We start from the raw sequence: 115,343 nt of genomic DNA, 5'->3' as shown, positions 1-115,343 counted from the left end.
TGAGTCGGGTACTGGGAATCGATGCGCTCGTTCTCGGCAGCGACCGGCCGTACGCCACCGCGACGAATCCGCAGCTGGGCGAGGCCGCCTGGCGGGCGATTTCGGTGACCAACCCAACCCGACTACTCGAAGGGATCACGCGATGACCAATACCGTCGACGATCACTTCTCGCCCGTGCGCGCGCTGGTCCCACATTTACGTGACCGTGAGCTGAACCAGCGCGAGCTTCTCGTCCTGGCGCTTGCAGTAGCCGCTGAGCCGACTCTGTGGAGTCAGCATGTCGCCTTCGATGACAACAACCGTCACTACGTATCGCTGTATCGCGACACCCACGTCGATATCTGGGTGCTCTGCTGGACACCACAGAACGACACCGGCTGGCACGACCATGACATCTCATCCGGCGCCGTCGCCGTCGTCCAAGGTTGCTTGATCGAGCACAACCTCGCGGTCGATCGGCCCAGCCTGGCCACCGAGGTTCCCGCCGGGCAGGCCTACTGCTTCGGGCCCGATCACATCCATCGACTTACCGGGCGCGATCATGGCAGCGTATCGATTCATGCCTATTCGCCACCGCTGTGGCGAATGGGCCAATACACGGTTGGCTCGACCGGCGTCCTTCGTCGTGAGTCGCTTTCCTATGCTGACGAACTGAGGCCGCTCGACGACATGATCTGAGCGAGCAGGTCGGGGAACGTCTCCAGGAGTTTCTCGGCAGCAGCAATGTCTTCGGTCAGATCACGGTCTTCAAGGTGCGGGTTGATCTCGTTGGCGCCCGCAAGCACCGCCTGCACGACCGGCACCGTCGACCCTATCGATGCGGACCCGGCCGATCGGGACCGCAATCGAATACAGCGGATTGCGGCCACCAATTCGCAAGCAAGAACAGTGCGGTAGAGGCTGGTGGCATCGAGCGCCTGTCGAGCCGCCAAGGACGCGAAACTCGCGTCCTCCTCAACACCGCGCGACAGCGTCACGGATTGCAAGCTGGCCGGCATCGCCAGCGCCCGCAGGCTGCCCAGAGCTGACGCAGCAACGTACTCCACGATCATCGCGCCGGACGCTCCCGGCGTGCCGTCACCGAGAAACGATGCAACGCCGGTGAAGGCCGGTTCAGCGAGCATCGTCAGGCGGGCCAGCGAAAGCTGCGCCGACTGCGCAAGCGCGAGGGTGGAAGCGTCGAGACTCTGCGCTAGAGATGCAGCATAGAAGCTGCCGTGATGGGCCACGCCGAGTTCCGGGGACAACAGCGGATTCTCCGATGCCGCGTTGACCATCGCCATCACGATGCCGTCCAAAGCAGTCAACGCATCGAACAATGCCCCGTGAACTTGGGGAAAAACACGAAGCGCGAAAGGGTCCTGGATGCGTGCTGGCGTTGGCGCGGCGCCGTTCGTCTGCGCGGTCAAGGCACGGACGGACGAACAGACACGGCGCGCGCCCTCGAACGGCGTTGCCCTTTCAACAGCGGACGAAAAAGCCTCGGTATTACCGTCCACCGCGGTGAAACCCAGGGCTGCGACCACGATTGCGCTCTCCGCCAGCTCGCGCAACCGCGAGAGACCGAGAGCTGCGTCAGCCAAGGTCGCGGCATTACTACTCATGAAAGGCAGCGCATCACCGAGGCTGAACCGATGCAGCTCCGGCACCGGATTAAGCCGGCCACTCACCGACCTGGTCGGGAGCTCACCCTGCAAAGTCAGCGCCGTCACGGCCAGGGCCGAGAGATCGCCGGTCCCGATACTGCCGAGTTCGCGAACCGCTGGCAACGCGTCGGCGGCGATCATCGCAGCCAGCGAGGTCAGCACCGCGGGGTCGGCACCGCTGCCGCCAGCCGCCAGTTGGTTGAGCCGCACCGCCAGCATCGCCCGAACCCGCTGCGGTTCGCGCAGCTCGCCGGCAGACGTCGCGTGGCTGCGGAGCAGGCCCAGGGCGGCCGCGGCCGCCGCCCCCGCACCGATCGACTCCGCACCGATCGACTCCGTACCGATCGCCGCCGTACCGATCGCCACCGTCCGGTTGGCTCCCACTCCGGTCGAGCGGCCATAGATCGGGCGTTCTGCAGCGGCCTGCTCGGCAAACTCGTACGAGGACGTCGCCTGCGCGATCGATTCAGGGGCCAGGGTGAGGCCTGACACTCGGTTGGCGACGTCGACGATCTCGGCCACGGTCAAGCTGCGACCGTCGATGGTGATCATGGCGACTCCCGATTTGCGGTGACTCATCCCAATCAGGTGGTATGAGCAGGTAGCACAAGCCCGAACGATCGATGTCAGTGCTGCGTGGTTGGTTTCAATCTAGAAAACTTTCGCGGAAAAGCCTTTCGCGAAGGCTGTCAGCGTGCGAATGTACCGCGCAATGGCAAGCGGCTTCTATTCCGTGAAACGGTCGTGAGGTGAGCATGGCAGGACTTTCCACAGCAATGTCCACCGCGAGCACGACGCGGACGGTCGACCGCGCGCTGGCCCTGCTCGCCGAAGTGTGCGCCGAGGACTCGATCAGCCTGTCCGAATGCGCCCGCCGAGCCCAATTGCCAGCCAGCACCGCGCTGCGGCTACTGCGCACCCTCGAGGGGTCCGGGTTCGTCGCGCGGGACCAGGTTGGCTCCTTTCGGGCAGGCGCGCGACTCATCCAGCTCGGAGCCGCGGCCCTCGGGCGCCAGAGCATCGTGCGGCTCACCGAACCAGCCTTACACCGGATGGTCGCCGCCACCGGCGAGTCGGCCTACCTCGCCGTCCCCGGCCCGAACGACACCGCGATCTACATCGCGATGGTCGAGGGAACGCACGCGGTACGGCACACCAGTTGGGTCGGTCGGTCGATGCCGCTAGCCAATCTTGCGGTCGGAAAGGCACTGACCGGCGATGTCGGACCATCGGGCTACGTTGCTGAACGGGATCGCCTCGAGCCTGACGTCACAGCCATCGTCGCGCCCATCCAACGACCGGGGGGTGTCGGCGACGCGATTGGCGCGCTCAGCCTGCTGGGCCCGACCTACCGGATTGACGAAGACACCTTGCATCGTTACGGAGCCATCGTCGCGGACGAGGCTCGATTGCTCGCGGCTCAACTCGGCAGCCCGATAAGCAGCCCGATAAGCGGCAACAAGCCGGACAACGCGCCGGTAATTGCGACCCGACAGGAGACTGGCACGTGATCCGATTCGAATCGGTATCGAAGCAGTACCCCGACGGCACCGTCGCGGTGGACGAGCTCGACCTGGTGGCGCCCTCCGGTCAGATCACCGTTCTGGTTGGGCCGTCCGGGTGCGGCAAAACCACCAGCCTTCGGATGATCAATCGCATGATCGAGCCCACCGGCGGTCGGATCACGATCGACGATCAGGATGTGACCAAGGTCGATGCGGCCAAGCTGCGTCGCGGCATCGGTTACGTCATTCAGCACGCCGGGCTGTTCCCGCACCGCACCATCGTCGACAACGTCGCGAGCGTTCCCTACCTGCTCGGCACCGATAAGAAATTAGCGCGGGCACGAGCCATGGAACTCATCGAACGGGTCGGTCTCGATCCGAAGTTCGCCAAGCGGTACCCATCACAGCTATCTGGCGGTCAGCAACAGCGCGTCGGGGTGGCCCGCGCGCTCGCGGCAGACCCGCCGGTGATGCTGATGGACGAGCCGTTTTCCGCGGTAGACCCGATCGTTCGCGAGCAGCTCCAAGAGGAGTTCCTGCGATTGCAGAGCGATCTCGGTAAGACAATCGTGTTCGTCACACACGACATCGACGAAGCCATCAAGCTCGGCGACCAGGTCGCTGTGCTGCGCGTCGGTGGTCACCTCGCTCAGCTCGCGACACCGTCCGATCTACTGAATCGGCCGGTGGACGCCTTCGTTGCCGCCTTCGTCGGTCGAGATCGTGGCTACCGAGCACTTGGTTTCACGACCAGCGGTGAGATTCCGACCCACCCCGAGCAGACGGTCACCATGGGTTCGCCGGTACCGACCGGCGTGGACCGTGAACCGGGCGGCTATGCGGCCAACGACGGCGTCTGGCTGCTCGCGGTCGATGCGGCTAAAGCACCGCAGGGCTGGCTGAACCTGGCTGCCCTCAAGCCTGGCGAGTCGGTCGTCAGGGACGAGATGCTCTACCGCGGTGGCACTCTTGCCACTCAGGGCGGCACGCTGCGGGCGGCACTCGATGCCTGCCTGTCATCGCCGTCGGGTCGCGGCGTTGTCGTCGATTCTGACGGTGCGCTGATCGGCTCGACAACGGCTTCCGAGGTACTGGCGCTGATCGAGAACCGCACCCGCCAGCCTGAGGGGCAGCCGTCATGACGGTATTGGCATCCTCGTCGAGCTCGTCCCCCTGGTATTTCTGGGGCTACTTCATGGACCATCGAGATACCGTGCTGGGCTGGCTCTGGGCTCACGCATGGCTATCGGTGGTGCCAGTCGTCATCGGTCTACTCGTCGCACTTCCGCTCGGTTGGCTAGCCCGTCGTTACCGTTTCGTCTACCCCCCACTGATCACCTTGACGGGCCTGATCTACACGATTCCGTCGATCGCGTTGTTCGTCCTGATCCCACCACTGCTCGGGCTGAGCTCCCTCGATCCCATTCAGGTCCCGATCGCGCTCACGCTCTATTCGATCGCGTTGCTGGTCCGTGTCGTCGCCGACGGCCTCGCCTCGGTCTCGACGGACACGATTCAGGCGGCCACCGCCATCGGTTACAAGCCGCTGGGCAGATTTTTCAAGGTGGAACTGCCGATCGCGACGCCGGTCATAACCGCCGGCCTTCGGGTCGCGCTCGTGGCGAACGTGAGTATCGTGGCCGTCTCCGGGACCATCGGGATGTCCAACCTCGGGCAGCTTTTCACGCAAGGCTTCCAGAACTCGACCACGGGTCCGTACTACCCGCCGATCGTGCTTGGCATCGTGCTGTGCGTGCTGCTCGCTCTCACGCTCGATCGGATCGTGATCATCCTCAACTATCTGCTCACCCCGTGGCGTAAGGCGGTGCGGTCATGATCAGTCAAACCTGGACGTGGCTGAACGACCCCTCACATTGGAGGAACACCGACCTCAACACCGGAATCACCAGTCAGCTACTGGCTCATATTCGTTTCTCGGCGTTCGCCCTGGTCGTTGCGCTGATCATCGCGCTGCCGTTGGGCCTGTACATCGGACACAGCGGCAGGGCCACCTGGCTCATCGCGGGCGCAAACACGCTGCGCGCCCTGCCGACGGTTGGCGTGCTCGTCCTGCTGACCGTCATCATCGCGCCGCACTACTACGGTCGCACAGATACCGGCTACCTCATTCCAACCGAGATCGTGCTTATTTTGCTGGCTATTCCGCCGATCCTCGCGAACACCTTCGCAGGTGTCCAAAACGTCGACCCGGCAGCTCGAGACGCGGCCAAGGGCATGGGCATGACCGGTCGGCAGGTGTTGCTCAAAGTCGAGTTTCCGTGCAGCTTGCCCTTGATCTACTCCGGCTTGCGCTCCGCGACCCTGCAAGTGATAGCCACGGCAACGATTGCCTCATATTTACCGCTGGGCGGTCTTGGACGCTTCATCTATGACGGGTTGGCCCAACAAGACTATCCGCAGATGATCGGCGGCGCGGTGCTCGTCGCCGGACTTGCGCTCATCTCCGACCTGCTTCTGTACGTACTACAGCGCTATACCGTATCTCGTGGTCTAACCGGACGATTCTCCAAAAAACACCTTGCAGCTCCGGACTCCCGACGCGCAATTGTGACCGAAGCGGAGGTGGCTACTGCCTAAATCGGTCCCCGGTGGTGCCTACACCCAGGTAGCCTCAACTAACTCGACTATTCCTATGGAGTGAACATGAATCGCAAGACCTTGGGGTTCGTCGCCGCGGCGGCTGCCCTCGCCCTCGGGCTCACCGCCTGCGGTTCGGACAGCTCGAAGACCCCAGCGGGGGGAAGCAGCAGTTCCGGCTCATCCGGATCAGGCTCGTCGGCGACCATCGCCAGCAAGCTCATCATGGGCGGCCCACCTGAGTTCAAGACTCGGGCCGACGGTCTACCCGGGCTCGAGAAGAACTACGGAGTCGTCTTCGGCAAGTACACAGTGACTGACACCGGTGGCCCCGTCACCGTCACCGCGCTGAAGAACGGCCAGGTGGACGCTGCAGACATCTTCACTACCGACCCGGCGATTCCGGCGAACAACTTCGTCATCCTCACGGACCCGAAGAGCAACTTCGCCGCTCAGAACGTCGTCCCGATCATCGACAAGGCCAAGGCGACGGACGGCGTCAAGACGATCATCAACGCGGTTCAGGCAAAGCTCACGACCGCGGGTCTCAGTGCTCTGCTGACCAAGGTGCAGAACGACAAGCAAGACCCGGACGCTGTGGCGAAGCAGTGGCTGGCCGATAACGGCCTCGCCACCAAGAGCACTGGTGCGTCGGGCGTCAGCCTCACCGTCGGGTCGGCGAACTTCCCGGAGAACGTCATCCTGGCCGAGATCTACGCCGAGGCACTCAAGACCGGCGGGGCGTCCATCAAGACCACGCTCAACATCGGTAGCCGCGAGAAGTACTACGCAGCGCTCAAGGACGGCTCACTCGACCTGTTCGCCGAGTACACCGGCACGCTGCTGCAGTTCATCGACAAGACGGCTACCGCTACCAGCCCGGACGACGTCTACGCAGCGCTACAGAAGGCCTTGCCGTCGAACCTGATCGCGCTGAACAAGGCGGACGCTCAGGACAGCGATGCCATCGTTGTCACGAAGGCCACCGCTGACAAGTACAGCCTCGTGTCGATCGCCGACCTGGCGAAGCCTGCCAGCTGATCGATCCTGGTCGGACACACGAACGGCCCGAGGTAACGCTCGCCGCTACGCGTTGCGTTACCTCGGGCCGCAGTGTGTTTATTCAGCGGTCAGACGACTGCGAGCTTGACCACAATGTTGTCCCGGGTTGCCTTTGAGTAGGGGCAGAAGCCGTGTGCTAGTTCGATGAGCTCCTGCGCCTTCGCGGCATCGACGCCTGGGATGTTCACAGCAATCTCGACAGCCAGCCCGAAGCCGCCGTCCTCGGACGGGCCGAATGACACGTTGGCGGTGACCGTCGAGTCAGAGGTGTCGATGCCCTGGGTCTTGGCTCGATTGGCCAGCGCCCCCTGAAAACAGGCTGCGTAGCCGGCAGCGAACAAGGTCTCCGGGTTGACCGCAGGCTCTGGTGTCGTACCGGGCTGGGCCAGATCAAAGTCCACCAGGCCGTCGGCGCTCGTGACGTGTCCTGCGCGGCCACCCTTTGCGCTCGCGGACGTGGTGTAGGCGACCTTGGTCAATTCGATGGGCATGTGACTCCTTCATTCGATTCATTCGACTGTTGTGGTCGGTGTGCCGAGTCACCCGTAGCTGCCTGGCAGACTGGACACATCATGTCTTCAGTTCAACACATCGCGCGTACCGGCCAATTCCTGACCCGGGTGTCGGCGGTCACCGCGCTCACCCCCAGGATGCGGCGAATCGCGCTGACCTCGGCGCACGAGTCGTCGCCGAGGATCGCCGAACAGGCCTGGCCGCTGGGTTGCGACATCGCGATCGTGCTCACCGGCAGTGGCGATCGGGGCGGAGACAGCCGTGAGCTGCGTCGGCGTTACACGGTGCGTTCGGTGGCTGACGGCACCATGGTTGTCGACGCGGTGCTGCACGGGCACGGTCCCGGTTCGACCTGGGCCGCCGAACTCCGCGTCGACGACGAAGTTACGTTCTTCGGCCCGCGGGGTGAGCTCCCGGTCGCCGAGGCGGACTGGCTGGTCGCGCTTACCGACGAGTCGGGCTTACCGGCAATCGCCGCGTTGGCCGAGACTCTCGACCGGCCCATTCAGATCTTTGCTGAAATCGCCGACCTCGGTGAGCAGTACCCGCTGCCCGCGAACGCGTCGGTGAACTGGTTGCCCCGTGACGGTCAGCCTGCCGGTTCGGTCGAGCTGCTCACTGCAGCGCTGGACGAGGTACGCCCCGGTGCCGGTAAGGGATACGCCTACGTCATCGGCGAATCGCGAGTTTCGGTTGCGCTACGTGAAAGTCTCGCCCGATTCGGGCTCACCCGCGCCGATGTCTACGCCAAGGGTTACTGGAACCTCAACGCCCGCTCCACCCGCTGACCCCCCGAATCGTGTAACGCTCGGCATCCATAGGGTGCCCAGCGTTACACGATTTGGAGGTGGGTGGGGTCTTTGAGGGCACGATCGATGATCAGGCCGGCAGCACCCCGAACGGCCGCATCCGATCCCAAAGCCGACCGGATCAGCTGCCAGCCGCCTCGGGCCGACGACAACACTCGCCGTTGGAGTTCGGCCTCGAGCGTCGGGCTGATCGCGTCGAACAATCGCGCGTACAACCCGCCAAGCACGATCATCGGCAGATCAACCACGTTCAGCAACGAAGAGAGTCCCACGCCCAGTGCGGTACCGGCCCCTGCCACCGCTTCACGGGCACCGACCTCGCCACGCTCAATCGCTAGCTGCAACGCGTCCAGATCGAGCGAACCTGCCGCCTTCAAAAGGACATCTTGACCGGCATACTGTTCGACGCACCCGCGCCCACCGCAGGTGCACGGCGGCCCGTCGCCCTCAACCACGACGTGGCCGAGTTCACCAGCGAAGCCGTACTGACCTCGAAACAACGCACCGTCGACGACAAGCCCCGCTCCGACACCGATCTCGCCGGATACATAGACGAAATTGCGATTCACACCAGCGGCTGCCCGTAACCACTCCAATGCACCCAAGTTTGCTTCGTTCTCGATGAGAATCGGACGGGAAAACCCTGGGCCTAACTGCCTCGCCAGCTCCGTACCGGCGAACATGCCATTGAATGCAGGCAAGTTCGGCGCACGGAGGACCTCACCGGCGGGGCTCACCGCGCCAGGAAGCCCCAGACCAACCCCGAGGACCGGACGGCCACCCCCGCCCAGCGACCGCCGGCAGATCTCGGCTGCCCGCTGCACGGCGAGTTCGGCGCTCCCGCCACGGTTGTCGATCTCGTACCGTTCGTGGCTGATGAGCTTTCCAGTGAGATCGACCTCGCATACAGCGGTGTAGTCGATGTTGATCTCGACACCAATGGCAATCGGGCCCGCGGGATGAAAGCTCAGCAGACGCGATGGACGACCCGGGCCCGATGCTTCCGGATCGCGTTCGAGTAGAACCCGTTGCTCGATGAGCGAATCGACGAGATTGGCCACGGTTGCTTTGGTCAGACCAGTTCGTTGCGATAAGTCTGCCCGCGATCCCGGAGCGGTCACGAGTTCCGCCAGGACGAGTTTGAGGTTATGTTGTCGAACGGTGTGCTGGCCGGCTGGCGCAGCGATCTGCGTCATCGGTCGAGATACCGTTGTGCGGCCTGGGCGTACCGCTCACGCAATCCGACTGTGAGCGGTGCATCGTAGCGCTGAGCCGATCCGGTTTCCCTAGACCAGATCGGTGGATTCGGTGAGCCTGCCAGTACCCAGGCCGCCTGCCGCGCAGCGCCGTCGGCAACGTACTCCCCCGGCGGTGGCACCTCGACGGGCACCCCGAACACCGTCGGGGCGATCTGGCGGACTGCCTCTGACTGCGCGGCGCCACCGATAAGCCGGACAGCTGACACCGAACAACCCTGTTCCGCAAGGGCATCAAGGCCTGCCGCCTGGTCGAGCAACATACCCTCCACCGCTGCTCGGGCGAGATTCTCCCTGGTGGCGCTGGCTAAAGTCAGCCCGTGAATCGATCCCGTGGCGTTCGGCAGGTTCGGGGTGCGCTCACCTTCCAGATAGGGCACCATCGTCAGGCCCTGAGCTCCAGGCTCCGCCTGCAGGGCAAGCTCACTCAACGTCGTAAGGTCAACGCTTAGCATTCGAGCGGTGGCATCGAGAACTCGGGCAGCATTCAAGGTGCACACTAGCGGTAGAAAGACCCCGCTCAGGTCTGCGAACCCCGCGACGATGCCAGACGGATCCATCGGTGCGCGCGTGCTTCGCGCAAACACGGTTCCTGACGTCCCCAACGAAACAACGGTCGCGTCCTGATCATCAGCAGCGCCGGAGCCGAACTCCGCCGCGGCGTTGTCGCCTCCGCCGGGCCCGAACAGCCCCGCCGGATAAATCGTCGATCCGCCGGTGCGGATGGCCTCAGACGGGGCCGCGACCCGGGGCAGCAGGACGTCCCTGCCGAAAGCGAGCATCAACAGGTCACGCCGGTAGTTGTTCGTCCGCGCGTCGAAATAACCGGTGCCCGAAGCATCGGACCGATCGGTGACCAGATCGCGGATCGATGTCGAACCCGACAGCTTCCAGGTCAGCCAATCGTGGGGCAGACACACCGCAGCAACCCGCGCTGCGTTATCCGGCTCGTGCTCGGCGAGCCACCTCAGTTTCGTGATCGTGAACGAGGCGACGGGAACGACGCCAACCGCCTCAGCCCACTTTTCGGCACCGAGTTCGGCGGTGAGGTCAGCGGCGGCCGCGGCGGAGCGGGTGTCATTCCACAACAGCGCCGGGCGCACCACCTCGCCGTTGGAATCCAGACACACCATGCCGTGCTGCTGCCCGCCGACGCTGAGCGCAGCGACGTCGTCCAAGCCGCCAGCAGCCTCGACCGCGTCGGTCAGCGCACTCCACCAGGCTGCCGGATCGACCTCGGTGCCGTCGGGGTGGCTCGCCCGGCCCTGCCGGATGAGTCGCCCCGACTCGGCGTCGCGAATAACTACTTTGCAAGATTGGGTGGACGAATCCACCCCAGCTACCAGCGGCACAGTTTTGGTCGTCAGCGCGTGCCGGTCAGGTGATCGATCGCGAGCTGGTTCAGCCGAACGAAACCGTAACCCTGCTCGCCCACGGCGTTGGGGTCGAAGTCCTCGAATGCAGAGGTGTCCTTCAAGAGGTCGGCGTAGCTCTCACCCTCGGCCAGCGTCGGCTGCGAGAGCTCCGCGACCTTGGCATAGGCCAGCGCTTCTTGAACCTCGGGGTCGGCCCGGAAGGCAGCCGCCCGCTCCTTGAGGATCAAGTACATTCGCATGTTTGCCGCCGCCGATTGCCAGACGCCGTCGTAGTCCTCGGTGCGCGACGGCTTGTAGTCGAAGTGCCGCGGCCCGGTGTATGACGGTCCACCGTTGGGGCCGCCGTTCTCGAGCAGATCCACCAGGCTGAAGGCATTCATCAGGTCGCCGTGGCCGAATACCAGATCTTGGTCGAACCTGATTCCGCGTTGTCCGTTCAGGTCGATGTGGAACAGCTTGCCGTGCCACAGCGCCTGCGCGATGCCGGAGGCGAAGTTCAACCCGGCCATCTGCTCGTGGCCGACCTCAGGGTTGACGCCGACAAGGTCTGGGCGGTCAAGGGAATTGCTGAAGGCAATGGCATGGCCGAGCGTCGGCAACAAGATGTCACCACGAGGCTCATTGGGCTTGGGTTCGAGCGCGAACTTGATGTCGTAACCGCGATCGGTCACGAAGGTCGTCAACAGGTTCATGCTTTCGCGATAACGGTCAAGCGCTGCCTGTACGTCCTTGGCCGAGTCGTATTCGCTGCCCTCTCGGCCACCCCACAAGACGAACGTCTTCGCACCGAGGTCGGCTGCGAGTTCGACATTGCGGAGTACCTTGCGGAGCGCGAAACGCCGGATATCGCGATTGTTGCTGGTGAAACCGCCGTCTTTGAAGACCGGGTGGGTGAACAGGTTGGTGGTGATCATCGGGACGATGATGCCGGTTTCGTCCAGCGCGCCCTTGAACTTCTCGATGATCTTGTCGCGCGCGCCCACCGATGAACCGAACGGCACCAGATCATCGTCGTGGAAGGTGACGCCGTAGGCGCCCAACTCGTTGAGCTTGTGCACAGCCTCGATGGGATCGAGTGGCTTTCTGGTGGCGTCACCGAACGGATCCCGGGCGACCCAGCCGATCGTCCAGAGTCCGAAAGAGAATTTGTCGGCCTTCGTGGGGGTGGGGCCTGCGGGCGTTACGGCCATCGTCAACATCGCCTTTTAGGAGCGCTGCTCGTCGCAGCGAGGGGTTTGTTTAATGCCTGAACTTATTCACCATAGGCCTCCTCCAGGGGTTCGACAACCCCTGCGAGACAAGAAACCCGACCGAGCTACTCGGCGAAGCGGTACCCAAGACCGGGCTCGGTGATCAGATGCCGGGGCCGGGCCGGATCTGCCTCGAGTTTGCGCCGCAGTTGCCCGAAGTGAAATCGGAGATAGCCGGACTCGTCGGCAAATGCCGGCCCCCAGACCTCGGTCAGCAGCTGGCGCTGGGTGATGAGCTTGCCCGGGTGGCGCACTAGGCGTTCCAGCAGTTCCCACTCCGTCTTCGTGAGCCTGATCTCGGCACCAGTGCCATCGAGAACCTGGTGCGCGGCCAGATCGATGACACGGTCACCGATCCGCACCTCGGCCTGTTCCGCGCCCAGTTCGGGAGCGGCCCGTCGAGTGACGGCCCGCATTCGCGCCATCAGTTCGTCCATGCCGAACGGCTTCGTCACGTAATCGTCGGCGCCGGCATCGAGGGCCGCGACCTTGTCGGCACCACCCACCCGGCCCGACAACACGATGATCGGCGCGCTGGTCCAGCCGCGCAAACCGGCGATCACCTCGCCACCGTCCATGTCGGGCAGGCCCAGGTCCAGCAAAACCAAGTCCGGCGGATGTTTCGCGGCCTCGATCAGGGCCGCGGCGCCCGAGGCGGCCGAATTCGCTTCGTAACCTCGTGCGCGCAGGTTGATCACGAGCGCCCGGACGATCTGGGGCTCATCATCGACGACTAGAACGCGCATCAAGCTTGCCCGGTATGCACGATCGAAGGTTCGGTCGAGCTACTCGCCGGCGCGGTCGGCAAGGTCACGCTCACCATCAGGCCGCCGCCGGGCGTCTCCTCGAGGCTGATCGTGCCTCGCATCGCCTCGACGAAGCCGCGGGCGATCGCCAACCCGAGGCCGACCCCGGCCCCGGTGCTGACCGCCCGGTCGTCGCGGCGTTGAAAGGGCGCGAAGACAGCCTCGCGGGCCGCCTCGGGGATACCCGGGCCATGATCGATCACCCGCAGTTCCACCGTCCCTCCGTGCGCGCTGGCGGCCACCCTGACCGGTACTTCGGGTGGGCTGTATCGCTGAGCGTTCTCGACCAGATTAGCGATCACCCGCTCCAGCAACCCCGGATCGGCCAAAACCTCCGGTAAATCAGATGAAACGTCGATCTGGATGGGCGTTGGAGAGGACCGGATCGGGCCCGACATCGGTAGCGCACGACTCACGATGTCATCGAGGCCGACCGGCTGCGCCGTCACCGACAATGCACCTGCCTGCAACCTCGACAGATCAAGCAAGTTGGTCACCAGCGCCGTCAATCGATCCAGGGCGTTGTCGGCATTCTCCAGCAGTTCCCGGCGATCCTCCTGGCTCCACGCGATCTCCTGATTTCGCAGGCTCGAGACCGCTGCCTTGGCCGATGCGATCGGGGTACGAAGGTCGTGGCTTACGGCATTGAGTAGCGCCGTCCGCGCCCGGTCGGTCTGGGCGAGTTCGGTGGCAGCACCAGCCTGTTCGGCCAGCCGGCGTTGCTGATAGGCAACCGCTACCTCGGTGGCAAAGGCTGCCAGCATGCGCTGATCTTCTGCGGCCAAGATCCGTCCCCGCAGCACCAACACGAGATCGTCGCCGACTGGAACCTCGGTATCGCCCTCGTCCGGGCTCGAACATGGGTCATCGCCGACACTGGCCACCTTCGACCACGTGCCGCGCATATCGGAGGACGCCGTCTGGCGACCGCTGGCCGGCGCTTCGGACTCCCGGCGCAACAGCGTCACGCTGCTCACGGCAAAGGTCTCCCGCACCCGATCCATCAATGCCGGCAGCGCTTGCTCGCCGCGCAGCAGGCTGCCGGCAAGCGTCGACAGGGTCTCTGCCTCGGCGTTGGAACGGGCGGCCTCCACATTGCGCCTGGCAGCCTGGTCAACCACCCTCGACACGAGCACCCCGATGACGACGAAGACGACGAGGGCGAGAATGTTCTCCGGTTCGGAGATCGTGAACCGATGCACCGGTTCGACCAGGAAAAAGTTGATCAGCAAACTGGACACCACGGCCGCGACGAGCGCCGGGTAGAAACCGCCGACCAAGGCGCAGATCACCACCGCGAGCAGGAACAACAGCAGATCGCTGCCAAGCGTCAGGTCAGCCCTGAGAGCAACGGTGAATGGCACCAGGGCAGCCATCAAGATGGCGCCGACGATCAACCCGGCGATTCGGCGTTGGATCGTCAACCCGCCATGGATCTTGGGCAGCACGCGCCCCTTGCCCACGTATTCATGGCTGACCACGTGCACGTCGATGGTGCCCGAGCGGCGCGTGATGGTCATACCAGTGCCCGGTCCGGTCAAAGCGGCCACGAACGGATTCCGTCGACTTGCCCCGATGACGATCTGGGTCGCGTTCTTCGCCTTGGCGAATTCGAGCACGGCTGTGGGAATGTCGTCGCCGATGATCGAGTGATAGCTGCCGCCGAGAGATTCGACCAATAGCCGTTGCTGGTCAAGCGATGCGATGGACGAGCCCGCCAGGCCGTCGCTGCGGGCGATGTGCACCGCGAGAAGCTCGCCGCCGGTCGCCCGCGCCGAGATTCGAGCTGCCCGCCGGATGAGCGCATCACCCTCCGGGCCGCCCGTCAAGGCCACCACGACGCGTTCCTTCGTCTCCCAGGTAGAGGCAATACCGTGCTGATCACGGTATTTCTGCAGGCCCTCCTCAACGCTGTCGGCCAACCACAACAACGCCAACTCTCGAAGGGCCGTCAAGTTACCCGGACGGAAGTAGTTCGACAACGCCGCGTCGACCTTGTCCGGGCGATACACGTTGCCATGCGCCATCCGCCGCCGCAGTGCCTCCGGCGTCATGTCGACCAACTCGACCTGCTCCGCAGCTCGGACAACCGAATCGGGCACTGTCTCTCGCTGGGGTACCCCGGTAATCGCCTGCACGACATCGTTGAGCGATTCCAGATGCTGGACGTTGACCGTGCTCACCACATCGATGCCCGCCTCGAGCAAGACCTCGACAGCCTGCCACCGCTTGGCGTAGCCGGTACCAGGCACGTTGGTGTGGGCCAACTCGTCCACCAACGCCAGTTCGGGGCGCCGCTCGAGGACGGCCTCCAGGTCCATCTCCTCGAACTCGGCGCCCCGATAGACGATCTTCTTTCGGCGCAGAACCGGCAGATCCCCGATTCGGTCAGCGGTGTGCTCGCGCCCGTGGGTTTCCACGAACGCGATCACCACATCGGTGCCACGCGCGGCCCGCCGGTTACCTTCGTCCAACATCTTGAAGGTCTTGCCGACTCCCGGAGCCGCACCAAGGTAGACCCTCAGGTGGCCGCGTTGCGCCAACTCATCGTCCTAACTCTTCTTGACCGGGTAGCTAGCGTCGAGGGCCAGATTCAGCTGCAGCACGTTTACGCGCGGCTCTCCGAGAAAGCCCAGGTCACGGCCTTTACTGTACTTCTGCACCAACGCCTTTACCTGATCGACAGTCACGCCGCGGGCCTTGGCGACTCTCGCAACCTGGATGGCAGCGTTCGCCGGGCTTATCTCGGGATCGAGCCCGGATGCTGAAGCGGTCACCGCATCGGTGGGAACTGCCGGGTGCGACGGCGCGTTGCCCCGAATCGGGACGACCTGCGCGTGTGAGTAGTCCTCACCGAACTTCGCCAGCTCGACCGGAACCCCGCGGTAGGTACTGATGAACGGTGTCGCGGACCCCGTTTGGTTGAGGCTCACCACCCGGGTCACGGTTCCGGCATAGCCGGGGCCGGACCAGAACACCGCGAGCACAGCTCCCACGCCATCCGGCGTGCAGTACGGCCGTGAACCGTCGACACCGTCAAGCTGACCGATGGCAAGGCTGCGCGAGCAGACCTGGGTGAGCAGGCTCTGCTTTCCGCTGTCGTCCTTCACTGAAGGGTCCGGCAGGACGTCGACGATCGACTCCGGGCCCAGGTTACTGGCACTGGTGGCCGTCGGGTCATAGCCATCGCCGGCCGCCGAGGGGCGTGGCTGGAAGTACTGCACCAGCGGATCACCCTTGTCGTCGACGAAGTTCTGACCGATCAGCTTCGAGCCCACCACGGTGCCGTTGGCGGAGATGACCGAACCGTTGGCTCGGCTCTTCAGACCGGGAATCTGCGCGACCGCCAGCACCACGAGTGGATAGGCGATGCCCAGGATCACCGTGAAGATGAGCAGCATGCGCAACCCCGCGAGGAAGGTGCGTAGCGAAATGCTAAATGATTTCATGACAATTACCGGATTCCGGGAATGAACTGGATGATCAAATCGATGATCTTGATACCTGCGAACGGCGCGATGATGCCGCCGAGGCCGTAGATGTAGAGGTTTCGCCGCAACATCTGACTGGCCGAACTGGGCTTGTACCGAACGCCACGTAGTGCCAACGGAATCAGCGCAATGATGATCAGGGCGTTGAAGATGACCGCAGACAGGATCGCCGATTCCGGTGAGTACAAGCGCATGATGTTCAGCTTGTCGAGCCCGGGGTACAACGCCACGAACATCGCCGGAATGATGGCGAAGTACTTGGCGACGTCGTTGGCGATCGAGAACGTCGTCAGCGAACCGCGCGTGATCAGCAATTGCTTGCCGATCTCGACGATCTCGATGAGCTTCGTCGGGTCCGAGTCGAGGTCGACCATGTTGCCGGCCTCTTTCGCCGCTGACGTACCGGTGTTCATGGCCACGCCGACGTCAGCTTGAGCCAGGGCCGGCGCGTCATTTGTGCCATCACCGGTCATCGCGACGAGCTTGCCGCCCTCTTGCTCCCGCTTGATGAGAGCCATCTTGTCCTCAGGCTTCGCCTCGGCAAGATAGTCGTCGACACCCGCCTCTTCGGCGATCGCCCTGGCGGTCAAGGGGTTGTCGCCAGTGATCATGATCGTCTTGATGCCCATCCGGCGCAACTCATCGAAGCGTTCGGACATGCCCTGCTTGACGACATCCTTCAGGTGAATGACGCCGAGAACCTGGGCCTCGTCACCAATTACCCGATCGGCGACCACCAGCGGCGTGCCACCGGAGGCACTGATACCGTCCACGATCTGGCCCATCTGGTGCGGGACCTGACCGCCGTTCTCCCTTACCCACTCGGCAACGGCGCCAGCGGCACCCTTTCGTACCTCGCGGGCCGGGTGGTCGTCGAGCGCTGTGAGATTGACACCGCTCATTCGCGTCTGAGCGGTGAATGGCACGAAGGTCGCGTGTGCCAACTCGCCGGACACCCTTTCGCGTAAACCGTATTCAGTCTTGGCGAGCACCACTACTGAACGTCCCTCAGGTGTTTCATCCGCCAGGGATGACAGCTGCGCAGCGTCGGCAAGCGAGTCGACGTCAACGTTACCCACCGCGATGAATTCTGAGGCTTGCCGGTTTCCGAGCGTGATCGTGCCGGTTTTGTCGAGCAATAACGTGTTCACGTCGCCGGCTGCTTCCACCGCCCGTCCACTCATGGCGAGGACATTGCGCTGCACCAGTCGATCCATACCGGCGATACCGATTGCGGACAGCAGGGCACCGATGGTGGTTGGGATCAGGCAGACCAACAGAGAGACAAGGACGATGCCGGTGACGCCATTCTGATTGAGCGCAGCCGTGTCCGGGATACCTGGTTGGTTGGCCTTACCGAAGATGGCCAATGGCTGCAGGGTAACTGTGGCGAGCAGAAAGATCACCGTCAACGAGGCCAGCAAGATGTTCAGTGCGATCTCGTTCGGGGTCTTCTGCCGGCTGGCTCCTTCGACCAGCGCGATCATCCGGTCGATGAAGCTCTCGCCTGGCTTCTGCGTGATCTGTATGACGATCCGGTCGCTCAACACCTTTGTGCCACCAGTGACTGAGCTACGGTCACCGCCACTCTCTCTGATGACGGGCGCACTTTCACCGGTTATCGCACTTTCATCCACGCTCGCAACACCATCGATGACGTCGCCGTCGCCGGGAATCACGTCGCCGGCCTCGCAGACGACCCAATCGCCCTGCTGGAGTTGCGGGGCGGGAACGAGTTCTTCCTGGCCCTGGTAGGCAGTTCTGTCTGACGAGCCCTTTGTGCGGATGAGGCGGCGAGCCAACGTGTCGGTCTTGGCGCGCCGTAGGGACTCGGCCTGAGCCTTACCGCGACCCTCTGCTACGGCTTCAGCAAGGTTGGCAAAGAGCACTGTCAACCACAGCCAGACCACGATCAGCCACGCGAAGACGGAAGGATTGGCGATCGCCTCGACTGTCGTGAACACCGCCCCGATCTCGACGATGAACATAACGGGATTCTTGTAAAGCGTTCGCGGATCGAGCTTTGCAGCCGCGTCCGGGAGCGCCTTCCAGAGCATTTTCGGGTCGAGTAGACCTGCCCCAACACGAGTGTCGGCAGCCATTAGTGGAGTCCTTCTGCGAGTGGTCCCAGCGCCAGCGCCGGGAAGTAGGTGAGACCGACGACGATCAGGGTGACGCCGGTGAGCAGGCCGATGAACAACGTTTTGTGCGTGGGTAGCGTGCCTTCCGATGCCGGGACAGGCTTCTGCCGGGCGAGCGAGCCCGCCAGACCGAGAACGAACACCATCGGAAGGAAGCGTCCGACCAGCATCGCGATACCGAGCGCGGTGTTGTACCAGTTGGTGTTCACCGAGATACCGGCGAACGCGCTGCCGTTGTTGTTCGCCGCCGACGTGAAGGCGTAGAGCACCTCAGACAAACCATGCGGGCCGGTGTTCAACATGCTGGCCCGTTCACCGGGCAAGGCCATCGCTACGGCCGTGCCGACGAGCACAATGGCCGGGGTGGTCAAGATGTATAGCGAGGCGAACTTCACCTCTCTCGCGCCGAGTTTCTTCCCGAGGTATTCAGGTGTTCGTCCGACCATGAGGCCGGCAATGAAGACCGACAGGATGGCGAGTATCAGGATGCCGTAGAGGCCGGATCCGGTGCCGCCCGGCGCGACCTCGCCGAGCATCATGTTGACGATCAACGTGGCGCCGCCGAGGCTTGTGTAGCTGTCGTGGAAGCTGTTCACCGCCCCGGTCGACGTCAGTGTCGTGGCGGTTGCGAAGACGGATGAGTCCGGCACGCCGAATCTGGTTTCGGTACCTTCGGTCGCGGCCCCGACCGCCGTCGGGACAGTCCCGTGGTGCGCAGTCTGGGCAGCCAAGTTCAGGCCGAGGCTGAGGACGGCGAGCAATGCCATAACCGCGACGATCGCGTATCCCTGGCGCTTGTCGCCGACCATCTTGCCGAAGGTGCGTGGCAACGAGAACGAGATGACGAGCAGCAGGAAGATCTCGAGCCAGTTCGTCCAGGTCGTGGGGTTTTCGAACGGGTGAGCGGAGTTGACGTTGTAGAAGCCGCCACCGTTCGTGCCCAGCTCCTTGATTACCTCCTGGCTCGCGACCGGACCACCGGTCAGGGTCTGCGTTCCGCCAGTTGCTGTAGTGATATCGGCGTAGTGGTGCAGGTTCTGGATCATGCCGGCGCCGACGAATACGATCGCGAACACGATCGAGATCGGTAGCAGTACCCGCAGACTGATCCGGGTGAGATCGACCCAGAAGTTGCCGAGACGATCTGTCTTGGTCCGCACGAAGCCGCGCACAAGCGCGATGGCGACGGCGATGCCAACCGCCGCGGACAGGAAGTTCTGGACGGCCAGGCCCGCCATCTGGACTACGTAGCCCAGGGCGTTTTCACCCGAGTAGCTTTGCCAGTTCGTGTTCGTGACGAAGCTGGCGGCGGTGTTCCAGGCCTGCCCAGGCGACATCGCGGGCACGTCATAGGGTGGCCAGAAATGCTGTTGGATCCGGAGGAACAGGTAGAGGAACAGGACGCCGACAGCGCTGAAGGCCAGCACCGAACGCAGATAACGTCCCCAAGTCTGGTCAGCCTCGTCGTCGATGCCGCCGGTCTTGTAGATCACCCGCTCAACAGCGAGATGCCGTTTGCTCGTCAGGACGCGTGCCATGTAATCGCCCAGTGGCTTATGGACCAACGCAAGGGCGACGATGAGGCTCGCGATGAAGATGATGCCCGCCGCTGTGCCGCTCATCAGAATTTCTCCGGAAAGACCAGCGCAACGATGAGGTAGCCGACCAACAGCACCGAGAGGATCAGGCCAATGAGGTTGGCGGTGCTCATAATCGCTCGGCTCCCTTTGCGACAAGGGCCAGCACGGCGAAGATCGCGACTGTGACCAGGATGAATACGACGTCTAACACTGTGAGCTCCGCAGACGGGGGGACTGGAACGGCGTCCCGTGACCGGCGCGGCCGTGTCTGACCGCGCTATGGAATACAAGTCCAGTTCTCCTCCATTTCCGGCACCCAAGCGATGTCCCTCATGCATCCATCACGCCACCAGCACCCAACCCACTTACGGGGCTCACAGCGCTGCGACCCAGCTCTCCATCGTTTGCGCATTCGGGAGTCGATGGTTGGATCGAGGCATGGCGAACTCAGCGCGTGCCGGCCAACCGGCTCAGCAATCCGACCTGGTGGACGTATCTGCCCTGATCGACGCGTACTACGCGCTTCACCCGGATGTGAAGCAGCCCGAGCAGCGGGTGTCGTTCGGCACCTCCGGCCATCGAGGTTCGTCCTTCGCGACGACGTTCAACGAGGACCACATCGTGGCCACCAGCCAGGCCATCGTCGAATATCGGGCCAGCAATGGCATCGACGGTCCGTTGTACCTCGGCGAGGACAGCCACGCGCTCTCCTCGCCAGCCACCCATTCGGCGCTGGAGGTGTTCGCCGCCAACGACGTCACCGTGTTGGTCGATTCGCGCAACGGGCTCACCCCGACCCCGGCGGTGTCGCGAGCGATTCTGGCCTACAACTCCGGTCGCAGTATCGGGTTGGCCGACGGCGTCGTGGTTACGCCATCACACAATCCGCCGCCGGACGGCGGGTTCAAATACAACCCGCCGGACGGAGGACCCGCTGGTACCGATATCACCGGCTGGATTCAGGATCGCGCGAACGAGCTGCTCGCCGCTGGGCTGCGCGGTGTGAAGCGGGTGAGCTACGACCGGGCCCGAGCTTCGGAGTACGTGCAAGGCTTCGACTTTCTCGACGCGTATGTCTCGGCGTTGCCGACAGTGGTCAACCTCGATGCGATCCGTGAGGCGGGGGTGAGGATTGGCGCCGACCCGCTCGGCGGCGCGTCGGTGGCCTACTGGGCCGAGATCGGGAGTCGGTTCGGCTTGGACCTGACGGTGGTGAACTCGAAGGTCGATCCCCAATTCGCTTTCATGACTCTGGACTGGGACGGCAAAATCCGGATGGACTGCTCGTCCCCGTTTGCCATGGCCTCGCTGATCCGGCTCGTCGAAGGTGATGGCGCCGGCTCGGGCGATGACACCGGCGGGGCCCCTGACTTCGAGATTGCGACGGGTAACGACACCGACTCGGACCGGCACGGCATTGTGACTCCGACGGGCGGCCTGATGAACCCCAACCACTACCTCGCGGTGGCGATCCAATACCTCTTCGCTCACCGGCCCGGCTGGCGCGCCGATGCGGCGATCGGCAAGACGCTGGTCTCCTCGTCCATGATCGATCGGGTTGCTGCCGACCTCGACCGCAAGCTGATCGAAGTACCCGTCGGGTTCAAGTGGTTCGTCCCGGGCTTGCTCGATGGATCGGTCGGGTTCGGTGGTGAGGAATCGGCGGGCGCGTCGTTCCTCCGCCAAGATGGCACCGTTTGGACAACCGACAAGGACGGCATCATCCTCTGTCTGTTGGCCTCAGAAATCCTTGCTGTGACAGGGTCATCGCCATCGGATCATTACCGCGCGCTGACCGAACGGTTTGGCGCGCCGGCCTACGCGCGGGTGGATTCGCCTGCGACACGCGAGCAAAAGGCGGTTTTGGGCAAGCTTTCACCTGATCAGGTATCGGCATCGGAGCTGGCAGGCGACCCAATCACCGCTCGACTCACCGCAGCCCCGGGCAACGGTGCCCCGATCGGTGGGCTGAAGGTTACGACCGAACGCGGGTGGTTCGCCGCTCGACCGTCTGGCACGGAGGATGTCTATAAACTCTATGCCGAATCCTTCGCCGGACCTGAACACCTGGCCCAGATCCAGGACGAGGCCCGTTCGATCGTCAGCGCGGCGCTCGGCGACTGAACCTCGCGTTCGTATCGAGGTTGGTATACACAGCGGTGGTCATGGCGACCCATCCGTATACCAACCTCTCGGGGCAACGAAATTGTCGTACGCCTACGGAAACATCTGTGTCATGACGGACATACAAGTGGTGAGCGGGCGTGTCGGTTGCGGGACGGTCGAAGATCTTTCGCTCGAGCGATTGCAGGGTGAAATCTGCGCCTTGGTTGGGCAGATAGAGACCGCGGGCGCACGTCTGCTCATCCTCGTGGGTGAGCTCGACGCGCGGGCCGATTGGCTTGGTGTCGGCATCAAGTCGTGCGCGCATTGGCTCGCCTGGCGCTGCCACCTCAGCCCGCATGCCGCTCGAGAGCAGGTTCGCGTCGCCCGTCGCCTGCGGGAATTGCCAGCGATCAGGGACGAATTCGGCGCGGGTCGGTTGTCCTACGCGAAGGTACGGGCACTGAGCCGAGTCGCCACTATCGAGGACGAAGGTGCCTTAATCGCATTCGCGCACACGGCGACTGCTGCACAGGTCGAGCGAACGGTCTCGTCCTGGCGCCGTTGCGAGACGCTGGACGAGTCCTCGCGGGCAGAGCGACGCCGGCTGACCTGGCGCGAGGACGAACACGGCATGATTCACCTCACCGCCTGCCTGGACAGCGACGAGGGCGCCGCGGTACTCGCCGCGCTGGACGCAGTCGCACGACGACTATCCGCGACCGGCGCACCGCAACTTGGGAATACGCCGCCCGCACCGCCCGCTCGGCCCACGGCAGACGCTCTGGTCGCCTTGGCCCGGTCATATCTCGGGGCCGAACCAGACGTCGCCGTGAGCCAACAGCCTGGCACCGAACTCGTGGTCCACCTCGACGCAGAGGTTCTGCTGGACGAGGCCGCAGGCGGACGGGCAGCGTATGAGTCCGGTGCAACCTTGACACATAGACAGATTCGCCGGCTCGCATGCGAGTCCAGGCTGTTGGTCATCGTCAAGGATGGCCGACAGATCCTCGACGTCGGACGGTCTACGCGAACCGTTCCGACCGCGATGCGGCGCGCGCTCACCGCAAGAGACGGCGGCTGCGCCGTGCCCGCCTGCACCGAAGGGCGGGCTCGCAAGCTACACGCTCATCACGTGTGGCATTGGGCCGACGGTGGTCCAACGAATCTCGACAATCTAGTGCTCGTCTGCACGTTTCACCACCGAGCCATACATCGCGACGGGCTCACCATCACCATCGACGGCGCGGGAGGCTTCGCGTTCCGCGACGAGCACGGGCAGCCGTTGGAACCGGTGCCTATCGCGCCACGCAACACCGACCCCCTTCCCGAGTTCGACGCCGAAGCAGTTCCGCGCTGGGGTGGTGAACGCTTCGATCTTGACTACATCACGAGCACGTTGCTAGCCAGCCGAGCGGCACGAAAACAGCAGCATCGAGCGGACGAGACAGCCCAGCGGGCCGCGTAGTCCCCGCGGGGACGTCGGACGAAATCTCAGGCGCGGCTGAAGGTGTCGGGGTTGGGGCCAACTCGGTGGCCAGTTTCCAAGCCACTGATCGCCGATACGTCGTCCTCGCTCAACGCGAAGTCAAAGATCTCGAAATTCTCAGCAATTCGAGACGGCGTAACCGACTTCGGAATGATGACATTGCCCAATTGGATATGCCAACGGAGCACGACCTGAGCGGGTGTCTTGCCATGCCGTTCGGCGATGGCCGTCGTCACCGGATCACTCAGGACCGCACCACCCCTGGCGAGCGGCGACCAAGCCTCGGTCACAATCCCGTGTTCGGCATCGAACGCCCGAATCTCGGACTGCGGCAACAGCGGGTGCAGTTCGATCTGGTTGATCGCAGGAACCACACCGGTCTCCTCGATCAGCCGTTTGAGGTGGTCGGTGTGAAAATTCGAAACGCCGATCGCCCGAACCCGCCCATCCGCCTGCAGTTTTTCGAAAGCCCGCCAGGTGTCTACATAGCGGTCGAGCGCGGGCGCGGGCCAATGGATCAGCAGCAGATCGAGCACGTCGAGCCCGAGTCGGCTCGTCGATGCCTCAAACGACTCGATGGCTTCGTCGTAGCCCTGCTCCGAGTTCCAAACCTTGGTGGTGACGAAGACCTCGTCACGTGGAATGCCGGATTCAGCAATAGCGGCTCCCACCGCACGTTCGTTGTCATAGAGCTTTGCGGTGTCAATGTGGCGATAGCCCACTTCAAGCGCTGTACGTACAGCAGCGCGGGTCTCGGATTCCGGCACCAGGAATACTCCGAAACCCAGCTGCGGAATCGTGACGCCATTGTTGAGCGCTATGTTCGGAACGGTCATGACTACAGCCTAGAAGTTACTTTCGACGCCATTTGGCCAGGTCACCAGATGTTCATTCACGAGGTACCTGGGAGAATGCCCGGGTGAACCCAGCATTTGAAGACTCCACACTGCGCCCGCACCCGTTTGCTGATTTCATCGCCGGCCTGCCCAAAGCCGAATTGCACGTACATCACGTCGGGTCGGCGTCGCCGCGAATTGTCGCTGAGCTCGCTGCCCGGCACCCGTCCGCGGGCGTACCTGCAGACGTTGACCAATTGGCCAAATACTTCACGTTCTCCGACTTCGGGCACTTCATTCAGGTCTATCTGTCCGTGGTGGACCTGATCCGCGATGCCGAAGATGTCCGCACGCTGACCTACGAAATCGCCCGCGATATGGCCAGCCTCAACGTCCGCTATGCGGAGCTAACGGTCACGCCGTATTCCTCGATTCATCGGGGCATCCGCGCGGAGGCCTTCTTGGAAGCGATCGAAGACGCCAGATTGGCCGCCGAGCGTGACCTCGGAGTCGTCCTGCGCTGGTGCTTCGACATACCCGGAGAGGCGGGCCTGCCTTCGGCCGAGCTCACCGCCGACGTCGCCACCCGGCTCACACCTGACGGCTTGGTCAGCTTCGGGCTCGGCGGCCCCGAGGTCGGAGTACCGCGCCCGCAATTCAAACCGTACTTCGATGCTGCGCGCGCAATAGGCCTGCACAGCGTCCCCCACGCAGGTGAAACGACGGGGCCCGAGACCATCTGGGACGCCCTGCACACCCTTGGGGCCGAGCGCATCGGACACGGGACGTCAGCGGTTCGTGATTCCAAGCTGCTCGCCTATCTCGCTGAGCACCAGATCGCTCTCGAGGTATGCCCCACATCAAACATTGCCACTCGGGCGGTCGCTTCCCTCGCCGAGCATCCGCTGCCGGAAATGGTCAATGCCGGTGTGCTGGTCACGATCAATTCCGATGATCCCCCCATGTTTTCAACAAATCTGAATCACGAGTACGAGATCGCGACGAGTCTCTTGGGACTGGACGAATCAGGCATCAGCGCCCTGGCGGGCAACGCGGTGAAAGCGTCCTTCGCACCCGACGAGGTCAAATCGCGCGTGCTGACAGAGATCGAGAGCTATCTGGCTACAAGTCAGCACGCGACAAATGGCTGACGATCAGCTTGTGAAATCGGCTGATTCATGGCTCGTAGCGGACGGCCCGCTCTGAAGTGCAGGACTGCAAGCAACCAGAGCACGCCGCCCAGAGCCCAGAATGGCTCGTACAGAAAGGCGTAGTAGCGATCGTCGGTCGTCAACGGCTGTCCGATCGCGCATCTGATTGCCAGGAAGAAGTAGTTCAGCACGGCGTGCCACAACATCAGCGAACTGCCGCCGGCCGCGACGACGAAGAGCCACCGGCGGTACGGATCACGCGCGAGCCGCCAGGCAAGAACGGCACCTGTGAGGCACGCAGGAATAGCAATCAGGTCAATCGCATACCGCGCGCCGCCTCCGGCCGCCCAGTAGATGTGCAGCCCGGCAAAGACACCCGTCCACACCGCCGCGAGCAGCGCCGCGGGATTCGCCTGCCAGTGCTCCGTAGTCGGCCGAGTCAACCCGTTCGTCATGCTTGAAACGCTAGAAAAAATGAACAGGGCCCGGATCGGGGATCACCCCGATCCGGGCCCTGAGTCTGTGCCGGCCAGTATCTGTGCCGGCCAGTATCTGTGCCGGCCGAGATTTAGTCGGCGGGACCGCTACCCAACGTGACCGTCACCGTGTGCGATGCACCGGAGGTGTCGGCGTAGGTGATCTTCGCCTGATCGCCCGGGTTGAGCTTGCTGAAGATCCCCGACAGGTCGGTCGCGCTGCTCACCGATGTGCCGTTGACGCCAGTGATCGTGTCACCCGCGACAAGGCCGGCCTTGTCAGCAGCAGAGCCGCTGACCGTGCCCGAAATCGTTGCTGCGGCGCCGCCGACGCCAGCGCTTTGGGTCGAGAACTGAACACCCAAGAACGCCGGGTAGCCGAGGTGGATGGTGCTCGTCTCATTGCCGGACTCGATCTGCTTGGCAATTGAGGTCGCCTTCGCGATCGGAATGGCAAACCCGACCGTGCTGGTCGATCGCGACGTAGAGGCGGCCGTGTCGATGCCGATGATCTGGTCCTTCGCGTTGTACAGCGGACCGCCGGAGTCACCCGGTTGAATATCGGCGTCGATCTGAATCAGCCCGGTAAGGCTCTCGGAGTTGCTGCCGTCCTCATCGCTGGCGGTGATTGACTGGTCGAGCGCCGTCACCTTGCCGGTTGCCGAGCTCGGCGTTCCGCCGGTACCGCCGGCGTTGCCGACCGCTGTCACCGAATCGCCGACCGCGACCGAACTCGAATCTCCCAGGTTGGCGGTGGCCAGACCTGAGGCATCCTTCAGCTGCAGGACCGCGACGTCATCGGTCGGATCCGTGCCGACGACCGTAGCCGTGTAGGTCTTGCCCGTCGAAACGACGACGACCGAAATGCTGGTCGAGCCGTCCACCACGTGGTTGTTCGTGAGGATCTCGCCGGATGACGTCAGCACCATTCCGGTGCCGGCCGCCTTACCCGTGCCGTAATCGAGGACGGTGTTGATGTCGACAACGCCGACCTGTTGGGTTTTGGTCGCGGTGCCAGTGGTTCCGGTGCCTGAGGATCCGCTGCCATTCGAGCCAGAGCCGAAGCCACCTGAGCCGAAGCCGCCGGAGCCCGAACCGTCTGAGCCCGAACCTGATCCGTCTGAGCCGAACGGGTTGCCGAAGCCGAACTGGCCTTCGCCCCCGCTGCTTCCCGAGCCGCCGTTGGACGAACCGCCCGACTGGCTGTTCGGGGATGTCAAGGCGGTCTGCTGGGACGAATCGCCGTTCGATCGCTCCGTGATGGCGACCGCGCCCACTGCGATGGCCACCGCTGCGGCTGCAGCGACCGAGCCGATCAGGACTCGGCGATGCTTTGGCTTCTGCGGGGGCGGGGGTGCGGAGTAACCGGCTACACCCGGCGCCGGGGGCGCCCAGTAGTTCGCCGGCGGTGCCCAACCATGCTGGGGTGCCTGCTGAGCATTCTGATAGGACGCCTGCGCGTTGTAATAGCCGGCGCGAGGGTCCTGCTGGGCGTAGGGAGACTGGGCGTACGGGTTCTGGGCGTACGGGTTCTGGGCGTACGGGTTCTGGCCCTGCGGGTTCTGGCCCTGTGCGAACAACCCCTGCGCGAACTGGTCAGCGGCACCTTGCTGCGGCTCGGCCGCCCAAGCAGCCCCAGCCGCCGAACCGGCAGCATTGGCGTCATCGCGCTGGACCCAGTTCGTCGGTCCCCACGGACCGTTCTGATACGGGCCGTTCGGGTACTGGGCACTCGGGTACTGGGCACTCGGGTACTGGGCACTCGGGTACTGGGCACTCGGGTACTGGCCACTCGGGTACTGGCCACTCGGGTACTGGGCACTCGGCTCAACCGCGGCGGGATACGGAGTGGTCTGGTGGGGGCCATTTTGAACTGTCGGTGCACCCTGCGTAGGTGCACTCTGGATCGGGCCAGCGCCGGGTAGCGGAATGGGCTGCGAAGCGGGGGCCGCGGCAGGTCCAGTCGGGACTTGCTGGGCCGCACTGGCGGAATCGCGGGGATCGCCCTGCTGGCCGGTCGGCTGGCCGCTGGTGGGATCGTCGCTCATGGTCGTAACCTCGGTTCGTATCTATTCTGATCGCACGAACTCGTTGTGTGAATTCGTTGCAAGCTGGCTGCTCTGTAAGACAGCAAACTCTCCGCACCTCGACGCTACCTTTGAGAAATCACAGCGCTTCCTGTGAACGCTAATCCGGGTTGTCGTCCCGAAAGTCCACTAGCCTGACCTCGATGGACACCAAAGGTGCAGTGCCGGTCGGCGGAACGCCGGACGACTCCGAAGTGACGGTGCGCCGCCCTCACTCGGTGATCGCCTTCGCACTCTGGTTCGCCGTCGGTGTCGGCGTCGCCTACCTCGGCTTCGTGATCTTCGAACGCCTGAAGAACGTCATCCTGATCGTGGCGTTCGCGCTGCTGATCGGCGTGACCCTCGATCCGATGGTCCAGTTCTTGCACCGCCGGGGCATGCGCCGTCCGCTCGCGGCATTCGTTACCTGGCTGGCGGTCGTCGCGCTGCTGAGCGCGCCATTCATCCTCGCGATCGACGCGGCCAGCACCCAGTTACCCGGCCTGATCAAGGATGCGCCGTCACTGATCAAGAACGCCGAAGGCCACCTAGGATCGCTGGGCGATCGGCTCTCCACAGCCAACAACGCCTCGACCACCAGCAGCTTCAACCCGACCAAGGTCCTCAACTACGTCCTGACCAGCGGCGAGTTCCTGTTCAACGCCGTGACCGACATCGTCGTGGTGGCATTCCTGTCGTTGTATTTCGCTGTCGGCCTGCCCAAGCTGCGTGACCTCTCGCTCATGGCGGTTCCAGCGACCCGTCGGGGGCGAGCTGGCCGCATTGTGGACGAACTGATCACTCAGGTCGGCCGTTACATGTTGTCGACGGTCATGATCGCCCTGCTGTGCGGTATCGGCACCACCGTCTGGGCGTTGTCCTGGGGCATCCCGTACCCCGTTCTGCTGGGCGCACTGGTGTCAGTGTTGTCACTCGTACCGGTCATCGGTTCGACAGTCGGTGGCGCGATCGTCACGCTCGTATCGCTGACCGTGAACCTGCCTACCGCCGTCGCGACGCTGATCTTCTACATCGGATACCGGATGGCTGAGGACTATCTCATTCAGCCGCGGGTCATGAAGTTTTCCGTCGAGCTACCCGGCGTGATCACGGTTCCCTCGGTAATTCTGGGCGGCGCGATCCTCGGCATTCCGGGGGCGCTGTTTGCTGTGCCGGTCGCGTTGATCATCCGTGTGCTCGTGCGGGAGTTCGTGTTTCCCGCGACCGACCGAGCTTGACGGCCGCCCGAAAGCGTTAGCCGTCGGACCCGATCTGGGTGGCCAACTGCGCGCCCGCGGTCGACAACCATCGCTCGGGTTCGGCCATGGCCGCCTCAGTGGAGCCGGCAAGTCCGCTCAGGCTGACGGCGTCCTGCACCACCTCGGCGAGACCGCCGACGATCGAGCCGGCGATCAACCGGGTTCGCGACGCTCCGGCCAGGCCCAGGACGTAACCACAGACCTTGCCGGTCATGGACGTATCGTCGAAACGTCCCTCGCCGGTCAGGATGACATCGGCTTCATCGACCGCTCGCGGTAGCCCGATCAGGTCCCCTACCGCTGCAGCCCCTGGCACCAACCGGGCGCCCCAGTTGGCCAGGCCGTAACCAGTACCCCCAGCAGCGCCTGCGCCAGGCTGATCGGGATCGCCGCCGAGAACCTCGGCCAATCGCCGAAGGCCCTGATCGAGCACTCGCAGCTGATCTTCATCAGCACCTTTCTGGGGCCCGAAGACCATCGCCGCCCCGTTGGGGCCGAACAAAACCGCGTCGACGTCGACGAGCACATCGACGCCGCCATCAGGGACGGGCTGCAACCGACGCCGATCGACCCGCGCCAGATTGGTCAAGCCTCCGCCACCTACCGGCAAGCTCCCGTGGTAGCCGACGAATTGGGCCCCCAGCGCGGCGAGCGCACCCGTTCCACCATCGGTGGACGCCGAGCCCGCAGGGGCGATGATCAGCCGGCCAGCGCCGGCCCGAATTGCCGCTGCTATCACGATCCCGAGGCCGATCGTGTGGGCCGACATGGGCTCGGGCTGTGGAATTCCTGCTATGCCACAGATTTCGGCTAGTTCGATGACCGCAAGGTCCGCCGATCTGAGGTAGCGACCTTGGTGGGGCAGTCCGATCGCATTTACTGATGGCACGTTTACCCAATGCGGATCAGGCAAAACGGCGCCCAGCACCGCGGCCGTGCCGTCGCCACCGTCAGCCATCGGCAACAACGTCACATCATCATCAGGACGAACCGAGCGCCAGCCCCTTGCCATCGCCCCGGCGGCCTCGTGCGCCGTCATCGACCCTTTGAACTTGTCGGGTGCGATCAGAATTCGCAGCGTCACGACCTCGAAATCCGTTCGGGTGAAAGGAACTCGATCTCGTGCCTGGTCTGCCCGGCGGTTACCAGATCGGCGACGATCTCGCCCACAACCGGCAAGAACTTGAAGCCGTGACCGGAAAACCCAACTGCGAGCACGACTTTCCCCGCTGAGCCAGGGTGCATTCCGAGGACGAAGTCATCGTCGGCAACCCCGGCGTACATGCAGGCCAAACCGGTCAATCGCCGTCCCTTCAACTGTGGAATCGATTTCGCCAGCACGGGCGCCAGCCGAAGCGCGTCCTGGTCGGTCACCGCGCGATCGAGACGATCGGGATCGGTGACAACTCCATCTCGGTACAGCGCGACCTTTACGCCGTGCTCTGCCGGCTGGTGCGGGAACCCGTAGATCTCGGTCGATGGTTCGCCGTCAGCAGTCGGCCACTCCCAGAGGTAGACCGGGAATCGCTCGGGTTCGAAGGCGGTGTAGTCCACGGTTTCCTGAGAAGAATCGTCAGCGCCGGCTCCCGGCAGCGGCTCATACCAGTGCACGGTCTGCCGTTGCACTTCGACCCTGAACTGATCAAGCTTGGCCAACCGGCTGGCCCATGCGCCCGTTGCGATGACTGCTTTCGGCGCATGCACCTCAACGTCGGCGGCCTCGATGTAGACGCCAGCCGGGCCGAGCTGCACGGACTCGACTTCGGTATCGAACCAGAGTTCGGCGCCGGCATCGATCGCCAGCTCGATGTTGGCCAGCACGCTCGGCTCGGCACGTGCGAATCCGGCGTTGGCCTCGAAGACCGCCACGTGATCAGGCGGCAGGTTGAACTGCGGAAAGCGTTGCTTCATGGCCGTGGCATCGAGAAGCTCGTGCGCCAAACCCCAGCGACGCGCAGACTCCAAGGTTCCCTTGACGACTGCGCCTTCAGGCGGCCCGATCATCAGGGCGCCGCATCTGACGAACAGCTGCTCTCCGAACGATGCGGACAATTCGTCCCATAACTCGTAACTGCGCTGCAGCAACGGCACGTAGTCCGGCCTTTCGAAATACGCCTGGCGGACGATACGGGTCGATCCGTGCGATGAGCCGAAGGCGTGTGCCGGTGTGAATTGCTCGATCCCGAGTACCCGAAGACCGCGGCGGGCAAGGTGATATGCCGCCGAGGATCCCATCGCTCCGAGCCCGACGACGATGACGTCGTAGTCCGGCTGATCGTCGCCCATCACATCATCATGTCAGCAACGTCGCGCCCCGCCATTGCGCAGGTTCGGCCGCCTACTCACACTATCCCCACACGCGGCCAGGTCAGGGCAGCTACCGTATGTGACGTGAGTTGGCTGACCGATCCGGACGAGGAGTGGAGTCCGGAGACCGAACCCGGTCGCAGCGGACGCCACGAGTCGGCTGAAACAGCCGCTGCGAACGCTCGTGCTGGGTCCGGCGCGGGGCCCGCCCACTCCGGCTTTCCCGACTACCAGGGTGACTGGGGCGGCGGTCCGGTAGAGCCCGTCGAGCCGCCAGGCCCTGCCGGCCCTGATAGCTACGTCGACCGCGATGATCGGCCCAGTCGGCTGAAGATCGCCGGCATCATCGTGACTGGTTGGCTCGTGGTCAGCGCGGCCGTGCTGCTGTTTCTGCTGCTCATCCAGGGTCCACACAAGAACACCGGCTCGGTGGCAGACCCGACGTCGAGCGCAGCAGCACCTACCGACACCAATTCAGCTTCGTCCAGCCTGCCGGACGGCTGGGTGCAACAGACCACGGACGATCAGACGAACTGTGCCATGCACGCTTACGGACAGGTTCAGGCCTTTCTCGCCAAGACCCCTTGTTCCTCGGTGCATCGGGTACTTTCGACGACCAATGTCGGCGGCCGACCAGTGGTCGTCGCCTCGTACACGATCACCTTCAATTCCGCCGCCCAGGCCAACAGCTACAACGCGCTGGTGGCTTCCGATGGCACCGGCAACATCAGCGATCTGCTGCGGGAGGGAACGACCTACCCCGGGGCGCCGGGCAAATTACCGCCAGCTGGCTTCGCATCCCGGGTGGACGGGGTTCAGGTGCAGGTAGCCGAAGCCGGCTATGCCGCTGGCGCCTCGAGCAGCGCCGACCCCACGCTTCAGGGACTGGCACAGCAGGCTGTCGCAAAACGCTAGTCAGGCCGTGCGGGACACGACGTCCAGGGCAACCTGGCCCAACTCGCCAAGCCGGTCGAACGCCTCGCGCTGCTGGGCAGCGCCGGTCCCGCGGTCGAGCATCCGGCGCAGCCCCTCTTCGACCGAAGGCAGATCTCCGCTCTGCACGAGCGCAGGACGAACATGATCGAGTAGCTGATCCAACAGGTTCGCGGCCTTGACGCCGCGGCGGCTGATCGGATCCACCAGGTCACCGTCCAACCCGAAGCGAGCCGCGCCCCAGCTCGCCACCCGCAGGACCTCGCTGCGAATCATCAACGGTGGCACCCCTGACGACGCCTGAGCGCTCGCGGTCTCGACCAAGGCCCGCGCGAGCCCGGCGATCGTGACACCGTCTTCGAGTGAGGTGCACACATCAGCCACCCGAATCTCGACCGTCGGATAGTTGCGCGACAACCTTGCGTCGAAATAGATCATGCCCTCGTCGAGCAACGTACCTGACCCGAGCAGCTCGTCGACCAGCTCGCGGTAACTGTCGGCGTCGCCGAAGAGCTCGTTCGGCCCGGCCGTCGGCCACTGGCCCCACACGATCGTTCGGTAGCTGGCGTAGCCGGTGTCTTCGCCTTGCCAGTACGGGGAGTTCGATGACATCGCGACCAGCACCGACAGCCATGGCCTGATCCGATCGAGGATCGCGACACCTTCGGCGGGTGAGGAGATCGAGACATGGACGTGCATGCCGCAGGTCAGTTGTTGCCGTTCCAGTAACCCGAAACGGGTCTCCATCCGCTGGTAGCGCTCGTTCTCCGTTGTCGTGGCTCGACCACCGACCGGGCTCGTGGCAGTCGCGGCAACCGCCAGATCACGCTCAGCGGCGGCGGCGCGAAGTGCATCGCGACGCATCCGCAGATCGAGTCCGACGGCGGCCAGGCTGTGGTGCGGCACCGAGGCGATCTCGGCCTGTTCCTGTTTGAGTTCGTGTTCGGCTGGTGGATCCAGTCGCCGCTCCGCTTCGGCGGCGACTTCGTAGTAACCGGGGACGGGCACACCGGTAACCGCATCGACGAGCAGCAATTCTTCTTCTACCCCGACGCGTCGCATCTGCCCATTCTGACCGAATTCTGCCGAGGAGTGCCACTCAGGCCAGATCGTGCAAAGTTGGGGTTACCCCTACTCGGTTTGGGGGCATTCCCCGACAGACAAGGCATCGCCTGCTCGCGAGTATTGCCTCGTGACCTTGATGATGGATCGGCCCAGGGAACCGGCAACGGTTCGAGATTTTCGAGCGGCCAGGCGCATCGCCACCATCCTCAGCGGCGGCGCAGTTGTCGCGGCAGCCAGCCTGCTTGCCCTACAACTGCGAAACGCGGACCTAGGTACCGTGCTGGCTCGCCTGAGTTGGCCGGATCTGGTGTTCGCTGTGTTGTTCATGGCGTTGTCGCTATTCGCCGGCGCCTACAACTTGCTCGGCTTTACGCCACTGCGATTGAAGCTGCTACCTACCGTCGGCGCACAACTGGCAGTGAGTGGTTTGCGAATCGTGGCACCCTCGGCGATCAGCACTCCGGCGATCGCCACTCGATACCTGAACCGATGCGGCGCCAGTACGCCAGATGCGCTGGCCACCGTAGCGGTGGCGCAGACCGCTCAGCTCGCGGTAACCGCCGTCGTGGTCACGGGCATCGGCGCCCTTTCCGGTGACGTGGCGTTTTCGCACACCTCCCACACTCTCGATCCATCGCAATTGGGTTGGGTCGAATTGGGCGCGCTGGGGTTGGGCATCATCGCCTTGGCGAGCGCGATCGTCCTACTCGCTCGGATCAGCACCCTGGTTCGTCGCGTGCTCAGCGGCGCTCACCGGAGCCTCGGGATGCTGTTCCAACACGCCCGTCGCCGGCCATCGATGGTCGCCATCGGCCTGTCGGCCTCGGCGGCCCTGACCCTTACCCATGTGCTGGCTTTTGCCTTCTGTGTGGCGGCGGTGGGCGGGCACGTGTCGTACCTCTCCTTGATCCTTATCTACCTGGCATCGGCGAGCGCCGGGTCGCTGATCCCCACCCCGGGCGGCGTGGGAGCCGTCGAAGCTGCGCTGATCGCCGGACTCACCGCAACCGGCATGGCGTTGCCGGTCGCCGCCGCCGCGGCCTTGCTATCTCGAATCGTTTCGGTCTGGCTACTTGCCATCCCCGGCTGGCTGGCATTGCTCGCCATGCGGCGGCGTGGCCTGCTCTAGCTCGCACAGATCGACTGCGCTCACCCCGCGTGGCGTCCCGCTGACAGCGGGCTCGCTGACATATCAATGTGCCGTGCAGTCCAACCGTGCCCAAGGCCAGAAGCACCCGGGCGAAGCACGGTTGCCCGCTGCGATCGCGGTGCTGTTTGCGATCGCCCTGTACGCGCTCTTGCCCAGCTCGCTGCTGATCGGCCCACGGTTCGTCATACCCACCCTCGAGGTCATCCTCTTCCTACCGCTGATCGCCGCCAACCCACGGCGGATGAGCAAGCAGAACCGGTTACTGCGGCGGTTGTCCATCACACTGTTGTTGCTTATCGCCGCTTCCAATCTGGGGGCATTGATTTTGCTCGTCCGTTCGCTCATCAACGGCGAAGCCGTGGCAGGTGGCCAGTTGCTGGGCGCCGCGGGACAGGTTTGGCTGACCAACGTGCTGGTCTTCGCGCTGGCGTTCTGGGAACTCGATCGGGGTGGCCCGGTCACCAGAATTCGGGTGGGCAGGCCCAGGTTGCCCTCGGCTGACTTTCGTTTTCCTCAGGACGAGGATCACGATGCCATTGCCGAGGTTGCCCAACGTTCTTCAGCGAAATCCGGCTGGGCACCGGGCTTCGTAGACTATCTGTACGTGTCCGTGACCAACTCGTCGGCCTTCAGCCCGACAGACACAATGCCGTTATCGCCACGGGCGAAACTACTGATGGCTTGCGAATCGGTATCCGCACTCGCGATATCTGTGCTGGTGGTCGCCTTCGGAGTCGGTTTGCTCCAGCAGTAGACCCGTGGACAGCGGCAACGCTATTGACTGGCCGCCCTTGACTAGCCGCCCTGTTCGATACGAGATCGAACCGAGGACATCGACTCACCGTTCTTGAGGCGACTGGCCATCGTCTGCCCGTCCACTCGACGCCGAAGGTCTTCTGGAGTAAGGCCGGCCCGTTCGCATTGAGCGATGAGATGTGCGTCGTGGGCACCCAAGCCCGCTGCTTTCCAGCGATCTATCGATTCGGCGCTGCGCGCCTGATCGGCGAGCATCTGCTCCAACCCAGGGTCAGCGACCGGCTCGCTACTCGCTGACGGCGGGTTGGGCGACTGATTGACGGAGTACGAGCCAGGCGCTGCAAACGGGTCGTTGACCTTCGCCTGCTGCCGCGGACGGCTCTGCGCAGTGCTGGGAGCGAACGCGGGCGCAACTCCACCGGCCGCGGCCCGCCGCGCCGAGGGTGCTTCCAGGGTCACGGAAAACAGCGGGTTGCCGCCTGCTCCGGCGAAACCGCCTTTAGGCCCGCGCAGATGCGCTCGGACCTGATCGGCGAGTTCGGTCGTCAGGCGTGCCGCTGAGTTCGTGGTGCCGCTGAGTTCATCGATGGCGCGAAGTACAACCGCGCTCGATATTCCCAATTCGGCAGCCAAAGTGTGTACATCGATCAACGTCCACTGCTCTTTCTCGATTTACTGAAGGCGCCGCTACCTGAACTGTAACCGCTTCTGGCGCTCAGCGTTGAATTCAGCTCATCATTTAACTTCGGTCAGCGTTGGTCTTTTCGTAGCGGATGGTCTGCGGGGATCTCCACGAGGACGATCTGCACCCCGTCCGGATCGTCAATCCACATCTCTATCAGGCCCCAGGGCTCCCGTCTGGGTTCCCTTCGTACGCTGACGCCGGATGCCACCAAGCGCTCTCGCTCAGCACGGACGTCACGCACCTGTAACCACAGCGCAATCCCATCCGGGTTGAGCCCTGGCGCGTCAGCGTTACCAGGCGTTACCTCGAGCAGGCTAGGTCCGAGAAAGAACACCAGGCCACGATGCTCGGGTGGGCCGAACTCGCGTGCGATCGCCAAACCGAGTACCTCCCGGTAGAACGCTTGGCTTCGTTCGGCATCGCGCGGACGCAGCAAGATGCGGCTGCCCAGAACATCCATCGCCAGGCCTCCCTCACAACGAACGTCGCTACGATCTTGGGCGACTGTCTGGCTCGAACATTAACCCGTTTGTGCGCAGTGGACAGTTCCACCGAGGTATCAACCTCACGTAACCTTCGCATTGGCTGAGAAGCGTCGGTCACGATTGCAGGCAACGGCCGCCCGGCGCCGGGCAAAGGAGGTACGACAGGTGACCAGTACGGGTCTGAGTGCCGGTCCTGCCGGCGTCCCGGAGGCCACTGGGCCTGACGACGCCACCGACACTCTGAGCGCTGTGGCACTGACCGCCTCGCCCGCGACGACACCGTTGAGTCCGGTCGACCCGAACAGCTGGCAAGAAAAGTTCGCCTCGCTGGTTGGTCGCGTCATCATCATTGCCGGTTTGTGGTCGGTCGTCAGCCTGATCTTGCGACCGATTCACTGGGTCCACCGGATCGACGACATCTTCGGCCTGGTCAACCTGCCCGCTGGCCCAAGCCTGTTCTCCATCGTCCTGCTGTTCATCGTCGGCGGGGCGGTTCGACGGCGAATGCGGGTCGCGCTCTGGTTGCTACTCGCCTTTCAAGTCCTGGCGGCTGGTTATCTCATCGCCGTGTTGGTCGAGATAGCGATGAACGCCGAGGACACCAAAGACCTGAAGGTGCTCGACACCGCCGAACTGTTGGTCAATGCCGTCCTGACGGTCGTGCTGGTCGTGCTGCTGTGGATGTGCCGTCGGGCGTTCCAGTCCCGCCTCGAGCCAGGCGCGCGTTGGCGATCGATCGGGGTGTTGATCGCCGGTCTGGCCGTGTCGGTGATCGTCACGATCTCGCTGACGTTCCTGTTCCCCGATCACCTGACTGGATTCGGCCGCAAGATCGCCTGGGCAGTTCGGGTGTCTTTCGGGGTCGAACCTGACCCGACCGAAGTGGGCTGGAAGGGCCAACACGGGCACCATTGGGTCGCCGCCGTCGGTGGTCTGATTTCAGCCGCGTCGCTGATCCTGGCCGCGCTGATCTTCTTGCGCTCGGCTCGGGCGAAGGCGTACCTCACCGCTCAGGACGAGCTCGCGGTGCGTGGACTGCTGCTGCAGGCCGGCGAGCGCGACTCGCTCGGTTACTTCGCTACGCGCCACGACAAGTCCGTCATCTTCGCACCAGAACATACCGCCGCCGTGACTTACCGGGTGCTGGTAAATGTCAGTCTGGCTAGTGCGGATCCGATCGGACCGCAGGCGGCTTGGGCGCCGGCCATCGACGCATGGCTGGCCGAAGCGAGATCGTTCGGGTGGTTCCCCGCGGTCCTTTCGGCCAGCGAAGACGGCGCCAGGGCATACGTCGCGGCCGGCCTCAAAGCATTGCCGATCGGCGACGAGGCGATCATCGAGGTGGACGACTTCACCCTCGAGGGACCGACGATGCAGCCGGTCCGACGCGCAGTCCATCGGGTCCAGCGAGCCGGCTACACGATCACCGTTCGGCGGCACTCCGACCTGTCACCGAGCGAACTCGCCGAGATCGAACAGCGCGCTGAGGACTGGCGTGGTGACGACACCGAACGCGGGTTCTCGATGGCGCTCGGCCGCTTGGGCGATCCGGCAGACGGGCCGTGCGTGGCAGTTCTTGCCCACGATGCAGACAGGCGCCTTCGGGGCATGCTGTCGATGGTGCCGTGGGGTAAGCGAGGATTGTCGCTCGATCTGATGCGTCGCGATCGGGATTCGGAGAACGGGCTGGTCGAGGCGATGGTGGCCGAACTCGTCAACGCTGCGCGCGACGAGCTCGGCGTGCGAGCGATCTCGCTGAACTTCGCCATGTTTCGCGGCATCTTCAGCGCCGCAGAGCGGGTCGGTGCCGGGCCGGTGGTCCGCTTGACCTCCAAGATATTGACCTTCGCTTCCAGGTTCTGGCAGATCGAGAGTCTTTACCGGTCCAACGCCCGCTACCTCCCCCGCTGGAAACCCCGCTATCTCTGCTACGACTCGTCCTTGACGTTGACCCGGGTAGCGCTGGCCTCGGGCATCGCTGAGGGCTTCCTGCCTGCCATCGGCGGTTCACGTGAGCGCGGCGAAGACGGCGAGGTCAGCTATGAAGGCCAGGAGATGCCCTTCGACGAGGCCGTCGAGACACAACGCCAGAATCTGGCGCGAGTGGCCGCGCCACGGCGACGACTCAGCCAGCAGCAGCGAATCCGGCACAGCAAGATCGACCGCCTTCGTGCGGCCGGGATGGATCCCTATCCGGTATCGGTGCTGCGTGACGCAGAGATCGGCGAGGTGGTTGCCCGCTTCGCGAACCTGCCGCCAGATTCACACACCGAGCAACGGGTCGCGATCGCCGGCCGGGTGCGCGCTCTGCGAGATCTGGGCGGATTGACCTTCGCGGTGCTTCAGGACGGTCCGGCTTCGATTCAGGCAATGGTGGATGCCGAAACGCTGAACGCCCCCGCTTACCGCCTGTTGCGCGCCACGGTTGACCTGGGCGACTACATCTCTGTTCAGGGCGAGGTGATCACCTCCCGTCGCGGCGAACTGTCCGTCCTGGTCGACGGCTGGCAAATGGCCTCAAAATGCCTACGGCCACTGCCAGACGCTCATGCAGGCTTCGCCGACCCTGATGCTCGGGTGCGGTTACGTCACGTCGACCTGATCGTGAATCCGGATGCGATGGAGATGATGCGGAACCGGAGCATCGCCGTCCGCGAGATCCGGAAGTCCTTTGACCGAAGGGACTTTCTCGAGGTCGAGACGCCGATGTTGCAGCCCGTGCACGGCGGCGCGAACGCGCGGCCATTTATCACCCATATAAATGCTTACGATTCAACGCTGTACCTCCGGATCGCACCGGAGCTGTTCCTCAAGCGGCTGGCGGTCGGAGGTATGCGCCGGGTCTTCGAACTGAACCGGAATTTCCGCAACGAAGGCGCCGACGCCACCCACAATCCAGAGTTCACCTCGATCGAGGCGTACCAGGCCTACAGCGATTATCTGGGCATGCGTGACTTGACCCGGGAGCTGATCCTCGAGGTGGCCACTGCAGTGCACGGCGCGCCTATCGCCAAGCGGCCCGGCCCGGACGGCAGATTGGTGGACGTCGATCTCTCGGTGCCGTGGCGTTCGGTGACCGTCCACCAGGCGGTCTCCGACGCCGTTGGAACGACGATCACCGCAGACACCAGCCTGACGGACCTGATCGAGCTGTGCCATTCGAAGGACATCAGACTGCCACCGGACGCGACCGCCGGCACCATCGTGGCCGAGTTGTACGACGAGTTCGTCGAGAAGCAAACGGTCATGCCGACGTTCTACCTTGACTTTCCAACCGAAACGTCACCACTGACCCGCAAGCACCGCCTCGATCCCCGGCTGTCCGAACGTTGGGACCTGGTAGCCTTCGGCGCCGAGACCGGCACTGCTTACTCGGAGCTGATCGATCCGGTAGATCAGCGGCAACGTCTCACCGACCAGTCTCTGAAGGCCGCGGCGGGCGATCCTGAGGCAATGCAGGTGGACGAAGCATTCCTCTCCGCGCTGGAATACGCCATGCCGCCGACGGGCGGACTGGGGATCGGGGTCGACCGGTTGGTCATGATGCTGACCGGTGCCTCGATACGCCAAACACTGGCGTTCCCCTTCGTCCGTCCCGGCGGCCGCTGACGCACTCCCCCTGGGTCTAATCAGCTGCTCGGCACCTTCCACGCGTCGATGTCCACGACGCCCTTCGACAGCTTGTTCTTGGCGAGGAATTCATTGGTGCCGGTGAGAAGCGTGATGCCGGCAGGTGTGAACGGCTCAGGCTTGAAGGACGAGATCGGGTTGGACACCTTGATCACGTCCACCGTGGTCCCCGTCGCGGTTGCAGCGAACGGGTAGTAGGTGTCTGGGTGCGCGGTGAGATCAGCGATCGAAGCGGTTCGCACCTTGTTCCACGCAGCAGGCAGTTCGGGGTGCGCGGCAAGCGCCTTTCCGGTGATGATCGTGACATTCGTCCCAAGCAGATCCTGATGATCGACGGAAGCCTTGTCCAGAATGGGGAAACCAGCTTTGGATAGCGCGCCGGTGAGCTGCCCCGCGGGCGCAGCGTAGGCAGCGATACCACCGCTCTGCAGCGCGGCCAGGGCCGCGGTGGTGTACACGTGGGTGACCTTCACCGAATCGGACAGGCCTTGTTGTTGTAGCAGCGCGATCAAGTAGCGGTACATGTAGCTGCCCACCTGCGTCGCGATCGTCTTGCCCTTGAGGTCAGCGATCGTCTTGGGCCCATTCTTGCTTGCAAACAACCAGGTATCCGAGCCGACCGCGCCCTGGTTTACCAAGCGGGTATCGATGCCGTTGGCCTTTGCGGTCAGCGCGGGCGTGTCACCGAGCATCGCCAGATCCAGCGAGCCACCCGATAGCGCGGCCGACAGGTCTGGACCATTCTTGAACGGCAGCCATTTGATCTGCGATACGCCGACCGCTTTGAGTCCGGTGAGCAGCGAACCGTTCTGGTTGGCCCAGCCTTCTGGCCCTGAGGGCGTGGGGGTGTTGGAGATGAAGCCGACCCGGAGAGTGAAGGACTCCTGCCCGTCGCTCGAGGCGCCCGATTTGCTGGAGCAACCCGAGAGGGCCAGCGCACCGGCTATGAGCAGCACGACGGCGGCGAACAGCCGGCGGCGCGATGCAAACGCCTTGAGGTGTTTGTAGGTCAATGATGCAGTAGACATGGTGAAATCGACTCTCGTTGGTGGTTGATGAGCTGAGGGTTCCGTCGAGCGGGTCGCCCGGCGGGCTGCTGCTGGCTACTGGACGTCGACGGGATGTCCATGTAGCGCAGCCAATTCGGGAAGGTCAGGGTTGCGATCGCGCAGGCTGCCAGGCTTTCGTCCATTGCCCCAACCGATCCAGCGTCGGTATTCGCCCATCCGGCCGGCCTCGACGAGTGCGGGCTCGTCCCGGTACGGCGAATCGGCCTCTGCCGGGCCGGCCAGGGGCGCGACGAACAGTGCGTCGACCGGGCAGTAAGCCTCACAGAGAAAGCAGGTCTGGCAGTCCGATTGCCGAGCGATGACCGGATGGGCGCCGGGAATCTCGTCGAAGACGTTCGTCGGACAGACCTCCACGCACTTGTTGCAGTCGATGCATCGCTCGGCCGACACTATCTCGATCATGCGGTCCCACTCACGGTTCTGGTCCCGATGCTGATTCTGGTCACGAGGCAAGCTCCACCGCGGTCGGTAGCGCCTCGGCCCGGTCAGTTTCGGCTGCGACCCACACGGTATCGAGGCCACCCACCCGAATCCGGCGAGCCTGATTCGGGTCGGTCTCCGGTGCATCATCGCGGTGGTGCATCGCACGAGATTCCTTGCGTGCGAGGGCGGCCCGGTACATCCAGCGTGCGTGCGCCACCATCGCCACCGCTTCCCTGGCGCGTTGTGGCCGCGAGCCCCCGCCGAGCGTCGGCACCTCCTCGCGCCACAACCCGTCCAGCGCTTGAAGGCTGTCGAGCAAGCCCGCCTCCGTCCGGAACATGTTTTTCTCGATCGGGATCACCTCGGACTGCACCCGTCGCACCACCTCCTCAGCGGCTTCCTCAGCGGCCCTCTGAGCAGCCTTGGCGCGCGCTGCTGTGTCTTCGACAGCGCTGGCCTCGGTGTTGAGACCGTGCTGTCCGGCGCGCTGCAACTCGGCGGTTGCGGCCCGCGGGCGGCGGGCAAAGACGGCGGCTGACTGCCCGGCCCACGTCCCAGACGAGATGGCCCAGGCGCCGTTGTGGCTGCCGCCTCCGCTTCGGCCACCGGTGATGAGCTCACGGGTTGCAGCGTCACCGGCTGCAAACAGGCCCGGAACCGTTGTTTGGCAACCCTCGTCCGCGATCGCCAGGCCACCGGTTCCTCGGACCGTGCCCTCGAGGACGAACCTGATCTGAAAGAGATCGTTGAACGGGTCCACACCGGCTTTGTCGAACGGCAGAAAGAAGTTCGGCTGAGCCCAGCGCATGTGATGATGCATCGATTCGGGTGCCAGATCAAGACGGGCGTAGACGGCTTGGGTGACCGTCGCCCGCGGCACCGCCTGGCGTCCGGCGAAGCCCGGCGGCACATCGAGGAGCGAGCCGTCTGCGTTGTAGTAGCGAGCGAACTGATACATGCGGCCCTTGGTCTGTGCCCCGAAGGCCGGCGCCATCCCATAGTTGCTGGAGAACTCCATGCCTGAGAGTTCCGCACCAAGCTCGGCGGCCATCAGATGCCCATCTCCGGTATCGGGATTGCAGCCGAGTGCGCCGGACAGGAACGCACACCCACCGGTCGCCAGCACAACAGCTCCCGCTGATACTTCCCAGGGCGTGTTCAGACGTTGGCGGTGCACGCCGCGCGCGCCGCTGACGACACCGTCGCGGTCCACGAGCAGTTCCAGCGCCGGGCTCTGGTCGAGAATCGTTACTCCGGCGCGACGAACCTGGCGGCGCATGAGGCGCATGTACTCCGGACCCTGCAGCGAGCTTCGGCGAACCGTCCCGGTGTCGTCCGTCGGGTACGGGTAGCCCCACCTGGCGAGCTGATCGACACCGGCCCAGGTCGCGTCCAGCGTCCGCCGCATCCAGTCCCGGTCGCTGAGGTGACCGCCTTCGACCTCGCGTCGACGGATCGACTGCTCACGGCCGTCGCCGCCGGCAGGCACGTACCAGAGGTTGTTACCCCCGGCTGCCGCGGCACCGCTCGTTCCGACAAAGCCTTTGTCTGCAAGTACAACGCGGGCCCCGGACCGAGCTGCTGAGATGGCGGCCCAGGTTCCGGCCGGACCGCCGCCGAGAATGAGAACGTCTGCGGTCAATTCAGTGTTGGTCAACTCGCCTTTGATCGCCGATGTCGAGCTATTGCGGCTCATGCGTGCACCCCTAGCCAGTCGAGCAGTTGCTGGCGCAGCGGGGCGTAACCCGGCTCGCTGATCTGGCGCGGGCGCGGCAGATCGACCTGCACATCGTGGGCGATTCTGCCCGAATCCATTACGAGAACCCGATCAGCGAGGCGCAGCGCTTCGTCGACGTCATGGGTTACCAGCAGCACGGCGGGAGAGTGCTTGCGCCACAGTTCGACCACCAGTTCCTGCGCGGTCAGCCGGGTCAATGCATCGAGCGCGGCGAACGGCTCGTCCAGCAGGAGCAGGTCTGGGCTACGTACCAGCGCTCGAGCCAGCGAGACGCGCTGCGCCTCGCCGCCAGACAGGGTGGCCGGCCACGCATCGACCCGGTGCGCCAGGTTGACCTCACTCAGAGCCGCGACCGCGTCAGCCTTGTTGGCCTTGGGCAAACCCAGAACGACGTTTCGCCAGACTCGCTTCCAGGGCAGTAGCCGCGGCGTCTGGAATGCCACCGCGCGTGCTCGCGCGACCTCGACCTGACCGGTGATGCCTGCGTCGAGGCCAGCCAGAATTCGCAAGAGCGTGCTCTTGCCGCAGCCACTCGCGCCGAGCAGGGCGACGAATTCGCCGGCAGGAATGCTCAAATCCAAGTCGGTCAGCACACGGGTATCGCCAAAGTTGCGTCCGAGCTTGTTCAGCTCGACGGCTTGGGCAGGTGTCTGAAGTTCGTCCAGCGCGGCCGCATCAGTCGTCTGGGTCACCTCAGGCTCCAATCGCGCGTGGGCGCCAGGCGAGCAGCAGTCGTTCGAGTATCCGGACCGCCAGGTCGACAGCGAGGCCGAGCAACGCGTAGACCACCAAGCAGACGACGATGGTGTCAGTCTGCAGCAGCTCTTGAGCTGAGATCATCAGATATCCCAGACCGCTGGTGGCGCTGATCTGCTCGGCGAAAACCAAGGCCAGCCAGGAGATGCCGAGGGCGAACCGCAGGCCGGTGAGTAATTGTGGCAAAGCGCTCGGCAGGATCACGTTTCGGATCAGCCCGAACCGAGACAGCCCCAGCGTTCGCCCCGCCTCGACGAGGGCGGGGTCGACCGCGCGGATCCCGGCCGTGAGGTTGAGGTAGAGCGGAAAGGTGACACCGAGGGCGATCAACACGATTTTCGGCGTCTCGCCAACACCCAGCCAGATGATCAGCAGCGGAATGACACCTGCGAAGGGGACGGTACGCAGCATCTGTACCGGTGCATCGACGACGTCCTCGCCGAGACGGCTCAGGCCTGATATCAACGCAAGCGAGATCCCGACCACCGCGCCGAGCAAGACGCCGAGCGCCACGCGCTGCAACGACGTGGCGACCGCAGACCCGAGTTCGCCGTCGGCAATCAGGTGCCGGGCCGCGCGCAGCACCGCCATCGGCGGGCCCACCACGGTCGGGGGCAGCCGCCCCGACGAACTGAGGACCTGCCATAGCGCGATGACGAGCACGACGCCGGTGAGGCGCCGCAGGCCACGAAGTACCGCCCGGTATCGGTGCCTCGGTCGGACCGGCTGGCCGGACAACGAGACCGTCTCGATGACGGCGGGCCCCGGATCGCGAGCTTGGAAGGCGGCGTGATCACGCTGCGCAGTTGCATCGGATACCGCCGTGGCGGCGGATACGGTCGGAGGCGGCTGGGTCTGCAGCTGAGTGGCTTGATCGAGAATGCTCATGCTTCGCTCCGCGGAATTCACTGTGTCGCACGATGGATTGTTGAAGCTGCGTTGCTCGGATTCCGGCGCGCAGGGGCTGACCCCCGTACCTCAAGATGACCGGCTCCAAGATCAGGAGCGGACAGACGGGGGCGCTAGCTCGGTCGGGTGCCGTGAATCAGTGCATGCGGCATCGACAACAGGCAGAACTCACCCGCAGCAGGTCAATATGCCCGCGCGTAACCAGATGAACGGTGAGATCCACGGGCGTAACCATAGCATCCCTATAAACGGAGTAGACAAGGTGTGAGCCAGTTCATCAAGCTAGGTACGCGGCACGACCGGTCCGTCTGCCGCGTCCTGCGGTCACGATGATCGCGGCGACGACCGCGAGGGTCCAGCCGCCGAAACACAGGACCGCGGCAACGGCGACACAGCTGATGATCGCGGCGATGCGGGTGGCGCCAGCGCAGATTCGGGTGGCCGCTGCCGTGCAACCCAGATACACGGTTAGAAAGAGACTGGTCGGCAGCGCGACGAGCTCTGAGGTACTCACGACGCCGGCGCCGGTCATGGCAAGCACCGCCAGCCCGACCACCAGAATGCTCAACTGGAGGCGGTACGCATTGGGTCTCGGCAGCCCTGGGTCACGATGCGCCCGCAGCTCGGCGGCGAGTTCGGCCGCACCCGAGAGGTAGGCGTTGGTAGCGGCCAGCGTCAGACTCACCGCCGCGACCGCTGCGATGATCGGCCCGCTGGTTCCGATGACCACTCGCAGCAGATCGGCCAGCGGCACATCGCTGCCCGCCCCCTCACCCAAGACGCCGACGGTCGCGACCGCCAAGCCGAGATAGATGGCGGATGTGATCCCGAAGGCCGCGCCGATAACGCGCGGCAGCTGTTTGGCTGGGTGCTCCAATCGCGCGGTCAGGGCCGCCACCGACTCCCAGCCGACGAAGGACAACATCAGAACTGACGCGGCCGATCCCAGCGATCCCCAGCCGTGTGGCGCGAACGGTGCGAAATTCGACGACTCGAGCGAAGGCGCACTCCCGAAGACCGCCACCATGACCAACACGACGAGGACGGCGACCAGTGCCAGTTGGGCGTTCGTGGTCGCACGGCTGCCGGCCAGCGTCAGGCCAACCACCGCGAGCAGGATGGCCGCGGCTACTACGGCGGTCATCGTCCGTCCACCACCGACCAGCGCGGTCACATAACTCGCGCCGATCAGGCAGACCACCGGCGCCCCCATCACCACTCCGGCGAGAAAGCACCATCCGACGATGCGTCCGGCACGAAACCCCAGCCCGGCCTCGGCGTACCCGACCACGCCGCTGCGGTTCGGGAAGTTCGTCCCCAACGCACTGAAGACCTTCGCCAGCAGACCCGACAGCACGAGCAGACCGACCCACACCAGCAGCGACGCCGGCCCGGCGATCCGGGCCGCGAGTCCGGGCAACAGCAGCAGGCTTGGACCGAGTAGCGCGCCCACGTACATCGCGATCGCGCCCCGGGTCGAGAGATGGGCCCGGGAGGACGCGGGTGGCAGGGTGTTCCGGGTGTGCCGGGTGTGCTGTCGCATGACGCCAGCCTCTCCCGAAACGGGCGGCACGCGCTGGCAAATAATGGCGCGGCCAATGCCCTGAGCGCAATAAAATTCTGTCAACTCGTGAATAAGATGAGCGTCATGCCAAGTTTCAGCTATGACTCGACTGATCGCGCCATCCTCGATGCACTCCAGCGGGACGGGCGGATACCCAATGTCGACCTCGCTGAGCAGGTGTCCCTATCGCCGTCGTCCTGCCTGCGCCGCACCAAGGCGATGGAAAACAGCGGCATCATCGCCGGTTACCGCGCCGAGCTTGATCGCGACCGCGTTGACCTTGGCCTTACTGTTTTTGTGTCGTTGAAGGTGGATCAGCACTCGCGGGCGACCTCGAGGGAGATTGAGGACGCGCTCGTCGCCATCCCGGCGGTGGTCTCTTGCCACCTGGTTTCCGGTGACGCCGACTTTCTGGTGGAAGCGGTCATTCCGAGCCTTGGCGAGTACGAAGCGTTGCTACTCGATCATCTTCTAGCCATCGGGCCGGTCACCGATGCCCGCAGCTCATTTGCGATTCGGACGATCACCAGCCGCGGCCCACTCCCCCTCGACCACTGGCCACCGAAGCCTCGGTAAAGGGCGCCTCGTCGCTAGCCCCATACTGTTCGGATGCAACGGCGGGCTTGGCTGGCAGGGTGCATCGCGGCCTCGTTGTTGAGCACCACCCTCGTAGCGTGTACCGGTGGGGGGTCAACACAGGCCAAGGCGCTACCGACGCCGAACGGTTCTGTCAGCCCTGGCCGCGGCGGGTCGTCGCCCAGTACCTCGAGCGCCAGACCCAAGGCGCGGTCGGCACCTACGAAGGTGTCGGTTCGGCCGACTGCACTGCGACTTGCTAAACCACGACCTGCTCAACCACAACCTGCGCAACCGCAACCAGTCCAGTCCGTTGGCGAGGTACCACCTGCCAGCAAGGGCGTCGTTGTCAACGGAGCGAGTATCGCCGGCTGCCCACTCTTTCCGGCGAACAATCCCTGGCGCCAGAACATCTCGCAGTCTCCGCTGAATGTTCGCTCGGCAGCCTGGGTCGCCAGCGTCGGCGGCGCCGCTTTCCTGCACCCGGACTTCGGATCAGATCCGTCGTACGGGATCCCCTACAGCGTGGTGGCGGCCAACCAGCCGAAGGTCAAGATCACGTTTACCGACTACGGCGATGAAAGCGACCCGGGCCCGTACCCGATCCCAGCCAACGCAAGGGTCGAGGCCGGCGGCGACGCCCACGTCCTGATCGCTTCGGGAGACTGTCACCTTTACGAGTTATACGGAGCTGCCCGCAGCGGCACCGGCTGGACTGCACAGTCGGGCGCGGTCTTCAATCTGAATACGAACGCGCTGCGTCCAGCGGGTTGGACGTCAGCGGATGCGGCGGGCCTGCCCATACTGCCCGGACTCGTCCGGTTCGACGAAGTCCAATCAGGCCACATCGACCACGCGTTGCGGTTCACGGTCGCCAAAACCCAGCGTGGCTATATCAATCCGGCGACCCACCAGGCCGGCTCGACCACCAACCCGAACCTGCCGCCGATGGGCGCTCGCTTTCGTCTGAAGGCCTCCTTCGACCTCACCCCGTATCGCGGCGAGGCGCGTGTCATCCTGCAATGCCTGAAGACCTACGGAATGATCGTCGCCGACAACGGCTCGAACTGGTACGTCTCCGGCGCCACAGACGCCCGCTGGGACGATGAGGACCTCGACCAACTCAAGCACGTTCCGGGATCGGCGTTCGAGGTCGCAGACACCGGGGCCGTCCATACCGGCTAGCTCAGTCCGGCAACAGCGCGTTGGCGTAATGGATGTTGCTAAACGGAAAGTCTTTGGCGAGCCAGGCCTCAACGGCTGAGTAGAGCTTCTGGTAATAACCCTGTGCATAAGCATCCGTCGTCACCCACCAATCGACGTCGACGTCGTAGCGAGCAAGCTCCTCGGTCAGATTACCGGAATGGCCCATCGGGTTCAGGTAAAAGCATCCGATGTAGCGGCTGTCGGCGTCATAGACGACGTAGGCGAACGAGCTGCCTTCACGGAACTCGCGCTCGTGCCACACGAGGTCCTGGAAGTTGTACGCCTCGGTGATCTGACCTTCTGGCCACGTCCCGCCACGACTCTGATGAATGATGTCGACACTCGAGTTCACGGCGGCGAGATCGGCGTCCAAATCCGCCTTGCTCAAGGGCTTCGCCCTGAGCTCCTCGTATTCCAGCGCCGCCGGGGCCTTGAACCCCGCGGGCAGAACCAACTTCTTGGTGAACAGCTGGTAATCCATCTCGACGCCTTTCGAAAAGCCGGTCGTTATCGGAGCCGATGCTATGGCAATAACGATTTCGCCGATGTTGCGGCGGTACGTTGTCATGGACACGTCATCGACACGTCATGGACGCCAGTCAGTAACGAGAGTCGGAGGTTCCCGTGCTTGGGCTACCCGAAGCGATCACGGCCTGCTTGTTCGACCTGGACGGTGTTCTCACCGACACCGCCTCGGTGCACAGCGCGGCCTGGAAGCAAACCTTCGACGAGCTGCTCCGCCAGCGCGCGAACGCCGCCGCGGCTCCCGACAGCGCGAGCTTCGAACCATTCACCGCGCACGACTACGACGACTACGTCGACGGCAAACCGCGCGCGGACGGTGTCCGGGACTTTCTGACCTCGCGCGGCATAGAACTGCCCGAGGGCAGTCCGGATGATCCACCCACCAGTCAAACTGTCTACGGGGTAGGAAATCGCAAGAACGAGTTGCTACTCAAGAAGATTCACGAGGACGGGGTGCGGGTCTATGAGGGCTCGCGACGATATCTGCAGGCCGCACGCGATGCCGAGCTACCCCGATATGTCGTGTCTTCAAGCGCAAACACCACCGACGTGCTGCAGGTGACCGGGCTTGCCCAATACATACAAGGCCAGATCGACGGCAATACCCTGCTGCAGCGCCACCTCAAAGGTAAACCGGCACCAGACTCCTTTCTCGCTGGGGCCGCACTCGCCGGGGTAGACCCCGCACATGCCGCGGTCTTCGAGGACGCGGTGGCCGGCGTTCAGGCAGGGCACGCGGGGAATTTCGGTTACGTGGTCGGCGTGAATCGGCTCGACGCCGCCCATGGCGACGAGCTCCTGCGAAATGGCGCCTCGGTTGTCGTGGCGGATCTCGCCGAATTGTTGGACGCCTCGTGATCCGGCAGGACCGCTACCCCGTCGAGCCTTGGCAGCTGCGCGAACTCGGCACCGACCCGGCCCTGCTGTCGCAGTCAGAATCCCTATTCGCCTTGTCCAACGGGCATATCGGGATCCGCGGCAACCTCGACGAGGGTGATCCTTCAGCGTTACCAGGCACTTACCTGAACTCGTTCTTCGAGTCTCGCCCCCTGCCCTACGCCGAGGCCGGCTATGGCTATCCCGAGTCGGGTCAGACCGTCGTGAACGTGACCGACGGCAAACTGATCCGACTGCTCGTCGACGACGAACCCTTTGACCTCCGCTACGGCGAGATCAAGCATCACGAGCGGATTCTCGACCTGCGCGCCGGGCTGCTGCACCGGGTAGTCGAATGGACATCGCCGTCGAGACGAACAATCCGGGTGCGCTCGACACGGATGGTGTCTCTCACGCAACGGGCGATCGTCGCCATCCACTATGAGGTCGAGGCGATCGAAGCAACCCGGGTCGTCATCCAGTCCGAACTGGTCGCCAACGAAGAGGTGCCTCCGCAGTCCGGCGATCCTCGCGTCGCGTCGTTGCTGGGTCGATCGCTGGAATTCGAAGACAGCAGCGGCGTCAATCTGCGGGCCCTGCTCGCCCACCGGACGCGGGCGAGCCAGTTGCGGCTCGCGGTGGCGATGGATCACATCATCGACACTACCCATCGGCACAGCACCGAACTCGCGGTCGACAAGGACTGGGCGAGGGTGACGCTCGGTGCCGAGTTGCAACCTGGCCAGCGGATTGGCCTGACGAAGTTCGTCTCCTACGGCTGGTCGAGCCAGCGTTCGCTGTCGGCGTTACGTGACCAGGTCGAGGCGGCACTCACCGCGGTCATCCACACCGGCTGGCAGGAGCTGGTCAGCGAACAACGCAAGGCTTTGGACGTGTTCTGGCAGGGCGCCGACGTCGAGCTCGATGGGGATCCGGCTATCCAGCAGGCAATACGCTTCGCCCTCTTCCATCTCTTTCAGGCCGCGACTCGAGCTGAGGGTCGTGCGATCGCGGCCAAAGGCCTTACCGGCCCGGGCTATGACGGGCATGCGTTCTGGGATACCGAGAGTTTCGTCCTGCCTGTCCTGACAGCCACCGCGCCTCAAGCCACTGCTGACGCGCTGCGCTGGCGGCTCTCCACGATCGACCTGGCCCGCGAGCGTGCCAGGACCTTGCACTTGGACGGCGCCGCCTTCGCCTGGCGCACCATCAGGGGACAGGAGTGCTCGGGCTACTGGCCGGCCGGCACGGCGGCTATGCACATCAACGCCGACATCGCGGTCTCTGCGATGCGGCATGTTCGATGGACTGGCGACGAGAAGTTCGAGCGTGAGGTTGCCCTGCCGTTGTTGGTGGAAACTGCCAGGCTGTGGATCTCGCTCGGCTACCACGGCCACGATGACCGCTTTCACATCGACGGCGTCACCGGCCCGGACGAATACAGCGCAGACGTAGATGACAACACGTACACGAACTTGATGGCCAAGGAGAATCTCAGCTGTGCAGCGGAGGTCGTGCGACGCCATCCCAACGAGGCCGATGACCTCGACGTCACGCCCGATGAGACGGCGCTATGGGAAGATGCCGCCCGCGTGATGGCCGTGTCCTACGATGACGAACGCGACATTCCCGCTCAGGATCGCAACTTCAACCAGCACGACCAGTTTCCGTTCCAACAAGCCTTGGACGAGGGCCGCTACCCGCTGTTGCTGCACGTCCCGTACTTCGGGCTCTACCGCAAGCAGGTAATCAAGCAAGCCGATCTCGTACTCGCCCTGCACTGGTGCGGCAATCACTTCGACGCCGGCCAAAAGGCCCGTGCCTTCGCGTATTACGAAGGATTGACCGTGCGTGACTCGTCGCTGTCAGCCTGCACCCAGGCGATCATCGCCGCCGAGGTCGGCCACCTGGACCTGGCGCACGCCTATCTCGCCGAGGCTGCGCTGATGGACTTGTACGACCTCGAGAACAACACCCGGGACGGGCTACACATCGCCTCGCTCGCCGGTGCCTGGCTGGCTCTCGTTGCCGGCTTCGGCGGAATGCGTGACCACGACGGCCAGCTTTCCTTCAGGCCGCAGCTGCCCAAAGGCATCGACCGACTGGCGTTCACGGTGCGCTGGCATGATGTTCGGTTGCGCGTGGAGGTGCGTCCGGGCACCGCCGTCTACACGCTCGATGACGGTGCCGACGCTCGGTTGCAACTCGTACACGAGGGCAAACCGTTCACGGTGACCGCTACCGAACCTGTCACTCTGCCGATCACGAATGTGGTGCCGATGACCCCGCCGCCGAGCCAGCCCGTCGGCCGTGAGCCGATCGATGCCGCCAAGGCGACCGCCGAAGCCGAGCAAGGCGGCGGGGCCCGAACCAAGTGAACAGCAGGGGAAACTAGCCCACCTGGGGGCGGTGACCCGGCTCCTGACGCGGAACGCTCTGCTTGGTGCCCGGCACGGTCGGCAGCGGCAACTGAGACGCTTCGAACTGCGCGAGGTTGTAGTCACCGATCGTGTCAGGCAATACCGGTGGGTGTTCATTCGCGGAATTGAAGCGGAAGGCCGACGTCAGGTCGCCGACGTTCTTGCGCCGCCAGTCACTGATATTTGTCTCCTTGACACCGGTGACGTGCTCCAAGAAGCGAAGCTGTGAGGTGTGGTCGAAAGTCTCCGAGCAAACCCAACCGCCCACTGTCCAAGGTGAAACGATGATGGCGGGGACCCGGAATCCGAGGCCCACCGGCAATCCTGCGCCGTCGACGCCGGTGTTCGAGGTCTTGAACACGAACTCGTCTGGGGTGCCCATCTTCGGCGTCGGAGGCACGACGTGGTCGAACAATCCATCGTTCTCGTCGTAGGAGAGGATGAAGGCGGTCTTGGCCCACACCTCGGGGTTAGCCGCTACGGCGTCGATCTTGCCGGCAACGAAGGTTGCGCCAGCCGCCGGAAGCGCTGCGGGGTGTTCGTCAAAGCCCGACGGAGGAAGGATCCAGCTGACCGTGGGCAGCTGATCGTTCATCGCGTCGTACTCAAACTGACCCAGCGGCTGAACAGCCATTCCCTTGTCATACAAAGGATCACCCGGCTTGGCGCTGCCGAACTTGGTCCATTTGCTGATCGCCGCGGCACCGGTGAGACCACCCGGCTGGCGGTAGATCTTCCAGCTGACGCCGGCCTGTTCCAGCCGCTCGGGGTAGGTCGTCCAGTTGAACTGATTGTCAGGACCGCTCGTGGTCAGCGACGGGCCACCAGCCAGGCCGTTGGGGTCGATCGTGCCCGACATCCACATGTGACGGTTCGGCGCGGTCGGGCCCATAACCGAGCAGTGGTAGCCGTCCAGGATGGTGAATGCCTCAGCGAGTGCGTATTGGAACGGGATGTCATCGCGGGTGAAGTACCCCATGGTGTACGGCCCGTTGGTGGCACCGTCGGCTGCGATGTGGGCGGGCAGCCAGTTGTCCATCTTGCCGCCGTTCCAGGCCGAGTGCTGGACAGACCACTCGTGGCTCGTCGAGGGAATCGCCTGCGCGGCGCTGATCTTCGTGTTCAGCCGGTAAGGCAGCAGGTAACCCGATGGATTCGACGGGTCCGGCTGGTACAGCACCGAGCGGCCATTGGGCAGGCGTTGCATATGCGGGTCTGCGAAGCCGCGCACACCGGACATCGCGCCGTAGTAGTGGTCGAAGCTGCGGTTCTCCTGCATGAGCATGACGACGTGCTTGACGTCCTTCAGGCTGCCGCCGCGAGGACGGGGTGAGGCAATCGCTTTGCTGATGTTGGGGGGCAGCGCCAACGAGGCCGCCGCGACGCCGCCGATGGCGGCGGCGGAACCGAGAAGCCGGCGGCGGGTCATACCGCTGGGCGCCGCAGAGCTGTCAGATATTTCAGTCATCAAAGTGTCCCTTTCGAACAACTAACGCCAGTCGCCGCAAATCGGTCGCCAGCCTTACAAATCGGAAGCCTTCTGGGTCCGGCCGTCGGCATGCCCATCACCAGGTGACGGCGGGTTGAACGTCCTCTGAACAGGTCCCCGAGCACACTCCTTCAAATGAGTCACACCTCTTCAATGAGTGAGGTTCAATGAGTGAGGATGCGATGAGTACGGACGATCGCTGGGTGGGCAGCATGCCCGAGCTTTATGACCGCTACCTCGGGCCGGCGCTCTTCGAGCCCTTCGCGCATCGGCTCGCTGCGCTGACCAGCGCCGCCGCGTCCGCGAACTCGGAGCAATCATCGGACCTGTCAGCCGTACCCCGCCGGTTACTCGAACTCGCCGCCGGCACCGGAATCGCGACGGCAGAACTCGTGAAAGCCCTGCCCGATCTAGAGATCATCGCCACGGACCTGAACCCCTCGATGGTGGCGTTGGCGCAGCCGCGGGTGCCCGGCGCGACCTGGCGCCAGGCCGACGCCCAGGACCTCGACTTTGTCGATGGTTTCTTCGACCTGGTCGTGTGCCAGTTCGGCGTCATGTTCTTTCCGAACAAGCAGGCGGCCTTCGCGGAGGCGGCGCGGGTCTTGTCGCCGGGCGGCACGATGATGTTCACCGTTTGGGATGTTGTCGAATATTCGGATTTCGCGGCGGCAATGGTCGAGAGCCTAGCGGCGGTTCTGCCGGTCGATACGCCGAGTTTCCTCGTCCGAGTCCCGTACGGTTACGCCGACGCCGAGCAGATCACGTCAGATCTCGAGGCCGGTGGCCTGCGCCTGCGCGGCCTGGAACGGGTGGTGTTGCGCGGCACTTGCCCGTCGGCCAGGGATCTGGCCAGGGGTTTCGCAATGGGCACTCCGCTCCGATTCGAGCTGGCCGAGCGGGGTTCTCTCGAGCAGCTGACGCAGGCGCTCTCCGATGACATCGTCGCGCGTCTGGGCAGCGGCCCGATCGAAGGTGATCTAACGGCGTTCGTCGTCACGGCGGTCACATAACCCCTGGCGTGCCCGCAAATGACCCCTGGCGCGCCCGCGAATGACACTTGTGGTTGGGAGAGCTTGGGTGCACCCTGCTCGCAGGAGGAATCACGCACGGAGGTCGGCATGCTCTCGCAAGCGGTCATCACCACGATTCTGCAGGTCAAAGACGGTTCAGCTGCGGTCGAGTTCTACCGCGACCGACTTGGCCTTGCCTACCTTGGCACGAACGCCGAAGGACAGGAGATCTTCTCTGTCGGAGCAGGGTCGGGCCTGGCGCTGATGCCGGGAACCGACGCGGAGCCGACCGGACGAACCGAGCTGTCGTTCGAGGTTCCGGACATCGCCAGCGAGATCAGCGATCTCGAGCAACGGGGTGTGGTCTTCGCCGATTACGACCTGCCTGGCTTGAAAACGGTCGATCACGTATGCGTGCTGGGGTCGCAGAAAGCGGCCTGGTTCGCAGATCCTGACGGCAACGTCCTGTGCCTGCACGAGGTCATGCCCTAGCGCCTGATGCGCCAAGGCGCAGAGTGGCGGGTGTCGGTAGAAACATTTCGCTGACAGCATGGGTCGATGGACTCGCGTCGGTTGGTGGTGGGGTGTGATTTCACCTATGACGCCGAGGTGGCGACACCGGCCATCTTCCAGGTCCAGCCGGCGGAGGCCGCGGGCATCTTCCGCCGATCCGAGGCGTGGACGTCCCAACCGAGCATGCGGCTACGTAGCTACAAGGATCTGTACGGAAATCCCTGCACCCGGCTGGTATTGCCCGCCGGACGCTCGACCTTCACCTACCAGGCAGACCTCGACGTGCCCGACACCGTCGAAGATGCCGATCAAGCTGCGGCTGAGATCGGGCCGGACGGGCTGCCCGACGATGTTCTGATCTACACGCTACCGAGTCGCTATTGCCTACCTGATGTTCTGGGCAACGAGGCCTGGGAACGGTTCGGTGCCAGATCACCGGGTTACCCGCGGGTGCAGGCTATCTGCGACCACGTGAACGGTCACCTCACGTTTCGCTATGGCAGTTCGACCGCTCAGTCGACAGCTGCCGACGTCAACGCCAGTCGCTTCGGCGTGTGTCGTGACTTCACACATCTGGCGATATCGTTCTGCCGCGCGCTGAACATCCCGGCCCGCTATGTCTTCGGTTACCTACCTGATATGGATGTGCCGCTGGATCCAGCCCCGATGGACTTCGCCGCCTGGATGGAGGTCTGGCTCGCAGATCGTTGGTGGACATTCGATCCGCGCAACAACTCCCGCCGCAAGGGCCGAGTGGTGATCGGACGAGGCCGGGACGCCTCTGATGTGGCGATGGCGACGACCTTCGGCGGACCAGTGCTGCATGACATGACCGTCCGGGCGTTTGAATTCGTCGCTTGATGCACTAAGTGGCGCTATCTTTCGCTCGTGCATTCACTGTGTGAGGTCGGCTGAGCATGGATGCTGCCGCTGGAGGTTCCGCCGGGCAGCACGGCTCGGAGGAGCGTGCCGGTTACCGACGATCGGTGGGGTCACCTCGCGGAGAGGCGAGGCGTCGCGAGCTGCTGGATCAGGTCACCGACGATCTCGCCGTGAACGGCCTAGTGGATTTCTCGCTCCGGCGCGCGGCGCGGGCGGCCGGTACCACCCACAAGGTTTTGCTCTATCACTTCGACAGTGCCGATGACTTGCTGGAACAAGCGATCCGCCAGCTCCGGGCCAGGCGCATCGAAAAATCGTTGCTTGCCGCGACCGATGGGCCGCCCGGTCGGCCACTCGCGGATCGAGTAGCTGCGCTGTGGCCGATTCTCGTGGGTGAAGAGGCGCGCGTGCTCGATCAGGCCATTGGCTTGGCGATGTATGACCCGGGCCGGCACGCCGAGCTGGGCCGCGGGGCGTCCAAGCAGTATCTACCAGCGCTGCTGTCCATCTGCCCACCGCACTGGTCAGACCAGCGCAAGCTCGAGGTTTCCGAGATGATCCTCGCGGTGCTCCGGGGTTTTCTGGTGGACGCGCGGACCAGTGGCGATACCGACGGGATCGCCGCGGGATTTCAGGCCCTCAAGCGCGCGCTGGATCGCGAAGAGGCGACCGAGTAGTCGGCTGTATCGCGTAGCCCGCTTATCGCATGGACAACTTGCGAACCACGTGGTTCACTTCTTTCAAGCGAACGACTGGTCCACTTGGAGGTCCGCATGGACATCGACCTGTCAGCCGGCACCATCGAATACGGGGACTCTGGCGGCGATGGACCGACCCTCGTGCTGTTGCACGGCTTGATGATGGATGCCTCGCTGTGGGACGGCCCGATAGCCGAATTGTCCGGCGATTATCGATGCCTCGCTCCCACGCTGCCGCTCGGCGCACATCGTCGCGCGATGCATGCCGAAGCAGACTTGTCACTGCCCGGCATCGCCGGGATGGTCGCAGAGTTTCTCGAGCGCCTCGATCTGCACGACGTCACGCTGGTCGGAAATGACACCGGTGGGGCGCTCGTCCAGTTGCTGATGCGTGATCGGCCCGAACGCGTTCGCCGGGTCGTGCTGGCCTCGTGCGACGCGTTCGACAACTTCCCCCCGGGGCTGACCGGCAAGACGTTGTTATTCACCGGCAAGTTATCGCCGCGCATGTTCGGCCTGTTCATGCAGCAGATGCGGCTGCGGTTGGTCCGGCGCCTTCCGATCGCGTTCGGCTGGCTGACGAAGCGGGGCGATGCCGCCACCGCGCGATGGCTGAAGCCGGTGTTGACGCAGGCCGAGATCCGGCGCGACACCGTCCGGATGTTGCGGGCGGCCGGCCAAGACACCGACCTACTGCTCATCGCTGCCGAGTCCTTGCCGAGCTTCGACCGGCCGGCTCTCATCGTGTGGGCCAGCGCGGACCGCGTCATGCCGCCCGAGCACGGGCGCCGGCTGGCAGAACTCATCCCGCAAGCCAAGCTCATCGAGGTGGACGACAGCTACACGCTGATCCCCCTGGACCAGCCGGCGGAGTTCGCCCGGCTCGTCGGAGAGTTCGTCGCGGCGACCTGACTGCCGTCCCACCTGGTCGACCAGGGAGGATGTTGCGATGGTCGCGTTCCGACGGCGGGTTCTTGTGCTTATCCTTGCCGCGGTCTGCGCGGGCGCCTGCGCGAGCTGCACCGCCGCTCCGGCACCTAGCGTGTCCGCGCCGAGTGCGTCGAACCGCGCAGTGCCGTCCAGTTCTCCGGCATCCAGTTCGGTCTCGGCCACCCCCAGCACGCCGACCCGCACTAAAAGCAGCACGGCCGCCCGGCCGACAGTTTCCCGCAAAGCGACCACGGCCCCAGCGCCGATACCACCGGTCTCAGCCCTGGCGCGCGCGGACGGACTGATCGACGTCCGGACGATCATTCCGGACGCGATCATCGATCTGCGCTACGCCACAAGCAACAACTTCGTCGGAGTCGTGCTGTACCCGGCCGACGCCCGTTGCCTCGTGCACCAGTCCATGGCTCCAGGTCTGACGACAGCGGCCGCGCAGCTCCGCAGTCAGGGTGACCTGCTCGTTTTCTGGGATTGTTACCGACCCCATGCCGTTCAGGTGCACATGTTCGAGATCGTCCCCGATCCCGATTGGGTCGCCCGGCCAGGGCCGTATGCCACCAGCCACGAGGCGGCCCGTTCGGTTGATGTCACTCTTGCGAAAGCGGCCAGCAACCCCGCATGCCCGGCGGCGCAGCAGGTCCAACATCACTGCCTGCTCGACATGGGCACCGGTTTCGACGACTTCACCGCGCGTGCGCACGCGTTCGCGACGGACGGGGTCAGCGCTCAGGCCCAGGCTAACCGCGCCCTGCTCCGGGCAGCGATGAATGCCGGCGGAATCGTCGTGTACTCCGGGGAATGGTGGCACTTCGACGGGCCCGGTTCGCTGGTCGAGCGCCCGCAACTGAGCGCCCCGGTCGACTAGCGGTTCTCAGAAGGCGAATTGCTGACCACCGTCGATGTCGTACGTCGCGCCGGTGAGAGCGGTGTTGATCATGAGGTGGATGGCCAATGCCGCCACGTCTGCGGGGGTGACGACACGTCCGATCGGGAGTGTTTTCCGCAGCTCCTCGCGGCGTTCATCGAGTTGATCTCCGAGCAGCGACGCTGACAACGGCGTATCGACGAAGCCCGCAGCGATGAGGTTGACCCTGACCGGAGCTAGCTCGAGGGCGAGGGCCGCGGTGAACGGAGGCAGCGCGGCAGTCGCGGCCGAGGCTATCCCGAGTCCGCGACCGACCCGGCGGCCGCCGGTACCGCCCATGAGCAGAAGGGTGCCGCCGGGTCGCATCTTGCCGGCGGCGTAGCGAGCAACGTCGAGGCCGAGTACCACGTGATCGCTGAGGGCGTCGCGTACCTGGTCTGAGTCCATCTCGAGCAGCGCGCCGTAGCTCGGGCCGCCTGCGGTAACCAACACATGGTCGACTGTTGGCTGGTCCTCGAAGAACCGCTTCAGGGCGGCCGAGTCGTAGGCGTCGAAGGCCGCGGTGCGCTGCGTCCCGACCTCCGCTGCCGCCCGTTTGAGGCGATCAGGGTCACGACCGGTGAGGACGACCTCGGCGCCTTCAACCAGTGCGCGTCGAGCAGTTTCGAACCCGATGCCCGCGCTGCCGCCGATCAAGACGACGGTCTGTCCGGCGAGTGCCGGCTCGCGCAGAGAGGTGGTGGGGGCTGTAGTCATCATTCCTCCTCATACGGTGTCGTGAAGTCAGGATCGTCCGATCAAGGGCTCCTAAACGGGTGCTTCCACATCGTCGTAAACGCGGACTGCGGACAGCAAGCCGTCCGGGCCTCGCTCGTAGACCGCCAGCCCGGCTTGGGGTTCGAGTGCGTGCCGGCCCCAGCGGACGCAGTTGTATTCCAGCGCGCAGCGCACGCCGTCGTCGGTCGCGACGCAATCCTGCTGACTGATACCGCCGCCGGCGCTGAAGCAGCGGGTGAAGTAGTCGCGCATCTCGTCGGGGCCACGGTGGATGTAATGCGGGCCGATCGGCTCGCGGTAGTACCCGTCCGGCGCGAAGGTTCCCAATATCGCTTCGGCATCACCGGCGTCCAGCGCAGCTTGGTAGCGGCCGATGACGCCGTCGACGCGGACGGCCCTGGCCTTGAGTATCGGGGGCCGGAGGTGGCGCAGGCCATCGACCGGCCACTGGCTGCAGTAGGTACGGAACACCACGGATCGGTCGTCCGGGGACTCGGCTACGACGGCCACCGGCCAGGCCACTTCTTGGGTGCCGTCGGTCAAGTAGGCCAGCATCTCGACTACTGCCCGTCCGCCCCCAGACGTTGCTGCCACCGTTTCTATCCTGGCTTGACGATCGGCCAGCCACGCTTGATTTCGCATCACGAACTGTCGCAGTTGTTTGCGACCGCGAATCTCGCCTGCGCGAGGATCGAAGACGACCACCTTGCCCGGCCACACTGTCTCCAGGTCGCGGGTATCACCCCGCTCCAGCGCGGCGAAGTACAACCCGACGGGGTCTGCTTGTCCGGCGGCGCGAGTCTGCCTACGGGCCAACTCCACAGCACTGGCGAAGTCCGGAAACCACGGCATCTCGACCCCACGCTCCCTTGGCTAGGACAACATCCTCATCCCAGAGCCCGCCAAAGCGATAGTCCCCGCGGGGACCACATGCGTTTTTGCGGAGGGCGTGGGATTCGAACCCACGTCAGGGGTAAACCTGAAGCGGTTTTCAAGACCGCCGCACTCGGCCACTATGCGAGCCCTCCAGCGTGCACCCGAAGGCGCAGTCCATAGATTCTGTCAGAGTCGACAGTGTCGCCACCCAGCAGGCGACAAACATGGCCCTCGAGGGCGGCAGCGACGAGCCGAGCCGACATACGCAGGGCAGCCATGAAGCGCTTAACCTGCAATGCTGGGGTCATGCCGTCGGACTCCCTGCTGCTCATCAAGACCAAGCACGGACGAGGGGCCCTCGCCACCACCATTCTCGGCAGCGGCATGGTCTTTCTCGACGGAACCATCGCCAACGTCGCCGCCAAGCGCATCGGCACCGAGTTCGATGCCTCCTTCGCCAGCCTGCAATGGGTGCTCAACGGCTACGCGTTGGCACTGGCCAGCCTGATCCTGCTCGGCGGGTCACTCGGTGACCGCTTCGGCCGTCGCCGGGTCTACCTGATCGGCATGGTGTGGTTCGCCAGCGCATCGGTGCTGTGCGCGGTCGCACCCAGCATCCACTTCCTCATTGCGGCCCGCGTTCTGCAGGGTGTCGGCGGCGCGTTGCTGACGCCGGGTTCGTTGTCACTCATCCAGGCTTCGTTCGCGCCGTCGGACACCGGTCGCGCGGTCGGAATCTGGTCCGGCATGAGCGGCGTCGCAACCGCTCTCGGGCCGCTGCTCGGCGGCTATCTGGTCGAGCACGCGTCCTGGCGGTGGGCCTTCGGCATCAACGTCCCACTGGCCGCCATCGCCATCTATCTCTGCCTCCGCTTCGTACCCGAATCCCGTAGCGCTGAAGAGGAGGGACCGCTCGATCTCACCGGGACCATCCTCATCGCGCTTGGCCTGGGTGGTCTCACGTACGGCACCACGTTGGCCGGCGATACCGGCTGGGCCACCACGGCTGTCGCCGCGACCCTTGGCGGTTTCGTGATCATGGCGATCTTCGTGATGGTCGAGGCTCGGCGCGAATACCCGCTGCTGCCGCCGCGGTTGTTCCGAAATCCGAACTTCACCGGCGCCAATCTGATGACGTTCACGACGTACGGATCACTCGGCGCCGTCTTCTTCCTGTTGGTGTTGAACTTGCAGGTGACCGGCGGCTACGGCCCGCTGGCAGCGGGGTTGAGCTTGTTGCCCAGCACCCTCCTCTTGCTGTTCCTGTCGCCCCGGGCCGGCGCGCTCGCCGCTCGGATCGGACCGCGACTGCCGATGACGGTCGGACCAGTCATTGCCGCGGTAGGTATTGCACTGACCGCGCGGATCGATGTGGATCATCACAACTACCTGACCGATGTCTTGCCGGGCGTCCTGGTATTCGGACTGGGCATGGCGCTCGTGGTTGCTCCGCTCACCTCAACGGTGATGAGCTCCGTTCCCATCGATGAGGTCGGGGTTGCGTCCGGAGTCAACAACGCCGTCGCCCGGTCCGCCGCTCTGCTGGCCGTTGCGGTGCTACCACCGCTTGCGGGAATCACCGGCGACGGGTATCAGATCCCGGAGATAATGAGTCACGGCTACCGGGTCGCGGTGGGAATTTGCGTGGTCATTCTCCTGCTGGGGGCAGTCGTCGTAGCGTTCACGGTGTCCGGCGAGCCACTGAACCAAGAACGGGACAACCTGGGAGAGGATGACAATGTCGCACCAGACCGAGGACCCAATTCTGCAGCAGATCCACGACCTCGTGGCTGAGGAGAAACACCTGCGCTCCACGCACACCGGCATCGGCCTGAACAACGATGAGCGACTTCGGCTGGAGAACCTCGAGCGTCAGCTGGATCAGTGCTGGACGGTGTTACGCCAACGGCGCGCGGCCGACGAGTACGGCGACTCCCCCGACGTTGGCTGAGCCAGTACGTAACTGAGTTGGGTCAGGACACGCTGACGTAATCGGCCAGGTGCTCGCCCGTGAGAGTCGAACGTGCCCCGACGAGATCGGCCGGTGTGCCCTCGAAGACGATCTGGCCGCCGTCGTGGCCAGCACCCGGGCCGAGGTCGATGATCCAGTCTGCGTGCGCCATGACCGCCTGATGATGCTCGATGACGATCACCGACTTACCTGAATCGACGAGCCGGTCGAGCAGTCCCAGCAGCTGTTCCACATCGGCCAGGTGCAGGCCGGCGGTCGGCTCGTCCAGGACGTAGACGTCGCCCTTGTCGGCCATTTGGGCCGCCAGCTTGAGTCGCTGCCGTTCGCCTCCCGAGAGCGTCGTGAGCGGCTGGCCAAGGCTGAGGTAACCGAGGCCGACATCGCGAAGGCGGCTGAGAATCTTGTGGGCGGCCGGGGTGTTCGCCTCGCCGGAGCTGAAGAATTCCTCGGCCTCGGTGACCGGCATCGCGAGCACCTCGCTGATGTCCTTTCCGAGATTCTTACCGCCGAGCTTGTAGTCGAGGACTTCAGCGAGGAACCGCTTGCCGTCGCACACCTCGCAAACCGTGGCGACGCCAGCCATCATCGCCAGGTCGGTATAGATGACGCCCGCGCCGTTGCAGTTAGGGCAGGCGCCCTCGGAGTTTGCGCTGAACAGGGCCGGCTTCACGCCGTTGGCCTTCGCGAACGCCTTGCGAATCGGGTCGAGCAGCCCGGTATACGTCGCAGGGTTGCTGCGCCGCGAGCCGCGAATCGGGGCCTGGTCCACCGACACCACATTGTCGCGCCCCGACACCGAGCCGCGAATCAGCGAGCTCTTGCCCGATCCGGCGACGCCCGTGATGACCACCAGGACGCCGAGCGGGATGTCGACAGCTACGTCCTGGAGATTGTGGGCGTTCGCACCGCGGACCTCGAGTAGTCCCGACGATGTCCGCACCGAAGGCTTCAAAGTGGCCCGATCGTCCAGGTGCCTGCCGGTGAGGCTGCCACTGGCCCGCAACCCTGCCACGGTTCCCTCGAACACCACCTCGCCACCGGCACTGCCGGCGCCGGGGCCGAGGTCGACCGCGTGGTCAGCGATATCGATGGTCTCGGGCTTGTGCTCCACGACGAGCACGGTGTTGCCCTTGTCCCGCAGTCGCAGCAACAGGCCGTTCATCCGCTGAATGTCGTGCGGGTGCAGCCCGATGGTGGGTTCGTCGAAGACGTAAGTCACGTCGGTGAGCGAGGAGCCCAAGTGGCGGATCATCTTCACGCGCTGCGCCTCGCCGCCAGAAAGCGTCCCCGCCGCTCGGTCGAGGCTGAGATAGCCCAGCCCGATCTCGACGAACGAGTCGAGGGTTTTCTGCAGCGAGGTCAGCAACGGCGCCACCGACGGCTCCGCCAGACCACGGACCCAGTCGGCGAGGTCGCTGATCTGCATCACGCAAGCATCGGCGATGTTCATTCGCTTGATCTTCGAGGAGCGAGCGGCCTCGCTGAGGCGGGTTCCGCCGCATTCGGGGCACGTCATGAAGGTCACCGCACGCTCCACGAAAGCGCGGATGTGTGGTTGCATCGCGTCGACGTCTTTGGACAGCATCGACTTCTGGATCTTGGGAATCAGCCCCTCGTAGGTGAGATTGATGCCGTCGACCTTGATCTTGGTCGGCTCCTTGTAGAGCAGATCGCGCAGCTCGCGCTTGGTGAAAGTGCGGATCGGCTTGTCCGGGTCGAAGAAACCGCAGCCGTTGAAGATGCGTCCGAACCAGCCGTCCATGCTGTAACCGGGGATGGTAAGCGCACCCTCGTTGAGCGACAAGCTGTCGTCGTACAGCGCCGTGAGATCGATGTCGTTCACCGCCCCACGGCCCTCACAACGTGGGCACATACCGCCGGTGATGCTGAAACTCCGTCGCTCCTTGGTGGTGGTGCCACCGCGCTGAAGGGTGACCGCCCCGGCGCCCGAGATCGAGGCAACGTTGAACGAGAACGCCTGGGGCGAGCCGATGTGTGGCTTGCCGAGCCGGCTGAACAGAATCCGCAACATCGCATTCGCATCGGTCGCCGTGCCGACCGTGGAGCGCGGGTCCGAACCCATCCGCTGCTGGTCGACGATGATCGCGGTCGTCAAGCCCGCGAGTACATCGACCTCGGGCCGCGCCAACGTCGGCATGAAACCTTGCACGAACGAGCTGTACGTCTCGTTGATCAACCGCTGGGACTCTGCCGCAATCGTGCCGAACACCAGCGAGCTCTTGCCCGATCCGGAGACGCCGGTGAACACCGTCAGGCGGCGCTTCGGGATCTCGAGGCTGATGTCCTTGAGGTTGTTCACCCGAGCGCCGTGCACCCGGATCAGATCGTGGTGGTCAGCAGCGTGCGGCACAGTCACTTAGCTCGTCACGTCCTTGCTCGTGAAGCGGGCCCATGCCAGCGAGAAGAAGATTGCGATGTAGGCCAGCGCAGCGACGGCGCCGCGTCCCAGACCACCGAAGGTCAACGGGTCGCGCAACACGTCATCGAAATCGAGGAAGTAGTTGCTGATCAGCCACGGACGCAGGGCATGCAGCTGAGGCACCGCCACGAGCACCTGCATCGTGATGGCAACGCCGAGGGTGGCGGCCATCGCCGCAATCGACACCTCGGTCAGGGTGGAGATGAACAAACCCACCGCGGAAACTGCGAGCATCATCAGGGCGGCGTACCCGACGACCAGGACCAGACGCCCCAGGCCGCCGATCAGAGAGGTCTGGGTGCCGGACAGCAAGATGACTTTGCCTGCCGGGAACAGGGCAAAACCGATCGCCAAACCAGCCAGCGCAACGATGCCGGCAATCAACAAGCACCAGCAGGCGACCGCGAGAAACTTCACCACCAGCAGTCGAGTACGCCCGACCGGGACCGTGAGCAGATAACGCAAGGTTCCGCTGCCGGCCTCACCGGCAATCGTCTCGCCCACGACGACCGAGACGGCCATCGGCAGGAAGATCGGGATGACGACGACCAATGCCGTGAACGATACGAAGATCCCGTTGTCAGTGATGTTGCCGATCAAGCCGCCTTCGCCGGAGTCGTTGGTCAGCTTGACGGCGACGCCGATGATGATCGGAATGGCCGCCAGCGCCACCAGTATCAGTTGGTTGCGGCGGCGCCGGAGCAGCAGCGTGATCTCGGTCGCGAGCAAGCGGCCTCCGAGCATCGACCTCGCGGGCACCCGGCCCGCGACCGACAGCCCAGGCGATCGACCGTTGGCGGGCAGCGATTCGACTTCAGCCGCTGACATCGAAACCCTCCCCGGTCAATTGCACGAAAATGTCCTCGAGATTGGGCTTGGCCACCCCGAAACCGCGCACGCCGACTCCGGCGCCGACCAACGCCGCCACCACCGCTTCGGGGGCTTGGCTCCCCAAAACGGCTGACGCGGCGCCAGGCTCCTCGGTGATCTCAGACAAGCCGAGGTCGGCAAGGACGCTCTTCGCGACAGTGGAGTCCGCGGTCTCGACGGTTACCCGAACCTTTTGCTGCGTCGCCAGCTGCGCCATCGATCCTTGCCAGACCAGCGACCCGGTCCGCATCACGCCCACGTGGGTGCAGACTTGCTCGACCTCGCTGAGCAGATGGGACGACACGAACACGGTGGTTCCGTCGTGAGCCAGCTCGGTCACCAGATGCCGGACCTCACGCGTGCCTTGCGGGTCGAGGCCGTTCGTCGGCTCGTCCAGAATCAGTAGCCGGCGTGGCTGCAGCAACGCGGCGGCGATACCCAGCCGTTGCCGCATGCCCAACGAATAGTTGCGGTATCGCTTCCCGGCGGCGGCGGTCAATCCGACCCGCTCCAGGGCCTGATCGATCCGCTGGCGGGAATTGCGTCTGGTGGCAGTCAGATCGGCCGCGTCAAGCCGGGCCAGATTCACCCGGCCGGACAGGTACGGGTGAAAGGCTGGCCCCTCGACCAGTGAGCCGACCCACGGCAAGGCCCGTCCCGTTTGGGCGGGAATGTCTTCACCTAACAATGAAATGGTGCCCTCGGTCGCGAAGACCAAACCGAGCAGCATCCGGATCGTGGTCGTCTTGCCCGATCCGTTCGGCCCTAAGAAACCGTAGACCGCGCCCGCCGGGACGGCGAGATCAATGTGATTCACCGCGACCTGGCCGCTGCGAAACCGCTTGGTCAAGCCCGTGGTTTCGATGACCAGCGGGCCGGTCGCCCCCCTAGGGTCTGCCTGGGCAGGCAACCGGGCCCCGCTGGTCGCGGCAGAAAGTGTCATCCTCGTGAAGCAGCTTGGTAGAGCACCTCGGGATCAACAGCGCCAACGTAGGCACGGCCGTCGTTGGTCAAGAGCGCTGAGATCAGCGAGGAAGTGAACAGATGTCCGCTGCCCCACGTCCCCGAGACCGCTGGCAACCCACCGATCAAGGGCCCGACCTCGCCGCTGTCTCGGGTCAAAGCCGACAACGAAGGCACGCCGGTCAGCTTCGCCACTGAAGTCCAGCCCGAGCCGATGACCGTGTAGCCCGCCCCGGCAGGCACGGGTGCGTTGCCCGCTTTGGCTCCGGGGCTTATGGCCGCGGGCGCCGGAGACTCTTTGATGGTGACTCCCGCAGCTGGTTTGAAGGTGAAGTTGTCCTGATCCGGTGCGGCAAATCGTACCTGGGTGAAGCCCACGTCGATGGCCGCTTGGTTGGATCCGCGAGCAGTCACCACCACCCGCAGTGGCACCTTGGTCTTTCCGTCCACCGAGATGCGCACCGACCCCACGCGCGAGCGTCCGTCCTTAGGCGTGAGGACCAGCGTGTAGGCCGACCGTCCGGCGACCACCTCGGTGGCCTCGGTCGTGACGGTTGTAGACGGGTCGATCAACGCCAGCGCGCGGGCGGCCGCATCGGACGGACTCACATACGGAGTCTGTTCCGCGGGCGCGCCATTTATTTTGGCGGCGTCGGTCGGCAGGAGAGTGTGGGTGGCGATCCGGCTTTCGGAGTCCCACTGCCACAGATCACGCCCGTTGCGGAACACATCCTGCTCGCCGAGCGAGTCCACCAAGGCCAGGCGCTGCTCGGTCTCGCCGCCGTACCAGACGCGAACGGTGTGGGAGCCGGTCAGCATGCCCAGCAAACCGCTGCTCGAACTGCCGCCCGGGCCCGCGATGTTCGGCAGCTCCGGCAGTCCCAGCGACGCCTTCTCGATGACTGTGCCGGAGAAGCCTGAAAGCTTGGCGTCGCCAACCGAGGCGAGCAGTTGGGCTGAGGTCTGTGGTGCCAGGTTCGGATTCGCGCCAGCGGAGAGGACTCCGCTGGCGATGAGGGCAACCACACCGACCGCACCGACGGGTACGAGCCAGCGCAGCGCCCGACGTCGCGAAGTCGCGCCCGACCGGGGCACGTTCGAAGATGTTGAAAGGTCACTCATGGCGCCCAGCATGGTTCGCGACCCCTGTGCACAGCCTGAGCGAGCCTGAGGCAGAGCTGAGGCGCACCCGAATCATCCGCCAAACCTCGCGGCATGCTTACGGTGCGGCACACCTGGTAACGGTGACTGAACCCGCGAATAATGAACAAACAACGGACAGTGAGGTCTTCCCACCATGCGGCTGCTGATCGTCGAGGACGAAGCACGGATGGCCACCGCCTTGCAGCGGGGGCTAGTCGCGGAAGGCTTTACCGTCGAGGTCGCCCTGAACGGTCCAGACGGCCTGCACCTGGCACGCGAGAACACCTACGACGCGATCGTCTGCGACATCATGCTGCCCGGTCTGTCCGGTTACCGGATCATCGAGGCGCTGCGAGCCGAGCAGAACTGGGTCCCGGTCCTGGTGCTCTCGGCCAAGGACGGCGAGTACGACGAGGCTGACGCGCTCGACCTGGGCGCCGATGACTACCTGGTCAAGCCGTTCTCGTTCGTCGTCCTGCTGGCCAGGCTGCGGGCCGTACTGCGGCGCGGAGTGCGCCCCCGGCCGGCCATTCTCGCCTGCGGTGACCTCACACTGGACCCAGCCGCGCGGGCGGTCCGGCGCGGTGACACCGACATCGATCTGACGCCACGCGAGTTCTCGCTGCTGGAATACCTCATGCGCCGAGCCGGCGACGCCGTGAGCAAGGCCGACATACTTCATCACGTCTGGGACGCCCACTACGAAGGGGACGCGAACGTGATCGAGGTGTACGTCGGCTACCTGCGCCGCAAGATCGATCAGCCGTTCAACCGACACGCCGTTCAAACCGTCCGCGGAGCTGGGTATCGGTTGGCTGTCGACGGTGGGTGAACGCAACAGTCCGGCGGCCTGGTGGCGGCGCCGGTCGTTGCGAGCTCGAATCACGGTAGTCGCGACCACGCTTTTCACCCTGGCACTGACCCTCGCCGGGTTCGCCCTGCTGATTACGGTCGGCCGCTCGCTGTTGGGAACGCTGGATTCCTCAGCCGAGCGGAGTGGCAACCAGATCGCGTCTCTGATTCAGCAAGGCAAGCTGCCCGACCAGCTGTTAGCCAGCAGCGGTGGCGTCGACCTGATCCAGGTCGTCGACGGTGAGAACCGGGTCGTGGCAAATTCCCCTGGGGCCGATGCGGCCGTCTCGATCCTCACCACGGGTGAGCTGTCCCGGGCGCGACTCGGCAAACCGCTCAATGTCGACGGTGCGCGAGCCTCCTCAGATCGGCCTCTTAGGATCGTCGCCGTCAAAGCGGATGTCGGTTCATCTCAGCGAACCGTGCTGGTCGCAACCGACTACAGCCGGGTGCTTGATTCCTCCCGCCTGCTCGAACGATCGCTGCTGTTCGGTGCGCCGCTGGCCGTGCTGCTGATGGCGGTTCTGACCTGGTGGGTCGTCGGACGTGCGCTACGCCCGGTCGGGGCATTGCAACGCGGCGCCGCCGCGCTGAGCGCCGCGGGGCTGTCACGATCGCGCCTGCCCGTGCCGACCGCCGAGGACGAGATCCATTCGCTGGCCACCACCCTGAACGACATGCTCGATCGCCTCGATGCGGCAACGACGAAACAGCGCCGCTTCGTCGGCGACGCCGCCCACGAACTTCGCTCGCCCATCGCTTCGCTGCGGCTGCAGCTCGAGGTTGCCGGCAGGTTCGCTGAATCTGACGAGTTGCGTGAGCTGACTTCCGATGCGCTGATCGACGTCGACCGGCTGGCGAACCTGATCGATGACCTGCTCGCGCTAGCCCGTTCGGATGAGCGCGGGGCCGTCGCCAGCCGCGCTCCAGTGCGAGTGACCGACCTGGCTGCATCGATCGTCGCCGGCTATCGCGACGCGCGAGTAGCGGTCACGTTGAGTGAGCCGGACCGGGCCACCAGCATGGCATCGGTCATCGGCGACCGGGACGGCCTGCACCGGGTCCTGGTGAACCTCATCGACAACGGGGTCCGGTACGCCCATAGCGAGGTGACCGTTTCGGCGCGCACTACGTCGGCGCCGAGCGGGATCGCGTCCTCGGATCGTCGCGCCGTCGTGCTGAGCGTGGCCGACGATGGGCCCGGCGTGCCGGCGAACAAGCGAGAACGCGTGTTCGATCGGTTCTACCGGCTCGACACGGCTCGCTCACGGGCCGAGGGCGGCACCGGCCTCGGTCTGGCCATCGTTCGAGAGATCGTCACCGCGCACGGCGGCACCGCGATTTTGCACGACAACAAGCCGGGCTTGCGGGTAGAGATCACGCTGCCCACCTGAGGTCGGCTCGGGCTTAGGGCGTGCCGGTCGGGCTTAAGGAGTGCAGGTCGGTGACGCGGTGGACGCCGGAGTGGTCGTAGGCGTCTTGCTCGGCTTGGGCGATGTCGAATTCGAACCCGAGGTCGACGGGCTGGGCGGCGGGCTCGAGGACGAGCACTTAGGCAGCGGAGCTGGAGTCGCCACGGTCAGGGTGATCGTCGTATTCAAGGGAACGGAGACGCCCTGCGCAGGGTTCATCGACATGACGTCGCCGACCTTGAACCCAGGCTGCACTGTCGCGGTTACTTGTGCGACGTTGATCCAGCCCGCCTGCTGCAAGGCAATCCTCGCAGCGTCGTAGCTCTGCCGCAGGACGTTCGGGAGCTTCGCCTTGCCGTTGGAGACCTGCAGTGTCACCGTCGTGCCAGGCTTTGCCGTACCCAGCGCTGGCGGGTTCTGCGCGACGACGATGCCCACCGGTTGTGGTGAGTTGACGTCAATGCGGGTCGCCTGCAAGCCGACCTTGTTGATGGCGGCCTGGGCGGCGTCGAATTGCAGATTCGTCACCTGCGGCACGGTGACATCTCGCGGGCCGACATAGATGGTGAACGAGACCGCAGTGCTTTCGGCCACCTGACTGAGCGCGGCCGGGTTCTGGGTGCACACGGTACCGACGGTCACGGCACCCGATGCTTTGGTCGTACACGGGCCGTTGCTGGGGACGGTGCCGCCGATGGTCAGGTGGGCCGTGCGGATATTGGTCTCGGCCTGCGCCGGCAGCAGCCCCACCACTGAGGGCACTGCGAACAGGGTTGGCCCCTTGTCCTTGTTGTTGCCGCGCAGCAACGCAAACGCCGCGATGCCGATGACGAGCAACAAGGCGACCACGACCGCAGTCCAGATGATCGCGCCGCGGCGGCCGTGCTGGTCGTCCTCGTCGTCGTAGACCGGCGTGAGGCCGCCTGGTTTGTTCGGCGGAACGGGAGGCCGCGAGATGAGCTGCGTTCGCTCCTCGTCGGTCATGACCGACTCCGCCTCGACCGGTTGCCCGGCAATGGCCCGCTGAAGATCACTGCGCATTTCGCCTGCGGTCTGATACCGATTCAGCGGGTTCTTCGCCAACGCCTTCATGACGATGGAATCCAGCGCCGGCGGGATTGCCGGGTTTGCCGAGGACGGCACTCGGGGATTTTCCCGGACGTGCTGGTATGCCACCGCTACCGGCGAGTCCCCCGTGAACGGCGGGTGGCCGGTCAGCAGCTCGTACAGCAGGCAGCCGGTGGAGTAGACATCCGAACGGGCGTCGACGGATTCGCCGCGGGCCTGCTCCGGCGACAGATATTGCGCGGTGCCGATGACCGCAGAGGTTGCGGTCATCGTGGCGGCGTTGTCGGCCATCGCCCGAGCAATGCCGAAGTCCATCACCTTGACCGCGCCCGAGTTCGTGATCATGACGTTGCCGGGCTTGACATCGCGGTGCACGATGCCCGAACGGTGCGAGAAATCAAGGGCATTACAGATCTCGGCGGTGATCTCCATGGCCCGACGCACCGGCAGGGTGCCCTCGGACTTCAGAACCTCTCGCAGCGTGCGGCCCTCGACGTACTCCATCACGATGTAGGGCGAAACCGAATCGTCGATGCCGCTCGGGTCGCCGTCCTCGCCGGTGTCGTAAACCGCGACGATGGACGGGTGATTCAGCCCGGCGGCGGCTTGCGCCTCTCGCCGAAAGCGGTTCTGAAAGGACGGGTCACGGGCAAGGTCGGAGCGCAGCACCTTGACTGCGACGTCGCGCCCGAGCCGGATGTCGCGTCCTCGGTGGACTTCGGCCATCCCGCCGTAGCCGAGGATCTCCCCGAGCTCGTAGCGTCCGCCCACCAGGCGTGGCTGTGTCATGAACCGCCCTCACTGCTTGTCATCCCGTGGCTGAGAATCATCACTTCACCCCGATGGAGCTGAGGTAGGCCTGCATGACAGCCTTCGCGACGGGTGCTGCCGCCAGTCCACCGGTGGTCTCGTTACCGGCTACGCCGCCGTTTTCGATGATCACCGCCACCGCGATCTTAGGGTTATCAGCAGGCGCAAAGCCGGTAAACCACGCGTGTGGCGGGTTTACGTAGCTACCGTCGGGCCTCTGCGGACCGTTGTCTGCGGTACCCGTCTTGCCGGCGACCTTGATCCCAGGTATCTGCGCTGCGGTGCCGGTTCCGTTGTTCACGACGTTCTGCATCATCTGGTTGAGTTCGGCGGCCTGGGTCGGGTTCAGCACCTGGTGCAACGTCGTCGGATCGGTCCGGCTCAAGGTGGCCAGGTTCGGGCCCTGCTCCTCGTCGACCAGATAAGGCGTCTGCAGGTTGCCGCCGTTTGCCACGGCCGCCGAGATCATCGCGCCTTCGAGCGGCGTGATCCGAACATCGCGTTGACCGATGCTGGTCTGCGCCAACGCCGCCTGATCGACGACCGGCCCGATGGTCGAACCCGCTACCCGAACCGGGACGGTGAAATCGTTGTCGTCGATACCGAACAAGGCCGCTTCCTGGCGGATCGCGTCGGTGCCGAGATCCATACCCAACTGCGCGAACGCGGTGTTGCACGAGATTTCCAGCGCGTGCTCGAGGGTGTCGGTTTTACCGTCAGCGCACTGTTCGCCGTCGAAGTTCCGAAGCTGCGTAGTCGTACCGGGCAGCGTCAGGGAATTGACCGCCGGAATCTTGCTGGACGGCGTCTTGCCTGCCTTGAGTGCGGCGGCCGAAACCACGACCTTGAACACCGAACCCGGCGGGTAGGTCTCGGTGAACGCGCGGTTCGCGAGCGGATCGGACTTGTCGTTGATGTAGGCGTTGTAGGCCTGCTTGATGCTGTCGGCCGAGTGTGAGCTGAGTTTGTTCGGGTCAAAGGACGGCGTACTCACCGCTGCCAGGATCGCCCCGGTTGTCGGGTCCATGGCCACGACAGCGCCCCGCCGGTTGCCCATCGCCTGAAAGGCGGCAGCCTGGGCCTGCTTGTTGATCGTCAGCAGAACGTTGCCGCCGCGCGGATCGCGGCCGGTTATGAGGTTGGTGAGGCGCTGTACGAAAAGGCGATCATCGTTACCGGACAGCACCGAGTCTTCGGCGCTCTCGATTTGGGTCTGGCCGTAGTAGAGCGAGTTGAAGCCGGTGACCGGTGCATAGAGGGGCCCATTGGAGTATTGGCGCAGGTACATCAGCGCGTCCTTGGTGGCCACCGATTCCGCGATGGGAGTCCCCGATCCTTGCAAGATGATCGAACCGCGCTGGCGCTTGTACTCGTCCAGCAGCACCCGCTGGTTGGCGGCATTGTCGCGGTAGTTCGAGCCGTGGATGACCTGAACCCAGTTGAGGTTCAAGACGACTGCGAGCAGCAGGACGCCCACGAAAATGGTCACCCGGCGGATCTGGCGGTTCACGCTTGCGCACCTTTCTCAACGAGCGGTGCCGATTCAGTGACGGGCACCGGACCGCTCTCAGTGGTCACCGCAGACGGTGGCGTGGTCGGCGGTCGGCGCCCGGCGTCGGACACCCTGATCAGCAGCGCGAGCAGCGCAAAGTTGGCGACCAACGACGAGCCGCCGTAGGAGAGGAACGGTGTCGTCAAGCCGGTCTCTGGCAACAGCCTGGAGATCCCACCGGCAACGACGAACAACTGAAGACCGAACGAGAACGCGATACCGGTGACGAGCAGCTTGCCGAACGAGTCCCGGACCGACAGGGCGGCGGCGAATCCCCTGGAGATGAAGATTGCGTAGACCGCCAGGATGGCAACGAGTCCGAACAGTCCGAGTTCCTCACCGAACGAGGAGAGGATGAAGTCGGACTTCGCCACCGGAACCAGGTCGGGGCGACCGCCGCCTAGCCCGGCGCCGAACAGGCCGCCGGTTCCCAGCCCGAACAGCGATTGACTGAGCTGATAACCCTGGTTCTGCATGAAATTGAAGACGTGCAGCCACACGTCGACGCGCTGTTTCACGGTGTCGAACAGTTGATATGAAGCGAAGCAGCCGCCCACGAACAGTACGAAGCCGATGATGACCCAGCTGACCCGTTCGGTAGCGACGTAGATCAGCACCACGAAGAGCCCGAAGAACATCAATGAAGTACCGAGATCGTGATTACGTACCAGCACCCCGATACTCACCAACCAGGCAACCACCAGAGGTCCGAAGTCGCGGCCACGTGGAAGGTCGATGCCTGCGATTCGCCGGCCGGCCAGCGACAGCACATCTCGCTTCGAGACGAGATAGGCCGCCGCGAAGACGGTCAGGCACAGTTTTGAGATCTCGCCGGGCTGGATGGAGAAACCGGCGACCCGAATCCAGATCCGGGCCCCGTTGACCTCGCTGAATCGGGCAGGCAACACGGCGGGAAGCAGCAACAGGAACAACCCGACGAGGGCAAAGGTATAGGCGTACCTGGCAAGGACCCGATGGTCACGGACCAGATAGAGCACACCCAAGAACACCGCGAGGCCGACGAATGCCCACACGACTTGGCTCGCCGCGGCGACGCCGCTGTAGGTGTCACCGCTTTCCTTTGCCTGTTCGGCCAAACCGAGGTCGAGACGGTGGATCATTACGAGACCCAGTCCGACCAGGAACACCGCGCACGGCAACAACAACGGATCTGCGTAGCGGGCGGTGCGGCGAATGACGATGTGGCAGCACAGCCCGATGGCGAGAGTGACGCCGGAGTAGGTGGCAACGTGCGGCGTGATCGTGTTGTCGCGAGTTACTTCCACTACCGCTTCTGCGCACGCCACGATGAACGATGCGAACAGAACGTACAGAAGTTCGGTGTTTCGCCGGGTGGGCAGTCGATGCGAGACGGTCATCAGCGACACCCGTCCGACGAGGTCGGCGACGGCACGTCGAGCGTTGGCGGGGCGCTTGATCGGGTCGGCGTGGCCTTCGCAGTTGTCTTCGCTGCCACGCTCCTCGCAGGCAAGCTCTTCGCAGGCACGGTCTTCGCGGGCACCGTCTTCGCGGGGACGGTGCCCGCATGCGGTGTGGTCCGCTTGGCTGTCGGAGTCGGTGTGACCGACGGCGTGGGCGTAACCGTCGGGCAAAGCGGCAGCAGGTCGTCCCGCAGGCGGTTGAGGATCTGTTCGCCGTCACTGCGGCTGCGGGCCGTGATGCCATTGTTGACCTGGCCACGGGCGGCGGGGGTCAGATCATCAAGGCGGAGGGCGCTGTTCTCGACGACCGAGTACAAGCTGATCGGGCCGAACTCCGTGTTGACACCACGGAACAGGGCCACCTCTGAGCCGTCCTTGCCCACAAAATACTGAGATTGGGTCCATTTCCAACCGGCAGTCGCCGCGGCCACGATGCCGATTACCACCAACGCGCCGATGACGATGCGCCTTCGGTAGCGCCGGGCCGGCGCGACCACTACGGGCGGGCGATCTTCGCGACCGATCTTCGCTGCTCTGGAAGCCGGCGAATCCTCTGTCGAATCAACGGCAAGAGCGGGATCGACCACTGCACCGCCGATCACCGGTACGTCGTCACCGTCGGTCTCGTCGACGACATCGGCGACAATGCAGGTGACGTTGTCGGGGCCGCCGCCGCGAAGGGCCAGTTCGATGAGTCGGTCGGCGCAGCCCTGGGGTGTGCCTTCGAGCAGCGTCTCCAGCAAGGTGGCCGAGGTGACGACGTCGCTCAGGCCGTCGCTGCACAACAGGTAGCGATCGCCCTTTCGAGCCTCGCGAATCGAGATGTCCGGCTCTACCTCGGCTCCGGTCAGCGCGCGCAGAATTACCGACTTGCGTGGATGATGCGAGGCCTCCTCCAGCGTCAATTTGCCGGAGTCGACGAGCGACTGCACGTAGGTGTCATCGTGCGTGATCTGGCTCAGCTGGCCATTGCGGACCAGGTACGCACGAGAGTCGCCGACGTGCACCAGCGCCATCCGGGTACCGGCAAACCTGATGGCAGTCAGGGTCGTCCCCATGCCCTCGAGCTCGGCATCGTGCTCGACCGAGTCCGCCAGCGCAGCGTTCGCGTTGGCGACGGCATCACGGAGAGTGCCGATCATGTCAGCCATCGGGCGATCTTCGTCGAGCGGCTCGATGGTGCCGATCACGATCTTCGAGGCGACCTCGCCTGCGGCGTGACCACCCATACCGTCCGCGATCGCCAGCAACCGAGGCCCGGCGTACACAGAGTCCTCGTTGTTGTTGCGCACCAGTCCGCGATCGGATCGGACCGCATACTTGAGCGTCAAGGTCATCCGGTCATCGCAATTCCATGACGGTCTTGCCGATACGGATCGCTACGCCTGCCTCTAGCGGGACGGGGCCGTCGACTTTGGACTGCCCGACGTAGGTGCCATTGGTAGAGCCGAGGTCCTCGAGGTACCAGACTCCGTTCGTCTCGCTGATGCGGGCGTGCCGAGTCGATGAGTAGTCATCGGTGAGCACCAAGGTCGAATCGTTGGCCCGTCCGATGAAGATCGGTTTGCCGGTGAGGGCGACGCGGGTGCCCGCGAGGCTGCCCTCGACGACCACGAGTTGAGACAGTGCGCCCCGGGCCGGACGGGGCTCGCTCACGCCTGCACGCTTGGAACGACGAGGTTTGCCCACCGGCGCCACCCGCGGGGCGCTCGAAGTTCGAAGTTCGGTGCGGATGACCCGCACCATGCCGTAGATAAATAGCCAAAGCAGGGCGAGAAAGGCAAACCGCATGAGCTGAATCGCCAGCGGTGAGGTCATGAGCCGTCCTGCTGGAACACCAGTCTGGTGTGGCCCACTCGGATCACATCGCCGTGTTGAAGCTGCTGACTCTGCACCGAATGGCCGTTCACCGAGGTGCCGTTGGTCGAGCCCAGGTCGTAGAGTACGGCCCGTCCATCGCCGAGGTGCAGGTCGATGTGCCGCCGGGAAACCCCTTGGTCGAGCAGTTGCAGATCGGTGTCCTGACCACGGCCGATGATGTTGCTGCCGGGTCGCAGGACGTGCGTTTCCGACGTGTCGTCGACGATGATGTGCGCTCTGAAGGCCGGCCGGCGTGGTGGCTCTGGTACCGGAGCCTGGTACACCGGCTGCGCAGGTGGCGGCGGATTCGCCTGGTAACCGGTCGGCTCATACAGCGGGGGCGCCGGTGGCGCATACGCGGGCGGTGCGCTTGCCGGATAGCCGATCGGGGCCGAGCCGTAGGGCTCGACGTACTCGCCGATATGCCCAGGCACGACGGGCATGGACATGGAGTCGTACGGCCGACGGCGCGGGGGCGCCTGGGGCTCCATCCGGGACGCGACGCCGAAGACACCGGTGTGCAGTGCCGCATCGCGTGCGAGATAGACCTCGATGTCGCCGATGGTCTGCAAACCATTCGAGTCGAGATGTTCCTGGACGAGCTCGGCGAGCGACGTGGTCAGCTGAGCCTCCCAGGGAGCGAGTCGCTCGTAATCTGAATCACCCAGCGTGACTCGGTAGCGGTTGGGCACCAGGACCTGACCTGAGCCCATCACGGCCTTCTTGTCAGAGGCCTCGCGCTGCAGGGCGGTACCAATCTCGACTGGTTCGACCTGACCCTTGAAAACCCGAGCGAAGGCCGAGCCGACCATACCTTCCAGGCGGCGCTCAAAGCGCTGTCCCAGGCTCATGGTCTCGTCCTCCCTCTTCTAGCTTCTGTGTAGCTCTGACTTCTGCATAGCTCTGATCGTGTTGCCGGACTGCTTCACCTGGTCGTGCCGCTGAATATCGCACTACCTTCGGTGTTTCGCTGCCTTTGCCGTGCCGTTTTCGGGCCCGGGTGGCCCTCGCTCCCCTCGTCCAGCGGCCGGTTGATGGGCATTTGGTGCTTGTACTCCGGCTGTGCGGCGGCTGCGTTGTGGCAGCCTTTTCGCGTCCCGGTCCGTGGATCTGAGGCGGGACGTGAGGTTGATGGTATCTGCGCCGCCTGTGGAGACCGCCAAGCGCGTCCTAGGTGTCGTGCTAATCTGTGTCGTCTTTTCGAGACGCCCCGGGCAAGTGGCGGAATGGCAGACGCGCACGGTTCAGGTCCGTGTGTCCGTAAGGACGTGGGGGTTCAACTCCCCCCTTGCCCACGCTGGTTGAGACAGCCTCAGGGCCTTCGGTCGCCGAGAAATCGGCGATAGAAGGCCCTTTGTCTTTTGCTTCGCTTGCTCCATGGTCTCTGCTCTGCGACATGGTCTCCGCTCTGCCTTACTCGCCAGTTTCGCCATCGATGCACTCTCTGATCAGGTCCGCGTGGCCGTTGTGCCGTGCGTACTCCTCGATCATGTGGTTGTAGATCCACCGCAGCGAGATCTGCCCGACCTCCTCGTGGATGAACCCGTCGGTCAGCACGGCAGCCGCAGCCGCCTCGCGGGCAAATTCCCATTCCTTGGCAAGGGTCGCAAAATCGTGTTCGGCGCCTTCGGCGGTCGCTTCTTCGAAAGCGGCGTTCGGCCGATCTGCGCGTGCATATACCTCAGGAAGGTCTTGGCTGTGAAGTCTGCGTCTAAACCATGCTCGTTCGGCGTCGGCCAAGTGCCTCACGAGGCCAAGCAACGAGAGATTCGACGGCGGTACCGCCCGGAGGGCCAACTCGTCGCCGGTCAGTCCGGCACATTTCCACAGCAAGGTCGTACGTTGCCGCTCCAGAATGCCTTCCAGCATTGTCCGCTCATCGGCCGCGTACAACTCGTCGGTTCTGGTGACGTCAGGGGCTGTCCAAGTCATCTGGACACGCTCTCATACCGCTCATATCGAGCTGTTTCCTAGAGGTTGCGCGTCGAGGTTCCACATCGAGGTTCCGGCGGTCGAGCCGGTTGCGGGACGGCTGATACTGGTCGAAGGCGCACCCTGAATCTGGCCAGAGGAGCATCACATGACGACGCTTGGTGACGTTGCCGAACTCGGCTCGAAGGAACAAGGCCTGGCGGTGATTTCGACCCTTCGGGCAGACGGCTCGATTCAAAGTTCGCTCGTGAACGCTGGTGTCATGCCGCACCCGCTTACCGGTGAGGACGTCGTCGCCTTTGTCACCTACGGCAAGGTGAAGCTGGCGAACCTGCGCGCGCGTCCGCGCCTAGCGGTGGCCTTTCGTTCGGGGTGGCAGTGGGCCACCGTCGAGGGCGATGCAGAACTCATCGGTCCGGATGACGCGAACGCTGAGGTGGATTCCGAGGCCCTGCGGCTGATGTTGCGTGCGGTGTTCACTGCGGCGGGCGGCACCCACGACAACTGGGCCGAGTACGACAGGGTGATGGCCGAGCAGCGCCGCACGGTTGTCCTCGTGTCGCCGACCAGGATTTACAGCAACTGACCACTATCCGGACCTCCGCCGCGCGTCCCACTCCGAAGCCGTATACAACGGGGCCGCCTAGACGACCCGCCCGGATACCAACCTCGAGACGGGCGGCGCGGGGTGGTCGGCACTCGGGCGGGCGCCGGGACGGGCGCCGATGGAGGTAGCAGTGGCCTTAGCCCGGGACGGCAGTCACGATGACGTTGTCGCGATACGTCGAGGTGCCGTCCGCGAGGTGCTCGATCGGGCCACCGCACGTCACGACCACGAGCCTTCGCGGTCCGGACGGTCCAGCGAACACCGCCGCCGGTAACGCAGCCTTCTCGGCTGTCTCCAGCGCGATCACCCGCCAGCGAGTGTGCGATGTGGCCGATCCCGAGAGGTAGATGACATCACCGGCCCGAACTACCGATAACACGTGCAAGGCACCGTTGCCTTGACCGACGAAGTCGACGTGGCCCGCGAGCAAAGTCGTCCCCGTCGTTGATACCAGCGGAGCGCCCTGATCCCACAACCCGACCTGGTGTACGTCACCAGGAATGATCAGCTGTCTGTCCGCCACCGTGGTTCGGACGATCGGCGCATCGATGCATACGGCGGGCACAAGAATTCGACTCGTGACACCAGCCGGAGAATGTGTCGACAAGGACGCACAGCCGTCCACCGGCAACGCGTCGTCGAGAGCGGCCGCGGCGCTTGCGGGCAGCGGTGTAATCGCCGCTGGATCCACCCGGAACGTTCGAGTCGGCAAGGGCGCTGCATGGGCTCGGTGCGTTCGCGCGCCGTCGGCGATCAGGCCGACACCAGTCGCCAACAGCGCCACGGTCACGACGGCGCAGATCACCCAGCCGACCCAACCGGGCCAGCGACTGGTCGGCTGCTGGTCTTCACGACCGGCGGCAGGGTCAGCCATCAACGTTGACGCCGCCCCTGCCGTGAAGGCGTCGGCGCGCGAACAGCAGCAACGAAGCGAGGCCCGCGAGCACCAGACCAATTCCTGCACTGATGACTACCGCGTTGGGTCCACGGCTTGGTCCTGGTCGACCGGTGTCGATCAGATCCGCGTCAACGGATTGCCCTGGGTCTGTCAGCGGCGCAACTGTTACCGGGTCGACCTTCACGCTGGCGCTGGCGCTTGCGGTCAGCGATGCGCCGGCGATGCGGTTACCGCACGCTGCCTCCGTCCTCAGAGTGCTGGCGACGCGGACGTTCGCGACGCTCGTTACGACGGCGCTGGAGCATGAAACAGTTGGCAGCGCGGTGACCGTGGCGGTGTTTGTGTAATCGGCGTCCGGAGCGGTCACGATGCAGGTATAGCTCGCGGCCGCGCCCGCTTTAAGCGTCAGGAACGTGTGGTCGCAGGCATGGGCGGTGGGGTCGTGCACCCGCGCATTCGCGAGATCAGTGTCGCCGGTGTTGCGGACGGTAATGGTGTACATGATCGATCCGCCGGCGGTCACCCGCTTGGAGTTCGCCTGTTTGCTCATTGCGATCGCCGGGTGAACGACATCGAGAGCGATCGCAGTTGCCGCGCTGACTGGCGGCCCGACACTGGGGTCACCGGTAACAGTCGCGTGGTTAGTCGTGTCAGCGGCGGGTGCGGTCGTTGAGCAGGTGTAGACAACCGTGGCACCCGGTGCGAACGGATCCGGCAGATTGTGGTCGCACGCTGCCAGCGAGGGATCGACGACCTTTGTGCCAGTCAGCGCGGTATCGCCAGTGTTGGTGACCGTCATGCGATAGGTAATCCGATCGCCCGGACGTACGACATTGCCCGGCAGGGCCACCCCGGTGATGGACACGCTTGGGTGGATCACGTCAATTGCAGCAGCTGCCCGCTCTGTGATCGGGTTCAAAGTGGGATCCAGCCCCGTCACACTGGCCACGTTAGTGAAGTCGTCGGCCATGGCCGACATGCTGCAGTGATAACTGACCTGCTGGCCCGGCTGGAGGGTGCCCAGGCTCTTTACGCAGTCGGCGGCAAGCGCATCGGCGACGTCTACCGAATCCAGGGCCACATCACCGGTGTTCGTAACAGTGATCGTGAAATCGATCGAGTCGCCAACCCGGGCCCGAGGCGCCGCGGCAACCTTGGTGATGGTGATGGCCGGATGAATCACCTGCACGCTAACGGAATCGGTGGCCTTGACCGCCGGCCCTGACGGCGGCGTCCCGGTCGCAACCGCCGTGTTGGTCAACGAAGTCAGTGGGGCAGCGATCGTGCAGGTGTAGGTGGCGTGACCGCCAACGGCAAGCGCACCGACATTGCGAGAACACGCGCTGAAGGACGGGTCGACGACCACTGCTGCCAACGCTACGTCGCCTGTGTTCGTCACTGTGATCGTGAAGGTCACAGGGTCACCGAATCGCGCCTGAACGACGTCCGCAGTCTTGGTGATCGCGATTTGCGGATGATCAACAACCAATTGCGCGCTGGCTGAATCGTTCACGTCCGGACCGAACGGAGCCTGCGCAGTCGCGGTTGCAGTATTCGTGAAGCTATTGCTGGGCGCTGTGAAGGGACACGTCCAACTCTGTGATTGCGCTGCTGCCAACGACAGACCGGATCGGGCACAGGCGCTGACCAGCGGATCGGTGACGGCAATGTTGGTGAGTGGCACATCGCCGGAATTCGTGACCGTGATCGTGTAGGTCACCGGGTCGCCCGCCTGGGCATCAGCGGGCGAGACAGCTTTCGCGATCGTGATTGCCGGGTGAATCACGTCGATCGGTGCGCCCGCGCTGTCGGTTACAGCGTGTCCGGTTGGATCCGTCGCTGTAGCCGTTGCTGTGTTGACGAAATCAACCGAACCGGCCGTCATCGAACACTGGTAGCTCGATGTTTGATTCGGGCCAAGTGGGCTTGGAATGGTTCGGGCGCAATCCGCAGCCGTAGGGTCCGTCACCGCGACCGCGGTCAGGGGCGCGTCACCGGTGTTCGTCACGGTGATCGTGAAGTTCACGGTGTCACCCGGGCGCGCCTGCGGTTGCGTGGCGACCTTGGTTATGACGATCCCTGGGTGAATCACCTGGATGGCCGCCGCGGCCGCCGCTGTCACTATGTTGCCGAGTGGATCGGTGCTACTGACAACGGCCGTGTTCGTGAAGTCGACCGACCCAGCGGTCATCGAGCACTGGTAGGCGGAGGATGCGCCTGGGTTGAGCGGCGACGTGATCGCCTGCACGCAGGCCGCCGCGGTCGGATCACTGACCGACACTGCCGCCAACGGCACGTCACCGGTATTCGTCACGGTGATCGTAAACGTGACCGTGTCACCTTGCCTCACCTGCGATTGCGCTGCCACCTTGGTGATGGTCACCGCAGGGTGGATGACATCGATCGGTGCCGATGCACTCGCGTTGACGGCGTTGCCCAGCGGATCGGTGCCCGTCGCCGTGGCCGTATTTGTGAAGTCAGCTGCGCCGGCCGTCATCGAACACTGATAGGTCGACGTCACATTCGGGGCCAGCGGCGACGCAATCGCCTGCGCGCAACTCGCTGCGATCGGATCGCTGACCGACACCGCCGCCAACGGCACGTCGCCGGTATTCGAAACCGAGATCGTGAAGTCGACGGTGTCGCCCGGCCGGGCCTGCGTCTGCGCTGCCACCTTGGTAATCGCTAGCGCCGGGTGAATGACGTCGACGGCCGCAGTCGCGCTCGCCATCGCGGCGACACCGACCGGATCGACGCCCCCCGCGGTGGCAGTGTTGGTGAAGTCGGTCGCCCCTGCCACCATCGAACACGTATACGTGGCCGTGCCATTCGGCGCGAGCGGCGAGGCCAAGGTACGCCCACAGGAGGGCGCAATCGGATCGGTCACCAACACCGAGGTCAGTGGGACATCGCCGGAGTTCTTCACCGTGATCGTGAACGTCACGGTGTCGCCTGGTCGGGCCTGCGCAAGCGTCGCAACCTTGGTGATGGTGATGGCCGGATGAATGACGTCTAACGTCGCCGACGCAGTTGCTGATGCGGTCTTGCCGCCAGGAGCGTCGGCATTGACGTTCACGATGTTGGTGATGTCATCAGCGGGTGCCGTCGAGTTGCAGGTAATAGGGGTCGCGACAGCACCAACAGCCAGACTGCCGATATTCGCCGAACACCCCGGCACCAAGGGATCGGTGACGACGACGTTTGTCAGCGCAATGTCGCCGCTGTTAGTGACATTCACCGTGTACGTAACTGGATCGCCCGGATGGGCCTGCGCCGGGTTCACCGATTTGGTAATCGTCAGAGCAGGCGCTGAGGTGAACTGGGCGAAAAGGTAACCGGTGGTATTGGTGGCTACCGGAAGGGTGATCGCGCTGACGACCCCAGTTGCACCGACCCCGCCGGCCGTACCCGCCGTAGATGCTCCAGCTACGAAACCGGCCGCGACCTGGGGTGTCACCGAGTACGTCCCTGGGCGCAGCGGGCCGAAGCTGAAGTTGCCGGTCGCGGCGGTGGTTGTCGTCAGCGACACGGGCTGGCCGAGGTCGTTCGTTCCGGTCAGTGTTACGGTCACCCCGCCCAGGCCGACTTCTCCTACGTTTACCGCGCCGTTCTTGTTGAGATCGTTGAAGACCCGACCGGCGAGAGATGACGTTGCATAACCGAAATTCGCTGAAAGCGTCTGCGGTGTTGTTGTTACGGTAACTACCGAGGACTCGTCCGGCACGGTTGTGCCACTGTCCGGGTCAAAGGTGGCGGCATAGGCCGGGAATAGCGTCCGAACAGACGTCGGGCCGTTGCCGGTGTCGATCGCCACCGTGTAACTGCCAGCGGCCTGATCGGGAAATGTGTAGACGCCGGCGGCGTTCGTGACCGCCGTCGCGACGACAGTACCGCTCGAGTTCTTGAGCGCTACCCCGACGCCCGCCAAGCGGCCGGTCTCGCCCGCATTCACGACGCCGTCGCCGTTGACGTCGGTCCAGAGAGTCCCGTTGATCGTCGAGCCGGCGGCTTTGAACGACGCCGGGGCGCTCACGGCAGCCGAGGTCAGATCGGGCGCGCGCACGGTCGCAGCGTTTGAATAGGTGTCGTTGTTGGCATTTCCCACCATCGCGAAACCTAAACGCAGAGTGTGGCTCGCCGCCGATGCCAAGGTTCCCGAGATGTCGCGCACGGCGGTTGTCGCCCCGATGGTGGCAGGACAACCAGCTGTACCGAACTGGGAGGCTAGACACCATCGTGTCGCGCCGCCCACGAGATTCGAGGCCGCGTCCGGATCGGAGCTGATCGATGCCGGTGCTGCGCTCGTGTAATAGAACGTCGATCCGGAACGAGGCGTGGTCAGGTCCCGCGCGCTGATAGGCAAGGCGTTCGGCACGGTCGAAAGCGCATCGTCGGTGGTGATCGACGTGAGCGACGAGCTGCCGTGAATCACCGAAGCCGGCGTACGGCCATCGCCGTTGAACGCGAACAGGTCAATCAGATCGGTCGACGGTCGAGCGCTGGACGAGGGATTGACGTACGTGAGGTTGTAGCCGACCGGTGTGGCAGTGCTGTCCGCCTCGTTGACCTGGACCACAGCACGCAACGGTGTCTTTGCCACGCCGAGGAGCAGGGGGTTGACCGCGCGGATCTGAACCGCGGCGTAACGAGCAGTGCCGGTACAGCCTGCTGCCGCGGGATTGAGCGGAAAAAACGCTTGCTCGGGCGCCGAGACCGTCGTGGTCGCCGGCACCGAGTATCCGTTCGATTTACCTGCGGCCTCACAGCTCGCGCCACCCGCCATAACCGGTCGGGCGTCGACCTGGGTGCCGTCGCTCTTACGCACATCGAGGACGACTTGGTTCAACATCAGGGTTGCGTCCGGCGTCAGTACGTCCAGAGTCGCCTTGTACGTTGCGGTAGGCAGTGCGAATTGCGTGCTGTTACCGGGGTAAACAGCGGTGAAGTCCCACACCAGTAACGTTGAACCGTCGGCTTCGGAAATGACAGCCGACGGAGCGGGTGTCGCGGAGCCGGCGACATAGGCGAACTGTGCGGGCAGCCGATCGTAATAACGGAAAGTCTGATTCGCGGCGACGTCGGCGTTGATGACCATGCCGCCGCCGAGCGTGAAGGTCTCTTGCGTCCCAACTGAGAGGTTGCCGGCGCTCCCGGTCTTGCTTGGGGTGGCGACGACGCCCGTGGCCGGTATCGGGATGACCCAGCGCGGGTTCACGCCACCGGTCCAGTCCGGAGTCCAGGCAGTCGCCCCGGGTGGTATGAACGCCGGCGAATCCGGCAGCGTGGAGCCAGGCGGTAAGGCTTGGCCAGCTGTCGGCGTGCCATCGGGTCGGAAGGTGCTGCGCGTCTGGAAACGGAACTTGAAGGCGACCGATTGGCCGGGATCAAGCGGGGCAAGCAGCGTGACGCGAACCTTCGACACGATCTGGTCGACGGTAAGTCCCCGGCTCGCGGCCAGCGAGAGCAGCGCGGGATCGGTCAACGACGTGTACCAGGTTCCCGTCGCGTCAGAACAAGACGCCGCACGCATCGTGGTTTCACTTTGCGGCGACGCAGCTGACCAGTCTGTGACGCCGTACTCGACCGTGTACGCGCTAGGTGCCATCGTGAAGTTGTTGGTGTTGTTGTAACCCGTTCCTACCGTGTGCGCACCGTACTGGGCGGGTTGCGGCGCGGCAATGCCACTCGTAACGGCTGTGACGATCTGGCCGGACGGCCACGGCATCACGTTGGTCGTCGACGGGTCCCACTTCTCACATACCGCGGCGCCAGGCCACGGCTGTGTCCCGTTGTTGCCGAGGTCCAGGGTTGCTGTGGTGATCGCTCCGCTGGCGATCGCGATCACGCCCGAATTCCCGCCGCCAATCGTCGACCCTGTAGCGACCGGATTGGCAACGTCTGCTGCTGTGATGATCTTTGACTCGGTTGGCACGATGTTCTTATTGACGCTCTGACTACCAGTGTTGTTCGGCCCTGGTTCTCCGGCCCCGGGATAGTTCACTCCACCGCCGGCAAGCGGGCCGGTGAACGGCGCCCCCACCACGGTGAGGTTCGAGGCGCCGGTGGGCAAACTGCTCAGCGGCGTCCATACAGCTAGCCACACGGCACCCAGGTTTCCGCCCAGGCTTGTGGCATCAGGCAGGACCATCGCCGAGTAGTTGACCGTCGAGCCGGTGAGCGAACAGGTCGCAGTTGTCGCCAGGATTCCGCCGTTGCCGGGTACCAAGTTTCCATAACCGGGATTGCCGGTCGCTGAGGGATTTCGGTTGCCGCCACAGCCGGTGCCCCAGTCTCCCCAGTTCAGAAGCTGCGAGCCCGCGGGGAGGCTCGCCAGGCTGAGCGCCATGTTCACCGGTTGGCCGAGAGTTCCGTCGCCGACGCCACCACGAAAGGCCACGGTGGCGAGGAAGAACGAAGCCACCCCTGGCGTCAGGCCGTCCGCTGATTTATAGGGGACGGTCCCATCGCCGCCGACGCTGAGGTCAAATTTCGAGTCGGCCCGTTTCGAGGCTACGTAGTCCGCGCTGGTCGATCCGGCAACGGCTGCCGACGTCGCACTGCTGACCGTGCCAGACGCACTGACCGCGGCGCCGTCCGCGCTGTCTGTGGTCAGGATCAACGGAACGTCGACCGCACCCACCACATTGGCCGTGGTATTCGGAACGACGCAGGTGAAGGATCGAGTTGTAGCACCGGTGGAACCAGCCCCGCACGCCGCTGGCAGCGCTCCCCAGACCGCCGCAGGCTGACCGTCTGCCGCCAGGGGCAAGGTGCCCACGATTCTAATGTTGGTGTCGGCAGCTGAGACCGAGTAGGTAAACCGCGCGGTTGCAGTGTCCCGAACGCGCAAGATCTGATCGGTGCCAGCGACCGATGTATCGCAGCCAGCGGTGTGGGTGGGCGAACCTGCGGTCTGTGCCACGCAGTTGTTCGGGGCGCCACCGACCGGATCGGCCGCAGCGGTGCCAGACGTCAGACGCGACACCGTCAGGCCGAGAGTGGCCGCGAACGCTGGACCAGCGCTGACAAATGCGACGCCGAACGCCATGGCCATCGTGGCGATGAGCGCAGCTGCCTGCGTCGCTGCCGTTCGTCGTTGCCCAGCAAGTGCTTTAGCCATTTCCACGCCCACCGATTCCCGCATTTGCGGCCAGATCCGCACTACCTGAACAAGAGCTCTGGTGCTCAGACGCGGCTACGATCTGATCGTGACGATTGATGCGTCGATTGTTATCTAGCTCACACAGTGCCTGCGTTTTACCACGAATTCGGAGGCTTCGTGGCTGAACTTTCAAACGAATCAAGGTGAAAACCGCCCGGGCCGGGGGGTCCCGGGCGGCCGTCATCTTCATCCGGTGGAGTCAGCCCGAGCCGCTCGATGAGCTGGCGGGGACGAACGCCGTTCCCGGATCGGCAACGACGGTAAGAAGATCGGAGCTTGTCCGCCCAACCGGAATTGAGAGGGTTTCCCGCACCCTCCCTGGAGAGGTTGTTAAATCCGCTTACGGAAACGGGAACGTACGCCCACTTGCGAACCGACGCAACTCAGTGCGCATAGCCACTAGTCAAAGCCGAGGCTCGACCCGAACGTTGATTTTCCGATGGGTTGTTCATCGGGGGATCGCCGGTGACTATCCGTTATCAGGCGCCCTGACCAGAACGACATATCGAGCTTTCCGGACGACAATTTCCGCCCACGAGTCTTGAGCAAGTCTTGAGGTAACAGCGAACCTGAGCAGCATGCGTCATGACCGCGGCAAGACGGCGTCTGATGAGCGTGTTCAACACTTCTCCCAGCAAGTTCCGGCGGCGACTATCAGCGATGATGTCGAGCCGAACCGCTACGGCCGTCATGAGTGCCGCGGCGGCTGACGCCGGCATCGCGGCGCCGATGCCTGCACATCTGTACGTCTCGGAATGCACCGCGGCCGCCGAGAGCGTCGGCGGCAAGTGCGTCATTCGCGGCGTCCTGATCTCCGCCGAGATGAAGCCCGCCTCGGCCACACATCGCTGCCACCCTCCGGCCCATCGCTGGCCGCGACCTGGCCAGACCCTCACCGTCACGATTGATCGCACCGACCCTCACCGAATGCACGTGCACTGGTCCGATCTTGAGTCCCAGCCACCCAAACCACCGCCAAAACCAACAACGCGCTAGACCGCCATGGCACAAATGCAGCAGACAACGCAAAAGCAGCATCGCTGGCTGACCTTCGGTCCCTGATCGAGGTAGTGTTGTGAGCACGGTTCAGCAGCTAGCCGGAAGACAGAGTTTGGCCTTTGTTCCCGGCAGGTAACGCTCAAGTCCCCCGAGCCGTCACCTGCCTAGTACAGACTCGTGACGAAGGCGACATGACGATGACTGATCTGCAGCATCTGAACGATCTCTTTGCTGCCAGCGAAGATCCTTGGCACATGCGAAGCGGCTGGCATGCCCAGCGCAAACGCGATCTTCTGCTCGCCACCTTGCCCAACAGCCGCTACGTCTCGACCTTCGAGCCTGGCTGTTCCCAAGGCGAACTAACCCCGGACCTGGCACGGCGAAGCGAGCGACTGCTCGCAGTCGACGGCTACCGCGACAACGTGACTGCCACCCGGAATCGAACGTCGCACCTGTCCAACGTAACTGTCGACCACCGCCATCTGCCTGATGACTGGCCTCGGGGCGAGAAGTTCGACCTCATCGTCCTCAATGAGATCGGATCGATGGCCGAAGCTTCCGAGTGGGCCACCATGGCTGACGCTGTCCTCGACAGCCTGGACGCCGACGCCACGGTACTGGCTTGCCATTGGCAGCACCACTTCCCCGGCCGGACGCTGCAGACCGAAACCCTGCACGGTCTGCTGGACAGCATCCTCGGTCTGCCAAGACAGACTCGAGTCAGCGACGCCGACTTCACCATCGCAGTGTGGACGACCCGGCCGAGAACGACCTCGGAACGGGACGGGTCGCTCTGAGATGGCGTCTACGAGATCTACCCGCACGACCCAGAAATCCACCAAACCCCAATCAGGCGCGGACTTCAGCGCCGATAGCAAACCGGTTCAGACGGCTCCGGTCATACCTGACAAGATGCCAGAAACACCGACACGGGACACTGGCGGGATGCAACTCTGGCCAGGCAAGGCATATCCCCTCGGTGCGTCATACGACGGCTCGGGAACCAACTTCGCCCTCTTCAGTGAGGTCGCAGAGCGGGTGGAACTGTGCCTATTCGACCGTGATGGCGTCGAGACCCGTGTCGCGCTGCCCGAGGTCGACGGCTTCGTGTGGCACGCGTTTCTGCCCGGCGTCGAGCCTGGCCAGCGCTATGGCTATCGGGTGTACGGTCCGTACGAGCCTGAGCACGGTCACCGCTGCAACCCGAACAAGTTGCTGCTCGATCCGTATTCGAAAGCAATCGACGGCAGGTTCCGGTGGGATCAGTCACTGTTCAGCTACAACTTCGGTGACCCTGACAGCTTCAACGACGAGGACTCCGCGCCAAGCATGCCGAAGTCGGTGGTCATCAACCCGTTCTTTGACTGGGGCGTGGATAGACCGCCGAAACGCGAATACGCCGACACCGTCATCTATGAGGCACACGTCAAGGGCTTGACGCAGACACACCCCGACATCCCCGAAGAGATTCGCGGCACGTACTCAGCGATCGCCCACCCGGTGATGATCGAGCATCTGAAGAACCTCGGGGTGACGGCGATCGAACTGATGCCGGTGCACCACTTCGCCAACGACTCGACGCTCATCGACAAGGGTCTTTCGAACTACTGGGGCTACAACACGATCGGCTTCTTCGCGCCCGATCACAAGTACACCGCGAGCAGTACACCCGGCGGCCAGGTCCAAGAATTCAAGGCGATGGTGCGCACCTTGCACGACGCCGATATCGAGGTCATCCTCGACGTGGTCTACAACCACACAGCCGAGGGCAACCATCTCGGCCCGACGCTGAGCATGCGCGGAATCGACAATGCGGCGTACTACCGTCAGGTCGAGGACGACCAGCGCTACTACATGGACTACACCGGCACCGGTAACAGCCTCAATGTCCGACACCCGCACTCGCTGCAGCTGATCATGGACTCGCTGCGTTATTGGGTCACCGAGATGCATGTCGACGGCTTCCGGTTTGATCTCGCTGCCACCTTGGCTCGTGAGTTCTACGATGTGGACCGGCTTTCGAGCTTCTTCGAACTCGTCCAGCAGGATCCGACTGTCAGCCAGGTGAAGCTGATCGCCGAGCCGTGGGACGTCGGGCCCGGCGGGTATCAGGTCGGCAACTTTCCGCCTCAATGGACTGAGTGGAACGGCAAGTACCGAGACACCGTAAGGGACTTCTGGCGCGGTGAGCCGGCGACCCTCGGCGAGTTCGCGGCCCGGCTCACCGGCTCGTCCGATCTGTATGAGCATTCGGCGCGACGGCCAGTGGCCTCGATCAACTTTGTCACTGCCCATGACGGCTTCACGCTGCTCGACCTCGTCTCTTACAACGAGAAACACAACGAGGCCAACGGTGAGGACGGCAAGGACGGCGAGAGCCACAACCGGTCGTGGAACTGTGGGGTCGAAGGCCCGACGGACGATGAGCAGGTGCTGGCGCTGCGATCCCGCCAGCAACGGAACTTCCTCGCCACGCTCATGCTCTCCCAAGGTGTGCCCATGATTTCCCATGGGGACGAACTGGGGCGGACACAACTAGGGAACAACAACGGTTTCTGCCAGGACAACGAGATCACCTGGGTCAACTGGAACACCGTCGACCAGGAGCTCATGGAATTCGCTCACCAGATCGCCGGGCTGCGAGCAGCTCACCCGGTCTTTCGCCGACGACGTTTCTTCGACGGCTTGCCGGTGCGCCGCAAGGGCACGGTCGGACAACCAGATATCGACTGGTTCGCGCCAGACGGTGACGAGATGACCGATGAGGACTGGGGATCCGGCTTCGGTCGCTCGGTCGGCGTATACCTCAACGGCCAGGGAATCCCCGACCGCGACGCCCGTGGCGAACGAGTGGTGGACGATTCGTTCGTTCTCTGCTTCAACGCCCATGACGAAGCCATCGAGTTCACCCTTCCAGGACCGGGATACAGCGCCGCCTGGCAGATAGTCGTCGACACCGAGACGGCCGTCCTGTCCGACAGCAAACCGATCGACGCCGGTGGCACGCTTACCGTCGCCGCTCGTGCACTCGTCGTGCTGCAAAGCACCGACTGATGGGTTTGGCCTCCGTACCGAGCGCTACCTACCGGCTTCAGATCACAGCAGAGTTCACCCTGTTCGACGCGGCCGATCTCACCGCCTACTTGGTCGATCTAGGCGTGAGCGCGGTATACGTCTCACCTCTGCTGCGGGCCACGGCCGGTTCGCCGCACGGATATGACGTCGTCGATCACAGCCTGGTGGATCCGGAACGTGGCGGCGAGGCCGGCCTCGCGGCACTGGCGGCGGCGTGCCGAGCGACCGGCCTGGGTTTGGTCGTCGATATTGTGCCGAACCACATGGGCGTGGCCGACGCGAGCCAGAACGTGACCTGGTGGGATCTGCTGCAGCATGGCATCGGCTCCGCCCACGCGGATTGGTTCGATGTCGATTGGGCATATGGCGACGGCAAGATCCTCATCCCGGTCCTCGGAGATGACTTCGATCCAGGTCGAGATCTCGAGTTGAAGGACGGCGAGCTGCGCTACTACGAGCACCGCTATCCAATCGCTGCGGGCACACAGCTCACGGGCGAAACGGCCGCGACGGTGCACGCGCGCCAGCACTATCGCCTCGTCAACTTCCGACGTGCCGACATCGATCAGAACTATCGGCGGTTCTTCGCGGTCACCGAACTCGCCGGCCTGCGGGTCGAGGATCCACGAGTCTTCGAGGCAACTCACGCCGAGATAATCCGTTGGGTTCGCGAGCACGGCGTGACGGGTATCCGCATCGATCACCCCGACGGTCTCGTGGATCCCGGTGGTTACTTAGAGAGGCTCGCTTCGTCGCTGGCCGAAGCTGTGGACGGGACGTGGACCACCGTCGAGAAGATCACCGAACCCGGCGAGAACCTGCCCGCGTCTTGGCCCGTGGCGGGTATGACCGGTTACGACGCCTTGGCGGAGGTCAACGCCTTGATGGTCGATCCGGCGGCCGAGGGCACGATGACTCAGCTCTACCACGAGCTGACCGGCGACGATCGCGATTACGATCAGCACATCGCAGACGGCAAACGCCTCGTTGCAACGACGATCCTGCAGGCCGAGATCCGTCGGCTCCGCCGCCTGGTCAACAGCGATGAGGACGCAGCGATCAGGGCGGCTCTCACCGAACTTGCAATCGCCTTTCCGGTGTACAGGTCCTACCTACCGCTGGGCAGCGAGCATCTCGAACACGCCGCGCAGCTGGCCAAGACCCGCCGGCCCGAGCTTGCGAGCGCCATAGACGGCCTGCTACCGCGGTTGAGCGACCCCGCTGATGAGTTGTGCGCGCGCTTCCAGCAGGTAACCGGAGCGGTCATGGCCAAGGGAGTCGAAGACACCGCTTACTACCGATATTCCCGGTTGATCTCGCTCAACGAAGTCGGTGGCTACCCGGGCACCTTCGGCTCGGGGGTAGCGGAGTTTCACCAAGCCCAGCTCCGTAGGATTGCGCGGGCTCGGCGAGGGATGACGACCTTGTCCACCCACGACACCAAGCGTGGCGAGGACATCCGCGCACGGATCGCCGTTCTTGCCGAGTTGCCAGCCGAATGGTCGGAAGTGGCCCGCCGATTGCTCGAGCTGGCGCCGGTCCCCAACGCCGCTTTCGGTTATCTGCTCTGGCAGACATTCGCGGCAACCGGTCTTATCGACCGAAACCGAATGCACGCTTATGCGCAGAAGGCCATGCGAGAGGCCGCGGACGGAACGGGGTGGATAGATCCAGAGGCGACGTTCGAATCGGCCGTGCATGCAGCGGTCGACGCCGCGTACGACAACCCCGAGGTGCGCAAGCTCGTGACCTCATTCGCGGCACGCCTCGAACCCTACGGGCGGTCGAACTCGCTGTCTCAGAAGCTGATCCAGCTGACAATGCCGGGCGTTCCGGACGTCTACCAGGGCAGTGAGCTGTGGGAGGACTCACTGGTCGACCCAGACAACCGGCGACCGGTCGACTTCGATCTCAGGAATCGTTTGCTCAAAAGCATAACGAGCGCCGCCGACTGCAAGACGATAGAACCGGCGGTGAGCCCGGCGGCAGCGAAGTTCTGGCTGACGAAACAGTCGCTGCACGCTCGACGGGATCGACCGCAGTTGTTCCACGATTACCGGCCCTTGCTCGTCGACGGACCGGCACAGGATTACTTGGTCGCCTTCGACCGCGGCGGCGCGATCACGCTCGCCACCCGCCTGCCGGTCGGTGTCGAGATCGCTGGTGGCTGGACGCAGACGAAGATCATCCTGCCGATCGGTTCGTACACCGATGCCTTGACCGATCGACGTTTCAGCGGGGAGGTCCTCGTGGCCGACATTTTCACAGACTTCCCCGTAGCCCTGCTATTACTTGAGGAATCGTAGTGTCTGAGGTCAGCGTGTGGGCACCGAAGGCATCGCGGGTACGACTATGGCTTCGCGACGCGCGACCTTCGGCTGACGGCACGCAGCCATCTGCCGTCGGCGCACGGCCCGTGACCATCGAGATGCGGCGCACAGAACAGGGCTGGTGGCGAGTGGACTCGCCGGAGGCCACGGTCGGAACGGACTACGGCTTCCTGCTCGATGACGACGAGACAGTACTGCCAGATCCGAGGTCACGTTGGCAGCCGCATGGCGTACACGAGCCCAGCCGGTTCTACGGTGATGACTTCGAATGGGCACATTCAGGTTCCGATGCCCGTTGGAGTGGCCGGCCACTGGCGGGAGCAGTCTTCTACGAGTTGCACATAGGCACCTTTACCCCTGAGGGCACACTTGATTCGGCGATCGAACGCCTCGATCACCTGTCCGATCTTGGCATCACCCATGTCGAACTGCTCCCGGTCAACGCGTTCAACGGGATCTGGAACTGGGGCTATGACGGCGTGCTCTGGTACGCCGTTCACGAGCCCTACGGCGGGCCGGATGCTCTGAAGCGGTTCGTAGACGCCTGCCATGCGCGCGGTCTTGCCGTGGCGCTCGATGTCGTCTACAACCATCTCGGCCCGAGCGGCAACTACCTGCCCAGATACGGACCATACTTCAAGAGCGGACGCAGCACCTGGGGTGACTTGGTCAACCTGGACGGCGAATCCTCAGCCGCCGTAAGGGAATACGTACTGGGCAATGCCCTGATGTGGTTGGACGAATTCCACATCGACGCGCTACGCCTCGATGCCGTCCATGCCTTGCAGGACTCATCCCCCAAGCATCTGCTCGCCGAGCTCTCCGAGCGGGTAGCGGCGCTGTCGTCGGCAAGAGGCCGCACGATGACCCTGATCGCGGAGTCAGATCTGAACGATCCGGTCATGTTCACAGCCCGCGAGCAGGGCGGGTACGGTCTCGATGGGCAGTGGGATGACGACGTCCATCACGCGCTGCACGCTCTGCTCTCAGGCGAACGTCAGGGTTATTACAGTGACTTCGGGTCGATAGCGACGCTGGCCAAGGTCTGGACGCGCGCCTTCTTTCACGACGGGACCTACTCGACGTTCCGTGGACGCAAACATGGCAAGCCAGTGGACCGCGAACGAACGCCCGGTTTCCATTTCGTGGTGTGCCTGCAGAATCACGATCAGGTCGGCAACCGAGCGTGCGGTGATCGGCTGCCCGAGATCACGCCGCCTGGGCTGCTGCGGGTCGGCGCGATGCTGTTGTTGACCTCGCCGTTCACGCCGATGCTCTGGATGGGCGAGGAGTGGGCAGCCTCAACTCGTTGGCCATTCTTCACCTCACACCCCGAACCCGAGCTCGCCGAGGCCACCGGCAAGGGACGCATCGCGGAATTCGCCGAGCACGGTTGGGACGTCTCGCAAATGATCGACCCCCAGGACCCTGCCGCTTTCGAGCAGGCGCACCTGCGTTGGGAGGAGTTACTCACCGGCCAGCACGCGTCGATGCTGGCGCTGTATCGCGAACTGATCAGATTGCGGATGACAGAACCTGCCCTGCGGGACCCGAGGCTGGACCGTGTTCAGGTGGATTTCGACGAGGAGGCGCAGTGGTTAGCCATTCACCGGGGCCCGCTGCTGGTGGTCGCGAACCTTGCAGCGCAGGCTCAGGCGGTCCCGTTGGGCGCGTCCGAGCTGCTGTTGAGCACTGCCGACGGCAACGGCTGCGATGAGTCGCTCGCGCTGAGCAAAGATCAGATTCTGCTGCCCGCACAGTCGGCGGTCATCGTCCGGCGCTGAGCCTTAACCGATGTAGCTGTACTCGACTCGATCTCGGCCCTCACGCTTGGCCGTGTACAGGGCCGCGTCAGCAATGTGCAACAAGTCCTCGACGTCTGAACCCTGCTGGGGGCAAACCGCGATACCGATCGAAGCGGACATGTCTCGGATGCCAAGGCCATTCTCGTCCCTGGTGGCAACGTGCAGGTCGCGGACGCGTTGCAGGATGCGGTCAGAGATCGCCAGCGCGTTCAGCGCGTCAACACGCGGCAGTAACGCCACGAACTCCTCACCACCGAAGCGCCCGACCGAGTCGTAGGCTCGCAACTCGTCGGTGAGGACGTCAGCTACCGCCTTGAGAACAGCATCACCGGCGAGGTGACCGTGCGTGTCGTTGATGAGTTTGAAGTTGTCCATATCGACGATCAGCAGCGCAGCAGGTACGTCAGCACGCATGCTCCGCTCGAGCTCAACCGTCGCGACTCGATGCCATGCCTGCGCATTCAGCAGGCCGGTCTTCGAGTCGGTGGTCGCCGCTTCCTGAAGCTCCTTCACCAACACGCTGCGCTGCAGGATCGCCATCGCCGGCACTACGAGCACGATCAACCAAGGCTCGTAGATGAGCGCCAGGCCCGCCAACCCGGCCAAGCACAGCGTCGAGATCTCGAGGAACGAGTCTTGCCAGATCGTCCTGAACGGCGGCGAAGAGTCTGGCCTCGAGGCAAGCCAGACGGCGCTGAAGACCAAGGCTGAGTTCGCGAAGGTGAAAGCACAAATCGCCGTTACGACGGAGGCGATGGCCAGGAACCCGGAGGGTAGCGGCTTGCCATCGGGGAACGCGGCCAGAACCTCGTGCGCGAAAATACAACTGATCCAGATAGTTGCAGCAGTAAAAAATGACCGGTATGGCGCGTTTGAGGCCGGCCTGTTGACCTTGACCCAGAGATGGGCCCGAAGGGCGATCAGCAACAGCAACGTCAGCGACAGCGGCAGGACGATGACGGCAGCGAAGATCCACACCGATGTCATGTCCACGTGACGGGTGGAACCGATCCGGTTACGGAACTTCTCAACCTTGCCTGAGACCTCCTGAAATCCAATGCTGAGGACAAGGAGAATCGCGACGTTGATCCAGGATTGCCGTGAATAGTGGTACGACATCGCCGCGAATACTGCCGTGATGAGCGCCACGGCGTCGACGCTGAGGACCAAAAGCCGAATATTGCGAGGGAGGGACCATAGCGACCATTTCCGCAAGGCACCAGAAGGTGACAAGCTGTAGGTCAACCGCGTGCGCCTCATATAAAAGTCTCTCCCCGGGATACACGCACGGTACCCGACCAACTACTAATCTGTCACCAGAGCAGGAGGCCGATACGACCCGTCTGATACATCCCTGGCCCAAGGTATGCGCAGCCGAAGATTCGTCTTTCGGCCTGCCGTTATACCTACGCGAAAAGGGGTTTCCAACGGGAAGCCTGAGGCCCCTGCTTCACGCCTGCCTTACCTTACTCACGTTTTGCTGTTCGCCCAAGCCTCATTTTCACGAAGTTGAACAGACACGAAGTTGACAGATCTGAGAGGACTCACGATGAACGCCCACTCCTGGAACTAGACCTCCGTCGCCCGCACGCCGACATGCCGGAAAGGAAGACGCCTGATGAACGCCCACTCCTGGAACTAGACCCCGCACCACCCCCACACCAACAAGCCCGAAGGGAAGACACCTGATGAACGCCCACTCCTGGAACTAGACCCCGCACCACCCCCACACCAACAAGCCCGAAGGGAAGACACCTGATGAACGCCCACTCCTGGAACTAAGAACAGTTCAAGAGACAGCCAAGACCTCGGGTCCGACAGTTTCGCCGGACCGGGACGCCGACCGTACGTCGCGACGTAGCGCCGTTCTCACAAACTAACGAGAACAACATCGCTCGGTTACGCAGCGCCAAAGACTGATCTCGGGCTCACCTAGTCGTCCTACGTGCGCTCAACCACCCCTGAACGTGCGGGCGCTCCGATAGCACATCAAAGTGACACGCGGATATAGATCAGTCGTCAGTAAGCAGCCTGGTCAGCGTCGGTCAGAGCCAGCCGCACCGGGCGACAATCTGAATAGAGCCGGAATCCGGCGAACGCTGGACGCGCACGATCGCCGTCCACAGTGAAACCCTCTGCTCCACAGCCCGGCCAGCAAGCCGGTTACTGCTCTGAGACGTTGACACGATGACCTCGTGACCAAGTTTGAGGCTTCGACGCCTAGTCCGCCGCCCTCAACGGGTTCTGACAGCTCGGGATCCACTCCTAGCTCGACGTCCACTTCGGAACGTCGCTCCGTACACCGCAGACAACCTTCAGTCGACTCCACGGCTCTGCTCTGTCTGCTCCTCCTGCTCCTCGTCCTCGTCCTCGTCCTCGTCCTCGTCCTCGCAGCAAGGTTCCGCCTGAGCTTCGAGCTGAGCCGGCCACCCGTGCAAGCGTGGACCACGATTTTCATAGCTATCTGCGTCCAGGCTGCACCGTTCGTGGCTCTCGGTATCTTGGTTTCCACGGTCATCGCAGTGTTCGTTCCGCCGTCGTTCTTTGCTCGGTCCCTTCCAGTCAGCCAAGTCCTCGCGGTACCGGTGGCTGGCCTCGCTGGCTGCCTCCTTCCAGGCTGTGAATGTGGCTCGGTGCCGGTAGCGGCCAGCCTCACCCGGCGAGGGGTGCGCGCGGGTCCGGCGATCGCGTTCCTCTTGGCGGCTCCTGCGATAAATCCCGTGGTACTTGCGGCCACCGCCGTCGCCTTTCCTGGCCATCCAGTCGTCGTCATCGCACGATTCACGGGCTCGCTTGTCGTTGCGCTCTGTCTTGGCTGGACCTGGTCCCTGACGGGACGCGAACTCCCGCTTCGTCACATGCGCATCCACCAGCATGGCGACGGTCCCGCGTGGCAACGCGCGGTCGTCACAGCGGGGCACGACTTGTCCCAGACTCTGGGGCTGCTGGTCATCGGAGCCGCGAGCGCCTCGACCTTCAACGTTGCATTCCCACGGTCCTGGCTGGGCCACGTCGCGACCAACCCGGTCGGCGGCGTCCTCACGCTTGGGCTGGTGGCCGTCTTGCTAGCGGTCTGCAGCGAATCAGATGCGTTCATCGCTGCGAGCTTCAGTCAGTTCTCGTTGACCGCTCGGCTCGTGTTCATGGTCGTCGGCCCCAGTGTCGACATCAAGCTGATCGCCTTGCAAGCAGGTACGTTCGGAGGTCGCTTCGCGAGCCGCTTCGCCCCGCTTACCTGGGTGGCCGCCATCGTCGCGGCAACAGTCACCAGCCTTGTCTTGCTGTGAGGACACCGCCGTGAACGTACGTACCCAGAGCTACCTTTTTCTGCTATTCGGCGGCGGCCTCATCCGGCTGGCAGTTAGCGACGCCCTGCTTCGGTACGTGCGCCCGGTAGCCCGCCCGTGGGTTGTCATTGCCGGAATCTCGATGGTCCTGCTAGCGCTGGCGCAGCTTGCCCTCACACATCGACAGCGTTCAGCGGGCGACGCCTTGGGCGAGCGTGGGCGCACCGGCGAGGTTCAGGTTGGCTGGCTCCGAGTTGGCGGGGTCCGAGTTGGCTGGCTCCTGTTAGCTCCAGTCGTCGCAATCCTCGTGATTGCCCCGCCGGCCTTGGGCTCCTATTCCGCCCGCCATAGCCTCCCGGTTACAGCAAGCGCAGATGTGCACAGGGGCTTCGCGCAACTCCTCGGCCCATCGCCGCATCCAATGCAGCTGTTCGACTTCACGACCCGGGTGCTGTGGGATTCTGGGAGCACCCTGATCAACACAGACGTCAAGCTGACTGGCTTCGTGCTGTCCCAACGAAGCAGCGGCTTCGTGCTCGCGCGGCTGGTCATCACCTGCTGTGCCGCCGACGCGCGGCCTGCCGAGGTATTTGTCGCCAGCTCCGATCGTCCACCAGACGATGCATGGGTGACGGTAACGGGGCGATACGCAGGCGTCGACGCATCCCAGCCAGATTTCCCACTGGTACGGGCGGCGGGGGTGGCCCGGGTGGCAGCGCCGACCAATCCCTACGATTGAACGCTGGCCCACGTCCCTGAGCGTTTCAGAGGCCTCAGGCCTCCCAGCGAAATCCTATTCCGGGCTATCTTGGGGCACAGTCTTCGCACAGAAGAAGGACGCAAGATTTCCCCATGGCCGATAACGAGTCTGCATTCGACCCTGCACAGCCTGCACAGCAACCGCCCGGCGATGCGGCTGCCAGCGATCCGGCTGCGACCGGTGGGCAGCCGGGTCAGAGCGGCGAGGTTCCGGCCACTCAACCAACAGGCCATCAACCAACTGCCCGCTATCCCTTTGCTTCGGAGGGCGCGCCCACACCGCCGCCCGCACCGAGCTACGGCGGCTACGGTCAGTCGGCCCCAGCCGATACAGGCGGCTCTGCCACGCCAAGCTCGGGTGCACCGACCTTCAGGCCCCCCGGATATGAAGACACGTCCAACTTCGGCCAACCGGGCTACGGCCAACCGGGCTACGGCCAACCGGGCTACGGCCAACCGGGCTACGGCCAACCGGGCTACGGCCAACCGGGCTACGGCGCGTACAGCCAGCCAGACGAGCAGGCCAGGGCAGATCAGGGCAGCGGCCTGACTCCCTCCGTCACGCAAACCTCTGCTGATAAGAAACACCGTGCCCGGCCGCTACTCGTCACGGCCGTGATAGCGGCCCTGATCGGTGCCGGCGTCGGCGCAGGCACGGTTGCTATCGCCGACCACAATGACAACTCCGTAAATACCGGCCTTCGAATCACCAACGACACCGGCGTTCCGGCCGCCAAGGTGGACGGCACGATCGGTGCTGCTGCGGCAAGGATCCGGCCCAGCGTGGTCACGATCAACGTCACCAACGGGCAGACGGGCGGAACCGGGTCGGGTGTGATCCTTCGGCCGGACGGCTACATCCTGACGAACGATCACGTCGTCTCCGAAGGTGCCAACGGCGGCAGCATCAGCGTCACGCTCTCCGACGGCAGAACGGCGCCGGCCACGATCGTCGGCCGCGACACGTCCGACGATCTCGCCGTCATTCGGGTCACCGCGCTGACGAACCTCACGCCTGCGACTTTTGGCAAGTCATCCTCTCTTTCAGTGGGTCAGACCGTGGTAGCCGTCGGGGCCCCGCTCGGCCTCTCGGACACGGTTACCAGCGGCATCGTCAGTAACACCGCTCGGCCAGTGCGCTCGGGTGATAACGATCAAGCCGTGTTCCAAGCAGTCCAGACCGATGCAGCGATCAATCCCGGCAACTCAGGCGGCCCGCTGGTCGACCTGAATGGCTCTGTGGTCGGCATCAACGCCGCGATCGCCACCGACAACTCCGGAGGCGGTTTGCAGATCCCGGGACAAACTCAGCAGTCGGGCAACATCGGGATTGGTTTCGCGATCCCCTCCGACGAGGCGAGCCGGATTGCCAGCGAGCTGATCGCCACTGGAAAGGCTTATCACGCCGTGATCGGCGTCTCGGTGAAAGATACGACCAGCAGTACGACCGCGGGCGTTGCACTCTCACAGGTCACAGCGGGCGGCGCCGGCGCGAAGGCTGGCCTGAAGGTCGGCGATCTCGTCACCGCTGTCGACGGAACCCCAGTGACCACAGCAGATTCTCTCATCGCGGTGATTCGCTCACACGCGCCCGGGGAGCAGGTCACACTCACCTACACCCGGGGCGGAAAGTCCGCGACGACCAAGGTCACGCTCGGAAAGTCCGACACTTAAGCCGCTCAGCAGTCCCCCCAGCACGGTTCGCCAGGGCCAGAGCTTGGAGGGGTCGCCCTACCCCGCCGCGATGCCATAAGGCACGCGTGGACAGCGTGAAGACACGCCGTACATCTGTAACGGTTCGGTAACGGTGCGTAGCCATGCCGGTGATTCTGACACATAGTTAACACCGCGCTACCCACCGTAATCACCGCACGCAACGGGGCACCACGATGCAACGAACACCTCACCGATCTCGTCGGTGGCCTACGCTCGCCGGCGTCCTTCTCCTCACGGCGGGTTTCTTCACGGCATCCATGGTCAACACCTCAGCGGCCGACGCGACGGTGAGCTCAGTTACCACCAACGCCGCACCGCCGAACGATGGCAACGGCTACGCCTGGATCAGCTACTTCCGGGGCCTGGCCGGCCTGGCCGGCGTCGCGCGCAGCGTACCGATGGAATCGCAGGAAGCCCTGCACGTGCGATACCTGGCGAACTATGCACTGCCCTGTGAAACCGACGTCCACAACGAACTCGTTCAGCGCCTAGCTACCTGCGGCGCTAATGCGCACGCAACCCTCGCTGGACGAGCCGCCGCGACCAACAGCGACATCACCCGGGTCAGCGCAAATTCGAGCGACCGCGCCGCGGTCTCGAGCTGGTTCGTGTCCGCGTTCCACGCCCTGACCTTGCTGGACCCGCGACTCAGTTCCACCGGCTATGCCGCCTACTACACGCCCAAGCCGACCGGCGCCAAGCCGATTGCTTGGCCCTACACCGCGGGCGCCGACGTCTACCGTGGCCGCGGTGCTCGCTACAACGGCATGACCGTCGCCTTCCCCGCGAACAATGCCTCGACCCCGCTGCTCTCATACACAGTGGGCAGCGAGTCACCTGAGCCGTTCCGAACCGCCACGAACGGCTGCAAGGCTTGGGGCAGCCTCACCCAGGTGTCGGCACCAGTAATGATCCAGTGGCCGCTTGCCGCTGCTGCCGGCGGCGCAGGTTCCATCGTCGATCTGACCACCGGCGTGGCACAGCCAACGTGCTCTCTGGACGCGAACGCCTACCCCGCCGGGTCGCTGCAACAGCAAATCCTCTCGGGTGTCAGTCGGGTCACCAAATCGGCGATCTACTACGCGCAAAACCCGTTCGTCCCAGGCCACCGCTATCAATTGCGAGTTCGCGGCGTCGCGGTCACGACCTTCTGGGCCGGCGTCGTACCGACACCGATGAATATCACAGGCCACGGCGCACCCGGAGCGGCCATTCTGTCGTGGTCAGCGTCCGCGTCGGGCATTGGCGGCACGCCTGTTTACCAAGCCCGTGCGTATCCGACCGCCACTTGCGGGACTGGCGCCGTTGCCGGCGCTGCTACCAACGGCCTGGCCACCAAGATCACTGGGCTGGTACGCGGACGCGTCTACTACTTTCGGGTTGCGGCAGTCAATTCCGCAAACAGCTCGCGCTGGAGCCCTTGTGTCGCGATCCGATCGACTTAGCGGGCGAACCCTGAATCAGCCGTCAGTTCTGCGGTGAACCGCCGTCGACGTCAGCATCACCGATCAGCTGGCCATCACCGACCAGCTCAGCATCAGCGCCATCGCTAGAGTCCTCGACCGCCGGGCTGGACTTCTTGCGTGAGATGACGACCTTGCCAGAATCGAGGTCGACGCGCTTGCCGCCAGAGGAGTCACCGACTTCTTCACGGGTCGAGTGCAAACGACGTTTCTCTTCGTCCATATGCCGCTTGCCCGGGTTGAAGAGTGTATCGATTCCCCATTCGGTCATATTTCGAGCGTACGCGAAGGCAGCCAAAGGCCGTACCTTCAAATTTGAGCCCGGAGCACGGCAGCGGGCCCCGGCGATGGCCCCCGCCTAGACTCGGCGGGTGCCGCCACCTTGTCCTAACGTTGCCGGGACGACTCCCGATGTATCAACGAACACCAGTTTCGACTTCGAACGGCTGAGTCGGTTTCCAGATGCTGAAGCTGCGAATCTGTTCGCAGTCGATGCGACCGATCGACTGCTGCTCGACGAAGCCGCCGAGGCGCTGGCCGGTGCACGCCCGCTGGCAGTAATCGGTGACCGCTACGGCGCTCTGACTCTAGGAGCCGTCGCATTACATGGAGCGACGTCGGTTCGGGTCCACCAGGATCTGCTCAGTTCCGAGCGCGCCCTCGCCAACAACGCCCGCCGCACCGGCCTGGCCGGCCACTACGAGAACTTCGCGCTCGATTCAGAATTGTTGACGGGCGCTGAGGTCGTCCTGGTGCAAGCCCCGACGAGCCTGGACGGCCTACGCGAGATCGCCGAGGCAGTCGCACGCTACGCGAACCCGGCGGTGCAAATGTATGTCGGCGGTCGCGTCAAACACATGACCATCACGATGAACGAGATACTCGGCCAGTCCTTCGAATCCGTCCAGCCTCGGCTCGCGCGCCAGAAATCACGCGTGCTCCTCGCAGGATCGGTCCGCCAGCCGGTGCCAGCCCCAACCTTTCCGGTTCAAGAGTTTCACCAAGACCTCGACCTGTGGGTGTGCGCCTACGGTTCAGTCTTCGCTGGTACCAAGATCGACATTGGCACGCGATACCTCCTCAGTTTTCTTGGACAGTTCGCAAAGCGGGCCGAAACAGCGATCGACCTCGGCTGCGGAACCGGAATTCTGGCGGCCGCACTCGCCAAAAGCCGACCGATGGTGTCGCTGCTGGCAACTGACCAGTCAGCCTCGGCGGTGGCGTCGAGCGTCGCGACCATGGCGAAGAACGGCCTCCAAACACGAGTCGAGGTGACTAGGGACGATGCGATGTCGGCCGTCCGCGACGGTTCAGTCGATCTCGTGCTGTGCAATCCGCCGTTCCATCTTGGTACTTCGATCGACACCGGCTCCGCTCTGGACCTATTCGACGCAGCCGGCCGGGTACTGCGACCGGGTGGGGAGCTTTGGACGGTCTTCAACTCCCATTTGAAGTACCTGGGCGCGCTGGGGCGCAGCGTTGGACCAACCACCGTGGTCGGCCGGAATCCGAAATTCACAGTCGCCAAATCCGTCCGGCGAACGTGAGCGTGCCAGTGCCGACCGCTTTGCCTGACGGAGCGTGCCAGAGCCGACGGTGTCTCCGCTAACGTAACCGCGTATGCCACCGCCGGCTGCGTTCAGACGACCACCGACAACTGAAAGGCCAGTGAATAGATGTCAAAGCCGTACGAGAAGCTCACCTATCGCGCTCTCGAGCGCGCGTCCCGGCTGGCATCGAGGACGGCGGACTCCTTGCATACGGTGTCTGACAGGTACGCGAACAAGGTTTCTGATTCAGCACCGCTCGACAAGCCGATGCAGGACATCGTGTGGTTTCACTCGATCGAACTCGCGGACGGCACGGTAACTCCGGGCGTGAAACCGCGTGAAACGCTGGCAAACGAGGAACTCGCCCTGAACCTGCCGACCAACCTGAAGGGTCACTCGGCGCTGGACATCGGTGCCTGGGACGGCAGCTTCTCATTCGAACTTGAACGCCGCGGCGCCGGGCCGGTTGTCTCTTTGGACCACTACGCCTGGTCAACGGACCAGGCCGCCTACCAGAAATATCTGCGTGAGAGCGTGGCGGCAGGCAAGGTTCCGGTTCCGCCTGACGTCGCACCCGGAACGTGGGATCCCGTTGGCCTTCCTGGCCGGGCCGGCTTCGAATACGCGCGCAAGAACCTGGGCAGCGGCGTCCGTCCGGTAGTCGGTGACTTCATGACCATGGACCTACGGGCTCTGGGACGTTTCGACATCGTTCTTTTCCTTGGCGTCCTGTATCACCTCAGAGACCCGTTCCTGGCGTTGCGGCGTTTGCGTGCAGTCACCAAGGGCACTGCCGTCATCGAGACCGCGGGCATCAATATCCCCGGGGCGTTCGACGACAAGCTGTGGATGTTTCTCGAAACGACCGAGTTGAACGATGACCCCACGAACTGGTGGGCCCCGAGCTCTGCCGGGCTCGTCGCAGCCTGTCGAGCGGCAGGTTTCCGTGATGCGCGGGTCATCCTCGAGTCGCCGGAGTACGCACCACCCATCGGCAGCTACGACCACCACTACGGGCGCATCACGGTGCACGCATACGCGTGATCAGCAACCGGGCTTGAGAAAGGCTTTCAGGTACGCGCCGGTTTGGTAGACGTATTGGTAGGCCCAGTCCCCGAGACTGATGCCCTTTCGCGCGGCGGCCATCTCTACCTTGCCGTCGAAACAGCGTTCGACGATCATCCGGGCCCTGGACACGTGGTACGTCGAGGTAACGACGATGATGCGCGTCCAGCCATGTTGTTTGCTCAACGCTGCAATCTCGCGTGCCTCGCCCTGGGTGGTTGCGGGCTCAGGCAGAAAGCACACCACCTGCTTGCCGGTGACGCCCGCGCTGCAGATTGATTTCAGCGATCGCTGGTAGTTCGAGCCCACCGACTCGATGAGGGTGTCCGCGCGGCCGGCATCGAGAAGCTCGAGGCCCTCTGTCTGGCGACCGTTCCGGTCCGGCGAGCCGAGCACCAAGATGGCGTCGACGCTACTGAGCCGATTGGTCTTGGGGTTGACGATGACGAAGTAGCCGCCCACTAACCACACGACCAACAGCAAGGACGCCACGGCCAACGACCACCTGACCCAGCGAAGACGCAACGGCGCAGGGGCCCGCAGTCCAGGGACGCGGAGCGCGCGGCGCCATCTCGACACCGAAGCCCCACCCGCCACACAGACACCCTAGCGTCCAGTTTTACGCCCACCAAACTCATCGTTGCGGCAGCCAAACTCGTCGTTGCGGCATCCAAACTCGTCGCTGCGGCAGCCAAGCTCGCCGTCGGTGCGGCGATCGACGATCCCGCCGTATATTGCCTTTGTGCCGGAGCTACCGGAAATCGAGGCCCTCGCGGCCTTCCTGCGTGACAACGCCGTCGGACGGGTCGTTGTCCGCTCTGACGTCGCCGCCATCAGCGCGGTCAAGACCTTCGACCCGCCGCTCACCGCGCTCAACGGGTTGACCGTGACCGGCGCAAGCAGATATGGCAAGTTTCTCGACCTCGAGGTGGACGGTCTACACCTGATCACGCACCTCTCGCGCGCCGGCTGGCTGCAATGGCGAAACTCGCTGCCTGCTGCACCCCCCAAGCCGGGGCGAGGCCCAATCGCCTTCAGGCTGCATCTGACCCCCGCTGATGACGGTGAAGGCCAGAATGCCGGCTTTGACCTGACCGAGGCGGGTACCCAGAAGCGACTCGCGGTCTATTTGGTGCGAGACCCGCTCGAAGTACCGGGCATCGCTCGCCTCGGGCCCGACGCGCTCACGGTCAGCCTCGAAGAGTTCGCCGCTGTGCTCGCCGGTCAGCGTGCGCAGGTCAAAGGTGCGTTGACCAGCCAATCGGTGCTCGCGGGCGTGGGCAACGCCTACTCTGACGAAATTCTGCACGCGGCGAAGATCTCGCCGTTCGCCATCGCCGCCAGGCTCAGCGAGGCCCAGGTGAGCACGCTCCACGCGGCGATGCGCACAGTACTGCTGGACGCGGTCCAGCGGTCGGTCGGTCAGAAAGCAGCGACCCTGAAATCTGAGAAACGCAGTGGGCTGGCCGTACACGCACGCACCGGCCTGCCGTGTCCCGTCTGCGGAGACACCGTCCGCGAGGTCTCCTTCGCCGACAAGTCCCTCCAGTACTGCCCGACCTGCCAGACCGGCGGCAAGAACCTTGCCGACCGGCGACTTTCCCGTCTCGTGAAGTGAATTTCGCAAGCCGCTCGACACATCGCGAGCTCCAACCGGCAGACTGAAAGCGTGAACGACGTTTTACCCGCATCGCCGACCTCATGACGTGGCCAACCGCCCGATCGCGTGCAAAGCAGGCACCGCCTCGCCCTGCGAACGCCGAGCCGCTGATCATCGCGCACCGGGGCGCCTCCAGCGCGGTTGCCGAACACACTTTGCCCGCCTACCTTTCAGCGATCGAGACTGGCGCCGACGGTCTGGAGTGCGACGTCAGGCTGACCCGGGACGGGCACCTGGTCTGCGTCCACGACCGGACGGTGAATCGAACCTCCAACGGTTCGGGCATCGTCAGCGAACTCGATCTGTCCGGCCTGCAGCAGTTGGATTTCCAGTCCTGGAAAGAGGCTCGCCAGCAGGCCAGCTTCAGCGGGTCCGCCGATGATCTGATCGCCGAGTCGACCTATCTTGCCGATACCGTAGCGGACGATTCCCCCTATCTTGCCGGTGTCGACCCTGACCGGATCCGCCCAGATGATTCGCAGGTACTCACGCTCGAGGTGCTGCTCGGCGTGGTTCGAGATGCCGGCCGTCCGCTCAAACTGCTCATCGAGACCAAGCACCCGACCAGATACGGCGGTCTGGTCGAGAAGGAACTCGTCAGAGTTCTTCGACGCTTCGGATGGAGCGCCGGCGGACGTTCGGGCGGCTCCAGCGTCGCGGTCATGAGTTTCGCACCCGTGGCGCTTCGTCGGGTTCGGCTGCTGGCACCGAAGCTGCCGCTGGTACTCCTGCTCGATCGCGCCACGGCAATACGCCGCGATGGATCGCTTCCACACGGTGTCCGAACTGCCGGACCGGGCATCCGCTTGGTGCGTTCAAATCCCGATTACGTCGAGCGCGTACATGCGCTGGGCGGCCAGGTCTATTGCTGGACGGTCGACGAACCCCGCGACGTCGCACTCGCCGCGCGGCTTGGTGTCGACGCCATCATCACCAACCGGCCGGCCGAGGTCCGGGCGCAACTGGCGAGCTCAAAGGCTCCCGACAAACCCGTCTGAACATTGATTCACGTCGAGTAATTGCGAGATCAATGTTTATTCTGTTCGACCTCGGGTAAACAAACGGGTGACGACCGAATAGTCGCGTTGAGGACTGATAGCCGAATGGGAGGGATACGGCCCGTGGCAACGCTCTGGGTACGACACGCGCCTGCAAGCGCGTCGATCGTGCGCCGAAGCGTGTCTGCCGCCCTGCGCGAGTCAGGTGTGAGCGAGAACGACGCCTACGATGCTGCCCTCATTGCCAGCGAGCTGGTGGGCAATGCAGTCCGGCACGCGCCTGCCCTGCCGTCCGGACACCTCGTCATCGATTGGACAATCGCCGCCGATAGCTACACGATCGCGGTGACCGACGGTGGTGGCATTCGCGAACTCACCATTCCCGAAACGAACGTATGGGAAACCAGCGGCCGAGGCTTGAGCATCATCGCTGCCATCTCCACCGCGTGGGGCGTGACACCAGGCGAGAGCTCGACAACCGTGTGGGCACGCGGTGAGTACACCAGCGAGCCCAGGGCCGACAACGACCAAGCCGACCTCATCGAGCAAACCGCTTAGGTCGACAGGCCGCGCATAATCCTCAGCGCTACTGACAGAGTCGCCAGATCGATCGATTCCCGAGACAAGGCCTCGGCAAACGTGCTGCGCGCACGAGCGACTCGCTCAGGGTTCTGATCGGCCCACGAGGCCAGTCGTTCGGCGGCTGGCAGGTTTGCGTCGGTGCTGCGCAGCACCGCCGCCGTGATGGCCGCCAGCGCTGCATACACGTCGTGACGCATTGCCGCCCGGGCCAATGCCGACCAACGGTCCTCGCGCGGGAGGTTCGTGACGGCGTAGAGGATGTCATCGACACTGAGCTGCTCCGACAGCGCGTAGTGAAGATCGGCAACCTCGGCCGCCGGCCGGTCATTGGCAATCGCGATCTCGACCACATCGAGCAACAGGAACGCGCTCAGCAGGCCGGAGATCCTCGCGGCCAACTCTCTCGGCAGGCCGTGACCGACCAGTCGATCCACCTCGGAGTACAGATTTTCGCGCTCGCGGCCCCGCAACAGCTCGGGCACTCGTGGCGCCAAGCTGGCGACCGTCGCAGCGTAGCGCTCGATCTCTGCGGTGACATCAGAGATCGGGAACCGGATGTCGGCAAGCCAGCGAACCGCACGGTCGATCGTCCGTCGGACCTCGCGGTAGGCGATGTGTTGAGCGTCGGTCGGAACCTGATTGTCCAGCGCCTCGATGTCGTCCCAGATGCGTTGCAGCGAGAACACCTCGCGAACGACAATGTAGGCGCGCGCCGTCTCGGCCGCGTCCACCCCGGTTTCCTCCCAGGCCCGAAACGCGAAACTCGCTCCACCACGATTTACCAAGTCGTTGACGACACAGGTGGTGATGATCTCGCGGTGCAGCGGGTGGGTATCGAGGTCGACGTCAAAACGCTGAGCGATGGGCTTCGGAAAGTACGCTTGCAGCTGACCGCGGAACCATGGCTCATCGGGGACGCTCGATTTCCGGATCTGCTCCGCCAGCGTGATCTTGACGTACGCGGCGAGCACCGCCAGTTCCGGCGAGCTCAAACCCTCGCGGGACGCAGCTCGGATCGAAAGCTCTTTGTCTGTAGGTAGAAACTCCAGCGCCCGATCGAGTTCGCCAGTCCTCTCCAAATCCCTGATCAGTCGCCGGTGTACGGACAACAGCGCGCGCGCACCGTGCCGAGCCACCCCCATCAGGACGTTCTGCTCATAGTTGTCACGCAGCACCAGTTGGCCGACCTCATCGGTCTGCTCGGCGAGCAAGTCATTGCGGGTAGCCACGTCCAACTCGCCGGACTGGACCGCGCGATCGAGCAGAATCTTGATGTTCACTTCGTGATCGGAGGTATCGACACCGGCCGAGTTGTCCAAGGCATCAGTGTTGATATGCCCCCCGGCGCGGGCATACTCGACCCGACCCAGTTGAGTGAAGCCGAGATTGCCGCCCTCGCCGACTACCTTGCACCGCAACTCAACCCCATCTGCGCGCAACGCGTCATTGGCCTTGTCGCCGGCCTCGAGATGCGTCTCCGTCGAGGCCTTGACATAAGTACCGATGCCGCCGTTCCAGAGCAGATCGACCGGCGCGGTCAGGATTGCGTGGATCAGAGCGGCGGGTGCCAACTCGGTCGGCCGCTTGCCAGTGTCGGCTGAAGTGATTCCGAGCGCGTCGGCGACCTGAGACGAGATCGGAATAGCCTTCGCGGTACGAGGGAACACCCCGCCACCCGCCGAGATGAGGTTACGGTCGTAATCGTCCCAGCTCGAGCGCGGCAACGCGAACAGCCGCCGGCGCTCGGCGAAGGAAGGCCCGGGCTCCGGGTTCGGATCGAGGAAGATGTGCCGGTGATCGAACGCAGCCACCAGTCGCAGATGCTCACTCAGCAACATCCCGTTGCCGAAAACGTCTCCGGACATGTCGCCGATACCCACCACGGTGACATCTTGGGTCTGGGTGTCGACGCCCAACTCGCGGAAGTGGTACTTGACCGATTCCCAGGCGCCGCGTGCGGTGATGCCCATTTCTTTGTGGTCGTAGCCGACCGAGCCGCCGGAGGCGAAGGCGTCGCCCAACCAGAATCCGCGTTCGATGGCGATCGTGTTGGCGATGTCAGAGAAAGTTGCCGTTCCCTTGTCGGCGGCGACGACCAGATAGGGGTCGTCCGAATCGTAGCGACGCGTCCGCGGTGGTGCCGCCACGTATCGCTGACCCTCGGCGTTCGTCCGGTAATTGTCGGTCAGTTCGAGCAGCGACGTAATGAAGATCTTGTAGCAGGCGATCCCTTCGGCAAGCCACGCGTCCCGATCGACACTAGGATCCGGCAGTTGCTTTGCGACGAAGCCGCCCTTGGAACCAACCGGCACGATAACGGTGTTCTTGACCGTCTGTGCTTTGACCAAGCCGAGAATCTCGGTGCGGAAGTCCTCCCGGCGATCAGACCACCGCAGGCCACCGCGCGCTACCGCACCGAATCGAAGGTGCACACCCTCGAGTCGAGGCGAGTACACCCAGATCTCGTACAACGGGCGTGGTTCGGGCAGCTCCGGTATCGAGCGTGGATCGAGTTTGATCGCGAACGCACCACTGGGGACACTGACCCCGGTCAGATCCTCCTCTTCGCGATAGAAGTTGGTCCGCAGCGTGGCGTTGATCAGAGTGAGCAACGAACGCAGGATGCGGTCCTGGTCCAAGCTCGAAACCTCCGCCAATGCCTCAATGATCCGACCGCGCAGGTCAGTAACCTCCCGATCGGTCCCTTCCGGGTCGGCCGCCGCCCGGTCGGGATCGAAACGAGCTTCGAACAACGCGATCAACAGCCTGGCAGTTTCGCTGTTCTGGCTCAGAGCCTGCTCGATGTAACCCTGGCTGAAGTTGGTTCCGGCCTGTCTGAGGTACTTCGAGTATGCCCTGAGCACCATTGCCTGTTGCCAGGTCAATCCCGCCCGAACCACGAGCGAGTTGAAGCCGTCCTGCTCGATGCCGCCGGCCCACAGCACCCGCAACGTCTCGATCACCGCAGCCGAGCGGTCCGGTCCGAAGTCGACGCCCTCGCCGAGCTTCAACCCGAAGTCATAGATCCAGGCGGCCGTTCCGTCTGTTCGTTCAAGCTCGTAAGGTCGTTCGTCGAGCACCTCGATGCCCATTTTCTCGAGCATCGGCAGCGTCCGACCCAACGACAATGGGGTGCCGGTGCGAAATATCTTCAGCCTGCGGTCGGCCACGTCATCGGCGGTCGGGGTGTAGACGTCGAAGGCAAGTCCGTCGAGATCAGGCAGCACCTCTAGCCGACGCAAGTCCGACACTGCGACCGAAGCGACGAAATCCTCCTTGTACGCCTCAGGAAACGCGGTGCTGTACCGCCGCAGGATCCGCTCTGCCTCCTCCTCGCCGAGACCGACCGTCAACAAGTCGGCGAGGTCATCGCTCCAGCGACGGGTGACCTGCGCAACCTTTGACTCGACCTTCGACCTTTCTGGATTCGGAACCTCCTCGCCTGGTCGCAGAGCGATCAGAAAGTGCATGCGGGCCATGCCCAATTCCACGATGCGGTCATCACGGCCGATGATCCGTCCGGGCCAGTTGCTCAGAATCACATCGCGGACTCGGCGTCTGGTCTCCGGCCCAAGTCGATCGGCGGGAAAATACACGAGCACAGAGACGAAATCTCGATTGAGATGAGTACGCGCGAAGACGCCGATCCCGCCTCTATCAGCGCGATCGACCACGAGCTGCGAGAGTCGCAGCAGATCGGGGCTGGTGGCCTCGAGCAGTTCATCCCGAGGCAAGGTTCGCAGTGCGGCGAGTAGTTGCCGGCCGGTGTGACTGTCGGCGCGAGCACCCGACCGTTGCAGAACCTCGGCGATCCGACGGCGCAGGACCGGCACCCGGCCGACCGTACCGTCGGTCTCGTCCGTGATCAGCCCCAGGAAAACGTGGATCTTCTCGCCCGAGCCGTCCTCAGCAGGCGCGATGACGGTTACACAGTCATAGCGCGCCGAACGTCGAACGGTCGACACCATCGGCGATTTGAAAATCACCAGCGGCGCACCCGACCGGTAGGCAGGCAAGAGCTCGAGCGGAGAGACGCTCGCTTCGTTGCGAAGCACGCCGCGCTCGCTGCCGGTCGGCGACTCCATCGCCCGGGCCGGGCTCGCCAGTTCGTTGGCCGAATACGCGGCATGGCCGAGGATCATGAAATTACCGTCAGCAAGCCAGCGCAGGAGCGCGGCGGCTTCGGCGGAGGTCTCGCGGTCGAATTGACCTGGGTTGTCTTCCAGCTGATCAGCCAATGCCCGGATGAGGGCATACATCTCCGGACGATCGGCGACCGCGTCGTGCACATCCTTGAGCACGCGCGTCAGTTCGGCAGCGATGTGTGGATGCTCGCCCACCGGGATCAGGTCGGTTTCGATGTGCATCCAGGACTCGGTCTCGGCGCCTTCGGGCACCTTGTCGGTGTCGGCGAGATCAAGGACTTCGCGCAGAATTCCGGCCTCGTCGCGACGTACGACCAGCTGTGGATGCAGCAAATGGCTTACGGGATGCCCGGTGCGCTCCAACTCCGCTGTCGCCGAGTCCACCAGGTACGGGACGTCAGGAGTAACTATGTCGATCGCGGTGATGCCGCCGCCAAGATCACGAACCGAAACGAGCGTCTCGTCCTGGCCTCGTCGTCGTCCGATCTCCAGGTGCCGGCGAGCCAGTTCGGCGAGCGCACTCTGCTGACGTCCGGGTAGCTGGGCCGGCGCGTGGGCCAGGTAGCGGCGCAGGAAGACTTCGTCCGCACCGCTGGGTTCCGCGGGCGGGTTTGCGCTGCCAGAATCAGGTACAGCTGCGCGGGCGGACGCCGTGTCGGTCGAGTCCGAAAGGTCGGTCATGCTGCGGTCACCTCGTTGTGACGGTTAGCGATGGCGGGCGTGCGTTCGAGCGTTCGCCTGGCGTAAGTCAGACGTGTGGCGGTGCGAGAAACGGGTAGAAATACCCGTCGCCTCGACTCCATATCGAACCACAGCCCGGTCTCGCGACGGACCGCGCCCGGGCGCTTGCGGTGGGCCTGCTGGGCAGACTAGGCAAAGATCGGTACATGACTCTCGATGACGCCGCCCAGCGCTACTCGTTTCTGGTCGCTGACTGGCGAAGGCAGGTGCACGCCCTGTACGCGGCAGTCCGCGCGGCTGACACTCCGGTCGAAGCTCACGCGATCTGGGTGACCGGACGAACCGAGTTGTTCAACACCCACGGGGCCTCTCCGCTCTCGGCGGGACAACAGCTGCGGCACGCTGATTACGACCCGGCATTTCGGTTCGTGCTACCAGTTCTCGACGCCGACCCAGACCGCTTCGAGGTTCCCACCGGCACGGACGGGGTGGTCCCCTTCGAACGGACTGGACGATTCGAGCTGCCCGTGTCCGGCGCCCCGGGCATCAGCCCAGACATCAGCCCGGACATGAGCCTGGACGTCTGGTGGCTTGCCTCGTACGGGGGCGGGGTCTTCTTGCCCATCCGGGACGGCTCCGCGGGCACGCTCACCTATGGAGCCGGACGCTACCTTCTCGATACCGTCAAGGGCGCCGATCTCGGTCGAGTGCAGACGGCGGACGGCCAACGATGGGTCATCGATCTGAACTTTGCCTACAACCCGTCGTGTGTGTACGACCCGGCCTGGGCCTGCCCCTTGGCGCCGGCCGGAAACCGGATCGCGCTAGCCGCCCCCGTGGGCGAACTTCTGCCGAGCGGTTACTGAAATCTGCCGGCGCCGAGGACGACAGCGCGGCTCGCAGATCTCCGGCCGGAGATTTCCAGCACACTCAAGCCGTTGAGTTGTCCCTTACGTCCAGGTCAGAATCGCGAGCTGGCAGGATGGACGACATGGCTATGCCGGATTCCGCACACCCCCGTCCGACCCCGACGTCTGCGTCTTACTCCATCACGGTTCGCATCTACGCAGTTCCGGACGCATCGGTGGTCGGCCGGATTGCGACGGCGGTGACCGAAGCGGGCGGCATGGTCACCGCCATCGACGTCTCAGAATCCAGGCATGACCGGATCACCATCGATGTCACGTGCTCGGCTGGCAACGGTGAACATTCGGAAGAGATCGTTGCGCATCTGCGCGCCCTGGAAGGCATCGAGGTTCACCGGGTCTCGGACCGGACTTTCTTGCTGCACCTCGGCGGCAAGATCTCGGTTGAATCGAAGGTGCCGCTCAAGACCCGCGATGACCTCTCGATGGCCTACACCCCGGGCGTCGGGCGGGTATCGCTTGCCCTTGCTGCTCACCCCGAGGACGTCAGCAAGCTGACCATCAAGGGGAACTCGGTGGCGGTGGTCACTGATGGCTCAGCAGTGTTGGGCCTGGGCAATATCGGCCCTGGCGCAGCCCTACCGGTGATGGAGGGCAAAGCAGCCCTGTTCAAGAGGTTCGCCGGCATCGATGCCTGGCCGATCTGCCTTGATACCCAGGACGTCGATCTCATCGTGCAAACCGTGAAGCTGATTGCCCCGGGCTTCGGCGGAATCAACCTGGAAGATATCTCTGCCCCACGGTGCTTCGAGGTCGAGGCACGGCTGCGG

At 64.1% G+C, this 115,343-nt stretch carries 95 protein-coding genes and 2 tRNA genes (2 of these 97 only partly in view); 48 read left to right on the top strand and 49 right to left on the bottom strand.

Going from position 1 to position 115,343, the window contains the following annotated elements; genetic code table 11:
* Together ACSMXN_RS00755 and ACSMXN_RS00750 are read left to right on the top strand one after the other, a co-directional pair.
* Positions 1-146, top strand: the end of a protein-coding gene (locus tag ACSMXN_RS00755; RefSeq protein ID WP_196811449.1) for an amidohydrolase family protein. It extends 832 nt beyond the left edge of the window; the window shows 146 of its 978 coding nt (coding positions 833-978); its start codon lies off the left edge, out of view; its stop codon occupies positions 144-146.
* Positions 143-679 carry a cysteine dioxygenase gene (locus ACSMXN_RS00750; RefSeq protein WP_022915531.1) on the top strand — a complete coding sequence of 179 codons (537 nt, stop codon included), beginning with the start codon at positions 143-145 and terminating at the stop codon, positions 677-679. Before ACSMXN_RS00755 ends, ACSMXN_RS00750 begins: the two co-directional genes overlap by 4 nt.
* On the opposite strand, the gene ACSMXN_RS00745 is transcribed toward ACSMXN_RS00750, so the two are convergent.
* Positions 640-2,199 (bottom strand): aromatic amino acid ammonia-lyase, encoded by a 1,560-nt coding sequence (locus tag ACSMXN_RS00745; RefSeq protein ID WP_022915532.1) that lies wholly within the window; start codon positions 2,197-2,199, stop codon positions 640-642. The two genes, ACSMXN_RS00750 and ACSMXN_RS00745, sit on opposite strands and share 40 nt — an antisense overlap.
* A gap of 203 nt (positions 2,200-2,402) precedes the next feature.
* On the opposite strand from ACSMXN_RS00745, the gene ACSMXN_RS00740 reads away from it, so the two are divergent.
* The 5 genes from ACSMXN_RS00740 (at position 2,403) to ACSMXN_RS00720 (ending at position 6,791) form a co-directional block, all read left to right on the top strand.
* Positions 2,403-3,158: an IclR family transcriptional regulator domain-containing protein gene (locus ACSMXN_RS00740; RefSeq protein WP_022915533.1), complete on the top strand. Its 756-nt coding sequence runs from the start codon at positions 2,403-2,405 to the stop codon at positions 3,156-3,158.
* On the top strand, positions 3,155-4,294 hold the full coding sequence (locus ACSMXN_RS00735) for an ATP-binding cassette domain-containing protein (RefSeq protein WP_022915534.1): 1,140 nt from the start codon (positions 3,155-3,157) through the stop codon (positions 4,292-4,294). Before ACSMXN_RS00740 ends, ACSMXN_RS00735 begins: the two co-directional genes overlap by 4 nt.
* A 53-nt stretch (positions 4,295-4,347) precedes the next feature.
* Complete coding sequence (locus tag ACSMXN_RS00730; RefSeq protein ID WP_027139994.1) at positions 4,348-4,989, top strand: ABC transporter permease; 642 nt, start codon at positions 4,348-4,350, stop codon at positions 4,987-4,989.
* Positions 4,986-5,750, top strand: coding sequence for an ABC transporter permease (locus ACSMXN_RS00725; protein ID WP_022915536.1), 765 nt, complete (start codon positions 4,986-4,988; stop codon positions 5,748-5,750). Before ACSMXN_RS00730 ends, ACSMXN_RS00725 begins: the two co-directional genes overlap by 4 nt.
* Positions 5,751-5,816: 66 nt before the next feature.
* The gene (locus tag ACSMXN_RS00720; protein WP_155958556.1) at positions 5,817-6,791 is read left to right on the top strand and encodes a glycine betaine ABC transporter substrate-binding protein; all 975 of its coding nucleotides are present in this window, start codon (positions 5,817-5,819) and stop codon (positions 6,789-6,791) included.
* Positions 6,792-6,880: 89 nt separating this feature from the next.
* On the opposite strand, the gene ACSMXN_RS00715 is transcribed toward ACSMXN_RS00720, so the two are convergent.
* Positions 6,881-7,303, bottom strand: a complete 423-nt coding sequence (locus tag ACSMXN_RS00715; protein ID WP_022915538.1) for an organic hydroperoxide resistance protein — start codon at positions 7,301-7,303, stop codon at positions 6,881-6,883.
* Between the two features lie 81 nt (positions 7,304-7,384).
* Here ACSMXN_RS00715 and ACSMXN_RS00710 point away from each other — a divergent pair, with 81 nt between their 5' ends.
* The gene (locus ACSMXN_RS00710; protein ID WP_155958557.1) at positions 7,385-8,113 is read left to right on the top strand and encodes a siderophore-interacting protein; all 729 of its coding nucleotides are present in this window, start codon (positions 7,385-7,387) and stop codon (positions 8,111-8,113) included.
* Between the two features lie 44 nt (positions 8,114-8,157).
* Here the strand turns inward: ACSMXN_RS00710 and ACSMXN_RS00705 are convergent, their stop codons facing one another.
* The 9 genes from ACSMXN_RS00705 to kdpF all read right to left on the bottom strand — a co-directional run bounded on the left by ACSMXN_RS00705 (position 8,158) and on the right by kdpF (position 20,165).
* Positions 8,158-9,330: an ROK family protein gene (locus ACSMXN_RS00705; protein WP_455407665.1), complete on the bottom strand. Its 1,173-nt coding sequence runs from the start codon at positions 9,328-9,330 to the stop codon at positions 8,158-8,160.
* Complete coding sequence (gene xylB, locus ACSMXN_RS00700; protein ID WP_022914985.1) at positions 9,327-10,742, bottom strand: xylulokinase; 1,416 nt, start codon at positions 10,740-10,742, stop codon at positions 9,327-9,329. Before xylB ends, ACSMXN_RS00705 begins: the two co-directional genes overlap by 4 nt.
* 11 nt (positions 10,743-10,753) lie before the next feature.
* On the bottom strand, positions 10,754-11,956 hold the full coding sequence (gene xylA / locus ACSMXN_RS00695) for a xylose isomerase (RefSeq protein ID WP_027139857.1): 1,203 nt from the start codon (positions 11,954-11,956) through the stop codon (positions 10,754-10,756).
* 125 nt (positions 11,957-12,081) lie between these two features.
* Positions 12,082-12,765 carry a response regulator gene (locus tag ACSMXN_RS00690; protein WP_022914987.1) on the bottom strand — a complete coding sequence of 228 codons (684 nt, stop codon included), beginning with the start codon at positions 12,763-12,765 and terminating at the stop codon, positions 12,082-12,084.
* On the bottom strand, positions 12,762-15,365 hold the full coding sequence (locus tag ACSMXN_RS00685) for a sensor histidine kinase (protein ID WP_022914988.1): 2,604 nt from the start codon (positions 15,363-15,365) through the stop codon (positions 12,762-12,764). Before ACSMXN_RS00685 ends, ACSMXN_RS00690 begins: the two co-directional genes overlap by 4 nt.
* A gap of 9 nt (positions 15,366-15,374) precedes the next feature.
* Positions 15,375-16,271, bottom strand: coding sequence for a potassium-transporting ATPase subunit C (locus ACSMXN_RS00680; protein WP_022914989.1), 897 nt, complete (start codon positions 16,269-16,271; stop codon positions 15,375-15,377).
* 5 nt (positions 16,272-16,276) lie between these two features.
* Positions 16,277-18,415, bottom strand: a complete 2,139-nt coding sequence (gene kdpB, locus ACSMXN_RS00675) for a potassium-transporting ATPase subunit KdpB (protein WP_022914990.1) — start codon at positions 18,413-18,415, stop codon at positions 16,277-16,279.
* Positions 18,415-20,076, bottom strand: a complete 1,662-nt coding sequence (gene kdpA, locus ACSMXN_RS00670) for a potassium-transporting ATPase subunit KdpA (RefSeq protein ID WP_022914991.1) — start codon at positions 20,074-20,076, stop codon at positions 18,415-18,417. Before kdpA ends, kdpB begins: the two co-directional genes overlap by 1 nt.
* Positions 20,076-20,165 carry a K(+)-transporting ATPase subunit F gene (kdpF, locus tag ACSMXN_RS00665; protein WP_035944522.1) on the bottom strand — a complete coding sequence of 30 codons (90 nt, stop codon included), beginning with the start codon at positions 20,163-20,165 and terminating at the stop codon, positions 20,076-20,078. The genes kdpA and kdpF overlap by 1 nt, the downstream gene beginning before the upstream one ends.
* Before the next feature lie 307 nt (positions 20,166-20,472).
* Here kdpF and pgm point away from each other — a divergent pair, with 307 nt between their 5' ends.
* Positions 20,473-22,158: a phosphoglucomutase (alpha-D-glucose-1,6-bisphosphate-dependent) gene (pgm, locus tag ACSMXN_RS00660; RefSeq protein ID WP_022914993.1), complete on the top strand. Its 1,686-nt coding sequence runs from the start codon at positions 20,473-20,475 to the stop codon at positions 22,156-22,158.
* A gap of 112 nt (positions 22,159-22,270) precedes the next feature.
* Positions 22,271-23,605 carry an HNH endonuclease signature motif containing protein gene (locus tag ACSMXN_RS00655; RefSeq protein ID WP_022914994.1) on the top strand — a complete coding sequence of 445 codons (1,335 nt, stop codon included), beginning with the start codon at positions 22,271-22,273 and terminating at the stop codon, positions 23,603-23,605.
* 26 nt (positions 23,606-23,631) lie between these two features.
* Here ACSMXN_RS00655 and ACSMXN_RS00650 read toward each other — a convergent pair whose 3' ends face one another.
* Positions 23,632-24,462, bottom strand: coding sequence for an aldo/keto reductase (locus tag ACSMXN_RS00650; protein WP_022914995.1), 831 nt, complete (start codon positions 24,460-24,462; stop codon positions 23,632-23,634).
* An 83-nt stretch (positions 24,463-24,545) separates the two neighbouring features.
* Between ACSMXN_RS00650 and ACSMXN_RS00645 the strand changes: the two genes are divergently transcribed.
* Positions 24,546-25,613, top strand: a complete 1,068-nt coding sequence (locus ACSMXN_RS00645; RefSeq protein ID WP_022914996.1) for an adenosine deaminase — start codon at positions 24,546-24,548, stop codon at positions 25,611-25,613.
* Here ACSMXN_RS00645 and ACSMXN_RS00640 read toward each other — a convergent pair.
* A complete protein-coding gene (locus tag ACSMXN_RS00640; protein WP_022914997.1) occupies positions 25,592-26,068 on the bottom strand; it encodes a hypothetical protein in 477 nt (158 codons plus the stop codon). The two genes, ACSMXN_RS00645 and ACSMXN_RS00640, sit on opposite strands and share 22 nt — an antisense overlap.
* A 113-nt stretch (positions 26,069-26,181) precedes the next feature.
* A complete protein-coding gene (locus ACSMXN_RS00635; protein ID WP_022914998.1) occupies positions 26,182-28,137 on the bottom strand; it encodes a trypsin-like peptidase domain-containing protein in 1,956 nt (651 codons plus the stop codon).
* 182 nt (positions 28,138-28,319) lie between these two features.
* On the opposite strand from ACSMXN_RS00635, the gene ACSMXN_RS00630 reads away from it, so the two are divergent.
* Positions 28,320-29,393 carry an AI-2E family transporter gene (locus ACSMXN_RS00630; RefSeq protein WP_022914999.1) on the top strand — a complete coding sequence of 358 codons (1,074 nt, stop codon included), beginning with the start codon at positions 28,320-28,322 and terminating at the stop codon, positions 29,391-29,393.
* 16 nt (positions 29,394-29,409) lie between these two features.
* On the opposite strand, the gene ACSMXN_RS00625 is transcribed toward ACSMXN_RS00630, so the two are convergent.
* Together ACSMXN_RS00625 and solA are read right to left on the bottom strand one after the other, a co-directional pair.
* Positions 29,410-30,498, bottom strand: a complete 1,089-nt coding sequence (locus ACSMXN_RS00625) for a glycerate kinase (protein ID WP_022915000.1) — start codon at positions 30,496-30,498, stop codon at positions 29,410-29,412.
* The gene (solA, locus tag ACSMXN_RS00620) at positions 30,495-31,700 is read right to left on the bottom strand and encodes an N-methyl-L-tryptophan oxidase (RefSeq protein WP_022915001.1); all 1,206 of its coding nucleotides are present in this window, start codon (positions 31,698-31,700) and stop codon (positions 30,495-30,497) included. The genes ACSMXN_RS00625 and solA overlap by 4 nt, the downstream gene beginning before the upstream one ends.
* 105 nt (positions 31,701-31,805) lie before the next feature.
* On the opposite strand from solA, the gene ACSMXN_RS00615 reads away from it, so the two are divergent.
* A complete protein-coding gene (locus tag ACSMXN_RS00615) occupies positions 31,806-32,636 on the top strand; it encodes a hypothetical protein (protein ID WP_022915002.1) in 831 nt (276 codons plus the stop codon).
* On the opposite strand, the gene ACSMXN_RS00610 is transcribed toward ACSMXN_RS00615, so the two are convergent.
* A complete protein-coding gene (locus tag ACSMXN_RS00610; RefSeq protein WP_022915003.1) occupies positions 32,637-33,716 on the bottom strand; it encodes a glutamate--cysteine ligase in 1,080 nt (359 codons plus the stop codon).
* A 139-nt stretch (positions 33,717-33,855) separates the two neighbouring features.
* Here ACSMXN_RS00610 and ACSMXN_RS00605 point away from each other — a divergent pair, with 139 nt between their 5' ends.
* Both ACSMXN_RS00605 and ACSMXN_RS00600 read left to right on the top strand, forming a co-directional pair.
* A complete protein-coding gene (locus tag ACSMXN_RS00605; RefSeq protein WP_455407798.1) occupies positions 33,856-34,848 on the top strand; it encodes a lysylphosphatidylglycerol synthase transmembrane domain-containing protein in 993 nt (330 codons plus the stop codon).
* Between the two features lie 73 nt (positions 34,849-34,921).
* Positions 34,922-35,623, top strand: coding sequence for a hypothetical protein (locus ACSMXN_RS00600; protein ID WP_022915005.1), 702 nt, complete (start codon positions 34,922-34,924; stop codon positions 35,621-35,623).
* Positions 35,624-35,664: 41 nt separating this feature from the next.
* Here the strand turns inward: ACSMXN_RS00600 and ACSMXN_RS00595 are convergent, their stop codons facing one another.
* Together ACSMXN_RS00595 and ACSMXN_RS00590 are read right to left on the bottom strand one after the other, a co-directional pair.
* Entirely contained in the window at positions 35,665-36,276 is a 612-nt protein-coding gene (locus ACSMXN_RS00595; RefSeq protein WP_027139861.1) for a hypothetical protein, read from the bottom strand.
* 98 nt (positions 36,277-36,374) lie between these two features.
* A complete protein-coding gene (locus tag ACSMXN_RS00590) occupies positions 36,375-36,770 on the bottom strand; it encodes a VOC family protein (protein WP_022915007.1) in 396 nt (131 codons plus the stop codon).
* A 190-nt stretch (positions 36,771-36,960) separates the two neighbouring features.
* On the opposite strand from ACSMXN_RS00590, the gene lysX reads away from it, so the two are divergent.
* Positions 36,961-40,404 carry a bifunctional lysylphosphatidylglycerol synthetase/lysine--tRNA ligase LysX gene (gene lysX, locus ACSMXN_RS00585; protein WP_455407664.1) on the top strand — a complete coding sequence of 1,148 codons (3,444 nt, stop codon included), beginning with the start codon at positions 36,961-36,963 and terminating at the stop codon, positions 40,402-40,404.
* Positions 40,405-40,424: 20 nt separating this feature from the next.
* On the opposite strand, the gene ACSMXN_RS00580 is transcribed toward lysX, so the two are convergent.
* The 7 genes from ACSMXN_RS00580 to ACSMXN_RS00550 all read right to left on the bottom strand — a co-directional run bounded on the left by ACSMXN_RS00580 (position 40,425) and on the right by ACSMXN_RS00550 (position 46,864).
* Positions 40,425-41,453: an ABC transporter substrate-binding protein gene (locus ACSMXN_RS00580; protein WP_022915009.1), complete on the bottom strand. Its 1,029-nt coding sequence runs from the start codon at positions 41,451-41,453 to the stop codon at positions 40,425-40,427.
* A 75-nt stretch (positions 41,454-41,528) separates the two neighbouring features.
* On the bottom strand, positions 41,529-41,897 hold the full coding sequence (locus tag ACSMXN_RS00575; protein WP_022915010.1) for a 4Fe-4S dicluster domain-containing protein: 369 nt from the start codon (positions 41,895-41,897) through the stop codon (positions 41,529-41,531).
* 40 nt (positions 41,898-41,937) lie between these two features.
* Positions 41,938-43,614: an FAD-dependent oxidoreductase gene (locus ACSMXN_RS00570; protein WP_022915011.1), complete on the bottom strand. Its 1,677-nt coding sequence runs from the start codon at positions 43,612-43,614 to the stop codon at positions 41,938-41,940.
* Positions 43,611-44,348 (bottom strand): ABC transporter ATP-binding protein, encoded by a 738-nt coding sequence (locus tag ACSMXN_RS00565; protein ID WP_196811412.1) that lies wholly within the window; start codon positions 44,346-44,348, stop codon positions 43,611-43,613. The genes ACSMXN_RS00570 and ACSMXN_RS00565 overlap by 4 nt, the downstream gene beginning before the upstream one ends.
* A gap of 1 nt (position 44,349) precedes the next feature.
* On the bottom strand, positions 44,350-45,300 hold the full coding sequence (locus ACSMXN_RS00560) for an ABC transporter permease (RefSeq protein WP_022915013.1): 951 nt from the start codon (positions 45,298-45,300) through the stop codon (positions 44,350-44,352).
* A gap of 157 nt (positions 45,301-45,457) precedes the next feature.
* Positions 45,458-45,556, bottom strand: coding sequence for a putative leader peptide (locus ACSMXN_RS00555; RefSeq protein WP_455407663.1), 99 nt, complete (start codon positions 45,554-45,556; stop codon positions 45,458-45,460).
* Positions 45,557-45,598: 42 nt separating this feature from the next.
* On the bottom strand, positions 45,599-46,864 hold the full coding sequence (locus tag ACSMXN_RS00550) for an amino acid permease (protein WP_022915014.1): 1,266 nt from the start codon (positions 46,862-46,864) through the stop codon (positions 45,599-45,601).
* A gap of 105 nt (positions 46,865-46,969) precedes the next feature.
* On the opposite strand from ACSMXN_RS00550, the gene ACSMXN_RS00545 reads away from it, so the two are divergent.
* Positions 46,970-47,461 (top strand): Lrp/AsnC family transcriptional regulator, encoded by a 492-nt coding sequence (locus tag ACSMXN_RS00545; RefSeq protein WP_027139865.1) that lies wholly within the window; start codon positions 46,970-46,972, stop codon positions 47,459-47,461.
* A 33-nt stretch (positions 47,462-47,494) separates the two neighbouring features.
* Positions 47,495-48,646, top strand: coding sequence for a hypothetical protein (locus ACSMXN_RS00540; protein ID WP_196811413.1), 1,152 nt, complete (start codon positions 47,495-47,497; stop codon positions 48,644-48,646).
* A gap of 1 nt (position 48,647) precedes the next feature.
* On the opposite strand, the gene ACSMXN_RS00535 is transcribed toward ACSMXN_RS00540, so the two are convergent.
* The gene (locus ACSMXN_RS00535; RefSeq protein WP_022915017.1) at positions 48,648-49,235 is read right to left on the bottom strand and encodes a GNAT family N-acetyltransferase; all 588 of its coding nucleotides are present in this window, start codon (positions 49,233-49,235) and stop codon (positions 48,648-48,650) included.
* Between the two features lie 56 nt (positions 49,236-49,291).
* On the opposite strand from ACSMXN_RS00535, the gene ACSMXN_RS00530 reads away from it, so the two are divergent.
* On the top strand, positions 49,292-50,050 hold the full coding sequence (locus ACSMXN_RS00530; RefSeq protein ID WP_022915018.1) for a beta-phosphoglucomutase family hydrolase: 759 nt from the start codon (positions 49,292-49,294) through the stop codon (positions 50,048-50,050).
* The gene (locus ACSMXN_RS00525; RefSeq protein WP_022915019.1) at positions 50,047-52,446 is read left to right on the top strand and encodes a glycosyl hydrolase family 65 protein; all 2,400 of its coding nucleotides are present in this window, start codon (positions 50,047-50,049) and stop codon (positions 52,444-52,446) included. Before ACSMXN_RS00530 ends, ACSMXN_RS00525 begins: the two co-directional genes overlap by 4 nt.
* A gap of 13 nt (positions 52,447-52,459) precedes the next feature.
* On the opposite strand, the gene ACSMXN_RS00520 is transcribed toward ACSMXN_RS00525, so the two are convergent.
* Positions 52,460-53,917 carry an alkaline phosphatase family protein gene (locus ACSMXN_RS00520; protein ID WP_022915020.1) on the bottom strand — a complete coding sequence of 486 codons (1,458 nt, stop codon included), beginning with the start codon at positions 53,915-53,917 and terminating at the stop codon, positions 52,460-52,462.
* Positions 53,918-54,144: 227 nt separating this feature from the next.
* On the opposite strand from ACSMXN_RS00520, the gene ACSMXN_RS00515 reads away from it, so the two are divergent.
* From ACSMXN_RS00515 to ACSMXN_RS00490, 6 genes are all read left to right on the top strand, one after another.
* A complete protein-coding gene (locus tag ACSMXN_RS00515) occupies positions 54,145-54,990 on the top strand; it encodes a class I SAM-dependent methyltransferase (RefSeq protein WP_022915021.1) in 846 nt (281 codons plus the stop codon).
* A 108-nt stretch (positions 54,991-55,098) separates the two neighbouring features.
* Entirely contained in the window at positions 55,099-55,482 is a 384-nt protein-coding gene (locus ACSMXN_RS00510) for a VOC family protein (RefSeq protein WP_022915022.1), read from the top strand.
* 66 nt (positions 55,483-55,548) lie between these two features.
* Positions 55,549-56,364, top strand: a complete 816-nt coding sequence (locus ACSMXN_RS00505; RefSeq protein WP_022915023.1) for a transglutaminase-like domain-containing protein — start codon at positions 55,549-55,551, stop codon at positions 56,362-56,364.
* A gap of 56 nt (positions 56,365-56,420) precedes the next feature.
* Complete coding sequence (locus ACSMXN_RS00500; protein WP_022915024.1) at positions 56,421-57,062, top strand: TetR/AcrR family transcriptional regulator; 642 nt, start codon at positions 56,421-56,423, stop codon at positions 57,060-57,062.
* A 96-nt stretch (positions 57,063-57,158) separates the two neighbouring features.
* Positions 57,159-57,995 carry an alpha/beta fold hydrolase gene (locus ACSMXN_RS00495; RefSeq protein WP_022915025.1) on the top strand — a complete coding sequence of 279 codons (837 nt, stop codon included), beginning with the start codon at positions 57,159-57,161 and terminating at the stop codon, positions 57,993-57,995.
* Between the two features lie 37 nt (positions 57,996-58,032).
* Positions 58,033-58,896 carry a M15 family metallopeptidase gene (locus ACSMXN_RS00490; protein WP_022915026.1) on the top strand — a complete coding sequence of 288 codons (864 nt, stop codon included), beginning with the start codon at positions 58,033-58,035 and terminating at the stop codon, positions 58,894-58,896.
* Between the two features lie 6 nt (positions 58,897-58,902).
* Here the strand turns inward: ACSMXN_RS00490 and ACSMXN_RS00485 are convergent, their stop codons facing one another.
* From ACSMXN_RS00485 to ACSMXN_RS00470, 4 genes are all read right to left on the bottom strand, one after another.
* Positions 58,903-59,652, bottom strand: coding sequence for an SDR family oxidoreductase (locus ACSMXN_RS00485; RefSeq protein ID WP_155958509.1), 750 nt, complete (start codon positions 59,650-59,652; stop codon positions 58,903-58,905).
* 51 nt (positions 59,653-59,703) lie between these two features.
* Positions 59,704-60,525, bottom strand: a complete 822-nt coding sequence (locus ACSMXN_RS00480; RefSeq protein ID WP_022915028.1) for a nuclear transport factor 2 family protein — start codon at positions 60,523-60,525, stop codon at positions 59,704-59,706.
* A gap of 89 nt (positions 60,526-60,614) precedes the next feature.
* Positions 60,615-60,701: transfer RNA gene (locus tag ACSMXN_RS00475), tRNA-Ser, on the bottom strand.
* Complete coding sequence (locus ACSMXN_RS00470; RefSeq protein ID WP_155958510.1) at positions 60,687-60,857, bottom strand: hypothetical protein; 171 nt, start codon at positions 60,855-60,857, stop codon at positions 60,687-60,689. The genes ACSMXN_RS00475 and ACSMXN_RS00470 overlap by 15 nt, the downstream gene beginning before the upstream one ends.
* Here ACSMXN_RS00470 and ACSMXN_RS00465 point away from each other — a divergent pair.
* Positions 60,856-62,343 (top strand): MFS transporter, encoded by a 1,488-nt coding sequence (locus tag ACSMXN_RS00465; RefSeq protein ID WP_022915029.1) that lies wholly within the window; start codon positions 60,856-60,858, stop codon positions 62,341-62,343. The genes ACSMXN_RS00470 and ACSMXN_RS00465 overlap by 2 nt on opposite strands.
* On the top strand, positions 62,336-62,500 hold the full coding sequence (locus ACSMXN_RS00460) for a DUF2630 family protein (protein WP_455407662.1): 165 nt from the start codon (positions 62,336-62,338) through the stop codon (positions 62,498-62,500). Before ACSMXN_RS00465 ends, ACSMXN_RS00460 begins: the two co-directional genes overlap by 8 nt.
* Positions 62,501-62,522: 22 nt before the next feature.
* On the opposite strand, the gene ACSMXN_RS00455 is transcribed toward ACSMXN_RS00460, so the two are convergent.
* Genes ACSMXN_RS00455 through ACSMXN_RS00440 form a run of 4 tightly spaced genes read right to left on the bottom strand, consistent with a single transcriptional unit; the run spans position 62,523 to position 67,916 of the window.
* Positions 62,523-64,898 (bottom strand): excinuclease ABC subunit UvrA, encoded by a 2,376-nt coding sequence (locus ACSMXN_RS00455; RefSeq protein ID WP_022915031.1) that lies wholly within the window; start codon positions 64,896-64,898, stop codon positions 62,523-62,525.
* Positions 64,899-65,789, bottom strand: coding sequence for an ABC transporter permease (locus ACSMXN_RS00450; RefSeq protein ID WP_022915032.1), 891 nt, complete (start codon positions 65,787-65,789; stop codon positions 64,899-64,901). It abuts the gene before it with no gap.
* Positions 65,776-66,774: an ABC transporter ATP-binding protein gene (locus ACSMXN_RS00445; protein WP_022915033.1), complete on the bottom strand. Its 999-nt coding sequence runs from the start codon at positions 66,772-66,774 to the stop codon at positions 65,776-65,778. The genes ACSMXN_RS00450 and ACSMXN_RS00445 overlap by 14 nt, the downstream gene beginning before the upstream one ends.
* Positions 66,771-67,916, bottom strand: coding sequence for a LolA-like protein (locus tag ACSMXN_RS00440; protein WP_196811415.1), 1,146 nt, complete (start codon positions 67,914-67,916; stop codon positions 66,771-66,773). The genes ACSMXN_RS00445 and ACSMXN_RS00440 overlap by 4 nt, the downstream gene beginning before the upstream one ends.
* 175 nt (positions 67,917-68,091) lie before the next feature.
* Between ACSMXN_RS00440 and ACSMXN_RS00435 the strand changes: the two genes are divergently transcribed.
* Both ACSMXN_RS00435 and ACSMXN_RS00430 read left to right on the top strand, forming a co-directional pair.
* Positions 68,092-68,769 (top strand): response regulator transcription factor, encoded by a 678-nt coding sequence (locus ACSMXN_RS00435; protein WP_022915035.1) that lies wholly within the window; start codon positions 68,092-68,094, stop codon positions 68,767-68,769.
* Complete coding sequence (locus ACSMXN_RS00430) at positions 68,762-70,183, top strand: ATP-binding protein (RefSeq protein WP_022915036.1); 1,422 nt, start codon at positions 68,762-68,764, stop codon at positions 70,181-70,183. The genes ACSMXN_RS00435 and ACSMXN_RS00430 overlap by 8 nt, the downstream gene beginning before the upstream one ends.
* Before the next feature lie 33 nt (positions 70,184-70,216).
* Here ACSMXN_RS00430 and pknB read toward each other — a convergent pair whose 3' ends face one another.
* Genes pknB through ACSMXN_RS00400 form a run of 6 tightly spaced genes read right to left on the bottom strand, consistent with a single transcriptional unit; the run spans position 70,217 to position 77,784 of the window.
* Positions 70,217-72,058, bottom strand: a complete 1,842-nt coding sequence (pknB, locus tag ACSMXN_RS00425; protein WP_022915037.1) for a Stk1 family PASTA domain-containing Ser/Thr kinase — start codon at positions 72,056-72,058, stop codon at positions 70,217-70,219.
* A gap of 40 nt (positions 72,059-72,098) precedes the next feature.
* A complete protein-coding gene (locus ACSMXN_RS00420) occupies positions 72,099-73,589 on the bottom strand; it encodes a penicillin-binding transpeptidase domain-containing protein (RefSeq protein WP_022915038.1) in 1,491 nt (496 codons plus the stop codon).
* A complete protein-coding gene (locus ACSMXN_RS00415) occupies positions 73,586-75,010 on the bottom strand; it encodes an FtsW/RodA/SpoVE family cell cycle protein (protein ID WP_051149025.1) in 1,425 nt (474 codons plus the stop codon). Before ACSMXN_RS00415 ends, ACSMXN_RS00420 begins: the two co-directional genes overlap by 4 nt.
* A complete protein-coding gene (locus tag ACSMXN_RS00410) occupies positions 75,010-76,410 on the bottom strand; it encodes a protein phosphatase 2C domain-containing protein (protein WP_022915040.1) in 1,401 nt (466 codons plus the stop codon). The genes ACSMXN_RS00415 and ACSMXN_RS00410 overlap by 1 nt, the downstream gene beginning before the upstream one ends.
* Positions 76,411-76,414: 4 nt before the next feature.
* Entirely contained in the window at positions 76,415-76,891 is a 477-nt protein-coding gene (locus ACSMXN_RS00405) for an FHA domain-containing protein FhaB/FipA (protein ID WP_022915041.1), read from the bottom strand.
* Entirely contained in the window at positions 76,888-77,784 is an 897-nt protein-coding gene (locus ACSMXN_RS00400) for a DUF3662 and FHA domain-containing protein (RefSeq protein WP_022915042.1), read from the bottom strand. Before ACSMXN_RS00400 ends, ACSMXN_RS00405 begins: the two co-directional genes overlap by 4 nt.
* Positions 77,785-78,145: 361 nt before the next feature.
* Between ACSMXN_RS00400 and ACSMXN_RS00395 the strand changes: the two genes are divergently transcribed.
* Positions 78,146-78,228, top strand: a tRNA-Leu gene (locus ACSMXN_RS00395).
* A gap of 118 nt (positions 78,229-78,346) precedes the next feature.
* Here ACSMXN_RS00395 and ACSMXN_RS00390 read toward each other — a convergent pair.
* Positions 78,347-78,865, bottom strand: coding sequence for a DinB family protein (locus ACSMXN_RS00390; RefSeq protein WP_022915043.1), 519 nt, complete (start codon positions 78,863-78,865; stop codon positions 78,347-78,349).
* A gap of 148 nt (positions 78,866-79,013) precedes the next feature.
* Between ACSMXN_RS00390 and ACSMXN_RS00385 the strand changes: the two genes are divergently transcribed.
* Complete coding sequence (locus ACSMXN_RS00385) at positions 79,014-79,451, top strand: PPOX class F420-dependent oxidoreductase (RefSeq protein WP_022915044.1); 438 nt, start codon at positions 79,014-79,016, stop codon at positions 79,449-79,451.
* 157 nt (positions 79,452-79,608) lie between these two features.
* Here ACSMXN_RS00385 and ACSMXN_RS00380 read toward each other — a convergent pair whose 3' ends face one another.
* Complete coding sequence (locus ACSMXN_RS00380; RefSeq protein WP_022915045.1) at positions 79,609-80,346, bottom strand: class F sortase; 738 nt, start codon at positions 80,344-80,346, stop codon at positions 79,609-79,611.
* Positions 80,339-87,490 carry a DUF7507 domain-containing protein gene (locus tag ACSMXN_RS00375; RefSeq protein ID WP_051149020.1) on the bottom strand — a complete coding sequence of 2,384 codons (7,152 nt, stop codon included), beginning with the start codon at positions 87,488-87,490 and terminating at the stop codon, positions 80,339-80,341. Before ACSMXN_RS00375 ends, ACSMXN_RS00380 begins: the two co-directional genes overlap by 8 nt.
* Before the next feature lie 627 nt (positions 87,491-88,117).
* On the opposite strand from ACSMXN_RS00375, the gene ACSMXN_RS00370 reads away from it, so the two are divergent.
* From ACSMXN_RS00370 to treZ, 5 genes are all read left to right on the top strand, one after another.
* Positions 88,118-88,528, top strand: a complete 411-nt coding sequence (locus ACSMXN_RS00370; RefSeq protein WP_022915047.1) for a hypothetical protein — start codon at positions 88,118-88,120, stop codon at positions 88,526-88,528.
* A gap of 200 nt (positions 88,529-88,728) precedes the next feature.
* Complete coding sequence (locus ACSMXN_RS00365; protein ID WP_196811416.1) at positions 88,729-89,328, top strand: SAM-dependent methyltransferase; 600 nt, start codon at positions 88,729-88,731, stop codon at positions 89,326-89,328.
* Between the two features lie 148 nt (positions 89,329-89,476).
* Entirely contained in the window at positions 89,477-91,585 is a 2,109-nt protein-coding gene (gene glgX, locus ACSMXN_RS00360) for a glycogen debranching protein GlgX (RefSeq protein WP_022915049.1), read from the top strand.
* A complete protein-coding gene (treY, locus tag ACSMXN_RS00355) occupies positions 91,585-93,912 on the top strand; it encodes a malto-oligosyltrehalose synthase (protein ID WP_022915050.1) in 2,328 nt (775 codons plus the stop codon). The genes glgX and treY overlap by 1 nt, the downstream gene beginning before the upstream one ends.
* On the top strand, positions 93,912-95,720 hold the full coding sequence (treZ, locus tag ACSMXN_RS00350; protein WP_022915051.1) for a malto-oligosyltrehalose trehalohydrolase: 1,809 nt from the start codon (positions 93,912-93,914) through the stop codon (positions 95,718-95,720). The genes treY and treZ overlap by 1 nt, the downstream gene beginning before the upstream one ends.
* Positions 95,721-95,723: 3 nt before the next feature.
* Here the strand turns inward: treZ and ACSMXN_RS00345 are convergent, their stop codons facing one another.
* Positions 95,724-96,890 carry a GGDEF domain-containing protein gene (locus tag ACSMXN_RS00345; protein ID WP_196811417.1) on the bottom strand — a complete coding sequence of 389 codons (1,167 nt, stop codon included), beginning with the start codon at positions 96,888-96,890 and terminating at the stop codon, positions 95,724-95,726.
* Positions 96,891-97,936: 1,046 nt separating this feature from the next.
* Here ACSMXN_RS00345 and ACSMXN_RS00340 point away from each other — a divergent pair.
* From ACSMXN_RS00340 to ACSMXN_RS00325, 4 genes are all read left to right on the top strand, one after another.
* A complete protein-coding gene (locus ACSMXN_RS00340; RefSeq protein ID WP_022916116.1) occupies positions 97,937-99,028 on the top strand; it encodes a permease in 1,092 nt (363 codons plus the stop codon).
* A gap of 10 nt (positions 99,029-99,038) precedes the next feature.
* Positions 99,039-99,767, top strand: a complete 729-nt coding sequence (locus ACSMXN_RS00335; protein WP_022916115.1) for a TIGR03943 family putative permease subunit — start codon at positions 99,039-99,041, stop codon at positions 99,765-99,767.
* A 113-nt stretch (positions 99,768-99,880) separates the two neighbouring features.
* The gene (locus tag ACSMXN_RS00330) at positions 99,881-101,461 is read left to right on the top strand and encodes a trypsin-like peptidase domain-containing protein (protein WP_455407661.1); all 1,581 of its coding nucleotides are present in this window, start codon (positions 99,881-99,883) and stop codon (positions 101,459-101,461) included.
* Between the two features lie 215 nt (positions 101,462-101,676).
* Positions 101,677-102,948 (top strand): fibronectin type III domain-containing protein, encoded by a 1,272-nt coding sequence (locus ACSMXN_RS00325; protein WP_022916084.1) that lies wholly within the window; start codon positions 101,677-101,679, stop codon positions 102,946-102,948.
* A gap of 22 nt (positions 102,949-102,970) precedes the next feature.
* On the opposite strand, the gene ACSMXN_RS00320 is transcribed toward ACSMXN_RS00325, so the two are convergent.
* On the bottom strand, positions 102,971-103,237 hold the full coding sequence (locus tag ACSMXN_RS00320; RefSeq protein WP_022916083.1) for a DUF6191 domain-containing protein: 267 nt from the start codon (positions 103,235-103,237) through the stop codon (positions 102,971-102,973).
* Positions 103,238-103,412: 175 nt separating this feature from the next.
* Here ACSMXN_RS00320 and ACSMXN_RS00315 point away from each other — a divergent pair, with 175 nt between their 5' ends.
* Entirely contained in the window at positions 103,413-104,513 is a 1,101-nt protein-coding gene (locus tag ACSMXN_RS00315; protein ID WP_027140093.1) for a methyltransferase, read from the top strand.
* Between the two features lie 129 nt (positions 104,514-104,642).
* Positions 104,643-105,560 (top strand): class I SAM-dependent methyltransferase, encoded by a 918-nt coding sequence (locus tag ACSMXN_RS00310; protein ID WP_022916081.1) that lies wholly within the window; start codon positions 104,643-104,645, stop codon positions 105,558-105,560.
* Here ACSMXN_RS00310 and ACSMXN_RS00305 read toward each other — a convergent pair whose 3' ends face one another.
* A complete protein-coding gene (locus ACSMXN_RS00305) occupies positions 105,561-106,073 on the bottom strand; it encodes a YdcF family protein (RefSeq protein WP_022916080.1) in 513 nt (170 codons plus the stop codon).
* 250 nt (positions 106,074-106,323) lie between these two features.
* On the opposite strand from ACSMXN_RS00305, the gene ACSMXN_RS00300 reads away from it, so the two are divergent.
* The 3 genes from ACSMXN_RS00300 (at position 106,324) to ACSMXN_RS00290 (ending at position 108,797) form a co-directional block, all read left to right on the top strand.
* Complete coding sequence (locus tag ACSMXN_RS00300; protein WP_022915194.1) at positions 106,324-107,199, top strand: DNA-formamidopyrimidine glycosylase family protein; 876 nt, start codon at positions 106,324-106,326, stop codon at positions 107,197-107,199.
* An 83-nt stretch (positions 107,200-107,282) separates the two neighbouring features.
* Positions 107,283-108,239 carry a glycerophosphodiester phosphodiesterase family protein gene (locus ACSMXN_RS00295; protein WP_022915193.1) on the top strand — a complete coding sequence of 319 codons (957 nt, stop codon included), beginning with the start codon at positions 107,283-107,285 and terminating at the stop codon, positions 108,237-108,239.
* Between the two features lie 123 nt (positions 108,240-108,362).
* Positions 108,363-108,797 (top strand): ATP-binding protein, encoded by a 435-nt coding sequence (locus tag ACSMXN_RS00290; protein ID WP_022915192.1) that lies wholly within the window; start codon positions 108,363-108,365, stop codon positions 108,795-108,797.
* Here the strand turns inward: ACSMXN_RS00290 and ACSMXN_RS00285 are convergent.
* Positions 108,794-113,647, bottom strand: coding sequence for an NAD-glutamate dehydrogenase (locus tag ACSMXN_RS00285; RefSeq protein ID WP_022915191.1), 4,854 nt, complete (start codon positions 113,645-113,647; stop codon positions 108,794-108,796). The genes ACSMXN_RS00290 and ACSMXN_RS00285 overlap by 4 nt on opposite strands.
* A gap of 206 nt (positions 113,648-113,853) precedes the next feature.
* On the opposite strand from ACSMXN_RS00285, the gene ACSMXN_RS00280 reads away from it, so the two are divergent.
* Both ACSMXN_RS00280 and ACSMXN_RS00275 read left to right on the top strand, forming a co-directional pair.
* Positions 113,854-114,513: a DUF1684 domain-containing protein gene (locus ACSMXN_RS00280; RefSeq protein ID WP_022915190.1), complete on the top strand. Its 660-nt coding sequence runs from the start codon at positions 113,854-113,856 to the stop codon at positions 114,511-114,513.
* A 125-nt stretch (positions 114,514-114,638) separates the two neighbouring features.
* Positions 114,639-115,343, top strand: partial view of a malic enzyme-like NAD(P)-binding protein gene (locus ACSMXN_RS00275; protein ID WP_455407660.1) — the beginning only. The gene runs 741 nt beyond the window's last position; the window shows 705 of its 1,446 coding nt (coding positions 1-705); its start codon is at positions 114,639-114,641; its stop codon lies beyond the right edge, outside the window.

This window comes from Parajatrophihabitans canadensis (genome assembly GCF_053764775.1).
This window is presented reverse-complemented; position numbering and strand designations above follow the sequence as displayed.

Coding starts and splice junctions, on each gene's coding strand:
- ACSMXN_RS00750 (WP_022915531.1), top strand. CDS start 143: ATGACCAATACCGTCGACGATCACTTCTCGCCCGTGCGCGCGCTGGTC.
- ACSMXN_RS00745 (WP_022915532.1), bottom strand. CDS start 2,199: ATGATCACCATCGACGGTCGCAGCTTGACCGTGGCCGAGATCGTCGAC.
- ACSMXN_RS00740 (WP_022915533.1), top strand. CDS start 2,403: ATGGCAGGACTTTCCACAGCAATGTCCACCGCGAGCACGACGCGGACG.
- ACSMXN_RS00730 (WP_027139994.1), top strand. CDS start 4,348: ATGGACCATCGAGATACCGTGCTGGGCTGGCTCTGGGCTCACGCATGG.
- ACSMXN_RS00725 (WP_022915536.1), top strand. CDS start 4,986: ATGATCAGTCAAACCTGGACGTGGCTGAACGACCCCTCACATTGGAGG.
- ACSMXN_RS00720 (WP_155958556.1), top strand. CDS start 5,817: ATGAATCGCAAGACCTTGGGGTTCGTCGCCGCGGCGGCTGCCCTCGCC.
- ACSMXN_RS00715 (WP_022915538.1), bottom strand. CDS start 7,303: ATGCCCATCGAATTGACCAAGGTCGCCTACACCACGTCCGCGAGCGCA.
- ACSMXN_RS00710 (WP_155958557.1), top strand. CDS start 7,385: ATGTCTTCAGTTCAACACATCGCGCGTACCGGCCAATTCCTGACCCGG.
- ACSMXN_RS00705 (WP_455407665.1), bottom strand. CDS start 9,330: ATGACGCAGATCGCTGCGCCAGCCGGCCAGCACACCGTTCGACAACAT.
- xylA (WP_027139857.1), bottom strand. CDS start 11,956: ATGGCCGTAACGCCCGCAGGCCCCACCCCCACGAAGGCCGACAAATTC.
- ACSMXN_RS00680 (WP_022914989.1), bottom strand. CDS start 16,271: ATGAAATCATTTAGCATTTCGCTACGCACCTTCCTCGCGGGGTTGCGC.
- kdpB (WP_022914990.1), bottom strand. CDS start 18,415: ATGGCTGCCGACACTCGTGTTGGGGCAGGTCTACTCGACCCGAAAATG.
- kdpA (WP_022914991.1), bottom strand. CDS start 20,076: ATGAGCGGCACAGCGGCGGGCATCATCTTCATCGCGAGCCTCATCGTC.
- kdpF (WP_035944522.1), bottom strand. CDS start 20,165: ATGAGCACCGCCAACCTCATTGGCCTGATCCTCTCGGTGCTGTTGGTC.
- pgm (WP_022914993.1), top strand. CDS start 20,473: ATGGCGAACTCAGCGCGTGCCGGCCAACCGGCTCAGCAATCCGACCTG.
- ACSMXN_RS00655 (WP_022914994.1), top strand. CDS start 22,271: ATGACGGACATACAAGTGGTGAGCGGGCGTGTCGGTTGCGGGACGGTC.
- ACSMXN_RS00650 (WP_022914995.1), bottom strand. CDS start 24,462: ATGACCGTTCCGAACATAGCGCTCAACAATGGCGTCACGATTCCGCAG.
- ACSMXN_RS00640 (WP_022914997.1), bottom strand. CDS start 26,068: ATGACGAACGGGTTGACTCGGCCGACTACGGAGCACTGGCAGGCGAAT.
- ACSMXN_RS00635 (WP_022914998.1), bottom strand. CDS start 28,137: ATGAGCGACGATCCCACCAGCGGCCAGCCGACCGGCCAGCAGGGCGAT.
- ACSMXN_RS00630 (WP_022914999.1), top strand. CDS start 28,320: ATGGACACCAAAGGTGCAGTGCCGGTCGGCGGAACGCCGGACGACTCC.
- solA (WP_022915001.1), bottom strand. CDS start 31,700: ATGGGCGACGATCAGCCGGACTACGACGTCATCGTCGTCGGGCTCGGA.
- ACSMXN_RS00610 (WP_022915003.1), bottom strand. CDS start 33,716: ATGCGACGCGTCGGGGTAGAAGAAGAATTGCTGCTCGTCGATGCGGTT.
- ACSMXN_RS00605 (WP_455407798.1), top strand. CDS start 33,856: ATGATGGATCGGCCCAGGGAACCGGCAACGGTTCGAGATTTTCGAGCG.
- ACSMXN_RS00590 (WP_022915007.1), bottom strand. CDS start 36,770: ATGGATGTTCTGGGCAGCCGCATCTTGCTGCGTCCGCGCGATGCCGAA.
- ACSMXN_RS00580 (WP_022915009.1), bottom strand. CDS start 41,453: ATGTCTACTGCATCATTGACCTACAAACACCTCAAGGCGTTTGCATCG.
- ACSMXN_RS00575 (WP_022915010.1), bottom strand. CDS start 41,897: ATGATCGAGATAGTGTCGGCCGAGCGATGCATCGACTGCAACAAGTGC.
- ACSMXN_RS00570 (WP_022915011.1), bottom strand. CDS start 43,614: ATGAGCCGCAATAGCTCGACATCGGCGATCAAAGGCGAGTTGACCAAC.
- ACSMXN_RS00560 (WP_022915013.1), bottom strand. CDS start 45,300: ATGAGCATTCTCGATCAAGCCACTCAGCTGCAGACCCAGCCGCCTCCG.
- ACSMXN_RS00555 (WP_455407663.1), bottom strand. CDS start 45,556: ATGGTTACGCCCGTGGATCTCACCGTTCATCTGGTTACGCGCGGGCAT.
- ACSMXN_RS00550 (WP_022915014.1), bottom strand. CDS start 46,864: ATGCGACAGCACACCCGGCACACCCGGAACACCCTGCCACCCGCGTCC.
- ACSMXN_RS00545 (WP_027139865.1), top strand. CDS start 46,970: ATGCCAAGTTTCAGCTATGACTCGACTGATCGCGCCATCCTCGATGCA.
- ACSMXN_RS00540 (WP_196811413.1), top strand. CDS start 47,495: ATGCAACGGCGGGCTTGGCTGGCAGGGTGCATCGCGGCCTCGTTGTTG.
- ACSMXN_RS00535 (WP_022915017.1), bottom strand. CDS start 49,235: ATGACAACGTACCGCCGCAACATCGGCGAAATCGTTATTGCCATAGCA.
- ACSMXN_RS00520 (WP_022915020.1), bottom strand. CDS start 53,917: ATGACCCGCCGCCGGCTTCTCGGTTCCGCCGCCGCCATCGGCGGCGTC.
- ACSMXN_RS00515 (WP_022915021.1), top strand. CDS start 54,145: ATGAGTGAGGATGCGATGAGTACGGACGATCGCTGGGTGGGCAGCATG.
- ACSMXN_RS00510 (WP_022915022.1), top strand. CDS start 55,099: ATGCTCTCGCAAGCGGTCATCACCACGATTCTGCAGGTCAAAGACGGT.
- ACSMXN_RS00505 (WP_022915023.1), top strand. CDS start 55,549: ATGGACTCGCGTCGGTTGGTGGTGGGGTGTGATTTCACCTATGACGCC.
- ACSMXN_RS00500 (WP_022915024.1), top strand. CDS start 56,421: ATGGATGCTGCCGCTGGAGGTTCCGCCGGGCAGCACGGCTCGGAGGAG.
- ACSMXN_RS00495 (WP_022915025.1), top strand. CDS start 57,159: ATGGACATCGACCTGTCAGCCGGCACCATCGAATACGGGGACTCTGGC.
- ACSMXN_RS00490 (WP_022915026.1), top strand. CDS start 58,033: ATGGTCGCGTTCCGACGGCGGGTTCTTGTGCTTATCCTTGCCGCGGTC.
- ACSMXN_RS00485 (WP_155958509.1), bottom strand. CDS start 59,652: ATGACTACAGCCCCCACCACCTCTCTGCGCGAGCCGGCACTCGCCGGA.
- ACSMXN_RS00480 (WP_022915028.1), bottom strand. CDS start 60,525: ATGCCGTGGTTTCCGGACTTCGCCAGTGCTGTGGAGTTGGCCCGTAGG.
- ACSMXN_RS00465 (WP_022915029.1), top strand. CDS start 60,856: ATGCCGTCGGACTCCCTGCTGCTCATCAAGACCAAGCACGGACGAGGG.
- ACSMXN_RS00470 (WP_155958510.1), bottom strand. CDS start 60,857: ATGACCCCAGCATTGCAGGTTAAGCGCTTCATGGCTGCCCTGCGTATG.
- ACSMXN_RS00450 (WP_022915032.1), bottom strand. CDS start 65,789: ATGTCAGCGGCTGAAGTCGAATCGCTGCCCGCCAACGGTCGATCGCCT.
- ACSMXN_RS00445 (WP_022915033.1), bottom strand. CDS start 66,774: ATGACACTTTCTGCCGCGACCAGCGGGGCCCGGTTGCCTGCCCAGGCA.
- ACSMXN_RS00440 (WP_196811415.1), bottom strand. CDS start 67,916: ATGAGTGACCTTTCAACATCTTCGAACGTGCCCCGGTCGGGCGCGACT.
- ACSMXN_RS00435 (WP_022915035.1), top strand. CDS start 68,092: ATGCGGCTGCTGATCGTCGAGGACGAAGCACGGATGGCCACCGCCTTG.
- pknB (WP_022915037.1), bottom strand. CDS start 72,058: ATGACACAGCCACGCCTGGTGGGCGGACGCTACGAGCTCGGGGAGATC.
- ACSMXN_RS00415 (WP_051149025.1), bottom strand. CDS start 75,010: ATGACCGTCTCGCATCGACTGCCCACCCGGCGAAACACCGAACTTCTG.
- ACSMXN_RS00410 (WP_022915040.1), bottom strand. CDS start 76,410: ATGACCTTGACGCTCAAGTATGCGGTCCGATCCGATCGCGGACTGGTG.
- ACSMXN_RS00405 (WP_022915041.1), bottom strand. CDS start 76,891: ATGACCTCACCGCTGGCGATTCAGCTCATGCGGTTTGCCTTTCTCGCC.
- ACSMXN_RS00400 (WP_022915042.1), bottom strand. CDS start 77,784: ATGAGCCTGGGACAGCGCTTTGAGCGCCGCCTGGAAGGTATGGTCGGC.
- ACSMXN_RS00390 (WP_022915043.1), bottom strand. CDS start 78,865: ATGACTTGGACAGCCCCTGACGTCACCAGAACCGACGAGTTGTACGCG.
- ACSMXN_RS00385 (WP_022915044.1), top strand. CDS start 79,014: ATGACGACGCTTGGTGACGTTGCCGAACTCGGCTCGAAGGAACAAGGC.
- ACSMXN_RS00380 (WP_022915045.1), bottom strand. CDS start 80,346: ATGGCTGACCCTGCCGCCGGTCGTGAAGACCAGCAGCCGACCAGTCGC.
- ACSMXN_RS00375 (WP_051149020.1), bottom strand. CDS start 87,490: ATGGCTAAAGCACTTGCTGGGCAACGACGAACGGCAGCGACGCAGGCA.
- ACSMXN_RS00370 (WP_022915047.1), top strand. CDS start 88,118: ATGACCGCGGCAAGACGGCGTCTGATGAGCGTGTTCAACACTTCTCCC.
- ACSMXN_RS00365 (WP_196811416.1), top strand. CDS start 88,729: ATGACTGATCTGCAGCATCTGAACGATCTCTTTGCTGCCAGCGAAGAT.
- glgX (WP_022915049.1), top strand. CDS start 89,477: ATGCAACTCTGGCCAGGCAAGGCATATCCCCTCGGTGCGTCATACGAC.
- treY (WP_022915050.1), top strand. CDS start 91,585: ATGGGTTTGGCCTCCGTACCGAGCGCTACCTACCGGCTTCAGATCACA.
- ACSMXN_RS00330 (WP_455407661.1), top strand. CDS start 99,881: ATGGCCGATAACGAGTCTGCATTCGACCCTGCACAGCCTGCACAGCAA.
- ACSMXN_RS00325 (WP_022916084.1), top strand. CDS start 101,677: ATGCAACGAACACCTCACCGATCTCGTCGGTGGCCTACGCTCGCCGGC.
- ACSMXN_RS00320 (WP_022916083.1), bottom strand. CDS start 103,237: ATGACCGAATGGGGAATCGATACACTCTTCAACCCGGGCAAGCGGCAT.
- ACSMXN_RS00310 (WP_022916081.1), top strand. CDS start 104,643: ATGTCAAAGCCGTACGAGAAGCTCACCTATCGCGCTCTCGAGCGCGCG.
- ACSMXN_RS00295 (WP_022915193.1), top strand. CDS start 107,283: ATGACGTGGCCAACCGCCCGATCGCGTGCAAAGCAGGCACCGCCTCGC.
- ACSMXN_RS00285 (WP_022915191.1), bottom strand. CDS start 113,647: ATGACCGACCTTTCGGACTCGACCGACACGGCGTCCGCCCGCGCAGCT.
- ACSMXN_RS00280 (WP_022915190.1), top strand. CDS start 113,854: ATGACTCTCGATGACGCCGCCCAGCGCTACTCGTTTCTGGTCGCTGAC.